Here is a 115343-nt window from a genome sequence, read left to right on the forward strand (position 1 = left end):
CACCATTCTTTGTGTCTCGATGTTCCCGCAGGTGGCGGTGTTGTCCGGCATGTTTGAGTTGGTGCGTTTTATGGGGCTGTACGACTCCTTGGGCGCTCTGGTGCTGTCCTATACCACCTTCTCGCTGCCGTTTACCGTCTGGGTGCTGACCACCTTTATGAAGGCGATCCCGGCGGAGCTGGAAGAGGCGGCGATCGTCGACGGTGCCGGCACCTGGACCATTATCACCCGCATCTTCGCGCCAATTATGGGGCCGTCGCTGGTGACCACCGGGCTGCTGGCCTTTATCGGCGCCTGGAATGAATTCATGTTCGCCCTGACGTTTGTCATTTCCAGCGGCAAGCGCACCGTGCCGGTCGCCATCGGCATGCTGCAGGGCGCCTCTCAGTTCGAACTTCCCTGGGGCACCATCATGGCGGCCTCGGTCATTGTCACACTGCCGATCATCGCACTGGTCCTGATATTCCAGCGTCGCATCGTCAGCGGATTAACCAACGGCGCAGTAAAAGGCTGATTTTCGATTAACCCTGAAGCAGGAGAAAAGTAATGGCTACAAAAATCGTTTTAGTGGGTGCGGGCAGTGCGCAATTCGGCTATGGCACGCTGGGGGATATCTTCCAGAGCAAAACGCTGTACGGCAGCGAGATTGTGCTGCACGACATCAACCCGTCTGCACTGGCAGTGACCGAGAAAACCGCCCGGGACTTTCTGGCTGCTGAAGATCTGCCGTTTACCGTCAGCGCCACTACCGATCGTAAAACTGCGCTGAAAGGGGCGGAGTTCGTGATTATCTCCATCGAAGTGGGTGACCGTTTCGCACTGTGGGATCTCGACTGGCAGATCCCGCAGCAATACGGCATCCAGCAGGTATACGGAGAAAACGGTGGGCCTGGCGGGCTGTTCCACTCGCTGCGGATTATTCCGCCGATCCTCGACATTTGTGCCGACGTTGCCGACATCTGTCCCAACGCCTGGATATTTAACTATTCCAACCCGATGAGCCGCATTTGCACCACCGTGCATCGTCGCTTCCCGCAGCTCAATTTTGTCGGCATGTGTCATGAAATCGCCTCACTTGAGCGCTATTTACCGGAAATGCTCGGCACGTCGTTCGAGAATCTAAACCTGCGCGCCGCTGGGCTTAACCACTTCAGCGTGTTGTTGGAGGCCAGTTACAAAGACAGCGGCAAGGATGCCTATGGCGACGTGCGCGCCAAGGCACCGGACTATTTCTCCCGCCTGCCGGGCTACAGCGATATCCTGGCGTATACCCGCACCCACGGTAAACTGGTGCAGACCGAAGGCAGCACTGAGCGTGATGCGTTGGGCGGCAAAGACAGCGCTTATCCCTGGGCTGACCGCACCCTGTTCAAGGAGATTCTGGAGAAATTCCACCACCTGCCAATCACCGGCGACAGCCACTTTGGCGAGTACATCCGCTGGGCCAGCGAGGTCAGCGATCATCGGGGCATTCTCGATTTTTATACCTTCTATCGCAATTACCTGGGGCACGTGCAGCCGAAAATCGAATTGAAGCTGAAAGAGCGCGTGGTGCCGATCATGGAAGGGATCCTGACCGATTCCGGCTATGAGGAGTCGGCGGTCAATATACCGAACCTGGGCTTTATCAAACAGCTGCCGGACTTTATTGCGGTGGAGGTGCCGGCGATTATCGATCGCAAAGGCGTGCACGGTATTAAAGTGGATATGCCGGCCGGTATCGGCGGGCTGCTCAGCAACCAGATCGCCATTCACGATTTAACCGCCGATGCGGTGATTGAAGGCTCGCGCGATCTGGTGATCCAGGCGCTGCTGGTGGATTCGGTCAACGACAAATGCCGTGCGATCCCTGAGCTGGTCGACGTGATGATCTCTCGCCAGAGCCCGTGGCTTGATTATCTGAAATAAGCCGGATAGCGGGGCGCACATTGGCGCCCCGCTGACTGCCAACTGGGGTGAGAACGGGGGGAATATGGCGCAACTTACGCTTGAAAAACTGCAAAAACGCTATGGCGCTAACGCAGAGGTGATTAAATCGCTGGATCTGCACATCAACAGTGGGGAATTTGTGGTGATCGTCGGGCCTTCCGGCTGCGGTAAATCAACCCTGTTGCGGATGATCGCCGGGCTGGAGGAGATCAGCAGCGGCGGCATGTATATCGATGGCAACTACGTTAACGACGATACCCCGGCTGAACGCGGTATTGGCATGGTGTTCCAGTCTTACGCGCTCTATCCGCATATGAGCGTCTATAAAAACATGGCGTTTGCACTGGAGCTGGCGGGCCATTCCGCGGCTGAAATCGACAGCCGGGTGCGCGAGAGCGCACGCATTTTGCAGCTCGAGCCGCTATTGGAACGCCGCCCGAAGGATCTTTCGGGCGGGCAGCGGCAACGGGTGGCGATTGGTCGGGCCATCGTGCGCGAGCCTAAGCTGTTTTTATTCGACGAACCGCTGTCCAACCTCGATGCGTCACTGCGGGTGCAAATGCGTATGGAAGTGACGTCGCTGCATAAGCGGCTGGGGTCGACCATCATTTATGTTACCCACGATCAGGTTGAAGCCATGACCTTGGCGGATCGCATCGTGGTGCTGAACCAAGGCCATGTCGAGCAGGTCGGCACGCCGCTGGAACTCTATGACCAACCGGCCAATGAATTTGTCGCGCAGTTTATCGGTTCACCGAAGATGAACCTGATCCCGGCGATACTCCGGCGTGCCGGTGAGCAGCAAAGCGTGGTCGAGCTGGACAACGGCAAGGCGCTGATACTGCCGATCGCCACGCCTCCCGAGGCGGAAGGCCAGAGCGTCAACGTCGGTATCCGCCCGGAGCATATTCGGGGGGGCGAACGCGCTGAGTGCGAGTTTCAGGGCGAGGTGATGTTTGTCGAACACATGGGGAATGAAACCTACCTCTATCTGGACAACGGCAACGCCGGTGAACCCTGGGTGCTGCGCAATCCCGAGCGCTCCAGCATCCAGGCCGGCGATACCGTCGGCGTGCGGCTGCCGGTAGAGTGTTGTTATCTGTTTGACCGTCAAGGTCGGGCGTTTCAGCGCATTTTGACCTCGGCGCAGGCGCATTAATTTATTAAGGAAGCACAGCCATGAGCGGTGGGCAGACAGTACAGTGGTGGAAGCAGGCGGTGGTGTATCAAATCTACCCGCGCAGCTTTATGGACTCCAACGGTGACGGTATAGGTGACCTGAATGGCATTACGGCCAAGTTGGATTACTTGCAGTGGCTGGGTATCGACGTGATTTGGATCTGTCCGATGTACCGCTCGCCGAACGACGACAATGGCTACGATATCAGTGATTATCAGGCCATAATGACCGAATTTGGCACCATGGACGACTTTGACCGCCTGCTGGCCGAAGTACACGCCCGGGGAATGCGGCTGATACTCGATCTGGTGGTTAACCACACGTCTGACGAACATCCGTGGTTTATTGAGTCCCGATCATCTCAAGCCAGCGCCAAACGCGATTGGTATATCTGGCGTGACGGTAAAAATGGCGCGGAACCCAACAACTGGGAGAGCATTTTCAACGGCTCGGCCTGGAAATATGACCCCGGCAGCGAGCAATACTTCCTTCATCTGTTCTCGGAGCGTCAACCGGACCTGAACTGGGAAAACCCGCAGGTGCGTGCGGCGCTGTACGACATGATGCGCTGGTGGCTGGATAAGGGCATTGACGGTTTCCGCATCGACGCCATCTGCCATATGAAAAAGCAGCCGGGGCTGACCGACATGCCCAATCCGCTTGGGTTGCGTTACGTGCCGTCTTTCGAGCGGCATCTGAACTATGAGGGCCTGCTGGAGTATGTCGATGACCTGTGCGAACAGGTGTTTAATCGCTATGACATCATGACGGTGGGCGAAATGAACGGGGCTTCGGCGGAGCAGGGTGAAGACTGGGTAGGCGAGCAGCACGGCCGCTTGAACATGATTTTCCAGTTCGAGCACGTCAAGCTGTGGGAAAACAACCACCAGCATTCGCCGCATGCCGGAGCAAACGTGCTGGGCCTGAAAGACATCTTTACCCGCTGGCAGACGCTGCTGGAGGGCAAGGGGTGGAATGCTCTGTATGTTGAAAACCACGATATCCCGCGCGTGGTGTCGAAATGGGGCGACGATAAGCAGTATTGGCGCGAAAGTGCCACTGCCATCGCCGCGATGTATTTCCTGATGCAGGGAACACCGTTTATCTACCAGGGGCAGGAGCTGGGGATGGCCAACACCCGCTTCGATAGCCTGGCCGATTTTAACGATATTGCCGCCAGAAACCGTTTTGCCAAGCTGCGCGAGCAGGGCATGGACGAGGCGCAGATCCTGGCGTTTCTGGGCCGCAGCGGACGCGATAACTCGCGCACGCCAATGCAGTGGGACGACAGCGTCAACGCCGGTTTCAGCTCAGCCGCGCCCTGGTTTGCGGTCAATGCCAACTATCCGCAGATCAACGTGGCGCGTCAGCGCGAAGAAGCCGATTCGGTACTGAATTTCTATCGGGCGCTAATCCGTCTGCGCAAGCAGGATCCAGTGTGGATCGAAGGTCGCTATCAGTTACAACTGGCGGAACATCCGCATATTTACGCTTATAGCCGCACCCTGGGTACGCAGCGGAGGTTGGTGCTTTGTAATTTGAGCAACGAGGCGCAACGGATAAATTCACGGGTATTAGCGCTGGGTGAATGGCAGCTGGCATTAGGGAATTATCAGGACAGCGGTGAGCTGCAAAGGCTGCGCCCATATGAAACTCGAGTCTATCAGCGGCAAAAAAATCTCAGCTGTATTTAATCCCGGCCGTGTTCGCTCTCCTCGGATGCAGCTGGCTGCATCCGAGGAGACAGGATCAGAAATCTACCGTCGCCTGCAAACTCAGGCTACGGGGTTCGCCCTCGATCACACGCAGGTTCCCTGCACTGGACTCATAATATTCACGGTTGAACAGGTTTTTGACGTTCAGCTTAATCTGGGTGTGTTTACCCACCAGTTTGCTGTCCCAGGCAATAAACGCATCCGCCACGGTATATGCTGGCATGGTAAAACTGTTTTCCGGATCGCCGGCGCGGCGTCCGACATAGCGTCCGCCGCCACCAAGGCGCACATCACCAGGCACTAACGGCACAGTGATGCGATGGCTGAGGTACAGGCTACCCATATTGGTTGGGGCGTTGACCAACCGGTTACCGACGTTATCCGGATTGAGGTTGTCTTCGACAATCTGGGTTTTGTCGTAACTGTAATTGGCCGTAAGATCCCAATCGTGGGCCACTTCACCGTTGAGTTCCAGCTCAATGCCGGTGGAGCGAGCCTTAGGAATGCTGCGGGTCACGCCGTTGATGAAGATCGACATGTTTTCTTCATCTATACGGTACAGCGCCAGCGTGGCATCCACCGCCGGAGTGATTTGCCATTTGCCGCCCATTTCATAGGTCGTGCCGGTTTCAGGCGTCGCGACGTTACCGTTGTCATCCACCGCCGTCGAGGGGGTAAAGGACTGACTGTAGTTGGCGTACAGAGAAACGCCCGGCGTCAACTTATATACCACGCCAGCCTGCGGCAGGAATTTGTTGCCTTTGTCATTCAGTGTGTTTTGCGGGTTTTGGAATCCGTTGCTGTTGTTCTGGTAGTACGACTGGTAGCGTGCGCCCAGGACGGCAATCCACTGGTCAGTTAAATGAATGCTGTCTTTGGCGTAGACCGAGCGGCTATATAAGCGGCTGCGCAGATTACTTAACGCATCATTGTAAGTGCTGCTGTTGGTTATCGGCGTTTCGCCGTAGACCGGATCGTACATATTAAAGGTATTCGACACCTTGCCGCGGTAAGAGTAGGCCTTGTACGTTTCATTTTTTTCATAGTCAACGCCAACCAGCAGGTCATGCTGCATGCTCAATACCACCGGCGACCCGTTTACGTCCCAGGAATAGTAAGAGGTTTGATGGTTGAAGCCGCGGTTGGCATCCGCCCGGCGTGAAACCACACCGGTTGTAGTGTTGATGGCGGTGGCGCGCACTTCGTTGCTGTCATAGCGTCGCTGCATCCAGGCATAGTTAAAACGGGTGGTCCAGGTACTGTCCAGCGCGTACTCATAATGAGTATTGAGGCGTTTGTTTTTGCCCCAGGCGTGGTTGGCATAGTCGTCCAGCCTGCGGTTATAGGGGACATCGACCGGCGTGCCATTGATAAAGGCAGTGCCGCGATCGTAAGGAATATCGTACTTATACTCACTGTAGGCTATGTTGAAGGTCGCTTTATCACCATACCAACTGAGTGAGGGGGCTAACAGCGTATGTTCATTGGTGCCAAAATTGCGCCAGTAATCCTGATGCTGACGCTCGGCGATAAAACGGAAAGCAAAACCGTTTCCCAAAGGGCCGGTGACGTCGAGGGTACCACTGCCGCCACCAAAGCTGCTGGTGGCACCGCTGATGCGGGTATTCCAGTCGTATTGCGGTTTTTTGCTGATTAGATTAATGATGCCGCCGGGATTGAGAATTCCGTACAGCAAAGAGGCAGAGCCTTTCAACACCTCAACGCGATCGGTGGTGGCATCCATGCTCAACCCCTGATTGCTGCGGACACCGTCGACAAATACCGAGCCGTCAGAGTTGACGCCAAAGCCGCGTTTGACAAAGCCGTCCTCCGTGCCGCCCAGGGTATTACCTTGAGTCACGCCGCTGACGAATTTCATCGCATCATTGACGCTTTTAACCTGAAAGTCGTTAATGATCTCAGGCGTGACGACGCTGACGGACTGCGGCACGTCACTGAGCGGAGTGGCTGTTTTACTCCCCGTTGAGGCCGTGTCGGCATTGTAACCCTCAGTGGGAAGTGAGCGCGTGGTCACGGTAAGCGTGTCATCTTCGGCCCAGACGGTGGTCATGGCCAGCCCCGGTAAAACGGTGACGAGGAGGGGAAGTGTACGAAGCGCCGGATGCTTTTTTGTTTTAGTCGGACGTGGGTTTTCTACCTGATGCATACCATTCCATATCAAATTAATAAATAAAAACGATTATCATTATTATTATAATTTGCATATGTAGGATTTGTGTAGTGAATGTTTATCAAGCGCGCACTGGTGGGGGAATTTGACCACATTGTTCCGTGTTGGATTTGGTCGGCGGTGTTTTTATCTGAAGATTAATCGCCAAGATAACGATATCCGCTCCCTTGCTCTTCAGGCTGCCGCAGAGGTGACAGCTTGAAACATAATAATATTTTTAAATTTTCAATTAGCTGATGCCAGTCCGGTGAAAACTGGCAATAATATCTGTCTGACAGCACATTTTGCGTGCGACGTCAGGCATGCTGGCCAGCGGGTTGGACGCCGTCATGCAGACAGGATTTTTCGTATTTTTTGCAAGCTTCTGGAAGCAAGATGCACACCACTGAGTTACCTGGTGCCACAAAATTACAGCACGCATTAATCGTATTCCTGCTGGTGTTCGGCCTGTGCCTGTTTGGCATTGTGAGCCGGCCCTCCGGGCTGTTGTCCTCGTTTTGGCCGGCCAATGCGGTGCTGCTGGCGCTGCTGGTGCGTTATCCGGCGCTAGCCAGCCCCTGGGGTTGGCTGATGGCGATTCTGGGCTATATGGCGGCGGATCTGATCACCGGCAGCACGGTCGTGAAAGCCGCATTGCTCAATGGCGCCAACATTACCGGTGTCGCGGTCGGGTTTTTCCTGTTTATGCGTTTGTCGCCGCAGGTCAGAACGCTGGAACGCACCTCGTCCAGCATTTTTCTGTTCGCCATCTGCCTGACGAGCGCGACCGCCACGGGGTTAGTCGGTGCCGGGGCTTCGGTGCTGCTTTTCGACCGCCAATTCCTGCCCGCCATGGCGCTGTGGCTGTCTTCGGAGTTTACCCATTACATTACCCTGATGCCGTTTATCCTGACTTTCCCCACCGACTGGAAAGGCTACCTGCATAGCCTTAACCAGGCGGTGTTCCGCCGCAGCCAGTGGTACAGCATCTGTAGAAAAATGGCGGTGTTAATCCTGCTGCTGGTGGCGTGCATTTGCAGCGTCCTGATCGGCGGCCCCGGTGCGGTGATTTTCCCGATGCCGATCCTGTTGTGGCTGGCAATGACCTTCTCCTTGTTCAGCACCATGATCGCGGTGCTGGCCTATGTATTGTGGTGCCATTTCGCCATCGACATGGGGCTGATTGCGACCAATCTCGACATGAAGCTGTTGCAGAATACGGTGTCGATGCGGCTTGGCGTGGCTTTGTTGGCGTTGGGCCCGATCGCCGTTGCCAGCATGAACTATGCCCGCAATGCATTGTTGCGCAGGCTGGAACATGTGGCGAATCACGATGCATTGACCCACGTATTAACCCGCAGCGCGTTTATGCAGCGCGGTACCAAGCTGGTCAGCCAGAAAGGGGAACACGTCTGCATCATGATGCTGGATATCGACTACTTTAAGTCGATCAACGATCGTTTTGGCCACGCCGGCGGTGACGCGGCGCTGCTGTCCTTCACGCGAGCCATTACCGCTGATCTGCGCGATCAGGATCTGTTTGGTCGCATGGGTGGGGAAGAGTTTGCCATTGTTGCGCCGATAGCCCAGCAGCAGGACGCACTGTCACTGGCCGAGCGGCTGCGCCGTCGTGTGGAAATCGAATCCATCACCATGCCTGCCGGAACCTCGTTGCAAATTACCGTCAGTATCGGCATGGTCACCTGCATTGGTGGGTCAGGCCAAAACCTGGACAACCTGCTGAAAATCGCCGATCTGGCGGTCTACAAAGCTAAAAACAGCGGCCGCAATCGGGTCGCCACGCCAGAATTACTCTCCCGCGCTTATACCGACCTCTGAAGCCCCCTGCGCCCTGTGAATGGTTGACCCCACTAATGGGGTCTAAAATGGTAGAGGGCACCGGCAACTCCGCCGGCGCCACCCCGACTGTCGAATCGACAAGAGGAATCTCCTATGAAATATGTTGATGGCTTTGTAGTGGCGGTGCCGGCCGCCAATAAGGAGGCGTATCTAAAACTGGCGGCTGCGGCAGCTCCTCTGTTTAAGGAATTCGGTGCCACACGCGTTGTTGAGTGTTGGGGCAATGATGTCCCCGACGGCAAACTTACCGATTTTCGCGGTGCGGTGAAGGCCGAAGCCGATGAAGTGGTGGTGTTCAGCTGGATTGAGTACCCCTCCAAGGCGGTGCGTGACGATGCCAACCAGAAGATGATGGCCGATCCGCGCATGAAAGCCTTGGGTGACCAAATGCCCTTTGACGGCAAACGCATGATTTTCGGCGGTTTCGAACCGATCCTGGATCAGTAGCGGAGGGGGATATCGTGAAAATCACCCAACACTTATGGTTTGAAAAAGATATGGATGCGGCGCTGCGGTGCTACATAGATTTGATCCCCGGCTCCTCCCTGACCTGGCATTCTACCTTGCCCGCCGATACTCCCAGCGGCCCGGCTGGCAGCGTCAAACTGGCGACTTTTGTTCTCGGCGACCAGCGCTATGCGGCGATTGAAGCCGGGCCCCTGGATCCGTTCAATCACAGCTTTTCCATCATGGTCGAGTGTGCGGATCAGGCGGAAGTGGATCGGCTGTGGGAAGCCCTGAGCGACGGTGGCAGCGTTGAACAGTGCGGTTGGCTGCGCGACCGCTGGGGATTGAGCTGGCAGATTGTGCCCAAACGGTTGACGGAGCTGATGGCTGACCCCGATAGCCTGAAGGTGAAAAGGGTCACCGAAGCGATGCTACGGATGGTCAAGCTGGATATCGCCGGGCTGGAAGCGGCGGCTCGTGAGTAATATGGCCTTGGCAAATGCCCCGCAGAAGGTACGCCTGCGGGGCGCTTTAGATGATTACTTGTCATTCAAAACCTACCAAAAGTTTATAAATTGACGTAAATCACCTTATTGCATCAATGCTGCTCATCTAAGGCTGATTTTTTATCATTTGTCAGCTCAGGCGAATCGCTGCACTCTAGGGCTAACCTTTTTGCAGCGCAGAGAAAAACAATGGAAAAGACACAGATTCAGCAATTAGTGACGCAATTCCCGCTGGTGCAGGAGCTGATCGACCTTAAGCCGGTGACCTGGTTCAACCCGCAAGCGACGACTTTGCAGGTCGGCTTGCCCCACGTCGGGCTGGGCGCTGAAGACGTAGCTGAGGCAGAACAGCGGCTGGCGCGTTTTGCGCCTTACCTGAGCGTAGCCTTCCCCGAAACTCAAGCCACTAAAGGGGTAATCGAGTCTGAGGTTGTCGCTCTGCCTGCGTTGCAAACGGCATTGAACCAACGCTATGGCCTGACATTGGGCGGGCGGTTACTGCTTAAAAAAGACAGCCATCTCCCGATCTCCGGTTCGATCAAGGCTCGCGGCGGTATTTACGAGGTGCTGGCGCATGCGGAAAAGCTGGCTCTGGAAGCCGGGCTGCTGCAGTTGACGGATGACTACGCCAAGCTGTTTTCGCCGGAGTTCCGCGAATTTTTCGGCGGCTATCGCATTGCCGTAGGGTCGACTGGCAACCTCGGGATGTCGATCGGCATTATCAGCGCTCGCCTCGGCTTTAGCGTCAGCGTGCACATGTCGGCGGATGCCCGCGAATGGAAAAAGCAAAAGCTGCGCGATAACGGCGTCAACGTGGTGGAATATGAACAAGATTATGGGGTCGCCGTTGAACAGGGTCGTTTGCAGGCGGCGAGCGATCCACGCTGCTTCTTCATCGATGACGAAAACTCGCAGACGCTGTTTCTGGGCTATGCCGTGGCCGGTGGGCGGCTGAAACGCCAGTTTGCCGAGAGCGGCATTCGGGTCGATGCTCAGCATCCTTTGTTTGTTTATCTGCCCTGTGGCGTCGGCGGCGGCCCCGGCGGGGTGGCATTTGGCTTGAAACTGGCCTTCGGGGACCACGTACGTTGCATCTTTGCCGAGCCGACGCATTCGCCTTGCATGCTGCTTGGTGTGCATACCGGGCTGCACGACGGTATCTCGGTCCAGGATCTGGGTATCGACAACCAGACCGCCGCGGATGGATTGGCGGTGGGGCGCGCCTCCGGTTTTGTCGGCCGTGCGATGGAACGTCTGCTTGCGGGGTTCTATACCCTGAGCGATGCTGAGATGTTTGCGCTGTTAGGCCTGTTGGATCGACATGAACATATTCAGCTTGAGCCTTCGGCATTAGCCGGCATGCCGGGGCCATGGCGCGTAGCGGCCGATGCGGAGTGGTTGGCGAGCCAGGGGTTGAATGAGGAGCAGATGAACCATGCTACCCACCTGGTGTGGGCAACCGGTGGCGGCATGGTGCCGGAAGCTGAGATGGCGAAATATTTGGCTCAAGCGGCACAAGCGCTTTAAACGGGCAGTAGCGAAATCAGAGTAATGCGCTGCAGGGCGTCGTCACGCGTATCCGGGTAAATGGCTCAATATGGCCAGCGACGCCATAACTTTAGGCCCCCTGGCAAAGGTCACCACGGGGCGGACAGTAAAACATCAGGCGTGGTAAACGCTTCTCAGCCAGGTTTTGGTCATCACCGCTTTCTCAGGTTGTTAGTTAAAGCGCCACATAGCGCAGCGTTGCCACGACGGCCAACCGACGGTTGCGGATCACCTGATCTTCCGGCGGTTCCTGACTTTCAAACAACGTATTAAAGGTGTACCTGTTGGCAACATAGTGGAAGCACAAACTGCTGATCAAGCGATGCACGTCCGTGGCGCAGGCGTCCGGAGTGAATTGCTGCCCTTGTTTACCGCGTTGTAAAATATCCTCCAGCAAGGTCAGGGCGCTTTGATTCAGCGCCTTGATGCGTGACGACTGACGGATGTATTGGCCGCGCATCATGTTTTCCATACAGATCACACGTATGAAGTCGGGGTGTTCCGCATGGTAGTTAAAGCTTTCTTCTACCAGTCGGGTCATGGCCTCTACCGGGGGCAAAGCATGCAAATCCAAGCCCGACTCATGAGCGCGAATATGCTGATAGACGTGTTCCAATACCTCTATGTAGAGCGATTCTTTATTCTTGAAATGATAAACCACCATGCGTTTGGTGGTGGCGGCATGCTCGGCAATGTTCTCCATGCGTCCACCCTTAAGACCGGCTTCGGCAAACTCACTTAATGCCGCAGCGAAAATACGTTGCTTCAGGCCAACGGGGTCATTTTTGCGTTTGGTTGCGGGTATCTCATCATTCATCAAAACATCAGTCACTTATAATTTGGAGGACACCGGTTAAGATTAACCGGGGTCAGCTGGTAATACAATCTGGCAGGTTAGCGCTTTGTGAACATTGTCATCCTAAACGCCGATGCAGCATGCTCAGTAATAATAATGACACAAAGGCCGATACTGGGTCGTGAGCAATAATTATTCACTAGGGTTTTTGAATGCTTAAACGGCAGTTCAAAAATAGGGTGAAGGGAATAAATGTACTGAGAAAGAATGCAATGAAATCGTGTTGATTTTTTTCGTCTCTGCAGTTAATGGTGAGCGGATTGTTTCGAAATCAGGGGCCTTTTACATAAAAATCCTAAGATAGCCTAAGAACATTAACTACCCATAACAGGATGATATTTGCTCAGATGGGTTTTTCCTTTTCCTCTGCCAATAGGTCCTGATTTCAATATTAGCTTTCCTTGGCATTGATCAAGAAAGAAAAGATCCGAAAGAAAACAGCGTTGGTTTTAACGCGACTCAATGTTAAGAGCGTGCCCATTTATGCCAAAGTGCCTACGTAAGCGGAAAACGGGGCTGAGTCGTCATGGTTAAGCACGCTATCATCGGTGAAATATCTGAATTTTCTGTAGATAGAAAAGCCTCCATTGCCAAAAGACTGTCTAAGGTTAGAACTAGAGTTGATTTGCAGGGGAAAGGTACGGGGTAAGGACAGTTATCAGGTTCAGAGCCGCTTGGCGGCGGGTTTCACTTGATAAACACGATCTCCAACCCTGGTTAAACCAAGATGAAATTTTATGATTTTTTACGATTTCACTTTTAATTTTACATTAACAACGTCGATTTTGGTTTTAATATTATTTTTTTTCACATGCCAGTCATCCGCTTTGAAGCTACTCTTGTTACGTAATGTCTAATAAGGAAGATGTCATGTTTAATAGGCAAGTTAACATAGGGACATGTTATGGATTACTCTGTTAATTCAGTGGATGTTATTGTCTTGAAAATCTCTCTCAAAGCAATGTCATTTTATAACTCTGCAGAATATGGTTTTATTTTAACTGAAGAACGACTGTCCAAAAGAGATACGTTCGGGTTTTCATGAGAATAATAATGGCGGTTGATGCGGTTGTTTTAATCTTTTGATCTTAGAACTATTCATTGTGAGATGTTAGAGCTCAATGGCAATAAGTCTGGCGTTATTACATAGATGCCACTGCTGCACGATTTATTTTAACGTCAATGCCGGGATCAAATTTCGTTACGTTATTTTACCAGACCAATATTATATTTCTGGAAAAAGATTTATTCACTCAGGAGCACACTCAATGAACCAGCGTTTGGACTTTATCGGTATTGGCATCGGTCCGTCCAACCTAAGTATTGCTGCGCTTGGTAGCGAGATCGAAGGGTTTAATTGCAAATTCCTCGAGCGCAAACCGCACTTTTCTTGGCATCCGGGCATGATCCTGGCAGATAGCAGTATGCAGACCCACTTTTTGAAGGATCTGGTGACGGCGGTTTCACCCACCAATCCTTACAGTTTTCTCAACTATCTGGTGAAGCGGAAAAAGTTCTACCGTTTTCTGACCAGCGAACAGCGTACCGCCTCTCGTGAAGAGTTTGCCGATTATCTCAACTGGGCTGCAACGGGGTTGGACTCACTGGTGTTCAACCAAGAGGTTCAGCGGGTGGAGTTTGATGACCGTCAGCGACAGTTTGTCGTTACCACTCAAAACGACGTATTTTACGCCAAACACCTTTGTGTAGGCATAGGCAAACAAATTAAGCTGCCAGACTGCGTGACTCAGCAAAATGATCAATGCTTCCACGCCAGCGAAATGATGTTACGCCAGCCTAACCTGGCCGGAAAACGTGTGGCGATCGTGGGTGGGGGGCAAAGCGGGGCCGATCTGTTCCTGAATATTTTTCAGGGGCAATGGGGCCAACCAGAACAGCTGAGTTGGATTTCCCGCCGCAATAACTACAACGCGCTTGATGAAGCGGCATTTGCCAACGAGTATTTTACGCCAGAATATGTCGAGAAATTCTGCACGCTAAACAACTCAGCCAAGCAACACATGTTGCACGAGCAAAAGATGACATCTGATGGCATCACCAGCGAGTCTCTGTTAGCTATCTATCGTGCCATGTATCACCACTTCGATGTACTTCGCGAGAAACGATGGGTGAAACTGTTGCCCAGCCGTTCAGTGACCGCCCTTACAGCCAAAGATAATTTCTATCGGTTAGAGACGCAGCATCACCTTGATCAAGGCCACGAAATCGTTGATGCAGACGTGGTGATTTTTGCTACCGGTTACCAACAGGTGCGCCCGGCGTTTCTTGAATCTCTGGCTCATGGTCTATCAACCACCGCCGATGGGCAATACCGTATTGCCTCTGATTTCACCTTTGAGCGCGAAGGTGAAGCTGAGAACTGCTTGTTTGCCGTTAACGCCAGCATGCACCACCACGGTATTGCCGATCCTCAACTCAGTCTGATGGCCTGGCGTTCAGCCCGGATCCTCAATCGCGCATTAGGCCATGACCAATTTGATTTGAGCACGCCCCCAGCGATGATCCAATGGCGCAGTGAGCAACAACAACCTATAGCTTCAGCTTCCTTTGGTGCCATTCAGTCACCGTTTTAATTTTGTCGTCAAATGATGAGACAGGGTGTATGAGAAGAAATATTAATAAATTTATCATGAATCAACTGGCGACATTTACGCCGACCTTCAAGACAAAATTTATCTACAAAAAGGCATTCGGGAAAAAATTGAATCTCAATCCACCGGTAACGTGGAACGAGAAAATAAATTATCTAAAACTTAACGATTACAGTAACAACGCGCTGGTTACGCAGTGTGCCGATAAATACGCAGTGCGAGAGTATTTGAAGGCGCAGGGATGTGAAGAAATTCTAAACGAGCTGTACTTCGCCTGCGACTCTGTACATGAGATCCCATGGGATACGTTACCCGAAAAGTTTGTGATCAAGGGTAACCATGGTTCTGGTTACAACCTGATTTGCCAGGACAAAAGTAAGTTGGACATTGGGCGAGCCTCTAAAATCATAGATAACTGGATGCGAGAGGACTACTGGAAAGTCTATGCAGAATTAAACTATAAAAAGATAAATAAAAAGATAATAGGTGAAAGATATATAGAGTCTGCGGGTGGCCATGGCCCGGAAGACTATAAAATATACTGTTTCAATGGCGTACCTTACTGCACGTTACTCTGTGTCGGTAGGGATAAAGGCATGCCGAAATATTACTTTTTTGACAAAGACTTCAAGTTCCTGTGCTACAGCCAAGACTGCCTGGCCCTTAGCCCAGAAGAGATCGACGCTTTTGTTAAACCCGAGGGTTACGACGATCTTTTTGAATACGCGAGAAAATTGTCGGCGCCCTTCGAGTTTGTTCGTGTCGATTTCTATATCTCCAATGGCAAAGTCATCTTTGGTGAGTTGACCTTCACCCCCTCTGCAGGGATTGATACGGATATTCTCGAACCCACAGACATTTTGCTTGGGAAGATGCTTAATCTGAAGTAATACCCTGCATTAATAGAATGCAGCCTAAGGAAAATAAATGGCTTGGTGATTTTTTGGGCAAGTGTTGTCGCCTTGGAAGTCGCTAATACAGTTTTGACCCGACACCCTGCGAGTAGTGCAGGGTGTCTTTTTATGTGCGTGGCAAGCAGGAATCAGAGCGGGGCGGAGGGAGAGGGCGTCTGATCGTACCCCCCCCAGACTGACTGATCGAAGTTAACGATAGAACCGGTCATCAGGCCGGATTCATCGCTGGCCAGGAAAGCGACGGTACGTGCCACTTCTTCTGGCTGAATCAAACGACCAAAAGGCTGCTCGGCGGCGGCTTTTTCCAGCCAGTTATCCTCGGCACCATGATATTGCTTCATTATGCGGTCTTCCCCTTCGGATGCCATCCACCCGATGTTCAGACCATTGACGCGGATCCGGTTGCGTAACAGGGCGTAGGCGGTGTTGCGTGTCAACGTAGCCAATGCGCCTTTCGACGAACAGTAGGCGGAGATAAAAGGCTGCCCGGCCAACGCTGACATGGAACAGATGTTAACAATGCTGCCCGCCGTATTTTCACGACGCATAATTTTTATCGACTCTTGCATCAGATAAAACGGCCCGCGAACATTGGTGGCAAACATCTTGTCGAACAGCTCGGGGGCCGTATCGATGATGGTGCCGCGATCGGTCATGCCCCCGGCGTTGACCAGAACATCGACGCGGCCAAATAATTCATCTGTTTTAGCGATAACCCGGCGACAGTCTTCCACGGAAGATAAATCGGCGCGTACAAAAATCACTGGGGTGTCAGTTTCTGCATTTAACCTCTCAGCGATTTCTGCGCCTTTTGCCTGGTTTCTTCCGCAAATAATCACCCCGGCGGCCCCTTGCTGGCTAAAATGGCGCGCGATTGCGGCCCCCAGCCCCTGCGTGCCACCGGTGATGACGGCCACTTTTCCGACTAACTGATCCATCATATATCTCCTTCTGTATAGCGATAGCCTGCCGCGCTGAGCGCTTTGCACAGGGTGTTATAGCCGAGACGGGCATACTCAAGGGGCGGCGCTTTGGCCGGATCCTGTTCGGCTTCAACCACAAACCACCCCTGATAACCTATAGCGGCAAGCTTATTAATGACGGCGGTGAAATCGATGGATCCATCACCCGGTACGGTATAAATGCCCTTCAATACGGCATCCAGAAAAGAGTCTTTATGGCGGTCGATACCGTTTAACACATCCAAACGGACATCTTTGGTATGCACATGGATGATGCGATCGCCATGTTTTTCCAGCACCCTGACAGGGTCCACGCCGGCGAACACCAAATGTCCGGTATCAAATAACAGGCCAACGTCTTTACTGGTTGCCGCCATTAAGCGGTCAATATCCTGTTCATCTTCAATTGCCGTGCCCATATGATGATGGAAGGCGAGTGGCACGCCGAAATCCTTGCAGAAGGCGGCGAATCGAGACAGTTTGTCGCCGTACTCGCTGATTTCTGCGTCGGACAACCGACGTCGTTCAGCCAGGGGGACGTTCTGCCGGTTCTGGATGGTACCGGCAGTTTCTCCGTAAACCAGGCAGGCGGCACCGCAGTCGCGGAAAAGTTGCATTTGTGGCAGCGAGCGGCTGATTTCTTCGTTCAGGCTGTTATCAAGCAGCGTGCCCGAATACCATCCCGAGACCAGTTCAAGCTGGAAGTATTTCAGGGTAGGTTTGAGCTCCTCACTGGTTTTTGGGAATTTGCCGCCCGTTTCAACGCCCTGAAACCCCGCAAGGTGGCTTTCAAACAGGCAGGTTGCCAACGAGGTTTCGCCCCCTAGCTGAGGGAGATCGTCATTCGACCAAGCGATAGGCGCGATGCCAAGCTTTGCTTTAAGAACCATGTTCTGCCCCTTCTTTAAATGCCGATACGCTGATTTTTGCGTCCTTCGAGATGTTCGCGATGCGCCTGGTTAACGCTCTCGCGCTCGCTCACTTCCGGCACGCCGACATCCCACCATGCATCTCCGGGCGTCCAGTGGTGGGCGTCGGTGGCAATGGAAATTACCGTGGTACGATCGTTGCCTTTGGCCCATTTAAGGGCGTCTTCAAGCTGTTCTAGCGAGGTCACCTTGCGGGCATAAGCCCCCATCGACTCGGCATTGGCGACGAAATCCACCGGGAAAGGCTCTTTCACGCGGCAATCCTTAAGCAGGTTATTGAAGGAAGCACCGCCTTTGGCGTTCTGCAAACGGTTGATCACCGCATAACCGCCGTTGTCGCACACCAGTAAAATAAACTTATGACCGGACAGTACGCTCGAATAGATATCTGAGTTCATCATCATGTAGGTGCCGTCCCCAATCATGACGAAGACATCCTGTTTTTTGCCCGCCATGGCGGCTCCCCAGCCTGCAGAGAGCTCATAACCCATACAGGAAAAACCGAACTCACAATCGAAGGTGCCGGGATCTTTGACACGCCAGCCTTTCACCAACTCGCCAGGCAGCCCGCCGGCGGCACTGATGATGTAATCTTCCGGCGCCGCCACTGCATTCACCACGCCGATCACCTGGGCGTAGCTGGGGACATCGGCGGTGACTCCAGGTTCTTGGGTTTTTGCAATCAGTGCGTTCCAGTCAGCAAAAGCCGCTCGTCCCTTAGCCAACCAGTCGGGTGCGGCCACCCATTCGCCCAGTGCATGGTTTAGCTCGATAATCCCTTCACGGGCATCGCACACCAGCGGAATAGCGCGGTGTTTATGCGCATCAAAGCGCGCAGCATTGAGTGAAATGAACTGTGCCTGTTGATCGAATACCGTCCATGAGCCGGTGACGAAATCCATCAACCGGGTTCCTATGGCGACCACGACATCGGCTCGGGAAGCCAACTCATTGGCTGAGGTGGAACCAAGAATACCAATCGGCCCCATATGGATAGGGTGGTCATGCGTAAAAGCGCCTTTACCGGCAATGGTTTCCACGACGGGTATGCCATGGCGAACCGCGAAAGCCTCCAGTTCAGCTTCCGCCTGTGAGTAGCGCACGCCTCCACCAGAGATAATCAATGGGCGTTTGGCGTTCATCAGGCATTGTGCTGCGTGAGCAAGCTGAAGGCGATCGGGCCGTGGACGAGGCATCAGATGCAACTGCGGGGCGAAAAAGGCTTCCGGGTAATCCCAGGCCATTTCCTGCACGTCCTGACACATGCCGATAAAGGCCGGGCCGCAGTCGCCCGGATCCAGCATGGTGGCCACGGCCTGCGGCAGCGAGGACATGATTTGTTCAGGATAGGTGATGCGGTCCCAATAGCGGCTTACCGTTTTGAAAGCATCGTTGATGGTTTGTGTCGGATCGTTGAAATGCTCGATCTGTTGCATTACCGGATCCGGATGCCGCCGCGCAAAGCTGTCGCCGCAAATCATCAGCATGGGCAAACGGCTGGTGTGCGCGACGCCGGCAGCGGTTAGCAGGTTGGCGGTACCCGGCCCGATCGAAGCGGTAACCACCATGATCTGCCTGCGAACCATCGCCTTGGCAAAACCAATAGCCGCAAAACCCATCGATTGTTCATTTTGGCCGCGCCAGGTTGGCAAAATATCCTGTACTGCTTCCAGCGCTTCACCCAGACAGGTGACGTTGCCATGGCCAAAAATCCCATACACGCCGGGAAAAAGCGGGACGCGTTCACCCTCGATTTCCGTAAACTGGTTGCTCAGATAACGAACGACTGCCTGAGCCGCTGTACAACGAATCTTGGCCATATCTTCCCCCATTCGGATTGAACGCCTGAAAGCAGCATGATTATTTTTTTTGCATTTTAAATTGCTGTTTATTTTAATTGGCAATAAAAATTGCAAATTCAAACGACAAGACTCCCATCCCGACAGGGCAGAAGTCTGTTTTAAACGTGATTCAACTGCGATGACGCTTGCGGTTCCCCTCACTGCGTTTTTCACGCTCGGTAATGGTTTCAATGCAGGGCTGGGCTTTTTCCGGCTGTAATGCCGCAGCCAATGCCATCGCAATGCTCTGCGCCAGACACACCGGCGCCGCCAGAGATCGCGAAAAACTGTATTCTTCTTCCGGTATGGTAAACAGCACTTTTGCACTTTTCGCCAGTGGTGAAAGCTGACTGTCAGTAATGGCCACAATAGGGATGCCACGCGCACCGGCATCATCCGCAATGGCGATCACTTCTTTCGCGTAATGGCGAAATGCTATGGCAATAAGCACATCATTTTCCCGCATATTGTTGGCCATTTGCGGTGCCAGTCCTCCGGCAGCATCCAGCAGTATCACGCGACGATTGAGCATGGTTAAAAGATACCGCATCAACGACGCGACAGGTTCCGAGCGCAGCTGGCCGGCAATATAGACAGTTTCAGCTTCCTTCAGCAGATGGGCGGTCTCATCGAGATCCTGTTCGGTGATGTTATTCAATAACTCCTGCAGCGTTGCGATATCACGAATGACCAGACTTTGCAGGAAACCCAAGCTGCCTTTTTCATCATTTTTTCGCAGATCATTTTCCAGGGCGGTGATCCGCTCGTTGTAACCGGGCGCTGCCGTAGCCAACCGTGTCTGGAAAACGCTCTGCATCTGTTTAAAACCGCTATAACCAAAAGCCTGGGCAAAACGCACCAACACCGATGGATGTAATCCGCATTTGGCCGCCACGGCGTTAATCGACTCCAGAGCAACCGTATTGGGGTTCTGGGTTATGTAGCGTGCCGCCTGCTGATAGCGCTCCGACAACTGCGGATAGCGTCGGGTGATTTCGTTGACGACCTGCTCGTAATTGTCATGAGGTAGCGGTTTAAGCGCGGCCAGAGTTGGGTCTGTTTTTTTCACCATCAGAATTTCCTTTCCAGGCATTAGCCAGTCATTTTCCAGCACGCTACAGCAATAAAAATTGCAAGTAAAACTCACATGCAATTATTTCTATCTCATTTGCCTTGGGCTGGGAAAAATTCTTCGTGAGATTTGTGATTCATCTCTAAAATATTTATTTCAATTACGGGTGCGTATTGAAATTTTCAAACCAAAATAATTTTTAATGTCTTGATATATTTGAGTTTAAATCGATTTTAATTATGATTTTTTGCCCAAGGTGGTGTTGTTGCAACTTTTATTGCTGTGTGTCTAGTATTGCAAATATTGATGCTTTAGCGGCACTCTGCCGAAGCAAAATGCTGAGGGACAACCCATCATGTATGACAATTTTGGACAGTTTATCAACGGTGAGTGGTGTACCGGCCGTGGCACCGAAAGGATAACGGTGATCGACCCGGGCAAGGGCTGCGAGTTGGGTCAGATTAAGGCGGCGTCTGCGGTGGATACGCTGGTTGCGTTGGACTGTGCCGATCGAGCATTTCCCGGCTGGAAAAACACACCGGCCTGGCAACGCGCGGATCTGCTTCAGGCGGTAGCGCGTGCCATGGTGGCGATAACGCAAGAAGCCGCAGTGATGGTTTCGAAAGAAAGTGGCAAACCCTTGGCGCAGGCAAAACGTGAATGGGAGCTGTCTGTCGATCAGTTTATTTGGCATGCGGAAGAGGCGCGGCGCATCTATGGGCGAATTGTCGAAAGTCGCGTTCCCGCAGGCCGCTGCGAAGTCCTGCATGAGCCGATCGGCGTGGTGGCGGCGTTCACCGCCTGGAATTTCCCGGTGGTATTGGTGGCTCGCAAACTGGCCCCCGCACTTGCCGCAGGCTGTACGGTGGTGTTGCGTCCTTCGAGTGAAGTACCGGGTTCCGCGATGCTGATCTTCGAATGTTTGCGTCAGGCTGGGCTGCCGGCCGGCGTCGCCAACCTGGTGGTGGGGCCGACCGCAACCACCTATGGGCCTTTAATGTCATCGCCAACGGTCAGGAAGGTTTCCCTGACTGGCTCTACGCAAATCGGTCGGCAGATGATCCGCGATTCTGCATCAACCATCAAGCGGCTCAGCATGGAGTTGGGCGGCAATGCGCCAGTAGTCATTTTTAACGACGCCGATATCGATAAAGCGCTAGATCTCTCAGTTGCCACGAAATTTGCCAACAGTGGTCAGGTGTGTGTAACCGGCGATCGTTTTTATGTTCATGAACACTGCTATCAGGCCTTTGTGGAAGGCTTTGCTCGGCGAGCCAGCCAGCTGAATGTGGGTTATGGGCTCGATGAAGGCACCACCATGGGGCCGCTTATCAACATGAAACGGCTTCACGCGATCGAAGACATTGTTACCGACGCGCGCGCCAAAGGCGGAAGAGTGGTGACTGGCGGGCATCGTCTTGAACTTGGCGGGGGCTATTTTTATGCGCCCACGGTGATTGCCGATTTACCCGACGATGCGCTCGCAATGGCTGAGGAGAATTTCGGCCCCATTGCGGCAATCACTTCTTTTAGCGACAGCGAAGCCTTATGGGACAGGGTTAACAATTCCAATTTTGCGCTCTCGGCCTATGCCTTTACGCGAGATCCGGCTCGGATCCGCGAAGCCGTTTCTCGCTTCGAGTCCGGCATGGTGGGGATCAACAGCTATGCGCTGGCAGCGGCTGAAGTGCCGTTCGGGGGAATCAAGGCCAGCGGTATGGGACGTGAAGGGGGTTCAGAAGGTATCCACGACTACATGAACACCAAACTTGCACAGATCGTGGTTTAAGGAGCCGCAATGAAACGCAATAACGTCAAAAAGCGTTGGGATGAGGGGCAAACGGTGTTGAACGGCTGGCTGAGCGTTGCCAGCGCCTTTACCGCCGAGATTATGGCTGAGCAGGGGTACGATGCGCTCACGATAGACCTCCAGCATGGGTTTGTCGGTTACGAACAGGCAACCCATATGCTGCAGGCGATGCGCGCCAGCGGTATAGCCCCGCTGGTCAGGGTGCCCTGGCTCGAACCGGGCATGATCATGAAGGCGCTGGATGCCGGGGCCTGGGGCATTATTTGCCCGATGGTAAACACTGCCGAACAGGCCCGTACCCTGGTTTCCTGCGTGCGTTATCCCCCCACTGGCAGCCGGAGTTTCGGCCCGACCCGTGCGGTGATTTCTGCCGGCGCTGACTATGGTCAATTCGCCGATGAGCAGGTGGTCTGTCTGGCTATGATCGAGACGGCCGAGGCCGTTGAAAATATCGAATCCATTGTGGCTACGCCAGGTCTGGACGGCGTTTACATCGGCCCGGCGGATCTGACGCTTGGCTTGACCGGACGAAAATACCGTACCGGGTTTGACCGAGACGAGCCCGAAATCATCGAAGCCATAAAGCATATCCTGGCCACTGCGCATCGTGCAGGCAAGAAGGCAGGGTTGCATAACGGCACTGCCGCCTATGCCGCGCAAGCCGCTGAATGGGGCTTTGACCTGGTGACGGTATCCAACGACGTACAACTGCTGCGGTCCGCGGCTTCAGCCAGCGTGGCGCAGTTTCGTCAGTTGAATGGCGAAGTCAAAGACGCAGAGCACGCCGTTCGGGGAGGGTACTGAAATGCCGCATGTACTGGTGGCCGGAAAAATCCACGATGCCGGTTTGGCCATCTTATGCAACGCACCTGGCTTTACGGTACAGCTGGTGGCGGAAGTGAGCGTGGAAAGTTACGCGCCTTATCTTGCCGAGGCCGATGCATTGTTGATTCGCACCCAACCCTTGAGCGCGAAAGAAATCCAGACGGCTCGGAGACTCAGGATCGTCTCGCGCCATGGCGTGGGATATGACTCGGTGGACGTGGCGGCTTTGACCGAACGACAGATCCCACTGACCATTATCGGCGATGTCAATTCACTGTCGGTGGCTGAACATACCTTCTCCTTGCTGTTGGCTTTGGCTAAGCGTCTCTGTTACTTCGACCGCAGTATTCGTGAAGGTGAATGGAACAGACGCAACGGGTTTTCCGCGATGGAAATGGCCGGAAGGACGCTTTTCATCCTGGGTTTCGGCCGTATTGGCAGGGAGGTGGCCCGGTTGGCTAAAAGTTTCCGCATGCGGGTTACGGCCTACGATCCTTATCTTCCAGACGAGGTGTTTACCCAGCTCGGCGTTGAACGAATGGGTGACATCAGCACAGGGCTGAAGACCGCCGATGCGGTCACTGTTCACCTTCCACTCAGTGACGAGAAACCGCTGATTGGCCGACAGCAGTTGGCGATGATGAAACCGGGCGCACTGTTGATCAACACCGCACGAGGGGGAATTGTCGATGAAGAGGCGCTCGCGGAAGCCTTGCAAAGCGGACATCTCGGCGGCGCCGGTTTAGACGTGCTGAAACAGGAGCCAGCAAACCTCGGTTCGACACTGATAGCGCAAACTGAACGGCTGATCCTCACGCCACACTCTGCCGGGCTCACTGCAGAGGCGGCGATGCGAATGTCAGTGTCGGCCGCCTCCAATATCCTCGATTTTTTCAATGGTCAGCTCGAGAGCGGACTGGTGGTTAATCAGCAGGCCCTGAAGCTTCATGGCCATAAATAACTGACTTCTTATGGAGACTGTCATGATCAGAATTGCGATTCTCGGCGCCGGGCGTATCGGTCAGGTACATGCGGCGAATGTGGCTCGTCATAACGATGCATTTCTTGCCGCTGTTGCAGACCCTGTTATCGAAAATGCCCAAGCGTTGACCGCGGCCTGGGGGGGCGTTGCGTTAGCGGACCCGCTTGAAGCCATTCAAAACCCTGATATTGATGCCGTCATCATAGGCACACCCACGCATACCCATATTGATCTGATGCTGGCCGCGGCTAAAGCCGGCAAGGCGGTGCTGTGCGAAAAGCCGGTGGATTTGGATATCACCAAGGCGTATGCGGCGCAAAGGGCACTGGGCGAGCATGCCAGTCAGGTCATGCTGGGCTTCAATCGCCGGTTTGATCTGGGGTTTAGTGAGATTAACCAACGTATCCGCAGTGGCGATATTGGCGACCTTCATCAGGTGATCATTACCAGTCGAGATCCTGGATTGGCGCCCATGGGCTATTTGAAAAACTCGGGAGGAATTTTCCGTGACATGGTGATCCACGATTTTGACCTTGCCCGCTGGATCCTGGGCGAAGAGCCGGTGGAGGTGTTTGCAACCGGCAGCCGTCTGTTCGCCCCCGAACTGGAGGCGTTGGGCGATTATGACACTGTAATGGTGCAATTGCGCACCGCCTCAGGCAAACAGTGTCAGATCAACTGCAGTCGCCAGGCAATCTATGGCTATGACCAACGTATGGAGGTGTTCGGTTCCGGGGGGATGTTGTTGAATGACAACCTGCGGGCGACTCCGGTTAGACGTTATAGCAAGCAAGAAACCGAAGCGCGTGGGCCATTGCTTAACTTCTTCATGGAGCGCTATAGCGATGCCTACCGGCTGGAAATAGACGCTTTTATCTTGGCAATTAAGCAGGGCACACCTATGCCGATCACGGTGCATGACGGTTGCATGGCCTTGAGGTTGGCGGATGCCGCTCAGCTTTCCGCAGACACTCATGCGGCTGTGGCGCTGGATTGAGGAGAATGGCGATGCAAAAAATCGGTATTGGACTTATTGGCACCGGCTTTATGGGGAAATCGCACGCCAGAGCCTGGCGTGCCGCTGCCACGCTTTCCGGTGATATTCAGCCGGTATTAATCAGCGTGGCGGATATTGACGCCGCTGCGGCTGAAAGCGCCGCGCAGCAGTTTGGTTTTATGCGCTGGACCCAACGCTGGCAAGATCTGATCGATGATCCGGATATTGATGTTATTTCGATAACCTCACCAAACAGGTTTCACGCCGAACAGGCCCTTGCCGCCATCGCGGCGGGGAAACATGTGCACTGTGAAAAGCCCTTGGCACCGGACAGCGAGACCGCTGAGCGAATGCGCCTTGCGGCAGAGAAAGCCGGTGTCTTCACCCAGGTGGGGTTCAATTACATTAAAAACCCGTTGCTGAAGTTGGCTCGCCAGATGATAGCCAACGGCGATTTAGGCGAGATTACCGGCTTTAGGGGGATCCACGCGGAGGATTTCATGGCGGATCCTGCAATCCCCTGGTCGTGGCGGTTAGATCCGGCCGGAGGGGCCGGCGCGGTGGCGGATTTGGGCAGCCATATTCTGGGTATGGCCAGATTTTTGCTCGGCCCGGTAAGCGAAGTGTTCGCCTCTCTCGATACGGTGATTAAAGCTCGGCCGGAAAGCGCGGGTTCGAGGGTGCTGAAACCGGTAGAGGTTGACGACATTGCGCGTCTGACCTTGAGGTTTGCCCGCGGTTGCGGTGGCCATATCGAGGCCAACTGGGTCGCCACGGGCCATAAAATGCAGCTGGGGTTTGAAGTCACCGGTACCCAGGGGGCCCTGAGCTTCAATCAGGAACGTTTTAACGAAATCCAGTATTTCCGTTATGACGACACTAGCGGCCTGAACGGCTTTAAAACGCTGGTTGCCGGGCCGGAGCACGCGCCTTACGGGCTTTTTTGTCCGGCTCCGGGGCACCAACTGGGGTTCAACGATCTAAAAACCATTGAAATGCTTGAGTTCATTCAGTCAATTCAGCGGGGAGATACACAAGGGCCAGATTTTAAAGAGGCGGTTGAAATACAGCGTCTGGTGGACGCTGCGGTACGCTCATCCGCGGAACGAAGCTGGATCGCACTTTGACGAGTCCGTTCGTATGGCAGCCCCTTTTGGGTTGTTCTGACGTACGGGCGGCGTCACCTGCGTTAGCTATGCCGTACAGGCCAACGCAATGTCATAGCAGTAAATAATTAACCCTTCGTACTGAAATTACACGCTATTCACCATTAATGGGAAAACGATTATGAAGAAAATTATCTTACTCTGTCTTTCATTGCTATCGCTCAGCCCTTCGGTATTTGCTGTGCAGGTTGGCGTCAGCATTGCCCAAATGGATGATGTTTTTCTCTCGAGGTTACGCGGCTACATTATCGAAAGAGCAAAAACACACCCGGATCTAAAATTGCAGTTTGAAGATGCCCAGGGGGCGGTAGATAAGCAACTGAGTCAGGTGCAGAGTTTCATCAATGGGAAAGTGGACGTGATTATTGTTAATCCGGTCGATACCCAGGGCACCAAAAATATTACCGAGGCCGCCAGAAAGGCCAAAATACCGCTGATTTATCTTAATCGTATGCCCTCGGATTCCACCATGGGCAATGGCATCAGCTATATCGGCAGCGACGAGATTGAAGCCGGCAGGTTGCAGATGCAATACCTGGCTGAGCTGGTCAAGGATCGTAAAAGCGTCAATGTCGCCATTATGAAAGGGTTATTGAGTAACGATGCCACTCGTTTTAGAACCCAAGGGGCGAAAGAGATTATTGCCAAGAATCCCAACATGCACGTCATTCTGGAGGACACGGCCAAATGGATGCGTGAAGATGGCATGAATCTGATGAACAACTGGATATTGTCAGGCGACAAAATCGATATTCTTTCCTCTAATGCTGATGAAATGGCGATTGGCGCAGCTATGGCGATTAAAAGTAATGGCAAGAGCGTCGGTAAAGATATTCTTATTGGTGGAACCGATGGCGGACCAAATGGCCTGCAGGCGATAAAAAAGGGCATGCTGACGGTCACGGTGTTCCAGGATGCTAAATCACAGGCCTACGGTGCGGTCGATATGGCGGAGCAAGCGGCAAAGGGGGAAGCTATCAAAGATGTGAACTTTATTCCTTTCCAACTGGTTACCCCGCAGAACTATGAGAAGTTTATGACCCCCTAGCCGTACAGGCTACGCCGCTGTTATGCGGTGACGGTAATGTTTTACCGATACCGCATGAGGTTATAGCGTGGGCATGAAAAAGGGCGGTAAAACCGCCCTGATGAAAATACCGGAATTAAAGCTGTTCGCCGTTGCTGGCGATCACGGTGCGGTACCAGTCGAAACTCTTTTTGCGCGAGCGCTCGAGGGTGCCGGTGCCATCATCGTGTTTGTCGACGTAGATAAAGCCGTAACGCTTGCCGTATTCACCGGTGGTGAAGGACACGCAGTCAATGCAGCCCCACGGGGTGTAACCAATCAGGTCCACGCCGTCTTCGATGACCGCTTTTTTCATCTGTTCGATGTGCGCGCGCAGATAGTCGATACGGTAATCATCGTTGATCTGGCCGTCAGCCTCTACCTTGTCGAATGCACCGAAGCCGTTCTCAACGATAAACAGCGGTTTCTGGTAACGCTCGTACAGCACGTTCAGCGAATAACGCAGCCCGACCGGGTCAATTTGCCAGCCCCAGTCGGAGGCTTTGACATGCGGGTTCGGGACGTTACCGGGGAAACTGAACATTTCGTTGTCGCTGCTCACCGCATCGGCCTGCAGGGCGTTGCTCATGTAGTAGCTGAAACCGATGTAGTCCGCGCAACCTTCGCGCAGGGTTTGTTCGTCCTGCGGTTGCATCTCAATCTGGAAGCCTTTGCGCTCCCAGTCACGCAGCAGGTACGACGGATAGTAGCCGCGCACTTGTACGTCGGTGTACAGGTAGCGCGAGTGCATGGCTTCGACGCTGTACATGACGTCGTCCGGTTTGCAGGAGTACGGGTAGAAGGGGACGCAGGCCAGCATGCAGCCAATTTGGAATTCCGGGTTAATCTGGTGACCGAGTTTCACTACCAGGGCGCTGGCAACAAACTGATGGTGCAAGACCTGATACAGCGTCTGCTCCGGTTTCTCTTCCTGGGTATACACCACGCCGGAGCAGCAGTAGCCAAACAGCGGATACTGGTAGTTGCTCTGGTTGTTGATCTCATTAAAGGTCATCCAGTATTTCACTTTGTGCTGATAACGGCGCAGCACCACTTCGCTGAAGCGTACGAAGAAATCGACCACCTTTCGGTTCTTCCAGCCGCCATATTCCTTCACCAGGTGATAAGGCATTTCAAAGTGGGACAGGGTGATCACCGGCTGGATATTGTATTTCAGCAGTTCATCAAACAAATCGTCGTAAAACTGCAGACCGGCTTCGTTTGGCTCCAGCTCATCGCCATTCGGGAAGATACGCGTCCAGGCGATAGAGGTGCGGAAGCATTTAAAGCCCATTTCGGCGAATAGCGCCACGTCCTGCTTGTAACGGCCGTAAAAGTCCACCGCTTGGTGATTAGGGTAACGATAGCCTTCCTGCACGCCGTCGGTCATAACGCGATCCACACCGTGAGAGCCGCCCGAAAGAACGTCGGCAATGCTTGGGCCTTTGCCGCCCTGATCCCAACCGCCCTCAACCTGGTGCGCCGCCACGGCGCCGCCCCACAGAAAATCTTTCGGTAACTGTTGTTGTTTCATCGTAGGTTTCTCATCGGATTATTATCAGAAAGCACTGAACTGCCGGAATGAGAATATAGTAGCAAGCTGGAATTGAATGTCACGATATAACAAATCACCACTCAGGTGACGTGTCACATTAAAAAAACAGGCTGTTTTATTTTGCGTAATTAATATGCCCCAGCCGCTTGCCGATGGTTTCGATAATGTAAATAACCGGGATCTGGGTGGTGATATTGTGTTGCCCGGCGATCAACTGCGGGGGAACGTGGTAAGAGAGGTTAAAGTCCGCCATGCGTGCCAGCGAGGAGGTTTCGTTGTTGGTGATGCTGATGATTTTGCAGTGGTGCAGGCTGAACTGGCTGGCGAGGCGCAAAATTTCTTCGGTCTCTCCAGACACCGAAAGTATTATTGCGACCGCGCTTTTATACATGTCGCTATTGATGGGATAATAAGGGTCGTCGATATGGGTGCTGAATTTTCCAACGTTGGAAAAGAAACGCGCGCCGTATTTCCCCAATGCTCCGGAAGTGCTGACGCCGACGAAAATAATGCGCTCAGCAGCGGCAATATGCTGCACCGCCTGATCTAACAGTTGATTAAATTCGTCGTTGTTAATGCTTTTAAAGAAGCTGATGATTTCACTGGTGCCAAAATCCATCGGCGGTGCTTCGGTCTGCTCAAGATACAGCTTGAAACGGATGCGAAATTCGGAGTAACCGTCGCAGCCCATTTTCTTGCAAAAGCGCAGTACGGTAGTGGTGGATACCCCGGCGGCCTCGGCCAGTTCGCGGATGGTCATATACATCACCGGGTTCTTGTTTTTGGTGATGTAGTTATAAACCAACAATTCCAGCGCATTGAGTTCGGCGATTGCTTTATGGGTAAACATAGACCTAATCCAGCGAGTAACAACAGACCTTAATCAGCGGGCTAACATAGCAAATTTTGCCGTAGCCCGCTCGTGGTTTTCGTTGTTATTCAGGCCCGTTTGGCGTTGTCCAGCAGTTTGTCGTGCGTCGGTTCACTGCCGGTCAGGTCACATTCCTTCGGCAAACGCCAGGCGATGATGCCAGCGATGATCAGTGAGACTGCCAGACCGCATACCGCTACGTTCTGGCCATAGAGGTAGATCATCACGCCCACCAGGTAAGGCCCGCAGAAACCGCCCAAATTGCCCAAACCGTTAATCACACCGCGTGCGCCGCCGGCGACCTCTGCCGAGGCGATACGCCCAGGCATGGACCAGAACGGGCTGGTAGCGGCTTTGAGGAAGAAGCCGCACACCACCAACGCAATGTAGGCCGCCACCACGTTATGACGCAGCACCACCGAAGCCAGTAGCGCCGCAGCAAAGCAGAACAATGAAACCATCACCCACAGGCGGCGTTTGCCGGTTTTATCGGTGAGCACTGAAATCAGGTAGATCCCCAACAGCGTGGCGACGAACGGCAAGATTGCCAGGAAGCCGACCGAGGCCATGTTACCGCCGGTCAGATTTTTTAAAATGGTGGGCAGCCACAGGGTGTAGCCATAGTCGCCGGTTTGATAGAAAAAGTTCAGCAGCACCAGCTTCATCAAGCCCTTGTTACGGAAGACATCTCTCAGTGGTGCTTTGCTGACCGGTTGCAGTTTGCTGCGTTCTTGCCGTTCGCGCGTTAGTTCGGTTATCAGATAGTCACGCTCACGGGCCGGCAGCCAGCGCGCTTCCTGTGGGCGGTCGCTGATCAGCAGCCACCACACGGCCAATACCACCAGCGACAACAGGCCTTCGATGATAAACAACCAACGCCAGTCGAATGCGTTAATGATGGCGCCAGAGATCGGGGCGGTGAGCATGCCACCCAATGGGGCGAACATCATGACAAAGGCGTTGGCGCGGCCCAGTTCTTTTTCCGGGAACCAGTTGCTGATCATGGTTAACACTACCGGTAACATACCGCCTTCAGAGATGCCCAATACGAAGCGTAATACCAGCAGTTGATAGTGGTTAGTGACAAAGCCGGTCGCAACTGACACCACCGCCCAGGCACACAGGGACCAGGCAATAAAGCGCTTGCCGCTGCCGTTGACCGCGATGCGTCCGCCGGGAACCTGCAAAAACAGATAACCGATAAAAAAGATGCCACTGGCCAGCCCGGCCATCTGGCTGGTAATGCCCAGGTCGCTCTCCATACCGCCGGGCAGCGCAAAACTGATATTAACCCGGTCCATAAAGGAAATGATGCAGGCGATCAGGATCGGGGCAATAACCCGCAGCCAGCGGGTGTTGGGTATTTTATTATCCATGGCGATCTCTCTTTACAGGGCGCAGGGAGAACCTCTCAATGAAGAGGTTCTGTGATTCGGCGGTAATAAAATCGAAAAGAAAACGCGTCAGTTACTCGATGGCGTGGGGCAGCGGCGCCCGGTTGAAGAAAGCTTCAACGTTGGTAAACACGATATCGCTCATCTTTTGCCGGGTTTCCTGGGTGGCGCTGGCGATATGCGGTTGCAGCACCACGTTTTCCATGGCGATCAGTTCTGCAGGAACCTCGGGTTCGTGGGCATAAACGTCGAACCCGGCACCGGCGATGGCGCCACTTTGCAGGGCGGTAATCAGGTCGGGTTCATTAACGATGCTGCCGCGAGCAATGTTAATCACCAGGGCATGGGAAGGCAGGGCGTCGAATACCGCCTTGTCCACCAGGCCAGCGCTGTCTTTACCGCCGGAAATAGCAATGATAAAGAAGTCGCTTTCCCGCGCTAAAGCCAGCAGATCTGGGAAATAGCGATAGGGCAGCGAACTGTCCTGCGTGCGGCTGGCGTATTGGATACGCATATTGAAACCGGCGGCGCGTTGGGCGATGGCGCGGCCGATATTGCCCATGCCGAAAATGCCCAGCCGTTTGCCGCTGACCTGCACCGACAGGCCCGGCGCCTCTTTCAGCCAGCGACCTTCACGCACAAAACGATCGTTGTGGCACAGCTGACGAGCGGTAGCCAGCAACAATCCCAGAGCCATATCCGCCACGTCTTCCGTCAAGGCGCCGGAGGTGATGGTGACGGCAATGCCGTGTTTACGGGTGTAATTCAGATCAATCGCGTCAGTGCCTACGCCGAACACCGCAATCAGCCCGAGGTTGGGTAATTGTTCAAGCACTGGCGTCTCGACCCCAATATCCCCCCGAGTGACGACCGCACGGAAGGCCGCACCTTTTTCGGCCAGAAAAGCGGCCGCATCCTCTTGTTCATATAACCGATGTACCACAAAGGCTGCCTCAAGGCGGGCCAGCAGGTTATCCATTACTGGGGCAATCAACAGCACTTCATTGGATGTAGAGGTCGTCATGGTTTCACCTGTCAATAAATAGCGTTACTTCGTATTGCTATAAAAGCGGTTTTCGGCAGGCGGTTTTGCGACAGATATCACGCTGAAGAGTGTTAAAAAACTGTGTTACCCGTAATGTGATCGACGGAAGGAAAAGGGTTGCTGTCACCGGGGAAGAGCAGCAAAAACTGCCGTATTGCGAGCGAAAATCAGGCTGAGTGCGCAGATCCTGGTCATTTAACGGATGGGTAACATGGGTGCGTAACAAGCGGGGGGAGGCAACAAAAAGAAAAGCCGCACCTGGGTGCGGCCGAGCGTTCACGACGAACAAAACAAGGACAAAAATTCCGGTAGACAGGCCCTGAAGCAAACCTCAGAGACAGATCATGATGATAAGCAAAATATTTTCGGGTGTGAAATGCCGAATATGGCTTAGTTAGTCGAATTAATAGATAAATAATCAGCCACTTACTTCCTCTCAGTTTCATGCGCTGCACGGGTTTCCACGTTGGTCGCCAGCAGACCGTACGCGGTAGATCCCTCCGTCAACGACGGGTGCGCAATCACTACGTCCTGCTCTAATGCCACTCGAAATTGATGATAAATACCCACTTTTCGTTAAAGCAATTGGCACTACATACCCTTAACATTAGAAAGTCTTTTAATGATTATAATTAGCATGCTGCGAATTATTCACCGCAGTGATATTACGGAGAAATCCGTTTGGTTAAGGATATGTATTCACCATGGAAATAAAAATAAACGGCCGGATGGTCGCGCTGGGCGCCATTTCACCCGAAACGCCGCTACTCTACGTGTTACGCAACGATCTGGGCCTGAATGGCCCCAAATATGGCTGTGGCCTCGGGGAGTGCGGTGCTTGCACGGTACTGATCGACGGCGTTGCCGCCCGTTCCTGCTCGCTGCCGCTGAGCGGTGCCCTCAACAAATCCGTTACCACGCTGGAAGGCCTGAGCGAGGCGGGGCTGCACCCGGTTCAACAAGGCTTTATCGATGAGCAGGCCGCGCAGTGCGGTTATTGCACCAACGGTATGATCATGACGCTGGTTGCTCTGTTTGAGCGAAACCCGCAGGCAGATGAACAAGAAATAAAAAATGAGCTGGCTTATAACCTGTGCCGCTGCGGCACCCATATTGAGATCCTGCGTGCTGCCGCCAAAGCCCGTCAGCTGTTGGCGGAAAGGGGGCAAGCATGAGCCGCCTGGAAATAACGCGCCGCCGCCTGTTGCAGGCCGGTGGCCTGGTAATGGTCAGCAGCCTGTTGCCTGTGTCGCTTAATGCCCTGGCAACGACGCCAGTGGTAGGCGGCGATCTGCCGCTCGATCGCGTGGACAGCTTTATCGGCCTGACCGCCGATGGCCGTGTCACCGCCTTTAACGGCCATGTGGATCTCGGCACCGGTATTCGCACCGCATTGGCACAGATTGTTGCCGATGAAATCAGCGTACCTTTCGAGCACGTTACGGTGATTTTGGGTGACACCCAGCGCACGCCGGATCAGGGGCCGACCATCGCCAGCGCCACGATTCAGGTGACCGCTATACCGCTGCGCCAGGCAGCCGCACAGGTGCGGCAATTGCTGCTGGCGCTGGCCGCAAAGGCCTTTGCGTTACCGCTGGAACGCCTGCAGGCTGAAAATGGCCGGGTATTTGCGAGGGATAAACCCAACGTCAGTCTGAGCTATGGTGAACTGGCCCGCGGGCAAAATTTACAGGTGGCCCTGGATAAAACCATCAGGCTGAAGAGCGTGGCGGAGAGCCGTTACGTGGGTAAGGCGGTGCCGCGGGTGGATATCCCGGCCAAGGTGACCGGCCAACTGACCTATGTGCATGACCTCCGCCTGCCGGGCATGCTGCATGGCAGAGTGGTGCGCCCGCCTTATATCGGCGCCGACAGCAGCGCCCCGTTGGGCAGCGGCCTGCTGTCGGTTGACCATGACTCCATTGCCCATTTGCCTGGCATCGTAAAACTGGTGGTGATTAACGATTTCATCGGTATCGTCGCCGAACGCGAAGAGCAGGCGATTGCCGCCATGCGGCAACTGAAAACCGTCTGGCGTCCCTGGTCCGGTTTACCCGATCTTTCGCTTACAGGATTGCATAAGGCCCTGGTGGAAAACCCCAAAACCGATCGCGTGCTGCGTGATGATGCCGGGGTCGATGCCGCTTTGGCCTCGTTGCATACCGAGGTCAGTGCTGATTACGTCTGGCCTTACCATCAACACGCGTCGATCGGCCCGTCCTGTGCGGTGGCCGACGTCGGTCGCGATCGCGCAGAAATCTGGTCTGGCACGCAAAATCCTCACGATTTGCGTAAGGACATCGCTCATTTGCTCGATTGGCGGCCAGAGCAGGTCCATATCAATCGCATGGAAGCCTCCGGCTGCTACGGTCGCAACTGTGCCGATGACGTCTCCGCTGACGCTGCGCTGTTATCGCAGGCCACCGGCAAGCCGGTCAGGGTGCAGTTGATGCGTGAACAAGAGGCGGGTTGGGAGCCCAAGGGCACCGGGCAACTGATGCGAGTCCGCGGCGGGTTGGATGAGCACAATCAGGTGGCGGCTTACGAACTGAAAACCAGCTACCCTTCAAACAATGCTGTGACGTTGTCACTGGTACTGGCCGGTAAAGTGCCCAATCGGGCAGACGTGCAGCAGATGGGGGACAGAACCGCCATTCCCCAATATGAATATCCCAATATGCGGGTAGTGTGCCAGGACGCGGCGCCGATTGTGCGGGCTTCGTGGATGCGTGGGGTCTCGGCGTTACCCAATGTGTTCGCCCACGAATCCTGGATTGATGAACTGGCGTGGCGAGCCGGGCAGGATCCGATCGCGTTCCGCCTGCAATATCTGAAAGATCCGCGTGCCGTGGCGCTGATTCAAGCGTTGAAAAAGCAGGCCAATTGGCAGGATGGCCCGGCCTACCGCAGCCCGGTGTCCGGCGATCCTGAATGGGTGACGGGACGCGGCTTTGCCTATGCGCGTTATTTCCACAGTAAATTCCCTGGGTTTGGTGCCGCCTGGGCGGCCTGGGTGTGCGATCTCAGCGTTAATCGCCACAGCGGTCAGATCAAGCTGGATAAAATCTTCGTTGCCCATGACTGCGGCCGCATCATCAACCCGGCAGGGGTTCGTCACCAGGTGCACGGCAATATCATTCAGTCCGCCAGCCGGGTGCTGAAAGAGTTCGTCACCTTTGACTCTGCGTCCGTGACGTCGCTGGATTGGGGCGGTTACCCGATCCTGCGGTTTGACGAGTTACCGCAGGTTGATATCCAACTGCTGGACTATCCGGATGAACCCTCTATGGGGGCAGGAGAATCCGCCTCGGTGCCGAGCGCAGCGGCGATCGCCAATGCGTTGTTCGACGCGCTGGGCGTGCGTCTGCGAGAGGTGCCTTTTACCCCTGAGCGAGTGGTAAAGGCGTTAAAACAGCAGGCTTCCGGCAGCGCAGAAAGGGATAAGTCACTATGAGCAGCATAAAGAAAATCGCCGGCTGGGGCAGTCTGACGGTCGTTGCCACCGTGGTCATTGGGGCGATAGCCAGCTGGCAATCAGAAATAGCGCCGCTGGAGGAAAAGGATCATCACGTTTTTAGTCAGCAACAGATCGCCCAAGGGAAAGTGCTGGCCGATCTCGGCGACTGCGCGGTGTGCCATACCCGGCCCGGCGGCGAGCGCAATACCGGCGGATTGGCGATGGAGATTCCGTTCGGTACCATTTACAGCACCAATATCACTCCGGATAACGACACCGGCATTGGGAAATGGTCGTATGCCGCCTTTGAACGAGCGATGCGTCATGGGGTTGATCGCGAAGGGCACTATCTCTACCCGGCCTTTCCCTACACGGCGTTTACCCGCACCAGCGATGAAGATCTGCAGGCCTTGTACGCCTACCTGATGTCGCAACCGGCCGTGAAATATCAGCCGCCGGCCACCGAATTGGGTTTCCCGTTTAACATTCGCCAGGGCATCGTCACCTGGAACTGGCTGTTCCTCAAGCCTGGCGCCATGAAGGCCGATCCGACACAAAGCGCCGAATGGAATCGCGGGGCCTATCTGACTGAAGGCCTTGGCCACTGCAGCGCCTGCCACTCGCCGCGCAACCTGATGTTTGGCGAGAAAGGCGGCGCTGAACACCTGAGCGGCGGCGTGGCGGAAGACTGGACTGCTCCGTCGCTAACCGGCAGCTCTTTGGCACCGCTGGAGTGGACACAAGATGATTTGCTCAGCTTTATGCGCACTGGGTATTCGGCAAATCACGGCGTGGCAGCCGGGCCGATGGCACCGGTGATCGAAGAGGGGCTTTCGCGGTTGCCGGAGCAAGACTTGCAGGCCATAGCCACTTATCTGCGCACTTATCATCCGAGCGAGTCTAAGGTGACGGAAGCCAAACGTTTGAATGAATGGGCCGAGTCGCGGACCGAGCCGTTAACCACGGAAGGCGCACGTATTTTCTCCGGTGCCTGTATGGCATGCCATGCTCAGGAAAAGGGGGCTCAGCTGATCGGCGTTCGACCTTCACTGGCGCTGAACACCAACCTGTATGCCGATAAGCCGGACAATGCCATTCGGGTGGTGCTGGACGGCATTCAACGCCCGGCCAATAGCAACCTGGGCTATATGCCGGCATTTCGCCATAACCTGAACGACAGACAGATCGCCGAATTGCTTAACTATCTGCGGCAAAATTATGCGGGGAAAGCGCCGTGGCCCGAGCTGCAAGCGCAGGTCAGTCACTTGCGCGATCAAACGGCGGAAAAATAGATCCATTAGCTTGAGAACCGGGGCCACCAAGGCCCCGTTATCGTCAATAACGCACAGCTCATTCCAGTAACTGAAACGAATGCTCTGCTTCAGTCGGTCATTCCACACGTAGCGTGCCATCGTTAACTCCTCCCGTGTCTGGTTAAATAAATAACAGCTCTTGCCGGCCAGGGCGAATACGTTAATTCGCTGAGCTTTTGATATTTTTGGGATAGGCGTTTCGCTTATTATTCGGCAACGAACGGTTTTAAAAATCGCGCTCAGGGTTGTTGATCACCGGCCACGCGCACGGGTTTGCTCGCCCGTACCAGCCGCCAGCCAAAGTTCATGCCCGCTGCTGCAAGCAAGATGGCGGCGGCGCCCGACAGCTGCATCAGGCTAAGGCGGTGTCCGAATACCGCCCAGTCGACGATAATCGCCACCAGGGGATAGACGAAAGACAACGCGCCTACCAGGGCAGTGGGGATTTTCTGGATGGCACTGTACAGCAGGGAAGACATCAGCCCGGTGTGCACCAGACCCAGGGTCGCCAGCAGCAACCAGCCGTTAGCCGTCGACGGCAGTTGGGCCCAGCCGGCGAACGGTGCCAGCAGTACGACGCCCAGAGTGAGCTGAATCAGCACGATCAGGTGCGGCGGCACCCCTTTCAAACGCTTGACGATCGCCGCCGCTACCGCATACATAAAGGCAGCGCCCAGCGCCAGCAACACGCCAGTGAAGTAATCGGCACTGGAATCGCCACCATCTTGTTTACCGCTAATGATCAGCAACATGCCGACGAAGGCCAGTAGCAGCCAGCCAAACTTTGTCGCCGTCATTTTTTCGCCGAAAAACAGCACCCCGAGCCCAACCAGCATAAAGGGCTGGACGTGGTAGGTGACGGTCGCCACCGCAATAGAGGCATGGCTGTAAGCGCCGAACAACATTACCCAGTTCAGCACCAGGGCGACGCCGCCCAGCACCGCAATGGCAGCCTGACGTCGGGTTAACATGTCTTTTTTAAGCAGGCCAAGCAGGGCGCAGGCGATCAGCATCGCTAGCGCGCCAAACGCGCAGCGCCAGAAAACCACCGTAGCGGGCGGCTGCCCCAGTAGCATTACCGGCCAGCCCACGGTTCCGGAAATGACCATGGCGAGGGTCATCTGTAATACGCCGCCGGTTCTTATCTTCATTTGCCTTCTCCCTGCTAGTGCGCTTGCCGCCGTTGGCGGTTATCATTAAAATGAACAATTGAACATTATGATGAACGCTTGACGGTTGTTCGTCAAGCCGAACAAACGAACGATATGGTGAACAATGAGCGACTTTGTCAGCAATAACGCTACGCCCATCGGCCTGCTTTCGGCCGCCATTCGCCGTGAACGCGAACGATTGGGCCTCTCGGTTACCGAATTGGCTCGCCGAGCCGGCATTGCAAAATCGACGCTTTCGCAGCTGGAAACCGGCAGCGGCAACCCCAGCCTGGAAACCTTGTGGGCGTTGGCGATGGCGTTGGATGTGCCGGTCAGCCGGTTGATTTCTCAGCCACGCCAACACGTACAGGTGATCCGTGCCCATGAAGGGGTGACCACGGTTTCCGAACAGGCCAACTACGCCGTCACCCTGTTGGCGACCTGCCCGCCAGGGGCACAGCGCGATATTTACCGTCTACAGGTTCAACCGGGCGAAGCCCGCATTTCGCGGCCGCATATGCCGGGTACCATTGAGCATGTGATTATCAGCAGTGGCAGGGCGTTAGTCGGGCCGACGGACCAGCCGGTAGAATTGAACGCAGGGGATTACATCAGTTATTCCGCCGACCGCGAGCATATTTTTGACGCTTTGGAGAACGATACTACGGCTGTCATGTTGATAGAGCAGGGTTAGGTCGGGCACACCCGGCCGAATCGGTATTTTATTGAAAACGATTCTCAGTTGTATTAGTGTGCCGCTCTTGCGCCAGTGGTCCGCACTTTATCAATGTCACTGTTATCGTTTAAAAAACTTCAAGGAACGAAGATGAAAATTGTCATCCCTTCTCTCGTGTTGGCCGCTGGACTGGCGGCGACGCACCCGGCAACGCTGTTGGCCGTGGAAGCGCCGTCGGTCGCCACCAAGGATGCCGCCGTTAGCAATGATTTCAGCTTTGTGCGTTACCGCGCGGATTATCAAGTCCATGCCAATGCCAGCAACACCAAGACCGAGAGCTATGAGGTGCTGCTCAAAACCAAGGCGGCAGTCGAGAAGTTCAGCCAAATCCGCCTGAGCTACAGCGAAAAAATGGAAACGCTGAAGGTGGTTTCGGCCTATACGCTGACGGCCGATGGACAGCGCCATGATGTCGCGCCCGATCGCATTTATACCCAGGAAAGCTACTCCAGCGCCTCTGCGCCACTGTATGCCGATCGCAAGGTAAAGGTGATCGTCTTCTCCAACCTGGCACCCGGTTCTCGCGTGATGTATCAGGTGTTGCGCACGCAAAATACCCCGTACTTCCCAGACTACTTCGGCCTGTGGGAAACCTTCAGCGTCTTCGACCAGTTTGATGACGCCGAGGTCAATTTGCAGGCGCCGGCCAATGTGCCGATGCATGTCTTTACCCGAGGAGTAGAGGGCGCAGATAAGCCGCAGATCCGTGACGGTCAGGCCCACTGGCGCTGGCATTACCGGCGCAGTGAACCGCTGAAAGCGCAAAACTGGTCGGCGAACAGCTGGACATTCAGCCCAACCATCATGGCCAGTACCTACCGCGAATGGCCACAGCTGGCCAAAGCCTATCAACAGAAAGCCAATCAGGCGGCCAAGGTGACCCCGGCGATCCAGGCGTTGGCGGATAAAATTACCGACGGCATCAGCGACCGTCGTGAGCAGACGGCGGCGATTTATCGCTGGGTGGCGCAGAATATTCGTTATGTGGCGGTCTATTTGGGCAACGGCGGGCTGGAGCCGAATTCGGCGCAGAGCATCCTGGATAATCACTATGGCGATTGCAAGGATCATGTGGTGATGCTCGAGGCGTTGCTGGCCGCCAAGGGCATCGTCAGTTCACCGGTGCTGATCGGCATGGACCAAGGGCCGATATTGCCGAAGGTGCCGCTGCTGGGGCGCTTTAACCACGCGATTACCTACGTGCCGGAGTTCAATCTGTATCTGGATTCTACCAGCCCCTGGGCGCGATTTGGCCAACTGCCGGGGGCTGACCTTGGGGCTCCGGTCCTGCTGACGCGCGAAGCCAAACTGGCGCGTACCCCTGACAATGACGAACAGCGCAACAATACGTCGCTCAGCGTGGACTTCTACTTCGATAAAGCGGGCAATATGCGAGGCCAAACTGAACGCAAGCTGGGTGAGGTGGATGAGATCGACCTGAGAGGTTATTTCTCGCAAATCAATCAGCAGAACCGGACGCGAGTCGAAGAGAACATCATGGCGTCCTCAGGCATTGATGGCCGTGGGGTTATCGCGATGCACGGCGATGCGTTCGATCTCAAAAAGCCGTTTGCCTACAGTTATAAATTCAAAGCCGAGGATTATGTCGATTTCAGCGTGGTGGGCGGTATGGCCGTACCGACGCCGCCCGGCGGCAAGTCTTTCCGTACGCTTTACTCGACGACGTCCGCCCCGACTAACGAAACGCCGTTCTTCTGCACCGCGCAGCAGTACGACGAGACCTATCGCCTGCACCTGCCCGCCAACGTGCCGATTATCGCCATCCCCAAGAACCAGCAGTTCAGCAATGCGGCCGGAAAATACCAGGTTGAATGGCAGCTCGAAGGGCAACAGGTGGTGGTCAATCATCGGCTACAGCTGAATGCCGTTCGCGGTAAGGACGCGCTCTGTCAGGCACAGGATTATCCTGCCTTCCGCGCATTGTTCCAGCAGGTTCGGCGCGGCTTCCGTGGCCAGGTAGTGTATGGCGAGCTGGCGAACGCCGGGGTTAATTCTGCTGCAGTCGCCAAATAGAAACAAAAACACCGGGCGTACCTCTAACGGATCCGCCCGGTGTTTTATCGTTATTTTTTCACTACCAGCCCCACACCGCGGCCACGCGGATCGGAGGCGGTTTCCGGCGTGTCACCCTTGACGCGGATCGCCTGTATGTCCCCCATGTACCAGCCCTGATCTTCCAGTGTGTAACCCATCGCTTTCAACTGTTCAGCCACTTTGCCGGTCAGTGGAGCAAAAGCGTCGTAGAAGATAGTGTCTTTCGGCAACAGTTGGTGATGGACGCGCTGCGCGGCCACCGCTTGTTGCAGCGGTAACTGGTAGTCATAGAGATTGTTTATCACCTGGAAAATCGAGGTGAAAATGCGAGAACCGCCAGGGGTACCAATCACCAGACTAACGTTGCCGTCGCGGGTGATAATGGTCGGGCTCATGGACGAAAGCATGCGTTTACCCGGTTCAATGGCGTTGGCGTCGCTACCGACCACGCCAAAGGCATTGGCCACGCCCGGTTTGGCGCTGAAGTCGTCCATTTCGTCATTCAACAGGAAGCCTGCCCCTTTCACTACCACGCCGCTGCCGAAGTCCCAGTTTAGCGTATAGGTATTGCTGACCGCGTTACCCTGCGCGTCAACAATCGAGAAATGCGTGGTTTGATGGGGTTCCAACCCAGGCCGCACCTTCTCGGTCGGTGAAATGGCGGTCGGGTTGATCTCCGCAGCCCGCTTTTGCAAATAATCCGGGGCGACCAATTGAGCAACCGGCACCTTGGCAAAGTCAGGATCGCCGAGGTAATCGGCGCGATCGGCAAAGACGCGCTTTTCGATTTCCGACAGTAAGTGAATATAGCGGGCGGAGTTCAGCTCAACGCCTTTGAAATCGGCAGCACGATCTTCCTTTATGCCCAGCAACTGCGCCAGCGCGATGCCGCCGGAGCTCGGCAGCGGGGCGGTATAAAGGGTATTGCCGCGCCAGGCGATTTTCATCGGTTCGCGCCATTTCACCCGGTAGTCTGTCAGATCCTCCTGGGTGATCAGGCCGCCATCGCGCTGCATCTGGGCGATCAGCAGCTTGGCCGTTTCCCCCTGATAGAAGTCGTCAGCGCCTTTGTTGGCGATGCGTTCCAGCGTTTTGGCCAGCTCCGGCTGTTTAAACACCGCGCCGGGTTTCATGCTGCCAAAGTAATCGCCGAAGTTGGTTTTGTCGGCGAACAGCTTATTGGCATCCTCACGGTATTGGTATTGCTGGCCGGCCACCTTAAAGCCTTGTTGCGCATAGCCGATAGCCGGGGTCAGCAGTTCTGCCCAGGGCAACTTGCCGAAGCGTTTATGCGCTTCCCACAGCCCGAGTACCGTGCCGGGTACGCCGGCGGCCTTGGTGCCCACCAGGCTGAGGTTCTCGATCACTTCGCCTTTTTCGTTGAGGTACATGGTTTTGGTGGCCGCTTTGGGGGCGACTTCCCGGTAGTCGAGGAAGTAGGGCTTGCCGTCGACGTACAGGGTCATAAAACCGCCGCCGCCGATGTTGCCGGCCTCCGGGTAGGTCACTGCCAGCGTAAAGGCGGTGGCGACCGCAGCATCGACGGCATTACCGCCGGCCTTCAAAATTTGTTCGGCCACTTTGGCACCATATTGATCCGGCGCCGCCACGGCACCGGCGTTCAGATTAGCGGCGAATACCGAAGGACTGAGGGTGGCCAGCGCCACGCTGAGTGCCAATGTTTTCAATAAACCAGTATGCATAGCCTTTCCTTTTCGAATTGAACGATGACAGGTGAATTCAATCTCAACAACCACTTAGCACCATTGTTTAAGCTTGTTCTGGCGCTTGATTGAAAGTAGCACCGCTCAATCTGCCGCGCTTTATCCGGCGTTTGGAAGCGTGAGGTAGAACGTTAAATCACCGCCGGCAATTGGGTTAGTAACCACTCACAAAAATGCCGGGTGAGCGGGTTGTTCTCGCTATCGCGATGAATAAGCCAGGCCCACTGAGGGCCACGTACGCTTTGCTCCGTCATCGGCTGCAACACCCCACGCGCCCGAGCCTGTTGCGCCAGCAGTTCGCTGACCAGAGCGATGCCCAGGCCGTCGCAGGCCGCATCCAACAGCAGGCCGGGATCGGAGAAGTTCAGGCCGTGGCTGCTTTGCCCAACGTTGGTGCCGCCCTGAACGGCCCAATGGCTCCAGTCCATCTCGCGTTCGCCGTGCAGGGTGGTGCGTTGTGCCTTGTCCTGTTTCAGCAGCTCAGGATGGCAAGCCGGATAGAGCCGATCCTGATGCAGCATTTTGAGGCTACATTCAATTTGCGCACTGAGATCGTCACGGATCGCCAGATCGACGGTTTCGGTCGCCATATCCGGCGGGTCGAAGGTGGTGAACAGCCAAAGGTCGATATCCGGGTGCTGCCGGTGGAAGCTTTTAAGGCGCGGAACCAGCCAGTGACGGGCGAACGCCGGCGTGGTGTTGACGATCAACTGGTTGGGCTTGCGGTACTGCTCCAGACGGCGGATGCCAACGGCCAACTGTTGCAGCATCACCTGGGCGGTGCTGTAGAGATCCTGACCGGCATCGGTCAGGCTGACGCTGCGGCCGCTACGGAAAAACAGCGGTTGCTCCAGGAAGGCTTCCAGGCTGCGAATTTGTTGGCTGATCGCCGACTGAGTGAGGTGCAGCTCATCGGCGGCCTGGTGGAAACTGCCCAGCCGGGCGGCGGCTTCAAAACCGCGCAGGGCGTTCATCGGGGGCCAGTGCTTTAACATTATTGATAAGCCTATCTAATCAGGTGTCCGCTAAATGTATCCTTTGTTTTACCCGGAATAAAAGGAATAACATAGATGTTATCGACATCACGCCGTCTTTTGCTGAATAGTTTAGCTTATTATTTTGGCGGCAATACAGGAGCAAACCATGTCAACACGTCGTGAATTTATCAAACAGGCTTCCCTGATTGCCGGCATTAGCCTGACGGCCTCGATGGGGCTGGCATCATTGTCCAGCCACGCGGCTCAGAAAACGGCTGGCGGGAACTGGCGCATGCCCGATGAGGGGGAGCCTCAGCAATGCGCCTTTATCGCTTTTGGCGCACAGCGGGCGATTTGGGGGTCGTTCACGGCGGACGTGCAAGATGCTCTGGGGCGCATTGCCCGTGCTATCGCGGTTTACCAGCCGCTGACGGTATTTTGTCGCGAACGTGAACGAGAGTTAGCGGAGAGAAAATGCGGTAGCCACAATGTGACCTTTGTCATTACCGAGCTCGATGATATTTGGATGCGCGATATCGCTGCCAATTTCGTTACCAACAACGCGGGTGAATTGGCGGCGGTGGACTTCAACTTTAACGGCTGGGGCAATAAGCAACGGCACGGTAAAGATGCTCAGTTGGCCGCTTTCCAGGCCAGACATTTCGGCGTTAACCCACTGCGCCGCAGCGCTTTGACAGGAGAAGGCGGGGGCATCGAGGTGGATGGTCATGGCACCGGCATCATGACCGAGAGCAGTTGGGTCAATCGCAACCGCAACCCTGGCTGGAGCCGTGAGCGGGTAGAGCAAGAGCTCAAAGCGATGCTGGGCCTGCGAAAAATCATCTGGCTGCCGGGGATTAAAGGCAAAGACATTACCGACGCTCACGTCGATTTTTACGCCCGTTTCGTCAGCCCAGGTGTGGTGATCGCCAATCTGGACAGCGATCCTGAGTCCTACGACCATCAGGTCACACTGGATCATTTGGCGATCCTCAAACAGGCCACGGATGCCGATGGCCGCAAGATACAGGTGCATACGGTGTCGCCACCGCTGGATCCACGCCGTAGCCGCTTCAGCAAGGGCAATGCGGATTTTGCCGCCGGTTACATCAATTACTTTGTCATCAACGGCGCGATTATCGCCCCGGAGTTTGGCGATGCTGAGGCGGATGCCGCAGCTTTGGAATTATTGACGGCGCTTTACCCGCAGCGTGAAGTGGTTCAGTTGAATATCGACGCTATCGCCGCTGGCGGTGGGGGCATCCACTGCGTGACCAGTCAGCTGCCGGCCATTTAAGTCTTGTTACAACAGGGCCAGCCTTGGCCCTGTCGAGAGAACGCGGATCAATACGTGTGGAAGTAATCCTGAATGACGCGAGGATTATGGGTTTTGGTCAGCGACAGCATCAGCAGAATACGCGCCTTGGCCGGGTTGAGCGAATCGGACACCAGGCCAGGTTGCCCGCTGTCCTCGGGGACAATACCGCTGCCGGTGCGGCTGGCGCGAACCACCAGCACACCGGCCTTCTCCGCTTTTTTGATCCCGGCAGAGCTGCGCACTGAGACCGAGCCGGCACCGGTGCCAGCGTAAACAATGCCATCCACTTTATGCTGAATGGCCGCATCGTACATGTATTCAGGGTCGTCCTGATAACCATAAATAATGTCGACTTTTGGCAGCACCTTGACATCACGTACGTCAAATACCGAGCGAGTGGTGTGGATCTTGTCGACTCGGGTTTCAAAGTAGGGCTTGCCACCGACAATTACGCCCAGATAGCCTTCCTCCGGGGCCTTGAAGGTGTCCAGCGTGGTGGCGTTGGTTTTGGTGCTGAAACGGGCCGAGCCAATGCGATCGTTCAGAACGACCATAACGCCACGCCCCACGGACTGCTTGTCGGCGGCAACGGTGACCGCATCCAGCAGGTTCATTGGGCCGTCGGCGCTGATGGCCGTGGCAGGGCGCATCGCGGCGGTAAACACCACCGGTTTGTTGCTCTTGACCGTCAGATTAAGAAAGTACGGCGATTCGTCCAGCGTATCGGTTCCGTGCGTGATCACCACGCCATCCACATCACTGCGTGAAAGCAGCTCATTGACCCGCTTGGACAGCTTGAGCAGGATATCGCTGGTCATGTTTTCGCTGCCGATATTGGCAATCTGTTCGCCGTCTACGCGGGCGACTTTCTGCATTTCCGGCACCGCTGCAATCAGCGTTTCCACTCCCAGTGCCCCAGCCTTATAACCAGTGGTTTGTGTATTACTAGCCGCAGAGCCGGCGATGGTGCCGCCGGTGGCTAAAATCACGATGTGCGGTAAGTCCCCGGCGGCGTTTGCCACGCCGGTAAAGCTGAAGGTGAAGCAGAGCAAAGCCAGTCTAATTGTTTGAAACATAAGCTACCCCTGATTAACAAGCCAAATTAGCAGGAGTAGCCAAAGCAAAAAGGGTGCCAGCTAGACAGTTAGCGGTAGCAGAGGACAAGGAGCCATACCGATGCGACATGACGCTCGTTGGAGGAGCGAGTCGCACCAAAATGGATCTCGTTCTAGCGCTGCGGTCCCAGCCCGTAGCTTAATAATGCAATGGCATGCCGCGCGATGACTTCAGCGCGCTGCGGGCCGTTGCTGCTGTTGTTGTCGCGGTGCCATTTCGGCGCGGTGGCCAGCGGCAGCAGCGTCATGCCAAACAGGGTGATAAACAGCAAAGAGGGTTCCAGATCGGCACTCAGCTTGCCTTCTGCCTGCCAGCGCATAATCGACTTCAGGGCCGCTTTGCGCTGCGCATCACCAAAACGCTCATCCATCCGTTGCTTCAGTACGCCGTTATCACTCATCACTTCTCGCAACCACAGTGGGGCGAACCAGGGATGCGCGATGGAGATATCGATAAACCTTTGGGCCAGTTGGGTGAAGGCGGCAATAGGATCGTCCGCATTGGCGTCGAAAACGCTGCCGGCGGCCAGCCGTACCGGCAGGAAACGCTCTTCGATCAGCACGTCCAGCAGCTGTTCGCGGTTGTGAAAATAGTAGTGGAGCATGGCGGGGGTGACGCCGGCTTCACGGGCAATGGCATTGAGCGAAGTATCGGCAATGCCCTGACGAGCAAATAAATTAAGCGCCGTGTCCAGCAGGTGCTCGCGTTTTTCTGTGCCCTTGGTGCCGCCGCTCGGCCGACCAGGGCGGCGCGGGGCTTGAACGTTTTGTGCTGTCATCGCGGTGAGATCCATTGACCGGAGAAAAGAATCACTCATATATTAATTACTCGATTAATTAATTACAAGTGAGCTCATCTAAATGGGGATCAGTCATCTGGCAGGCAGTGAAGACAGCGGCAGGGCGTCTGGGCAGGCGCCCTCGATCCGGCTGTTGTTCTCCGCATTGCTGCTGGTCATGTTGCTGGCGGCGCTCGATCAAACCATTGTCTCTACTGCATTACCGACCATTGTTGGCGAGTTCGGTGGCCTGGAAAATCTGTCGTGGGTAGTCACCGCCTATTTGCTGGCATCGACGATAGTGGTGCCGCTGTATGGCAAGTTCGGCGATCTGTTCGGGCGTAAAATCGTGCTGCAGATTGCCATTGTGGTCTTCCTGCTCGGCTCGGTGCTGTGCGGATTGGCGCAAAACATGACCCAGCTTATCCTGATGCGTGCCCTGCAGGGGTTGGGCGGTGGCGGTTTGCTGGTCGTCACCATGGCGGTGGTGGGCGATGTGATCCCGCCGGCCGAACGCGGACGCTATCAGGGCCTGTTTGGCGGCGTATTCGGCCTGGCGACGGTGGTGGGCCCGTTGATTGGTGGGGTGCTGGTGCAGCATTTCTCATGGCGCTGGATTTTCTATATCAACCTGCCGCTGGGGATTTTCGCGCTGTTGGTGATTGGCGCGGTGTTCCAATCCAGGGTCAATCGGGTCAAGCATGAAATCGATTTCCTGGGGGCCAGCTATCTGGCTGCCGCGCTGACCTGCATTATTTTGTTTACCAGTCAGGGCGGTACGGTCATGGCCTGGTCTGACGGGCAGCTGTGGTGCATTTTGGCCTTTGGTTTGGTGTCATTGGGCGGGTTTATCTACGAAGAACGCCTGGCGAGCGAGCCTATCATTCCGCTCGACTTATTCCGCAACAGGACCTTTTTGCTGTGCGCCTTGGTCGGCTTTATCGTCGGTATGTCGCTGTTTGGTTCGGTGACTTTCCTGCCGCTGTATTTGCAGGTGGTGAAGAATTCCACGCCGACCCAGGCCGGGATGCAGCTGCTGCCGCTGATGGGCGGGATCATGATCAGCTCCATCGTTAGCGGTCGGTTAATCAGTAAGCGCGGCAAATACCGTATTTTCCCGATTATAGGCACCTGCTGTGCCCTGGTAGGCATGATTCTGCTGGGGACGCTGAAAAACTCGACGCCGGTACATCTGCTGTATCTCTACATCAGCCTGCTGGGGTTGGGATTGGGTATGGTGATGCAGGTGATGATCCTGGCGGCGCAAAACAGCGTCGAGCCAAAACACATGGGCGTTGCCACTTCGAGCGCTACGCTGTTTCGCTCTATCGGCGGATCCATCGGGGTAGCCGTGTTTGGCGCGATTTTTACCAATGTGCTGCACAGTCGGTTGGCCAGCTTGCTGCCTGAAGGAACGGCGTTACCGCGTTCTTTGGGCGCGGCGGCGGTGCATCATCTGCCGTTGACGTTGCAGAACGACTATTTGCAAGCCTTTGGCGGGGCCATTCACTCGGTGTATCAGATTGCCGCCGGGGTCATGGCGCTGGCCTTTGCATTGACCTGGTTGCTGAAAGACGTGCCGCTTCGCCATAAGTAAAACCGCCAAAACCGGTGCGTAAAGCAGGCGCGCACCGGTTCTCCTCATGCTCTGCGATGCAATTTTACGCAATCCTTACGCAACCCTGTCAGACTAAAAACGGCGCTTTCTATATATTGAGAATAAACGTTCTCAATAGGATAGATAGTCGATGCAAAGGAAAAAGGTTTTACTTGTCAGCCTGTCGCTATTGCTGGCCGCTTGTGATGGCCAGAGCGGTGGAGCACCCGCCGGCGCCGGTAGCGTGCAAGAAGTGGGTGTCGCGACGCTGCAGGCTCAACCGGTAACGCTGAGCAGCGATTTGACCGGCCGCGTGAACGCCACCATGACCTCGGACGTTCGTCCTCAGGTGGACGGCATTATCAAAAAACGCCTGTTTACCGAAGGTGCCGAGGTCAAGGCCGGACAGGTGCTGTATCAGATCGACCCCGCAACCTATCAGGCCAGCTACGATCAGGCTGCCGCTCAGTTGAAAAGCGCTGAGGCCACCGTGAAGTCCAGCCGCCTGAAGGCGCAGCGTTACGCCGCACTGGTAAAAGAGAATGGCGTTTCCAAACAGGATGCGGATGATGCCATGGCAACCTATCTGGAGGCGGTTGCCGCCGTCGCACAGTATCAGGCCTCTTTGGAGTCGGCCAAAATCAATCTCGCGTACACTCAGGTGCGCGCGCCTATCTCCGGCCGTATCGGCATTTCCTCCGTTACGCCGGGTGCTTTGGTGACCGCCAGTCAGACCGACGCCCTGGCAACCATTCGCGCGCTCGATCCGATTTATGTCGATCTCACTCAGTCCAGCAGTCAATTGCTCAAACTGCGTAAACAGCAGGCATCGCTGAAACGTGACGATGTCACGCCGGTAGCCATCAAACTCGAGGACGGCACGCCATATACCCACCCCGGTAAACTGGAGCTGACGGAAGTGGCGGTAGACGAGTCGACCGGCTCCGTCACCCTGCGTGCGGTGTTCCCTAATCCCGAGCACGAATTGCTGCCCGGCATGTATGTTCACGCCACGGTAGACAACGGCGTCGATCCCAAGGGGATTTTGGCGCCTCAGCAGGGGATCACCCGTAACGCCAAGGGCGAAGCCACGGCGCTGGTTGTTAACGCGCAAAACAAAGTGGAGCAACGCACGGTCATTACCGAGCAGGTTATCGGCAGCAACTGGCTGGTCAGCAAGGGCCTGAATGCCGGTGACCGTCTGATCGTTGAAGGCACCAATAAGGTGGCTGCGGGCGTTGAGGTCAAAGCGGTTGATGTGAAACCACCGACGGCTAACGGCGGGGAGCAGTAACCATGGCGCAGTTCTTTATTCGGCGACCGGTTTTCGCCTGGGTGATTGCGATCATCATCATGCTGTGTGGGCTGATGTCGATCAACTCGCTGCCCATTTCGCAATATCCGGACGTCTCCCCACCGCAGATTTCCATCTCCGCCACCTATCCGGGTGCCGATGCCGAGACGCTGGAAAACAGCGTTACTCAGGTCATCGAACAGCAGCTTACCGGGCTGGACGGGCTGCTTTACTTTTCAGCCACCAGCAGCTCCGACGGTTCTGTGAGTATTAATGTGACTTTCGACCAGGGCACCGATCCGGATATCGCGCAGGTGCAGGTGCAAAACAAGGTGCAGCAGGCGGAAAGTCGCTTGCCTACCGAGGTCACCGCGCAAGGGGTTACGGTCAAAAAATCTCAGAGCAGCTTCTTGCTGATCGTCGGTCTGTATGACGAAACCGACAAGGCCAGCATGGCGGACATTTCCGACTATCTGGTGAGCAACATTCAGGATCCGCTGTCGCGCATCGAAGGGGTTGGCGATGTGCAGGTATTCGGATCGGAATACGCCATGCGCATCTGGCTTGACCCGACCAAGCTAGCGTCCTTTTCACTGATGCCTTCCGACGTATCAACGGCGATAGAAGCGCAAAATACCCAGGTTTCCGCCGGTAAGGTCGGCGATTTACCGTCCGGTGCCGATCAGCAGTTGACCGCCACGGTAAAAGCGCAGTCGCGCCTGCAAACGCCGGAGCAGTTTCGCAACATCATTCTCAAGAGTGACAGCAGCGGCGCACTGGTGCGCCTGGGCGACGTTGCGCGGGTAGAGTTGGGCAACGAGGATTACTCTTCCAGCGCCCGGTTGAATGGCCATCCAGCCTCCGGGATTGCGGTCAAGCTGGCCGCCGGTGCCAATGCGCTCAACACCGCCAAGCTGGTCAAAGCCAAAGTGGCGGAATATCAGACTTCAATGCCGAACGGTTACAAGGTGGCCTACCCGAAAGACAGCACCGATTTTATTAATATCTCGATCGAAGAGGTGGTGAAAACGCTGATAGAGGCGGTGGTGTTGGTAGTGATCGTGATGTTTGTGTTCCTGCAAAACCTGCGTACTACGCTGATCCCGACCATTACCGTGCCGGTGGTACTATTGGGCACCTTTGGCGTGCTTGCCGCCTTCGGCTATTCGATCAATACCCTGACGCTGTTTGGCATGGTGCTGGCGATCGGTCTATTGGTGGATGATGCCATTGTGGTGGTGGAAAACGTCGAGCGCGTGATGCGGGAAGAGAAGCTGCCGCCGCGTGAGGCTACGGAAAAATCGATGAAGGAGATCACCGGGGCTCTGGTCGGTATCGCCATGGTGCTGTCGGCGGTGTTCCTGCCGATGGCGTTCTTTGGCGGCTCCACCGGGGTTATCTACCGTCAGTTCTCCGTTACCATCGTGGCGTCGATGGTGCTGTCGGTGATCCTGGCGCTGACGCTGGCACCGGCATTGTGTGCCACTTTACTCAAACCAGCTCATGACGATCTGACCGATAAGGGCCTGCTGGGTAAATTTAACCGTGGCTATAACCGCCTGCAGGAGAAATACGCCGATAAGATCGCCCGGGTGATACACAGCCCAATGCGCTATCTGCTGCTGTATGGTCTGTTATTGATCGCCGCCGCCGTGATGTATATGCGGCTGCCGACCGGCTTCTTGCCCAATGAAGATCAGGGCGTGGTAATGGTGCAATACACCTTGCCTGCCGGCGCGACCGATGCCAGGACATCGGCGGTCAGCGACGCGGTAAAAGATTACTTCCTCACCGACGAGAAGGCCAACGTCAGCACCATTTTCACCATCAACGGTTTTGGTTTCAGCGGCAGCGGGCAAAACGCCGGTATGGCCTTCGTCAGTCTCAAGGATTGGAGCCAGCGGCCTGGCAGTGCCAACACCGCCGATGCCATTGCCAAACGCGCAATGGCGCACTTTGCCACTATTCGCGATGCCCAAGTGTTCTCGATGAGCCCACCGGCGATCGACGGTTTCGGCCAGTCCGACGGTTTCACCTTCGAACTGCAGGCTAAAGGGGCTACCACCCGTGCGGAGTTGCAAGTGATGCGTGACCAGATCATCGCCGCTGCCGGGAAAAATCCGAGTCTGAGCGCGGTGCGCGCCAACACCCTGCCGGATACGCCACAGCTGCAGGTAGACATCGACAACGACAAACTGCAGGCGCTGGGCCTGAGCGCCGGCGACGTCAGCAGCACGCTCACCAGCGCGTTCGGCAGCACCTACATCAACGACTTTATCGACCGTAACCGGGTGAAAAAGGTCTATATGCAGGGTGACGTCGAGTATCGGTCAAAGCCGGAGGATCTCGATAAGTGGTTTGTTCGCGGCACCTCCAGCAGCACGACCAGCATGACGCCGTTCTCTGCCTTTGCCTCTTCACATTGGATTTACGGGCCGGAAAACCTGTCGCGTTATAACGGGCTGTCCTCGTTTGAAATCACCGGCGAGGGCGCACCCGGTACCAGTTCAGGCACGGCAATGGACGAGATGGAAAAACTGGCATCACAGTTCTCTTCCGCCAGCAGCTTCTCCTGGAGCGGGTTGTCATATCAGGAACGCCTGACCAGCGGACAGGCGGCATCGTTGTATGCCATTTCGTTGGTGGTGGTGTTCCTGTGCCTGGCGGCGCTGTATGAGAGCTGGTCAATTCCGTTTGCCGTGATGATGGTGGTGCCGATGGGCGTGGTGGGATCCCTGTTAGCCATCACGCTGCGCGGGCTGGAAAACGACATTTATTTCCAGGTGGCGCTATTAACCATCATCGGCCTGTCAGCCAAGAACGCCATTCTGATCGTTGAATTCGCCGAAGAAAATTACCAGCGCGGCGAAGCCTTGATCGCCGCCGCCGTTGAGGCTTCCCGTATGCGCCTGCGTCCTATTCTGATGACCTCTCTGGCATTCAGCGCCGGCGTATTGCCCTTGGCGGTTTCCAGCGGCGCGGGGGCCAACAGCCGGATCGCCATAGGTACCGGGATCATCGGCGGCACCATTACGGCGACATTACTGGCAATCTTCTTCGTTCCTTTGTTCTACGTATTGGTACGCCGGATGTTTTCACGCAAAACAACCTCCGCCAAACCAACAGAAAACACTGCGCCGCAGGCAGGAGAATAACGTGCTGCAACGTTTAATCACTTTGACCTTTCCGCTGGTGCTGGCGGGGTGTATCTCGCTGGATCCGGATTATCAACGCCCGCAGGCACCGGTGCCCTCAACGCTGCCGCAAGGGGCCGCTTATACTGCGCCCTCGGGTAAATTGTCATTAAGCTATCCGGACATCCCATGGCGTGACTATGTGGTCGATAGCCGGTTACGGCAGGTGGTGGAGATGGGGCTGAGCAGCAGTCGCGATTTGCGCGAGGCCATTGCCAACATCGAATCTGCCCGGGCGCTCTACGGTGAGCAACGTGCCGATCTGTTTCCTACCATCAATGCCGGAGTGGACGGCAGTCGTGGCCGGGCATTGACCGGTAATGGCAATGCCACGGCGATCAGCCAAAGTTACGAAGCGACGGCAAGCACCAGTTCTTTCGAGCTGGATCTGTTTGGCAAAAATCGCAGCCTGACTCGCGCTAAATTCGAGAGCTATTTGGCGGAGTCCGAAGCGGCGAAAAGTACCCGTTTGGCGCTGATTGCCGACACCGTGACCGACTGGGTAAATGTGGCGGCCGCACGCAGCAATCTGGCCGCCGCCAAAGGCACCATGGAAAGTGCCAAACAGTCGTTGGCGGTAACGCGCAAGAATCAGCAAAACGGTATTTTGTCGATGGTTGACGTGGCGTCGGCGGAGACGGTCTATCAGCAGGCGCGTTCGGACGTGGCCAGCTACTCCACCAGCGCGGCGCAGGCGAAAAATGCGCTGGATCTGGTGGTCGGGCAAAGCGTGCCGGAGAGCCTGTTGCCTGATGGGATCGAAGCGTTGTCTGGCATCATGAAAGATATACCGGCCAATGTGTCGTCGCAGGTGCTGCTGAACCGTCCGGACGTGCTGGAGGCCGAGCATAACCTGAAGGCTGCCAATGCCAATATCGGTTCCGCCAGAGCGGCGTTCTTCCCGTCTATCAGCCTGACCGCCAGCGGCGGGGTGGGCAGTGGAGAACTGTCATCCCTGTTTAGTCAGGGGGCGGGCGTTTGGTCGTTCGCACCGAGCATCAGCCTGCCGATCTTTACCGGTGGCTATAATACGGCGCAGTTGAATTACACCAAGGCGCAGAAAGACCTCTACGTCGCCACCTATGAAAAAGCGGTGCAGACGGCATTCCAGGAAACGGCCGATGCGTTGGCACGCAAGGGCACAATTCAGGAACAGTTAGCAGCGCAAACCGGCTATGTGGCGGCCTCGCAGGAATATTATCGCCTGGCGGAGCTGCGTTACCGCCATGGCGTGGATACCTATCTGGTGATGTTGGACGCGCAGCGAACGCTATATACCGCCCAGCAGTCGCTGATTGCTGCTCGCCAAACCGAATATCAGAACCTGATTACTCTGTATAAAGTGCTGGGTGGGGGCATCGCGGCAGAAAAGCAGGGCGATGGCGTGGTTGCCAACAATAGATCTTTAACCCAATAAGATTTAGCCCAGGCAATAATTAAATAACGCAGTGTGATGATAGCGCGCTGCGTTTTTTTATATTCATTCTGTGGTGGAAGTGTAAAGAAAGAGAAAATGACCAGACGATGGAGAACTCGCCACAATCAGCAGGGTCTGAATAATATCGCATCATCCCCGCGGCCAAATATATTGAGGTTGAAATGGAAAGTGATATTCAGCAACAGGTCATTTCAGTGATTGATCGCTATAATTCGCCCAGTCTGCTTAAAAAGGGGGTTGCCGTTACTCTCAATACGGAAATAAATAAAGAGCTGCACCTCTCCTTGCCAATGTCGGAAACGCTGATGCGTGGCTATTTCGACGCCTTTCTCATCGACAGCAGCAATTACAATCATGAGCTGTATTTTCGTCGGGAGTCAAAGTCGGCGTTATTGTTCACCTCATCAAATCGTCGCGCGAATCACTGGGATCTTGAAATGGAAAGGATCCGGCCATTGTATGTTTATATGCTGGTGCGATCCGCACGGGCCAAACGCTGGCTTTACGACATCCACTTTCTGATTGAACAATTAAAATGATATCGCGATATTCTCAATATTGGATGAGTTAACTCATCGCGCCGAATACAGTTTCAGGCCCGCAAAGAAATTGCGGGCCTTTTAACGGAGTTACTGTGCCAGTAGCTCGGCAAATTTCGCCAGCCATTGTGGATGCGCCGGCCAGGCAGGGGCGGTCACCAGATTGCCGTCAACATGGGCCTGATCGATACCGATATCCGCAAAGTGGCCACCGGCCAGCTGCACTTCCGGGGCGCAGGCCGGATAAGCGCTGCAGGTTCTGCCTTTCAACACCCCGGCGGCGGCCAACAGCTGCGGGCCGTGACACACCGCGGCGATGGGTTTGCGTGCGGCGTCAAAAGCCTGCACCAGCTTGATCACCTGCGGGTTCAGGCGCAGATACTCGGGCGCTCTGCCGCCGGGGATCAACAGCGCGTCGTAGTCTTCTTCTTTTGCCGCGGCAAAGTCGGCATTCAGAGTGAAACGGTGGCCAGGTTTTTCACTGTAGGTCTGCGCGCCGTCGAAATCATGGATTGCCGTCATGATGTAATCACCCTTGGCCTTGTCCGGGCAGACGGCGTCCACCTGATGGCCAATCATCTGCAATGCCTGAAAGGGCACCATGGTTTCATAATCTTCAGCGTAATCACCAACCAGCATCAGGATCTTTTTCTTGCTCATACGGGGATCTCCGGGAGGAATAATCCCTAACATATAGCCTACCGGTGTGTGGAACGCGAACCTGCTTCTGGCGTAGGTGCATCTATACTGATTTTACCGCCGGAGGCGGTTCAGGGAGATCAACCTCAATGAGGTGGCGCAGTATCTCAATTATCGACTCACCGGGCTTCCCGGTTTCTGCTCATGAGACCCCCATATGCTTAATTTGGCCACATTGCTTGAAGAGAGTGCGCGTACTTTCCCCGATCGTCTGGCGCTGGTTCAGGACGAATTCCAGCTTAGCTATGGCGAACTCGATCAGCTCGCCAATCAGGTTGCCCATCTGCTGAGGGTTCGGGGCGTGAAACCGGGGGAGCGGGTGGCGTTGGCCTGCCCAAACCGTTGGGAGTTTCCGGCGATTTACTTCGGCATTCTCAAAGCGGGTGCGGTGGTGGTGCCGTTAAATACCTTGCTGAAGGCGGGGGAGTTTGAATACTACCTGCAGGATTCGCAGGCGGTGGCCTTCTTTTGTTTTGAAGGGGGCCATGGATTAACCTTGGGGGAAGAGGCAAAAATCGCGTTCGATGCCACGCAATCGTGCCGAGACTTTATTATTATCGGTGACAGCCTGCCGCTGAGCGGTGACCGCTTCAGCCAGGCCATTCGCCAGCAACCTACCGATTTTGACAGCGCCAGTACCCTGGAGTCCGACACCGCAGTGATCCTCTACACCAGCGGAACCACCGGCCGTGCCAAAGGGGCGGAGTTGACCCATTCCAACCTGGTGTTGAATGCGCTGGGTTCGGTGCAGTTATTCAATAGCTCGGTTGAACGCCCCGATCGCCATTTGGTAACGCTGCCGCTGTTCCATACTTTCGGCTCAACCGTCCAGATGAATGCCGGCTTCGCCTTGGGAGCAACGCTGGTGCTGGTGCCCCGTTTTGATGCAAAGCTGGCTATCTCGCTGATGCAAAAGCACGCCATCACTTTTTTCGCCGGCGTACCTACCATGTATTGGGCACTGCTGAACGCGCTGGACGACAGCGTAGATCTGGCGATGTTGCGCAAAAATTTACGCATGGCGGTCTCCGGCGGGGCCAGTTTGCCGGTGCAAATCATTGAAGATTTTGCCCGTCGTTTCGGCGTTAACATTCTGGAGGGGTACGGGCTGTCGGAAACCAGTCCGGTCGCTACCTTCAATCACCCAGGACGCGTCAACAAAGTGGGGTCTATCGGCCAACCGATCTGGGGCGTTGAAGTCCGGCTGGTTGATGTCACCGGCAAAACGATAACGGAGATCGATCAGGTCGGTGAGTTAGCGGTGCGCGGTCACAACGTGATGAAAGGTTATCTTAATCGCCCGGAAGCCACGGCAGAGGTTCTGGAAAACGGCTGGTTTAGAACCGGCGATCTGGCACGGCGCGACGCCGATGGGTTTTATTTTATCGTCGACAGGTCGAAAGACGTGATTATCCGGGGCGGCTTTAACGTTTATCCGCGTGAAGTGGAGGAACTGATGATTCGCCACCCTGCGGTTTCGTTTGTGGCGGTGATCGGGGTGCCGCATCCATCGCTGGGAGAGGAAATTAAAGCGGTGGTGGTGTTGAAAGATCTGGACGAGGCGGTAACGGAAGAAGCCTTGATTACCTGGACCAAAGAGCAACTGGCGGCGTTTAAATACCCGCGTATCGTGGAGTTTGTCGAGCGGTTACCGATGACCAGCACCGGAAAGGTGTTGAAAAGGTTGCTCCGTTAGAAGGGGATATTTTGAAATGATCCCGGCCTGCAGTGCAAGCCGGGATGGATAACGCATTAACCTGGGTAAATGCCACGCTCTTTACGTGCGGTCAGGATACGCTCACAGGCGACGATGTAGGCCGCGGTGCGCAGGCTGCATTTCTTCTCTTCGGACTTATTCCAAACGTGAACCATAGCGTCGGTCATGATCTTGTCCATACGCTCGTTGATTTCGCTTTCGCTCCAGAAGTAGCTGGCCATGTCCTGCACCCACTCGAAGTAACTGACGGTCACGCCGCCGGCGTTACAGATAACGTCAGGCACTACGGTGATGTTGCGTGAACGCAGAACGTCGTCCGCATCTGGGTAGGTTGGGCCGTTTGCCCCTTCCAGTACCAGCTTGGCGCTGAGGATTTCTGCACGTTGACGGGTGATCTGACCTTCCAGGGCGGCTGGGATCAGGATGTCCATGTCGACGGACCAGAAAGCTTCGCTTTCGATTTCTTTAGCGCCAGGGAAGCCAGCGATCTGCTTGTTCTTGGCTTGCCATTCGGTCAATGCGTTCAGGTCGATGCCGTCTGGGTTGGACAGGGTCGCTGAGTGGTCCTGGATCACGACTACACGTGCGCCGATGCCGACGAACAGACGAGCCGCTTCGCTGCCCACGTTACCAAAGCCCTGTACTGCCACTTTGGCACCTTCAAGCTGTACGCCCAAACGTTTGGCCACTTCACAACCGGTCACGAACACGCCACGGCCGGTCGCTTTTTCACGGCCCAGAGAGCCGCCCAGGTGGATAGGCTTGCCGGTGACGACGCCGGTGATGGTAGTGCCGTGGTTCATGGAATAGGTATCCATCATCCAGGCCATCACTTTGGAGTTGGTGCCGACGTCCGGTGCGGGAATATCTTTCTGTGGCCCGATGATAAAGCCGATTTCGCTGGTGTAGCGGCGGGTCAATCTTTCCAGCTCGCCTTCAGACAGTTTGAAAGGATCGACGCGGATCCCCCCCTTGGCGCCACCGTAAGGCAGGTTGACTGCCGCACATTTGATGGTCATCCAGGCTGACAGCGCCATAACCTCATCGAGATCAACATCTGGGTGGTAACGGATGCCGCCTTTACCCGGGCCGCGCGACAGGTTGTGCTGAACGCGGAAACCTTCGAAGTGGCGGATTGAACCGTCGTCCATCTGCAGAGGAATATCAACGATCAGCGCACGCTTAGGGTGACGCAGGGTATCAACCCAACGCGACAGCTCACCGAGATAAGGTGCAACGCGGTCGATTTGTTGCAGATAGGTGGCCCAGGCCGTTGTGCTGCTTTCTGAAGCGTAGGATAGCTTTTCCATAACCAACCTTTTTATATATAGGTATTTATTTTGTTTAACCGTGGATTACTAAGTGCATAACACTTTTGCGACGCTAAATTTACCATTAAAAACGCGGCTTGTTAGCCCCCACTCATCGGGCCACAGGCCGCTTTCAAGCCGGTTTGGCGGCGTAAAAATGAATAGTTAATTACTTTTGTACGGTGGTTGCGGGAGCTACTCATGGTTTATGCATAAAAAATGCATAAAACCCGTTTTTATCTATTTTTCAGAAGCTTGAATGTGATCAAAAAGTTTCATTTTATTTAAGTGTCGTGTTGACAATGCCGTTTCCTGACGCCAGAGTTAAATTCATGTTAAATCGACGTTGTCAGCGTTTTATTCTTGAACAAAAATAATCATAACCGACTGATAATAAATGAATCACCCTCCACGCTCATGCTTCGCATGCTAAATGTGGGCTAGCGCGCAGCTCGAACAGCCGTTTTCTGATGCGTACATTTTTTAACTTCCCTTTAACAAAGGGACGGTATCGTTTTGCCTGAATTTTTTTGCCGGTACAACGCGCAATGCGTTTCACTCCTGCAGCAGCGGCTGTCCGCTGCTTAATCGCCTTAATGACGGACAGGTAACACCATGACAAAAAGTAAGCAACATCGGTTGAAGGCTTCTTCAACCGAGGGGCCTGACTGCGCCCAAACATTGCAACGCGGACTCAGCGAGCGCCATATTCAACTGATTTCCATCGGCGGCGCCATTGGGACTGGCTTATTTATGGGATCGGGCAAAACCATCGCGCTTTCCGGCACCTCTATTGTGTTGACCTATGTGATTGTCGGCTTCTTTATGTTTATGGTGATGCGAGCGATGGGGGAGCTGTTGCTGACCAAGCTCGACTACCGCTCGTTTGCCGATTTCGTTTCCGAATACCTGGGGCCGAAAGCCAGCTTCTTTCTGGGGTGGTCCTATTGGCTGAGCTGGGTGGTGACGTGCATTGCCGACGTGGTGGTCTGCGGCGGCTACATACAGTACTGGTACCCCGAGGTTTCGCCCTGGCTACCGGCTTTACTGACCTTAGGGCTGTTGTGCCTGTTCAATATGCTGTCGGTGAAGATGTTTGGCGAAGCGGAGTTTTGGTTTGCCATCATCAAGGTGATCGCCATTATCGCGTTGATCGTCACCGGGGCCTGGATGGTGTTTATTGGCTGGACTTCGCCGGACGGGGTTACAGCCTCGGTGAACAACATCACCGATCCTGCTATTTTCATGCCGCACGGCATTCTTGGTTTCTTTGCCGGCTTCCAGATCGCCATCTTTTCCTGCACCGGTATTGAGCTGTTGGGCACCATGTCGGCTGAAACCAAGGATCCACACAAGGTACTGCCGAAGGCGATTAACGTTATCCCGGTACGGATCATCATCTTTTATGTGTTTTCCATGCTGGCGATCATCGCCGTAACCTCATGGAGCCATATTTCACCGGACAGCAGCCCGTTTGTGATGCTGTTCGATCAGGCGGGGTTACCTGCTGCCGCTGCGGTCATCAACTTTGTGGCGCTGACTTCGGCGATGTCCTCAGCCAACAGTGGCGTCTATTCCAGTACCCGCATGCTGTATGGCTTGTCGATGGAGAAGCATGCCCATGGGCAGTTCAAGATACTTTCGCGCACTACCGCCATTCCGATCCGCAGCCTGATGTTCTCGTGCTTTTGCATGGTAGTGGGGACGATGTTGCTGATCCTGATGCCGAACGTCATGACGCTATTTACTATCGTGTCAACCGTGGCGGCGATACTGGTGGTTTACAGCTGGGGCATGATCCTGGCGGCCTATCTGGTTTACCGCAAACAGCGGCCCGACCTGCATGCACGTTCGCTGTTCAAAATGCCGGGCGGGGTGATAATGACCTGGCTGACATTGGCGTTCTTTGCCTTCACGCTGGTGCTGATGATCTTTGATCGCGATACCCTGATAGCGTTGTGCAGCATGCCGCTGTGGTTTATCACCCTGGCGATCGTTTGGCGCTTTAGAATCAAAGACAGCGTGGCTCAGGAAGGCTATGTGTTTTACCAAAGCCGTCGCGAGGCGGAATAAGCCAGTCTCGGGAGGGCGGTTAGCCGTTCTCCCGCTCGGCATTGCGGGGCAACTGAGGTATGCTAAGCGGCTGACCCAATGATGAAAACTGGCCAATATCATCATGCCTTATCGCTATGGAGTAACAGCAGAGTGCTGAAAACCACGTCCCAATTAGAATTATTGCAGTCGGTTGCCGACGGCATTGCTGCGCTGTTTTTTCCCAATGTGGAAGTGGTGATACACGATCTCTCTACCAATAAGGTGGCGTACCTCGCCAATAATCTGTCGAAACGCAAACCGGGTGACGATGCCGGTTTGGAGGATTTTGACATCGACAGCGAAGGTCAGGTGACCGGGCCGTACGAAAAGCTCAACTGGGACGGCAAGAAAATGCGATCGGTGAGCATTGCCGCGAAAGACGAGCAGGGCGTTCCCCGCTACCTGCTGTGCATTAATTTGAGCACCGCGACATTTGAAGATGCCAGAAATGCGCTGGATATGTTCCTGTCGGTCACCCGTTTGCAGCCTCAGCCACAGCAGTTATTCAAAGACGACTGGCAGGAGAAGATCAATACCTTCCTGCACGAGTGGATCCGCCAGCAAAACGCTTCATTGGGTTCATTGAGCCGTGAACAGAAAAAGCAGTTGGTGATTGACCTGTATAACGAAGGGGCGTTTAAAGCCAAAAGCGCCGCCGACTATATCGCCAACGTGTTATCCCTCGGCCGCGCCACGGTTTACAAATACCTGAAAGAGTTAAAAAAGGGCGAGAGCGCCTAAAAAACCTGAGCGTGCCTGATGACGGGCCGCTGTCCTGTAAGACTCATGCCCCTTTGCACTGCTGAATAACTCTGATATGGTTGCACGATACAACCACATCAGAGTGCCGATCATGTCAATCACCCAACCAAGTCCGTATTTACACCCGATCAGGGATGCGTCGCGCCATTTGGTGCGTGAGCTAGGCTTTATGGGCAATACCCTGGCAGGAACCGAACTGCCGCCATCGGCGGTGCATGCGTTGATTGAAATAGGCGATCGCCAGGTTGATACCGCCGCTGAGCTTTGCAACGTACTTAACCTGGAGAAATCCAGCGTCAGCCGCATGTTGAACAAGCTGATCAAAGCCGGGGAGCTGGAAACGCAGGCCAGCGCGCGAGATGCCAGAGAGAAGATCCTGCGGCTGACGGCGCAAGGACGAGAAACCCTGGCGGGCATCAATCGTTTTGCCGATCGTCAAGTGCTTACCGCGCTGGAGCAGTTACCGGCAGACGCCAGCGTCAGCATTGCCAATGGACTGCAGAGCTATGCCACAGCGTTGCGAGCACATCGCCTGGGAGAAACGCCGGTTGCTGCAACGTCCATCGAGATTGTCAGCGGCTATCTGCCGGGGTTTACCGCCAGAACGCTGGAAATGCACATGCAATACTATTCCCGCACCGTGGGTTTCGGCGCCTTCTTCGAAGCTAAGGTGGGCGCGGCATTGGCCGATCTGGCCGGGCGTTTGTCGAATCCATTAAACCAGACCTGGTCCGCGCTGAAGGGCGATCGCATTGTCGGCTCTGTTTCGATTGATGGTGAAAGCTTGGGGGACAACCGTGCTCACTTGCGCGCATTTATTATCGATGACAGCCTGCGTGGCAGCGGTATTGGCCGCCAGTTGCTGAACCGGGCGGTCAGTTTTTGCGATGAGCATGCCTTTGACGAAACCCATCTGTGGACCTTCAAAGGGCTGGATGCGGCCCGGCATCTTTATGAAAGCGTCGGTTTCGTGCTTGCAGAAGAGCAGCCGGGCACACAGTGGGGGCAATTGATGACCGAACAGCTATTTATTCGCCGCTCAGTTGCCCCAAATTGACATACTGGGTCTCGAGATACTCCTCGAGCCCCACATCCGCGCCCTCACGGCCCAGGCCAGACTCTTTGACGCCGCCAAAGGGCGCCACTTCAGTCGAGATAATGCCCTCATTGATGCCCACCATACCGCTTTCCAACTGGCGCGTGACACGGAATGCACGCGCCAGATCGCGAGTGTAGAGGTAGGCGGCCAATCCGAAAGGCGTGTCGTTAGCCCGGCGAATCACTTCCTCTTCGGTATGGAAACGGAAGCAGGCTGCCAGCGGCCCGAAAGTTTCTTCATGCGCCAACCGCATCTGTTCATTAGCGTCGGCCAATACCGTAGGTTGGAAGAAGGTTCCTCCGAGCGGATGGCGCTCACCCCCGCACATCAGCCGCGCCCCCTGGCTTAACGCATCCTGCAGGTGAGCCTCCACTTTTTCTACCGCATTCAGATGGATTAACGGCCCTTGCTGGGCTCCGGGCGTCATGCCGGGGGCCACTTTCAACGCCCGGGTGGCCTCGGTCAATAACTGGATAAAACGATCGTAAACGCCGTCCTGAATATAGAAGCGGTTCACACACACGCAGGTTTGGCCACTGTTGCGGAATTTAGCCGCCATCGCACCCGCCACTGCCGCAGTCAGGTCGGCATCGTCAAACACGATAAAAGGGGCGTTCCCCCCCAGTTCCAGCGACAGTTTTTTCACCGTATCCGCCGCCTGACGCATCAGCAGTTTCCCCACTGTGGTCGAGCCGGTAAAGGAGACCTTGCGCACCTGGGAACTGGCCATCAGTGAGGTGCCAATCGCCGGGGTGTCGCCGGAGACGGCGTTAATCACTCCGGGAGGAACGCCGGCCTGTTCCGCCAGCACGATCAGCGCAAAGGCGGAAAGCGGGGTCTCATTGGCCGGTTTGATCACGGCGGTACACCCGGCCGCCAGCGCAGGGCCGAGCTTGCGCGTCAGCATTGCCAATGGGAAATTCCACGGCGTGATGGCGGCAATGACGCCAACCGGCTGTTTGAAGGTCAGGATTTGGTTGCCGGCTTGGGTGGCAGGAATGGTGTGACCGTAGGCGCGCTTGGCCTGCTCGGCAAACCATTCAATAAAGCTGGCGGCATAGACCACTTCCCCCAGGGCTTCGCTCAATACCTTGCCTTGTTCTGCCACCATCAGTTCCGCCAACGGGGCCTGATGCGCCACGATCAGTTGAAACCAGCGCTGCAGGATCTGCGATCGCGCTTTTGCCGGCAAGGCGCGCCAGGCGGGTAGCGCGGCTGAGGCTGCCGCAATTGCCGCTTCGGTTTCTGCGGCACCTGCAAAGGCGACCTCGGCCAGCGTTTCGCCGTTGGCGGGGTTGTTTACGGGATAGTGCCGTGGTGCGCTGCGCCATTGGCCGTCGCAATACCAGCCGTTGCGTAACAGGGAGGAATAGGAGGTCATGCAATGTTCCTTGTGTCGGTATTGTCCAGGGTAAACAGGCCGCGGGTTGGGCGGCTCTCACGTGCAATGCGTTTGCCTGCGGTGTAATCGTTAATCACATCGCAGGGGGTGTAGTGGCGTTCCAGCTCATAACGTTCATCTTCGCTAAGCGGGGTTAATAAGGCACTGACAGCGCTGTTTATTTGTTGCACCGTGTCGGCGCCGACCAGCATGCAGTCCACTCCCGGGTGACCCAGCACCCAGGCCTGAGCAATTTGCGCCGGCGGAAGACCGCGCAGCGTCGCCACCTGGCTGACGGAGTGTGCGACATTGCGCGAAGCCGCATCGGCATACATCTCCTGAGTGAAGAAATCCGTTTGGTTTCGCACCGAGTTGAAATCGCAACTGAGCAAACCGCGCGCCAGCGGGCTGAACACCGAAATGCCCAAACCTTGATCGCGGCACAAGGGGATCATCTCGCGCTCTTCTTCGCGGTAGGCGCAGTTGAGCTGCAATTGCATGTTGATGGGTTTGACGAACCCCTGCCGCTCGCACATCCACAGGATTTTCGCCAATTGCCAGGCATACATGGTTGAGACGCCGACATACCGCGCTTTGCCTGAACGGACGATATCGTTCATCGCCGACCAGGTTTCTTCGATGGGGGTGTTCACGTCAAAGTAGTGCAGCATGTAAATATCGACATAATCGGTGCCCAGGCGACGCAGGCTGGCGTCAATACTGGTCATGATGTGCTTGCGGGAATGCCCCTGATTATTGGTGCCGCCGCCAAGTGGGTAACCAACCTTGGTGGTCAACACCAGCTCGTCGCGCTGAGCCACGCGCGCAATGATGCGGCCAACCACTTCCTCGCCTGCGCCGCTGGAGTAAAAATCCGCCAGATCAATGAAGTTGATCCCGCATTCGAGCGCGTGGCGTATCAGCGGCTCACTTTGCTGTTCGTCAAAAATCCAGGGTTTCCACTGTTTGCTGCCCATGTTCATGGTGCCGAGACACAAGCGGGAAACTTTCAGTCCGCACTGACCAAGATTGATGTAATCCATGGCGTTCTCCTCAGGCACGCGGGGTATAAAAGGGATTCGCCAGCTGCGGCAGAGTCTGGGCGAGCTGACTGCGGTTGGGCAACTGATTCATCGCCGCATGGATCGCCTGGCTACAGGCGCGATAGTTATTCCTATACACCTCGTCGAGATCATCACAGGCCGGATTCACCCAGTTGGCGGTCACGATGCACCACTGGTCTTCGGCCTCTGGCGGCAAGATCCCCTCCAGCAGGGCTTCAGTTACCGCTTTGGCGATGGCCGCCTGGGAGGCGCCCCAGGTGGCATTGCCATGCAGTTCGCCGCTGATTTCGGCCTTGTTGACGTACAGCGTCATAGGCTTGGTCGGCACATTGGGCTTCACCACCACCATAAAGGGGCAGTGTCCCTGGCTGGGGGAGGCCAGACTGGATGCGAACGCCTGACCTACCGCGCCATGACGCGGGCCGATCAAAATATTGATGTGCGAGGCGTTTACGCCGTTACCCTCAAACCCTTCACCGATATACATTTCCACGTCATTGCTCCTGTTTTCAGTCAGATAGTGTTATTTAATCGACGCGGCCAACGCATTGTCTGCGCGCTGCGCCGGATCCTGGCTGGCGTCCACCAGGGTTAATCCTTTGGTTTCTGGCGCCCAGGCGATGGAGACCAGCGCGCCGATAATCAAGATCACGGCCAGAATGCCGGTGGTGGCGGGCATGCCGTAGTGGACAATCGCCAGTGGCAACAAACCGGTGCCGATGGCAGAACCCAGGCGGCTCATTGACGTGGCGAACCCGACGCCCATTGAGCGGACTTCCGTAGGGAAACTTTCCGCGGGAAAAACGCCGACCAGGTTGCTGACCGCCGACATCACCAGCGTGAAAGCCGCAAACAGTGCGATCAGCCACGCCGACTGGCTCACGGGGATCAGGCTAAGCAACACTAAGCACGCCGCGAGGAACACAAAGGAACCGATCAGGAAGCCACGTCGGGAACAGAACATTGTCAGCAAAATGCCGAGTAGTGCACCGACGATCAGCAGACCGTTGAGCAACAAGTCAGTGGCAAAATTTTGATCCAGGCCCATGACCTGCAGAATGGACGGCAAGAAGGTATAAATCGCGAAGTAGGGGATCACCAGACAGACGAAAAACAGGCTGTTGAACGCGGTGCGCCGACGATATACCGGGCCAAACAGCGACAAAAAACGCTGTTTACTGAGGGTGGGTGCCTCATCGACCAGCATGACGTTAGGGCCAAAATAGCGGTGTACGATGGCCATGGCCTGTTCGCGACGCCCTTTTCCCATCAGCCAGCGGGGAGATTCCGGCGTGCCTATCCGCATGAGCAGGATGATGACGGCCGGCACGGCGGAAGAAGAGAGCAGCCAACGCCAGGCATCCGGTCCCATCGCCGTCAGGAAGTGACCGGCAAACCCGGCGGCTACGTAGCCAAAAGTCCAAATCACGCTGAAAGATCCCAGCAGTACGCCACGGTGTTTACGGGGAGAAAATTCGGCCAGCATGGTGTGGCCCACGGAGAAGTCGCCGCCTAATCCGACGCCGACCAGCACCCGCAGCAAGAAGAGTTGTTCCGGCGTGGTGGCGAAAAATTGCAGCGCCGAGGCCAGGGTGATCACCACAAAGCTAAAGCAGAATATTTTTTGCCGGCCGATGTAGTCGGCCACCCAGCCGAGCAGCAAACTGCCGATAAACAGGCCGATCAGCGCTGAACTGCCCAACATGCCTTCCCAAAAGGCGGAGATCCCCATTTGCGGTTTGATTTGCGCCAGGGCGAAACCTATGACGCCCAGTACATAGCCGTCGGTGAAGTGGGCGCCGAAAGTCAGCCCGGCGATTTTGAGATGGAATCGGTTTAACGGTACGTCATCCATACGTATTTGTTGTGATGTCAGATGTTGCATTGCCCTGTCCTCCAGTTGGAGTGGTGTGGGGTTATTGTTGGTTTTATGTTTTGAATGCGTAAACAATGTGGCAGCAGACCCGCGCTTCGGCGAGTGCGTTTTAGTCATACCCTCAGGTGGAAAACGCATGTGATCGGCTTCTGGTTTTACGGAAATAAACGGGATGCACACTGGTGAATCACTGCAAATTAGCAACATATAGTTAACATGTTGTTTTATGCACAGAGGCCTCGCGTATCGTGAGAAAACTTCCTTCACTCAGTATGTTGCGCGTATTCGAGGAAACCTGCCGAACGCTGAGTTTCAGCAAAGCGGCAGAGGCGTTATTTATTACTCAAAGCGCTGCCAGCCGACAGATCAAGCAGCTTGAAGCCTTCCTGGGCAAGTTGCTGTTTATCCGTAGCCACAGTGGCCTGGCGTTGACGCAGGACGCGATATCGTTGCTGCCAAGAGTGCGGCAGTCGCTGGATATCCTTGAAGAGGGGATCCAGCATGTACAACTGCACAATCCGTTACAGCACCTGCGCCTGCAGGTAGCACCGACTTTCGCCACCCGTTGGCTGGCTCCCAGATTGGTGGCGTTGCGCAGCCGTAACAGCCAGTTGCAGATCGCCCTGATCAGTGAAACCCGGCAAAAATATTGCGATTTCGACTGCGCCATCCGCTTTGGCGATCCGGATGACTGCGCCGCCCGGGGCGAATGGTTATGCCATGAACGACTGGTGTTGGTAGGCAGCCCTTTACTGATGGTCGATGGCGGCTTCCCGCCGTTGCATACCCAGCCTCAGTTGCACATCCTGAATGGCGATATTCGCCTGGATAACTGGCCCTGTTGGCTGGCGACGGCGGGACAGCCCATTGCCGGCCAGCAAAGCGGGCTGGAGTTCAGTACGCAAGACCAGGTGATTAATGCCTGTATTACCGGAGCAGGTTACGCCGTGTTGGATCGGATGATGATCCGCAATGAATTGCAAAGCGGCCTGCTGGTGCTGCTGTCGCCGGTTGAGTTGAAAAGCCGCAACGGATACTGGCTGGAAATTCCCGCAGGCAAGCGCGATATGCCCCGGGTGGGGTATTTTCACGATTGGCTACAGCAGGAAATCCGGCAGCGGTCAGGGTATCCTGAACCGTTGCCGGGCATGATCGCAGCGGTGTGAGCGGACGTGGAGATACCGGTGTAGGGGTGTGTTACCTTGTTGTTAATGAGCATTGCCCGCCGTTCTTGCTGCGGGCCTACCAGGGGAATAACGTGTCTTCAATTGTTGAGTTGTTAAAACTGCATCCGGTGATTGCCGCCGTAAAAGATAATGAAAGCCTGCAGGCGGCGGTGAAGTCAGACTGCCGGATTATTTCGGTGCTCTACGGCAATATCTGCAACATCGGACGCATCGTGCAGCAGATTAAAGAGGCCGGAAAATACGCCTTTGTACACGTCGATTTGTTGGAGGGAAGTTCCAACAAAGAAATCGTGATTAACTTTCTGAAGATCGTGACCGCTGCCGACGGCATCATCAGTACCAAAACCTCAATGGTCAAAGCCGCGCGTCAGCAGGGGTTCTATGCCATCCACCGGCTGTTTATCCTCGATTCCATCTCTTTTAATAACGTCGACAAGCAGGTGGCGCAGTCCACGCCGGACTGCATCGAAATCCTGCCGGGCTGCATGCCGAAAGTGTTGGGTTGGGTGGCGGATAAAATCGATTTGCCGATCATCGCCGGGGGCCTGGTGTGTGATGAAGACGATGCCCAGACGGCGTTAAAAGCCGGAGCGATTGCCGTCTCCACCACCAACCATGACGTGTGGAAGTTGGCGTTATAGCTAATCCACCAGAGGGCTGAGCGCACGCAATAACGGATCGAGGTGTGCGTTCACCTGTTGGTAAACCCGCTCATTGAGTTGCTGATAAAAAAGGTGATTACGGTTGTCCGGCGTAAAGCCGTCGCCGATTTTCACCAATCTTTCGGTGGCCTGCTGATAGCTGTCGAACGCACCAATCGCCATACCGGCATTGATGGCGCATCCCACCGCGGCAGAGCCGCTCATCAGGTTCCGACGCGTCGGGATACCGAACACGTCGGCGAAAATTTGCATAAACAAATCGCTGTTGGCACCGCCGCCGGAGATGATCAGGCTGCGGAAGGGCGTATTCAGTTCCTGCGCCATTTTATCCATATGGTTTTTCATGGTGAAGGCGATACCCTCCAGAATAGAGCGGTAGATGTGCGCCCGAGTATGACGGCCATCGAAGCCAATCATCGCGCCTTTGCGGTATTCGGCTTCTGATGGCGGTGCCCAGTCATGCACGGTGATCAAACCTTCACAGCCCGCGGGCACCCGTTCGGCCTCGTGGTTCAACAGTTCCTCGATGCTAACCCCTGCGTCATGGGCCGCAGACAACGCAGCCGCGCCAAACTGGTCGCGAAACCAGCTTATGGTCCACATACCGCGACGCACGCCCATGCATTCATACAAATAACGGCCGGGGATCGATGCCTGGAACGGCCAGAAATGACGTGCGTTTTTCACGTTGGCATGGCCGTGCACCATGGCGCCGATATAGGTGCCAAGGGAGATAAGCGCGACACCTTCGTCCAGCGAACCGGCCCCCAGAGCCTCTACCGCTTTATCGTGCGCGGTCGCGACCACCGGGAGACCTGCCGGCAAACCGATTTGCTGCGCCGCGCGTTCGCTGAGATAACCGAGAATTTCCCCCGGCTTCACCACGTCCAGTACCCGATCGCGCGTCAGATTGCAGCTTTGCCAGACCGCCGGATCCGTGCTCCAGTCCAAGCAATCATTGTCCATCGGCCACCAACCGATGTAATTGGCGCAGGTGTCTTTGAACTCGCCGGTCAGCCTATGGGTAATATATCCCGAGGTGGTGGTGATATAGCGCACCTCCCGGTAGGCATCTATATACTCATAGGGCTTGTTGAGGCGCTTATCCATCCAGTTGATCACCGGGTAGGCCAGCTCACCGTTTTCTTTTAGCAGCGCACGGCAGCAGCGAACGATGCAAATCCCCATCGACAGGATGTCCTGCTGCTGACCACCGTATTCAGCAAAACGCTGCATGACGCGACGAAACGCCACCTTTAGGGCGTCCCAGAGGTCATCATCCGGATGCTCCGCCAGCAGCGGTGCGGGGATCTCCAGCTTGCGCAGTTGCTGTTTCCCTTCGCAAATGACGTTGCCGTCCAAATCAAAAATCACCACTTTTGCGCTTTGGGTGCCAACGTCCACCCCCATCAAATACTGCTTCTTCATGCGTTCGCTCCTCAAGGAAAATCCATTAACCGACCAGGGGTTTTATGGTTGTTGTTTTTGCATCGGCCGTTTTAATCTTGTTGAACAACAGGTATGTAAACACCACTACCAATCCGGTGGCGGTCAGCCCCATCAGCCACATATTGCGATAAGCCTCGGCTGCTGGCAGGGTGTCTTGCCAATGCCCAACCAACGGGTAGACAAACACATCCGGCAGAAAACCGATCACCGAGCAGATCCCCACCGTAGTGCCCATAATGAATTTGGGCGTACGGACTTCACCAATACAGGCGAAATACAGCCCGCGCGAGGCATAGCAGGCAAAAGCCAATAACAAGATCAAACCGATACCCACGGCGACCGAGCCCGGTTGTTGATTGGTGACTAACAAGGCGCCCAGCGTGATCAGGCTGACCAGCGCCAGCAGTTGAATCACCCGGGTCGGCGATTTCAACCGACTGTGGCTGGTGATCAATCCCCCGAGCGGACCACAGATGGCGCGGAATATCTTGTTAATCACAATCCCCATGTAGCTGGCGGCAACCAGCGTCATGCCATACATTTCGGTCAGGTAATTGGTCGAGTAACTCAGGATGGCGTAAATGGTGTAGACGCCGAAGATGATCATGCTGCAATACCAGGTGCTGCTGACCTTGAGCACTCTCAGGATGTCACCGAGGCTAAAGGGAGGTGAGGGCTCGGTACTGCTGCTTGCGGTCTGGGAAGAACCCTCGCTGACGAAGAACCAGCAAAGCACGCCGAGCAGAATATATACGCCGCTGTAAATCAGGATAACCGCTTTGAGGCTGTTGGGATCCTCGGTAGCGAATAAAGAGAAGATCCACATGGTGAACACCGCCAGCGCCATTACGCCGACGCCTCTTAACCCCTCCATCCAGCCCATGATTTTGCCCTGTTCCTCATGGTTGCCGAGCAGTGACGCCGCCTTGATGGAAACGGACCAGAGTAGCAGAATGGTGGTAATGGCGAATGCTACCTGTATCAGGATCATCACCCAGAAAGGCGGGTAAAACGCCATCAGTCCACCTAGCAAGCCGGTCGCGATCATGGCGAAAGTCATGACCTTACGGTGGGAAAACTTATCGGCGACAATGCCACTGGGGGCATAAAGAATAATGGCGGCAATACCGAAGGTGCTCATAATCAAACCTATTTCGGTATTGGAAAAACCCATAAACTTCGCCATGGGTATTTGATAGATATAGCGTAAATAGGCCAGATCAAAACTAACGCCGCCACTAATACTTATTATTGCCAGGGTTAACCAACGGCGGAAATTTGATTTCTTCATGCGGCATTCCCATTAAATTGTCAAACAAAAAAAGAGAAAAGCAAGCTCCCCGCATTACGGGAAGTTACTTTTCTCTTGGGCTCATTCAGTAACTGCCCTAACAAATAGCACGTCGTCGGGAATAATATCCGTGATTGTTATCACAAAAGCCTAAAATGAGAATTGGCGGGCTGTTATCAAGGGGTAATTACTCAGTGAGACAAGTCATTTTTATTATCACGCTATTTTTAGCATGGAATGATTTTGTGAAGTCAATCACGGAAGCGAACGGAGTGGGCATGTTAGCTTGCTTCTCAGTTACTAGAGCCGATGAGAAAAGTAACTTCTTTGCCCAGTGCAGAGGAGCTTACTTTTCTCATTTTTTTTGCTTTTTTTCCAGGCTAAGGAGTCAGGACATGTCACTAGATGCGTTGAATGCGTTCTCACTGGATTTCTTTTCGCTGAAGGGGAAGACGGCGATTGTCACCGGCGGCAACAGTGGGCTGGGGCAGGCGTTTGCCGTGGCGCTGGCCAAGGCCGGGGCGAATCTGTTTATTCCCAGCTTTGTGATGGATCAGGGGCAAACCCGTGAAATTATTGAACAACAGGGCGTGCGCGTGGCCTTTATGCAGGTGGATATCACCGAGAAAGGCGCGCCGTCCAGGGTCATCGCCGAATGCCTGGCGCACTTCGGGTCCGTGGATATTCTGGTCAACAATGCGGGCATCTGCAAACTGAACAAGGTGCAGGATTTTGGCCGCGCTGACTGGGATCCGATGATCGACATCAATCTGACGGCCGCCTTTGAAATGAGCTACGAAGCCGCCAAAGTGATGATCCCCAACCAGCAGGGTAAGATCATCAATATTTGCTCTCTCTTTTCTTACCTTGGCGGTCAATGGTCCCCGGCTTATTCTGCCACTAAACATGCCCTGGCTGGTTTTACCAAAGCTTATTGTGATGAACTGGGGCAATATAATATTCAGGTCAACGGTATTGCACCGGGTTATTACGCTACCGACATTACCGCAGAAACCCGAAGTAATCCGGAAACCAACAGGCGCGTATTGGAACATATTCCTGCCAACCGCTGGGGTGACACACAAGATTTAATGGGGGCAATGGTATTTTTAGCCAGCAGGGCATCAAATTATGTTAATGGCCATTTGCTGGTGGTCGATGGTGGTTATCTGGTTCGTTAAATAAGCGGAGCACTCTCCGTTTTATCTAAATTACATTTTATATTCTTATTAACAGGAAGGAGTAACCATGTCTCTGACTCGTGAAGCTATTGTCACTCATTTAAAAGAAATTGTGGGCCCAGAGCGGGTCATTACCGACGAGGAAACGTTGAAGAAAAACAGCGTGGACCGTTTCCGCAAATATGCCGATATTCATGGCGTCTTCACTCTACCGTTGCCGGCAGCCGTGGTTAAGCTGGAAAATACCCAGCAGGTCGCGGATGTGCTGAAATTTATGAACGAAAATCGCATCAACTGCGTGCCGCGTACCGGCGCATCCGCCACCGAGGGCGGGCTGGAGACGGTGGTCAAAAACTCGGTGGTGCTGGATGGCTCGGGATTGGACCAGATCGTCAGCATCGATATTCGCAACATGCAGGCAACGGCCCAGTGTGGCGTATCGCTGGAAGTACTGGAAAACCAACTGCGCGCCCAGGGTTACACTACCGGACATTCGCCGCAGTCCAAGCCGCTGGCGCAAATGGGCGGTCTGGTCGCGACGCGCAGCATCGGTCAACTCTCTACGCTATATGGCGCGATTGAAGATATGGTGGTCGGGTTGGAAGCGGTCTTCCCGAACGGCACGATTACGCGCATCAAAAATGTGCCACGCCGTGCCGCCGGGCCTGATATTCGCCACGTGATCATCGGCAATGAAGGGGCACTGTGCTTCATTACCGAAGTGACGGTGAAAATTTTCAAGTACACGCCGGAAAACAACCTGTTCTACGGTTATACCCTCGACAATATGCAGACCGGCTTTGATATCCTGCGGGAAGTTATGGTCGATGGCTATCGCCCGTCAATCGCCCGTCTGTATGACGTCGAGGACGGTACCCAGCACTTTACCCATTTTGCCCAGGGCAAATGCGTGCTGATCTTTATGGCAGAAGGTGCAAAAGGCATTGCGCAGGCGACAGGGGCAGGCATTGAGGCAATTGTGCAAAGTCACGCAGAATGCCACAAAGTGGACAGCAAGCTGATTGAGCAGTGGTTCAATAACCTGAACTGGGGGCCGGAGAAGGTGGCGGCGGAACGCCTGCAGATCATGAAAACCAACAACATGGGGTTCACCACCGAAGTTTCCAGCGACTGGGCCAGCATCCATACCATCTACGAGAATGTGATCCGCAGAATACGCGCGGAATTCCCACATGCCGATGACATCACCATGCTGGGCGGCCACTCTTCACACAGTTACATCAATGGCACCAACATGTACTTCGTTTACGATTACAACGTGGTGGATTGCAAACCGGAAGAGGAGATCGACAAGTACCATAATCCGTTGAACAAGATTATCGTCGAAGAAACCCTAAAACAGGGCGGTTCTATGGTACACCACCACGGCATCGGCAAACATCGTACGCATTGGACCAAAGACGAACACGGCAGCGCCTATTACATCCTGAAGGCGTTGAAGGAAGTCTACGATCCCAACGGCATCATGAACGCCGGCACCATTTATCCGCTGGAAAAATAATCTTGCCTCTGGCCCGGTCCACCGGGCCTTCTTAGCCTTACTCTCCTCGCTGCGTTTACCCCGTTGTTTCTCTCCATCGGTGGCGAGCACGCATTAATTATTCAATATGCGCGCTAAAGCCCTTACGCCCGGGAGCAATATCGGGTTTCAGCGTCAATGCCGGGATCTCGTACTCGCCCGCATTCTGCCTACGGAAGGGAATAGGCGAGGTTTGCTCCAATTCATCGAGGCGTTGCCCCAGTGCGTTACAAGCCTCGGCAAAGCGCGCTTGATCAACCCGGCCGGTACGATAAAGAACAAAGGGCGGCAGCACTTCGAAACCGGGATAATGCAGGATGCCATGTTGGATAGGGAACAGAATGTCATCGATCGGGCCATTGATGCCGCGTTGCGCATAGTGCGACTCCCATCCGCCGGTAGTGACAATCAACATCGCGCGTTTACCGGCGAGGGTGCCTTCACCATAACGATCCCCCCAACGGACATCAGAGTGCTCGCCGACGCCATAGGCAAATCCGTAGGCATAGACGCGTTCAACCCAGCCTTTAAGGATCGCCGGCATCGAAAACCACCACAGCGGAAACTGCAAGATCACCGTATCGGCCCACAGCAGCTTTTCCTGTTCCAGTTCAATGTCTTTGCTCTGTAAACCCTGAGCAAAAGCCTGCTGGGAATCGAGCGACGGATTGAAACGATCACCGGGTTGGGCCGTACTGTCATTGGCGTCGAGCGTCGCTTTCCATTGCATGGCATACAGATCGGAAACTTGCACCGCATGGCCGGCAGCTTCGAGCCGCTGTACTGAAAAATCCCTGAGTGAACCATTTAATGACTGCGGTTCAGGGTGGGCGTAGACGATTAAAACATTCATTGTGGAACCTCCATTGATTGATGGAGGCAGGTTAGGCTGCTGCAAGGTATATTAGAAATGAATTTCTAATATTACAGGTATTAGCATGAATAATATCAGACGTCTGGATCTTAACCTGCTGGTCACGCTGGACGCCTTGCTTTCAGAGCACAACGTTACCCGGGCGGCACAACGTTTAAACTTCTCACAACCGGCGGTCAGTGTGCATCTCGCCAAACTCAGAGACATCTTTAACGATCCGCTGCTGTTGCCGGGGCCACGAGGAATGCGGCCCACCGCACGCGGCGACGAGTTACGCGAACCGCTGCGGCAGGCACTTGAAGCACTGGAACAGGCGGTGTCACCTTCAGCGCCCTTTGATCCCAAAGTGGCTGAAAATACCTGGCGCGTAGCGGCTTTTGACTATGGCGAGTCGACCATTGTTCAGCCGGCGTTGATGGGCCTGCGGGCTGCGGCACCGAACAGCAGACTGGCAGTGATCGAGACAGTGCCTTCACGCATCGCCAGGCAGGCGGAGCAGGGTGAGATAGATTTGGCCTTTCATACCCGTGAAGGGGCTCCAGCCCATTTGCGACAACGAATTTTGTTTAGCGAACGCTACGTGCTGGTGGGACGAGCCGGACACCCAGGCTTGCAAAAACCACCTTCACTGGCTGAGTTTTGTGAGCTGGAACATGTGATAGTTTCGCCGGACGGCGGGGGCTTTTTCGGTATCACCGACAAAGTGTTGGCGGAAGCCGGTTTGACCCGGCGAGTGGTGCTTTCCGTACCGCATTTTCTGTTTGTGATGTCGGTGCTGGCAACCTCAGAGCTGGTGGCCATGCTGCCGTCACGTCTGGTACGCAATAATAGCGCGTTGCAGGTGGTGGAGCCGCCCGTCGAGCTGCCGGGCTTCGAGATGACCATGCTATGGCATGATCGTGCCCATCGCGATCCGGCGCATCAATGGCTGCGAGAGCATATTGTCTCGTCGCTTGCATAAAGATATCTGCACGGTTTCAGGCATGTGGGCGGCTGTATTTCAGCAAATTGCCCGTGAATAACAAAATCAGCGCGCGGAGCAATAACAAACATGGGGCGGTGGCATGCATACACCGCCCCATAGCACCTGGTTAGAAGGTGATATTCACCTTGGCCCACAGGGTACGGCCCGGTTCATTGACCGACGTATTCGATGAATAGCCGAAGGTACTGTTACCTGCAAGATTCAGGTGTTCGCTGTAGGTTTTATTGAGAATGTTATCCAGGCCGGTGCTGAGCTTGACGTGCGAGTTCACCTTGTAAGCAACATTGGCGGACAGCACGCCAAAACCCGGACTGTCGGCAAAGTCTTTACCGACCACGTTGCCCTGATTGATGGCTACGCGGTGCTGACTGCTGACCACCCGCCACAGGCCGGTACTGCTCCAGTCGCCTCGTTCGTAGGTTAAACCAAAGCGAGCCTCCAACGGTGGAATTTGCGGCAACGGCTGGTTGTCGCTGGTGTTTTTCCCCCAGGCATAAGCCAGGCTGGCATCGGTCTTCCAGTGTTCGGTCAACTGGTAACCCATACCCATTTCACCGCCCATGATGGTGGCATTAACGTTATCGGCCTGGCTGATACGGGCGTGATGCGGATCGTATTTGAACAAGATAAAGTCATTCACATGGCCAACATAAGCCGATATCCAGCTGTTAAACCGCTTATCGGTATATTGAGCACCGATATCGATCTGCGTGGTTTTTTCACTCTTCACGCTGTCAAACGCACTCTTGTTGCCGCCAGGCCCAAATGTCGGGGAGAACAGCTCCCAATAGTCGGGGAAACGCTCGGTATAGCCGATCCCTGCGTACAGCATCAACGGCATGCCGGCCAATGTGTGCTCAATACGGCTAAAACCGCTCGGCAGCGTATCGGAACGCTCAGTGTCGTTGCCGGTTTTGTAGTTATCCACCAGGGTGCGATCGAGGCGAGCACCGCTGATGATCTTGCTCTGTTCGGTCGCGCTCCAGGTCAGTTCACCAAAGGCACCGTAGTTATGGAACTGCGCATCCTCTTGCCAGGCGTTACCCCGTTTGTTGCGATGCGTGTTGGTTTGCGTATCCATACCGCTTTCCAACTTAAAATCTTGCCACAGCCAGGTTCCCATCACTCGACCGCCGACGGTGCGACGATCCAACTGCATGGTCATGCCTGCGTGCATAGGCATCCCCATGCCCATGTGTCCCATCGCCATGCCGCCTTGGCCGGGTGAACGCAGGGTGGTGTTATCCATAATATGGTTGGCGTAGTTGTAATACACCTGGGCTTCCAGCTTGTCGAACACCTCGCCAATATTGGATTTTTCTACCCGCATGCCCAGGCTTTCGCGCTTGAACTGCGAACCATCCATACTACGCCCGGCATAGCGCGCTTCACCATTACCCCGACCCATGGTCACTTCCAGCAGGGTATCGGTGTCCGGAGTCCAGCCCAGTGCCAGATCGCCATTCCATTTGTCCCAGCGAGAGGGCACGCGATCGCCATTGCCGTCCTGGTAATCATGAGAGCGTGATTTATTGCCCATCAGGCGCAGATAACCTTGTTCACCGCCCAGGCTGGCATCAATGTTTTCATCCCAACGGCCGTTGGAACCGGCCAGCATGCTGGCGTTGCCTTTGATGCCTGGTTTATCAAACTGCGGACGTTCTCGTTCAAAGCGCACCGTACCGGCAGAGGATCCTGCGCCCCAAAGCACCGTTTGCGGCCCCTTGGTAATCGTCAACAGGTCATAACTTTCTGGTGAAATATAGGAAGTCGGCGCGTCCATTCGTGAAGGACAGGCACCCAACATTTCGCCACCGTCGGTCAAAATTTTCAGCCTGGATCCAAACATGCCGCGAAACACCGGGTCGCCATTGGTGCCGCCATTACGGATCTGTGAGAAACCCGGGATAGTTTTCAGATAATCCGAACCGTCGCTGGCAGGCACTGGCTGGCGAGGGGTTTTCGGTGAGGTCACTATCGTCATCGGCGAATAGAGCGGTGCGGTGACGGTGATCACGTCACCATCATTGGCCTTTACCGCCACTTCATGCTGGGGCTGTTGTGCAGCATGAGCATTGAAGCCCGCCAGGACAAACAGCGGCATAGCCGCAGTAATATGCAGGGAGAGAGGGCGCTTCTTATAATTGTTGGTTTTTCCGAACATCATCGTTCCTTAATGTCAATTTTGACGCTAAAAATACTTTTACATCGCAACAGTCGGTTATTTAGGCGCAGTGAAACCCGGAGTATCATGCCGCCGTTAATAAGCTTTGGCCCGGTTTTGGCGTGAGAATAATGCCAACAGGGTTGCGATGTTTATTGAGTGCAGTGGGGAATTCCGACAGGCGTAAATAACCCGCCAGGTTGAATAGTCTCAACAGGAATAATTTGGCTGCAGCCTATTTATTTTTAAATCAACGGAAGCGATGCTGGTGGAGCGCGAGGTTGGGACTCGGAGTGGATCACATGGGCGAATAGCGGGAAGATATAATGCAGCGGAGGGGCGCGCGACAACAGCGAACCAGACCAGAATAGCGGTGAACTGGCCAAGTCTAACAAGGGAGCATGGATCAGCAATACACAGTAACCGCAGGCGCTGTCATCCATCATCATCGCCATATTATGGCTGCCAGTCTGCATGGTCATCGTCATGCTTTGTGCGCCAGGCTCCGGCGGCGGATGATGGCCATGTGCAGACATATCCATGCCGCAGTCTGTCATTGCGACCGTTTCAGATTGCCCCACGCGCGCATGCTCCAGCGATCGAGAGATCACCGGGGCGATGAACAACATCAGGATCGCAAAAATCCCCAGACAGGCCGGGAGATGGCTTCGCGATGTGGCAGTCCGAATTAACGACACATATATCCTAAAACAGTGCAAAATTAACGGACGGAATTGTACTGTTTTATGCTGCAAATGTTAAAACATTTTCTGCATGGTTGGGTTATTGATAAAAGAAATTGCCGTTTGGTTCACGTTATCAACCATTTTAACTGTTTGGATATATTGTGAGCGCGTGGAATTAATAATACTAACAGCAAGAGTGGTGATATATCCCGCTTGGCTGATTTTTTTGCCACAATCGCTGTTGCTCTTTTCAGCGGGATAATAAGGAATCTCAGGCGCTGGGTGAATTGATATTGGTCATTCCAACGGCAATTCACCTAGCGATTTTAACCAAACGATGAAGGCATCAATTTTTGGCCACTGACGGTCGGAAAGCGTTGATACATAATAGTGCTGATCGCATTTCAGCTCCATTTTGGGCAATGGCGCAACCAGCTCGCCGGTACTGAGTTGCTTGCGGATAAGTCGCTTACGCCCCATGGCGACGCCAACGTGGTTCACTGCCGCAGTGACGGCCAGATCGGAGCGATCGAATCCTATTCCCGGCGAGGTATCCAGATTGACACCGAAATGTTGAGCCCAGCTGTGCCATTCATCCGTACCAGAATCATAGCTCCAGGCCTGACGATCGTGGAGGAGGGTGCAGTGTGAGAGGTTGCCGGGAAAATTGACCAGCTCAAATTGGGCTGCATATTCCGGGCTGCATACGGGAATAATTGCCTCATCCATCAGGTATTGGTAATGAAGCTGTGATGAGGGAGTCGCATCAAAATAAACGGCCAGATCAATGCCTGCCCGCTGGAAATTGACGTTTTCATTGCCAGTCAGAATAGTCAGGTTGATGGCGGGATAACGCCGAGAAAAATCGGCCAGGGCTGGCACGATCCAACACTGGGCGATCGACGGCCGGGAGTAAACCGTCAGGGAGCCTGACAGCGCCTGGTTCTTGATATCCAATATTTCCTGGTTCAGGGTACCCAATGATGTTTTTAACGCCCAAAAAACCCGTTCACCTTCAGCGGTGAGTTCAACTTTCCGATGAGAACGAATAAACAACTTTAAGCCGAGATTTGCTTCTAGCTGATTAATGGTATGGCTTACCGCACTGGGGCTCACCGACAGTTCATCCGCCGCCATGGCGAAAGACTCGTGTCGAGCCGCCACTTCAAATGTAAACAGCCGTGAGAGCTGCCAGCCATTAAGCGATCGGTGCTGACCCGTTAGCAGATGGTTCCCCGACATATTTCCCCCTGAAAGTATAAAAACCTGCATTCTACGCATCAGTTTGGTGAGTAAAGTTGATGCATGTCGCTAAATTGCGCCATTTCTTGGCGCAAGTCACTCGTTTGATTCTGTTTTACTCATGTGAGGTGAGATTTTTATCGTTTGTCACCGATCGTCGTTTTCCTGTCCAATAAAGACAATTCAATGACAGGGGATATGGGCCATGGATTCACACATTTGGGTTGCCGGCACGCTGATCGCCAGTATTGCACTCATCATTTTGACCATCGTAAAGTTCAAGTTTCATCCTTTTTTAGCGTTGTTGTTAGCGAGCTTTTTTGTCGGTGGCATGATGGGGATGGGCCCGATTGATATGGTCAATGCCATAGAAAATGGCATTGGCAGCACGCTAGGATTCCTGGCTGCGGTGATTGGGCTGGGCACCATTCTTGGCAAGATGATGGAGGTTTCCGGTGCTGCAGAACGCATTGGTATCGCGCTGCAGCGCTGCCGCTGGCTTTCCGTCGATGTCATTATGGTATTGGTAGGCTTGGTTTGCGGCATCACACTGTTTGTCGAAGTGGGCGTGGTGTTATTGATTCCATTGGCTTTTTCCATCGCCAGAAAAACCGGCACCTCACTGCTTAAACTGGCCATACCGCTTTGTACTGCATTGATGGCAGTGCATTGCGTCGTTCCTCCACATCCTGCGGCGCTGTTTGTGACCAATAAGCTGGGTGCAGACGTAGGAACGGTGATTGTTTACGGTCTTCTCGTCGGTTTAACGGCGTCTCTGGTCGGTGGGCCGTTGTTCTTGAAAATGCTGGGGAAACGCTTGCCGTTTAAGCCGGTACCGCCCGAATTTTCCAATCTGACCGTGCGAGAAGAACATGAGCTGCCTTCGCTGCGGGCAACGTTGTTTACGGTGCTATTGCCGATTGTGCTGATGTTGGTGAAGACGGTAGCAGAGTTGAACCTGGCTAAAGAAGGGCGTCTGTTTGGCCTGATGGAGTTTATCGGCAACCCGATTATCGCCATGTTCATTGCCGTGTTTGCGGCCTATTACGTTCTGGGCATCCGCCGTCATATGGGGATGAGTACGCTGTTGCGCCACACGGAAACGGGTTTTGCTTCTATAGCCAATATCTTGTTGATCATCGGCGCGGGCGGGGCCTTCAACAGCATATTGAAGAGCAGCGGCTTAGCGGACACCCTGGCGTTAATGCTTTCCAACCTGCATATGCATCCGATCTTGTTGGCATGGTTAGTCGCGCTTATTCTTCATGCGGCAGTGGGCTCCGCCACCGTTGCCATGATGGGAGCAACGGCCATTGTCGCACCAATGTTAGCACTCTATCCTGACGTCAGCCCGGAGATCGTGACCATTGCCATAGGCTCTGGCGCTATCGGTTGCACCATAGTGACCGATTCATTGTTCTGGCTGGTGAAACAGTATTGCGGCGCAACGCTCAATGAAACGTTCAAGTACTACACCACGGCAACCTTTATCGCTTCGGTGCTGGCTTTAGGGATGACCTTTTTACTTTCATACATTATCTAAGGCAGTCCTTTTGCGGCAGTCGTGAGCGAGTACTTTCCATGGCTTACGATTGCCATTGCCGCCTCACAGAGAGGGTAACTCAACGCTTCACCCGATAAGCAGGGCGAAGCGATCGAATTTTATTCAGTTAATTTTTTGCTGGCAGGGCGCACGTAACGAGATGGCTTAGGCCCGCTGCTGGCGCCATTCACGATAACGCCGGGTGATGCGCTTGGTCCGTAACTGGTTGATGATTAATGTAAACAGGGGGGAATAATGGCTGGCACGAGTATGCCCTTCGCCCAGTGCGCGTAAGCGGCGAGTGACCAAAGCCATTCGAGCCAAGCCTGCCATGGTTTTATTTTTCCATGTTACCGGTTTTGGCAGTGCATAAGGTTCATTACCGGCTTTCCACTGGAGCGGCAGGTCAGGAACCTGTGCCATGGCTGTTGCTATACCCGCCACGGCGACGCCGCTATCCAGTACTTGTTGCGCCACGGACTTACGGGCGATACCTCCCGTCGTCATCACCGGCATGTGGGCGATGGCGGCCAGATCGCGGGCAAACTCCAAAAAATAGGCTTCGCGCGCCAATGTGCGTCCATCCGCGGCGTTACCCTGCATCGCTGGGCTTTCGTAGCTGCCTCCTGACAGTTCAATCAGGTCGATAGGCAATTCATTCAGCAACAAAATCACTTGTTGCGCATCTTCTTCAGAGAAGCCACCGCGCTGAAAATCGGCCGAGTTCAGCTTGATCGAAACGCAAAAGCTTGGCGAGACACGTTCACGCACGGCTCCCACGACCTCTAACAGTAAGCGAGCACGATTAGCCAGGCTGCCACCCCATTGATCGTGACGTCTATTGGTCAAGGGAGACAAAAATTGCGAGAGCAGATAGCCGTGTGCTGCGTGGATTTGTACGCCAGTAAATCCAGCCTGTTCGGCAGCATAAGCAGTGGTAGCAAAACGTTCGATCACCTCATCGATCTGCGCCTGGCTCATGGCCGTCGGTTGTGCGAATAACTTGCTGTGCTTACCCATTTCCACGGGAACGGCCGACGGTGCCCAGGCTTCGCCCCCCATACTTGCCATGACCTGGCGGCCAGGATGGTTAATCTGCATCCAAACCTGCGCACCGGTCTGGCGTGCGGATTTGGCCCAAGCCGTAAACGGGGCAAGCGGGGTATTGGCCTCAAGAGCCACGCCACCGGGCCCCGTCATTGCACGACCGTCGATCATGACATTACCGGTAATGATCAGGCCAACACCACCTTGCGCCCAGCTCTGGTATAAACGATACAATGCCGGGCCAGGCACTTGGCCGACGTCGGCCATATTTTCTTCCATCGCGGCTTTTGCCAGGCGGTTGGGAAGGACGCTGCCGTTAGGCAGGGTAAGCGGGGTGAACATCATGGCGGATCCTTAATCAACAAGAGAACCCGTGTATACTAAGATTAAAGTCAACTTTAAGGTCAAGCGAAATGAAAATAGGGGAATTGGCAGAGCGTTCGGGTCTGGCCGCATCGGCCATACGTTACTATGAGCAACAGGGATTACTGCCTAAGGCATCGCGCAGCGCCAACGGATATCGTGTTTATAGCGAGACCTCGCTGGAGCGTTTGCATCTTATCCAGATCGGACAAAATCTGGGTTTTGCACTGGATACGATCCGCGGCGTGCTGTCGCTGGAAGGAATGGCGTACCAGGACAGCCTTATGCAGAAGCTTGATGCGCGGCTTGAGGAGATTGATCGCATGATGGCGACGCTGAGTAATCAGCGGGAAACGCTGCAGGACACCAAGCGCAAGCTGAATGAATCGGGGTTACAGGGCATATGTCCAGATAAAAGCAGTTTGGTTAAGGTGACAATGTCACGATGAGTGAGGTGCGAGTTGATGTTTCTATCCCAGAATTGCTGTATACGCAGTATGAGTTCAAACGCTGATCCTGTTTCATATTAGTGCACCGGCCATGGATGTCATTTCATCCCAAAACACCAGGCCACAATTTGCGATGTACGATCACCAAGATGAGAACTGCCGCGTGAAGAAGGTTATCTATTCTGGAAAACATCGGCTCAAGGGGAATGCTTTAGTGCACAGTGCAAAACCGGTGAGAAGAAGCTCAGTGTGAATTTGGTTTTCATGGCGGAGAGATTCCGGATGAAACATTGAGTGTTTGAATCAGCATGGCATTAAGCGTAAAGCATCGGCATAACGGGATATGAATAAGCCATGGTAAAGCCCAAAAGCTCAGATTCTACGTAGAGCTACCCAGGTGCGCATAATGTATATTATGTTAAATTGCATATTGAGATAGCTGAGCCTTAACCTGACTACCCGCCCCCAAGGGTTTTCTTTCTGTAGAACCTGTTCTTTCATCATCATTCCCAGTTTTCCTTTTCGTAAGGTTTTAGCCAGTTCTTTTCAGTTACAGGTACTCGTTCACCATTAAAGGTATACGTACAACAACGGCATCGAACCGGGACGTCTTCTGCAGTGAATTCAGGATTAACCTTCTGCAGCAATCCTTGCTCATCGATGCAAAGCCCGCTGTAGTAACTCGATTCGCCATAACGTACGTAGCTGCTCCAATTTTTACGCTGTAATGCAACCAAATAAAAAATCGGCTCTTCCTTATCCAGTCGACTTATTGCTTCACGATGCACATCAATCCACGGTTGCCCAACGTTACGCAGCAAAAATTTGAACAACGGCGTGTAATCAATACCTTGTTGCATTCTGCCGTGCATGCCTTCCCGCATCGGCAAGTTCTCATCAATCGCGTGTTTCTTATGGCGCTGCCAGCGGTACTCACCACCATGGCGGATTGCTCCCCTTGCAGTAGTGTTCTCCCTGCGAAAAAGCATTTTCGGCCTGCCTTTCTTAAACATCATCCTTTTCCCTGTTTTATTTTGATCGCGCTACGTGAAATCTGAGAAAGCCTGGCAGCAATTTCCCTTGCAGATTTCACCAAAATGCACTGTTTAACTGGCATTAAATCGACCAATATATCTGCATATTCACCCTGAGTTGGGCAGCATTAAAGCACAAATCAGTAGCCCTGACGTAAAACAGATCCTCTTCCTCGTTGATGATGAGCGATTATGCCATGAGTAAAACCCGCGGATATCCGCTCACCGGTGATCTGTTTACCAGGATAATTTGTCGCTGCGCTGTCCATGTTTCTAAGGCGTCGCTAAAAATTCAGGAGCAATTTTTGACTCAGTTCAGTATCCGGTAAATCATCATTCTAACAAAAATCAAATAACATCATGTTTTACATTAAGTTATCACTGTCATTTGAACTCAGGCACCTAAAATTCTATTTAACATAATGCGATAATTGTGACGTTGTCACTGAAACTGCTTCTGCTCAACCAACCTTTTTGTCCTGCCACTCACGCCTGATCTCCTCCAGCCCCTCGCGATACGTCGTTACGTTAAAGTTTGGGAAGCGGCGTTTGAATTTTGTCGAGTCGAACAAATTGTCCTGCTGATATCGCGGTAACAGCTCCCGAATCTCACGGGCTCCTTTTGAAAACAGGCCCGTAACACTTAGGACCCATTTGTTGATGACGGAGTAAGAGATATTTTTCCCGAATACCTCACAGGCCAAAGAAACGAATTGAGCGTAAGTCAGTCGATCATCGCAGCACGGCAAGTGCCACGTCTGACCGGAAGTATCGGGTGCATTGCCAAGAACAGCCAGCGCACGGCTGGCGTCAGGTGTCCAGATAAGGGTACGTAGTGTATCGTCACATACAGGGACACACGGTTTTTCATCCGCCTTGAGTTTGTCGATGATTAACGCATTGGTGAAGCTCTGCGTTTTCCCCGGCCCATAGAACTCGGGGGCACGTCCAAGAGTGACGGGAATATTCTTTTGCTCCATTTCCTTTAGCACCATATTCGCCATCAATGCTCGCACTTGCCCTTTTCGCCCCTTAGGCGCGAATGGAGTTTCTTCCGTTTGCACATCGCTGTTCTGCGGATACATATAGGTGTTATCAAAGTAAACAAAATGAGCTCCTACCGAGCGGCTCGCGTCCAACGCATTTTTTAACATCGTTGGAAACTGTTTCTCCCACAGTGCTGAATCCGGTGGTAATCCTGCAACGAAGTAAAGCGTGTCGCTGCCTTTTGCAGCTTCAAGAGTCTGTTGTGCATCCAGCAAGTCTGCCGCGATAAGCACATCGCTTTGATTGACCTTCCGCGGATTACGACTGACCAACCGCAGATCATCGGTGTATGAACGCTTCAGCTCTCGCGCAAGCTCTTGGGCGATCTGGCCATTGGCCCCCAGAATCGTTTGCATTTCAATTTCTCATCTTTGCAGTATGGCGCTATTTACGCACTCAGAAGGCGCTGCCAAAGGGGGCGGGCGACAGGCCCCTCCAGAAGGAGCCTGTTTTTTTCACGAGAACCGTGTTTCCCGCATCAGCTATTTACAAAGGCCAGTAGATCGCTGTTGACCCGATCAGCATGGGTCGTAGGTATGCCGTGCGGCGCACCTTTGTAGGTAATAAGCTTGCCGTTTTTGACCAACTTGGCCGAGAGCACGCCTGAATCTTGGTATGGAACCACTTGATCGTCATCGCCGTGGATCACCAAAACCGGGATGGAAATACGCTTGAGATCGTCGGTGAAATCAGTCTGTGAGAACGCGACGACGCCGTCATAATGAGCCTTGGCGCCGCCCATCATGCCTTGCCGCCACCAGTTCCAGATGACCGCATCCAACGGCTTGGCGCCGGGCCGGTTGTAGCCGTAGAAAGGTCCCGCGGGAACATCGTAATAGAACTGCGCCCGATTGGCGGCCAGTTGCGCCTGGAAATCATCAAATACCGATTTAGGTGTCCCTTGCGGATTACTGTCGGTTTTCACCATCAACGGCGGCACAGCACTGATCAGTACGGCTTTCGATACCTTATCCTCACCATGACGCGTGATGTAACGCACCACCTCGCCCCCGCCCGTTGAGTGACCCACATGCATGGCACCTTGCACGCTCAAATGTTTCACTACCGCAGCAACGTCGTCCGCATAGTGATCCATATCATGCCCTTCCGATACTTGACTGGAACGACCATGGCCACGTCGATCGTGCGCAACAACGCGGAATCCTTGGTTTACGAAGAACAGCATCTGGGCATCCCAATCATCGCTAGACAGCGGCCAGCCATGATGGAAAAAGATGACTTTTCCATCTTTTGGTCCCCAGTCCTTGTAGAAAATGTCAACGCCATCGCTAGTGGTTACGTAACCCATATCAATTCTCCCATTCAGCAATTAGTCAAAGGGTAATGCTTTTCTCGGCCACGCGCAGGAAAGGCCGGTTCCGGACCTTGCACCCGAAAGCGGATTTGCCTTCGGTCCTGCGTTGACCGTTTAGAGAGTATAGGTTTAAAGTTAGCTTTAAGGTCAATAGGGGTTTTTCGAACGGTATGAAGATTGGGGATTTGGCAAAGGCAACGGGGCTCTCTCCCTCCCGGATTCGTTTCTACGAGGCAGAAGGCTTAATCAGCCCTCCTCCACGTCAAGGCAATGGCTACCGAAACTACGCACCCGAAGTTGCAGGTGTACTGAAGATCATCGATAACGCCCAGCAGGCAGGCTTTTCGCTTGAACAAATACGTCAGTTCCTGCCGCGCAATCAAGCGGGCTGGGATCACGAAGGGCTGATCCATTCCCTCAATACCCGCGTAGCCGAGATTGAACAACTACAACAACAACTTAAGGAGAGCAAAAAAGCAATATTGGCTATGATCGCCAACCTCAAAAATCGGCCGGAGGGTATTTCCTGTGGGGACAATATGCAACGGTTGATAGGCCTGATGGAGGATCCGTAACTACATGGATTCACTCTGCCGTTGGCGTTCCCTGATGGAACCGCATCTGCCAATGGTCATCGTTCTCGCTCGACGATCGCAGCCAGATTGAAGAGCGGAAAGTACTACGGGTCACGTTGCCGTCGGCGCCGCGCTGAAAACTTCTGTAGGTTAGTAACACCACTCCTTCGGCAATAGTGGACAGCTTGAAATTTTCGGCATAAATAGGCACCTGGCCAGTTTCTTCCTGCAATGCCGCAATGGTATGCCCCTTGTTGTAGCGCTGTCCCGAACGGCCGATCTCTTCAAAATCATCATGCAGCAGTTTTTCCACCGTAACCGAGTCGTTTCGCAGCAGTGGCTGATGCAACATCGTTTCCAGAGACTGGATTTTGGTTAACAACGCTGTGGAATGGCTCAAAGCGCCCTCCTTATTGGCACTGCCTGACAGGCCAACAAGGTTGGCCCGTGATAGACAGGTCTGAAAAATAGAGTGGGATTATCGCCTGCGCTCAGTGTTCGGCAGGCTGACAGAACAAGAATTAGCGCGCCAACTCCACGCCATCCAGTTCGGAAATCGCGAGACAGTAAACCTCTGTGAGAGCATCCACGGTATAGGCGGTATTGGCCGGGATCATAAACATTTCATGGGACTGCAGGGTTTGGTCGCCGATCTTAAGCTCACCGGACAGGACCATCAGTTTGACCCAGCCCGGATGCAGGCGGGCTGACTGGTGACTGCCTGCATCAAGTTTCAACAGCGCCGTGTGCCCATGTGCCTCGCGTTTCAGAATATGGTAATACACCCCATCGTAAGGCATTTTATCGTAGTGCAATGACGCCAGTGTTCTTTTATGCATGATAGTTCCTCGTAACCTGTGAGTCGTTGTCTGCTCGGTTGCAACATCAAGAGGCAATAGGTTCCTCACTGACCTTTACTCTGCTCCCGAAAGCACATGTTCCGTCAACATCTTTGCAAACTGATTATACTGGCCACTGATGCACAATGCGGGCTGATATTCGCATCTTTATTCAGAGCCTGTTAATAAATATATAGAACCTATGGCTCAGACGCAAAAAACGAAGGGGAGTAAAAAAGGCTTTTTTGTCACAAAATACAATGTGCAGCGGTGCGGGGAAAGCATTCGCCCGCAGGATGCGGGCGAGTCAGGCTGGGGTTTATTTGCGGTAATCAGTCAATCCACAGCCTCAGCGGCGGCGTAGCAGCAGGCCTGCCAACAGGCTCACGCCGGCAAAAATCGCTACCGTAGTGAGAGGTTTCTTCTTGACCAGATCGCTGACGCAGCTAACAGCATCGCCATATTTTTCTTGTAGTGCGCCGGCAACGTAGCGGGTAGATCCCTCAGCCTGCAAACGCTCATCGCCGGTAACATCACCGGCCACTTCCTGCGCCTTGCCTACCACTTTATCCATCACGCCATTGATTTTATCGCTGTTCATTCTGCACTCCTGAGTGAGGTTTGTTTCGACGTTTGCATAGTGCAAATGCCTGCCTTGTCTCACGATAGTAAGCCGTTGATGAACCGCTCATAAGGTCAATTTGCAGGGGATTGGCCAGTGCATTTGCACCCTACTTTCCATTTTTAGACGACCGTTCACCGGCAAACAGCCCCCGCTCTCTGGCCCAGACGATGGCTTCGGCGCGGCTATGGACGTCGAGTTTGGAATAGACCGTCGCCACATGATTACGCACCGTATTCGGGGCAAGATTAAGGCGCGCGGCGATCTTTTTGTCCGGCAGCCCCTCGCAAATCAACCCCAATACGTCGCGCTCGCGGGCGGTAAGATCGGTGAAGGAAAACCCCGCCAGGTTAGGCTTATTGATACTTTTCACATTGGCCAGTTTTTCGAGCAATGTCTGGCTAAACCAGGAAGCGTCTTGCATGACTTCCTCGATGGCAGCCACCAGATCAAGTTCAGAGCGTTTGCGTTCGGTAATATCCATCAGTACCAGGAGATAACAGCGGGCATCCTGAATGCTCACGGCATCCGCTGAAGCCACGCAGTCGATGGTTTCATTGCTCTTTTTGCGTATTTTAAGGTCTTGATTCTCGACGTTACCGCTTTTTTCCAACGTGGTAAATAACCGCCGGCATTCCCCTTGCCCATCGATCACATTGATCTCTTCGACCGTCTTGCCGATTAACTCCTCGGCGGCGTATCCGGTGGTTTTTATAAAGGCCTCATTGATGTCCAGCACCCGCTGCTTGTCCGCCGTGCACACCAGCGTGGGCACCGGACTTAAACGAAAGGACTTCGCAAACCGCTCTTCACTCTCGCGCAGCGCCGACTCCGCCTTGCGACGGGGTTCGAGGTCGGTAAAGGTAAACAGCATGCAATCTTCTTCATTGATGTCCAGCGGCTGGCCGGCGACGATCACCAGCTTGGTTCCGCCGGTCGGCAGCTTCAGCTCGGCCTGCATCTGTGGAATGGTCGCCCCTTCGCTCAGCAATTGCACCGCTTGTTCCTTGCGTTCCGCCTGTTCCAGCACGTCCAGCGCATACACCGAAGTGCCCATCACCTGATCGCGTGTATAGCCCGTCATATCGAGGAACCCCTGGTTGACCTTTATGTAGCGCAGGTCGCTCAGGCTGCAGATCACGGCCGGTGCCGGGTTGGCGTTGAACGTCTTTTCAAAACGCTGCTCGGCACTGGCCCACTCGGTGGCATCACTCAGGATCAAAACCAGCAATTCGGCTTGCCCTTTGCTGTCGGTGATCACCAGGCTGCGTAAACGGTGAACCCACAGGTACTCCGATTCGCTGGCGGGCCGAACTTCGACCAGTACGTCGCTGAAGGTCTCGCCGTTGGCAGCCCGGTTAATCGGATACTGTTCCGGCGTCAAAGGGTGATTGTTGCGATAACGCAAGGCAAAGCGCTCCGCATATTCACCGCCATTGGCACCCAGCTCACTCAACTTGCTCAACCCATGCATGCTCAGCGCTGCCTCGTTAGCCCACAGAATGGTCTGGTCGACCTCGGCCAGGATCACCCCTTCCGACAACCCTGAGATGATCTGCTGTAGCTGGCTACGGTTAGTTTCGTTGGCAAGGATGGATTGACTCATGTTTTCTCCAAAAGACGAAGTGGCTTGGCCGCCTGACGGCGATCGAAGTGCCTGATAGTGGCGCTGTTCCCAACAGCATAGTGCGTAACAGGTGCATTCGCGGGGTGTGAATGCACTAGCTTTGTCGGTGCAAATGAACCGGGACGGTCAGTGGTGCCAAGCGGCAGACTGATTCTGTCGGCGCGGCCCTGTGCTGTGCGTACAACCACTTGTTTAGTCAATATAAGGAATAACAATGACCACTGTCTATGAATCCAATCGCTTTGCGTTTCACGTTTCATGGGGTTCGGTATTGGCCGGGAGTGCCATGGCGTTGGTGACCTATCTGATACTGAGCGTGCTGGGCACGGCCATCGGCGCTTCGGCCGTGGATCCGTTGCATGAGGGCAACCCTCTGAGTGGCTTTGGCACGGGCACCGGGATCTGGTTGTTTGTCACTACCCTGGTCTCGCTGGCGGCTGGTGCATTTGTCGCCGGCAGAACTTCGCCAAACCGTGGCGGTTTGCACGGTCTGCTGAGCTGGGCAGTGACCACATTACTGACGACGTGGCTGGTGATTTCTGTGGCGAGCGGCGTGGTCGGTCTGGCCGGTAGCGCCGTCGGCAAGGGGCTCTCTTTGGCCGGCAACGGTATTGCCGCCGCAGCGCCGGGCATTGGCGAAAACGTCAAACAGCAGTTAGACAAAAATGGCATCAGCCTGGACTGGGGTAATTTGGAAAACCAGTTAACCACCACCCTCAAGCAAAGCGGCAAGGCTGAGCTGGACCCGTCCAAGTTGGAACAAAAGAGCGATAGCGTCGCTGCGGATGGTAAGCAAACCGCTACTGATGCAGCCACTGACCCAACACAGGCGGCTGCAGAGCTCAAGCAATGGTTTGAACGCGTCAAGCAATCCGGTGAACCTACCCTGAATGCGGCTGATAAGGATGCGCTGGTGAATATCGTCGCAGCCCGTACAGGCAAGAGCCGTGCAGAAGCGACCCAGATCGTAGACAACTATGCCCAGGCTTATCAGCAGGCGGTACAAAAGGTCGACCAGCTGAAGGCGCAGGCCGAGCAAAAAGCCCGCGAAGCGGCGGAAGTGGCGGCCAAACAGGTATCACGCGCGGCATGGGGTTCATTGCTGATCCTGCTGTTGGGCGCGGCGCTCAGTTTTGGCATCGGCCGCATCGCCATGTCAACCCGTCGTCCCCTGGCTGTAGGGTAATGAATAATGGATGTTTCAATGAATAGAAGGTTGTCAGGTATCTCATTGAACTATCGAAAAGTGGTGGGTGCTTCGGTCCCCGTACTGGTCATCGATTTCTTCAATGAAAAAAACGAGCGTTACACTCTGCGCTATAACTTGCCACCGGACACGCCGGAACGGACAGAGCGCCGCGTATCATTGCTGCTGCACCTGCTTCGTAAACAAAAGCCGATGGATATCGGTGACGCAACGTCATAAATCTTGTTGAATCCGCTCAACCCGCGCCTGCTGGCGTGGGTTGAGCCTTAATCACTCCCCCTCTGAATAATATCGTTTTTTCGTCGTCAGATTTATTTCACCCTTGCAGATGCCAGGGCAAAACAGAACGCCGTTCTTAAACCTATGTCGCGTCACTGACGCCGTTCATCGAGCCGCAACGTCGGCAAGCAATGTCTCTGCGGCCAACTTACCCAGATTGTTGGAGGCCAACGGGCTGTCGCCGGTCAACAAACGACGGTCTTTGTGGACTTTCCCGGTGATGTCGCTGTTGAGGATCTTGACGCCCAGTTCGCGAAGGCGTTCACCGACCAGCCAGGGCATTGGGCCCGGAATATAACCGATATCGATATTGGCGCCGGTATCTAGCGAGTCCGGGAACACACAGATCTCGTAACCGCGATACAAGAAGTTTTCCTTGTCCTCACCCAAACCCGCCGCCAACAATCCGGCAGGCCCGTGGCACAGTGAAATCACGTAACGGTCGTTGTCATGGGCCCAGAACAGCGCTTTTTTCACGTCTTCGCTGAAGGGGATGTCGTTAAGTACCCCATGACCGCCCGGGATAAAGACACCGATATAATTACCCGCATCCAAATCCTTCACTACCTCAGTCAGCTTTTTCGGTTGCTTGAGCTGACGGCGATATTTCTCATAGGTGGCCTTGACCGCCGCATCCTCACCAGGGAATGCCCACATCTCAAGCTTTACCGGGTCGCCGGATGGCGTTGCAACGTCGATTTCGAACCCGGCAAGATCCATGTGGTGCATGGGCAATAACATCTCCACAGGGTGGTTCCCGGTAGAGAAAAACTTTCCGTTTTGCATCATCAGATAGCGTTCCTGAGACGCAATCATCAACACCTTCCACTTGCCGCCTTTATAAGGCGCAGGATAGTGGGCGCCGTCAAAATCCGTCTTTGCCGACGTGTATTTACTCAAAGAGTAAGGTGACGGAAAGAACGCATTTTCTTCAGCGGCATCAGGGGCAGGATTACGATCTTCGGATGGTAAGTTAGTCATGATGATCTCCTTATGTGCGATTTGCATTGCAGCTTTAGCTTAGGTAACTCAGCCTAAAGCCGCAATGAGGGATATCCCTCATTAGCTGCCCCCTAGCCCACACGGCACTTCACTTAACCAAAATCCCCCATTTCTTCATGCGTGAAAGCAGCGTGGTGCGTTTCAGTCCCAGGCGCTGAGCGGCCCCGCGTGGGCCGGCAACCACGCCGTTGGTTTCCTTCAGCACCCTGATAATCTGCTGGCGCTCATCTTCCCCTGGCTGACTGGGCTCCGCTTTGGGAACCGGGAGCGCCATCGAAGGGACCGGGTATTGCAACTCAGGCAGTTGCAGGTTCAGCACCGTACCACGCGTCAGCAGTACCGCACGTTCGATGACGTTCTCAAGCTCGCGCACGTTTCCCGGCCAGGGCATTTGGCTCAGCAGGCGCAAGGTTTCCGCCGGGATACTGTCGATGGTACGTTTCATGCGGCGCGCAATTTTGTAGGTCAGAAACTTCACTAACTGCGGGATGTCTTCCGGCCTCTCACGCAATGGCGGAATAACGATCGGGAAGACGTTAAGCCGATAGAAGAGATCGCTGCGAAACTCGCGGTCGGCCACCATCTGTTGCAGATCCCGGTTGGTCGCGGCAATCAGGCGCACGTCCACCGAAATCACCTTGTTACCGCCAACGCGCTCGAACTCCCTCTCCTGCAGCACCCGCAGCAGTTTCGGTTGCAGCTCTACGGGAATTTCACCTACCTCATCCAGAAACAGCGTTCCCTTGTCCGCCAGTTCAAAACGCCCCATTCGTTGATTGGTCGCCCCGGTAAATGCCCCTTTTTCATGACCAAACAGATCGCTTTCCAGCAACCCGGCCGGCATGACTGCGCAGTTCATTTTCACCATGCGCTGATCGCGTCGTTCGCTGAGGTTGTGGATGGCTCGGGCTATCAGCTCTTTACCGGTGCCGGTTTCGCCGAGGATCAGCACCGAACAGTCGCTTTTCGCTACCATTTCCACCTGTTTGAGCACGGCGGACATCACCACGCTGCGGCCGACAATCTCGCCGAAGTCCGGGTTATTGCCGTTAATCTGCTCGGTCAGATACAGGTTCTCATGCACCAGGCTCTCTTTGAGCCGGTTAATTTCCTGATAGGCCAGCGCGTTATCCACCGCAATCGCGATACGCTCGGCGATCTGCTGCAACACCCGCAGGTTGGCAGCGTTGAAGTTGTCCGGCTGACATTGCGCCAGCTTGAGTACGCCCAGGGTTTTGTTGCCGAAAACTAACGGCAGCACGCACAGCGTTTGAATTTGCTCATGCCAGAGATCGAACAGCTGGCGCTCATAGGCCGCCAGCCGGTCGGAATGCTTCAGATTCAACAGCAGCATTTCACCGCTTTGCATCACCTGTTCCGACAAGGTGCCCGCCAGCGCTACGCTGTACTGCTGACGCTCAACCACGTCATCTTGCAAATAGTGGGTGGAATAAATGGTGACCTGTTCGGTTTTATCGACGCAAAGCACAATGCTGATCGCGTCGATTTTGAAGAAACGGTGAATTTCCTTTGAGATCTCACCGATCAAATCATCCAAATCGAGTTTCGACAGCACCGCGTTGGTCACGTCGACCAAAATGCGGTAATCATCTCGTTCATGGCGCAATTGCCGTTGACGGAGTTCCGCCTCCTCCCGCAGCTGGAGCTGCTCTGCCGCCAATGCCACCAACTCCATCAGTGTCTGCAACTGCACCAGGCTGGCGTCGGCGAACGGCGCCGGGTGACAACGTAACACTTCACAACCGCCAATCAGGGTACCGCCTGCATGCAGCGGCATCAGGCAATACTGATTAAAGGGTAAATACAGCGCCAGAGCTCCAATTTGCGGATAGCGCGCGTGCAGATCATCGCTCTGCCAGCGCTGTGGCAGCGGGCTTTGTCGCAGCCGACTTACCGGGCCATTTGCCAGCAGGGTCTCATCCTGATAGCTCACCGGCTGTCGATGCGCATCCAGGCCATAAAAGCTGACCCGTTCGCTGTCAGGGTCAAACAGCACCAGCGTGACCTGATCCGCCAATTGCAGGCGTTGCAGTATCTGACGCAGTTGCAGCAACAGATCGGTGAAACTGCGCTGGCTCAGCAGCGTGCGGGTAATTTCCAGTAGTTCTTGTTTTTCTAATTGTGCATTCGACATTGTTTATCACTTGCCTGAGTCGCGATGAAGATTTGTGAGTCACATCGCAAAGTGTAACGCTGGGCCGCGACGTTCTCCCCCGACGGGATCAACAAATCCGCGGCAAAGGCTCGGCATGCGGCAAATCCAACAGGCGGCTGATGCCATAAGCACCCTGCAGCCTTACCTGTCGCCCCTCCGTCACTGTACCAATCAGCGCCGCATCCGCGCCCAATGGGTGAGCACGCAAGGCACAGAGCACGTCCTGTGCGGCTTGCGGTGCGGCCACGACCACCAGTTTTCCCTCGTTGGCAAAATTAATGGCGTCCAACCCCAGCAATTCACAAATGCCACGCACTGCCGGGGCGATCGGCAACAGGCTTTCTTGCACCTCGATGCCCACGCCGGCCGCACGGGAGAACTCATGCAAAATGGCATTCACCCCGCCACGGGTCGCATCACGCATCGCCCGCACACCGTGAATGGCACGCAATGGCTCAATTAACGGCGTTAACACCGCGCAGTCGCTGATCACGCCCAGAGACATACCCAACTTTTCGCGCAGGTTGAGAATAGTTGCCCCGTGATCCCCGAGGGTACCGCTGACAATCACGGCATCGCCGACGCGGATATTTTGCGCCGCCCAGTTCAGACCGGACGGGATCACCCCGATACCGGCGGTATTGATAAATACTTTGTCGGCTGCGCCACGCTGCACTACCTTGGTATCCCCGGTGGCAATGCGAATACCGGCCTGCTGCGCGGTGGCGGCCATCGAGGCGACCACGCGTTGTAACTCGGGAAGCGGCAAGCCTTCTTCGAGAATAAAGCCGCAGGAAAGATAGCGCGGCAGCGCGCCGCTCACCGCCAGATCGTTGGCCGTACCGCAGATGGCCAGCTTGCCTATGTCACCGCCCGGAAAGAAAATCGGGTCAATCACGTAACTGTCGGTGGTAAACGCCAGCCGATCGCCCTGCTGCGTTAACTCGGCCAAATCCAACCGGGCCTGATCTTCACGCTGATCCAACTGCGGGTTGGCAAAGGCCGGCAGGAAAAGATCGTCCAGCAATTGCTGCATGGCAGCACCACCGCTGCCATGAGCCATAGTAATCACGTTATTCATGCCGGCGTCTCCTCTGTTTCACGGCGATATTGGTACCAGGCGGCGCAGGCTCCTTCGGATGAGACCATCAGCGCGCCAAACGCGTTTTGCGGCGTACAACCGCGACCAAACAGCGGACAGTCGCGCGGTTTGCATCGCCCGGTGAGCACGTCTCCGCAGCGGGATCGCGGATCGTCAGCCACTTGCCGCCGCTGCGGACGGAAACGACGTTCGGCATCAAAAGCCTGGTAGCCTGGCGTTAGGGCAATGCCTGAGTTGGCAATGGTGCCCAGCCCGCGCCATTCGCTGCCGCCTCCCAGGACAAAAACTTCGCTCATCGCCTGCTGTGCCAGCCGGTTGCCCTGTTCCGGTACCACCCGCCGGTATTGGTTTTCGGTTTGGCTTTGTCGGCCAAGAAACTGCTCGACCAGCATCAGCACCCCTTGCAAGATATCCAGTGGCTCAAAGCCGGTCACCACCAGGGGTTTGTGGTATTGCCTGCTGATAAAATGATAGGGCTCGGTGCCTATCACCATGCTGACGTGGCCGGGTGCCAGAAAACCGTCAATGCGTACATCCGGCTGTTGCAGCAGGCTGCGCAAGGTGGGGATCAGGCTGATGTGCTGACAAAATACGCTGAAGTTGTCCAGGCCTTCCTGCCGCGCCTGTTGCAGGGTGATCGCCGTGACCGGCATGGTGGTTTCAAAACCCAGCGCGAAGAACACCACCTGCCGTTGCGGATTTTGCCGCGCCAGCATCAGGGCATCCAGCGGTGAGTAGACCACGCGCACGTCGGCCCCGCGCTCGCGCGCCTGCAGTAAAGACCCCTGCTGTCCTGGCACCCGCAGCGCATCGCCGAAGGTGCAAAAAATCACTTCGGGGTGCCCGGCGATTTCGCAGCAGGCGTCGATGCGCCCCATAGGTAAAACGCAAACCGGGCAGCCGGGGCCATGAATGAATTCGATTTGCGCCGGCAGCAGCTTATCCAGGCCAAAGCGGAATATCGCATGGGTATGGCCACCACACACCTCCATGATTTGCAGCGGTCGTTCGGCGGTAAACGGCAACTGTGCGGCGCGGTGCCAGATATGTTGCAGCAGTTTCTTTACCCGCTGCGGATCGCGAAATTCATCTACGTAATCCATGGTTATCCTCCCCCGCCAAAAACAGCGCCACGTCCTGTTCCACTTCCCCCATCGCCTGCAGTGCTGCCAGCATATCCTCGGCCTCTTGTTGATCGAGGCGGCTCATCGCAAAGCCCACGTGAATCAATACCCAACACCCCAGCATCGCTTCTTTGGGTTCACCCTCCCGGCAAACCAATGCGATATTCACTTCTCGCTGCACGCCGCAGACGTCGGCCCAGGCGTGCTGAGGCTGGTGTTGATCCAACGCCACGATCTGCCCGGGGATCCCTATGCACATAGCTGCAGCTCCAGCCAGGCCAACCACTGATCCATCCCTTCCCCCTGAGTCGCAGAAAGGGTAATTATCTCGATGTCGGGATTAACCTGACGGGCATTGGCGATACAGGCGGCCAGATCAAACTTCAAGTACGGCAGCAGATCGACCTTGTTCAGCAGCATCAGACGTGCGGCGGCGAACATATGCGGGTACTTGAGGGGCTTGTCTTCCCCTTCGGTGACCGACAGCACCGCCACCTTGTGCCGCTCCCCCAGATCGAAGCTGGCTGGGCAAACCAGGTTGCCGACATTTTCGATAAACAGCAGGCTGCAGGGTTTGAGCTCCAGGCGCTGGGCGGCTTCGTGAACCATTTGCGCATCCAGATGACAGCCTTTGCCGGTATTGACCTGGATCGCCGGCACGCCGGTGGCGCGGATACGTTCGGCATCGTTGGTGGTTTGCTGGTCTCCTTCCACCACCGCGCACTCACGCATCCCGCGCAGCCGCAGCAGGGTTTCGGTCAGCAAGGTGGTTTTGCCAGAACCGGGGCTGGAAACCAGATTCAACGCCAGGATGTGTTGCTCGGCAAAATACTGGCGATTGCGTTCGGCCAGACGATCGTTTTTATCCAACACCCGGGTTTCTATTTCCAGCATTCGCCGCTGGCTGATGCCAGGCGCATGAGTGCCCGCCAATCCCAGTCCATAATGCAGGTCCCCCTGCAGAGGCCGCTGCGGGCGAAACGGTACCTTTGCTTGCCCTTCAATCGTCATTTCCCCATGGGCACAACCGCAAGTGCTGCACATGTTCTTTCTCCTTTCAGTTATTCAATTTCCAGACGTTTTATTTGCAATCCATCATCGGCCTGCACCCGCAGGTTTCTTCCGGCGCAGTGCGGGCAGACCAAAACCTGCGGGATCAACAGCTCGACGTCCGCCTGGCAGTCATAACACCAGGACAAGGCGCGTTGTTCAGTCAGATGCAGCTCACAGCCTTCGGCCAGGGTGTCGCGACATACCATGTCAAAACAGAACCGCAGCGATTCCGCCTCCACGCAGGAAAATGCGCCAATTTCGAACCACACCGCGGTAATACGTTTCGCACGATGTTGACGAGCCTGTTGCTGCATTATTTCCATCGCATGTTGGCACAAGGTTATTTCGTGCATCCGGCCTCCACTCAGGGGGATAAAACGTTTCGTCACCTTGCGTTGCAAATATGGTGCCAAAACCCATTTGGCATATTTGTCGAGTGTCATGACGTCGACAGTAATTAGCTGGCGGTCCCCAATCCAATTTAAAGATTAATTCTAACCCTGATGATTGAATTAAAAGGAAATAATGAAAATCACCAGAGACTGGCACGCTTTATGCTTTAAGTCGTTCACCCGAAGCGATTCGACAATGACCATCAATTTTGAGTGACGACAATGAGTACTATCAGTGAAGTAACCAGCCAGGCCGATTATATCGCCAACAAAAGCAACCGCCTGATGGCGCAGTGGCAAACCTACCACAGCACCTTAATCAAAGCGGTTACCACCACTAAAAAGAAGATTAATCATCAGTTTACTTACGGTCAGGACGACGATCTGCGTTTTGTACTGTTCAACCACTTCACGGTGAGCATTCAATTAAGTGAGGGATTTTACAGCCGTGATATCTGCTATCGCATTAATTTGGCATCGCCGCATGAAGCGGAGAATTTCGCCCCCTTCGCCCATGCCTCGCTGGATGAAGACGGTAATATTGACGGTGTAATAAACAATCGCGATATGCCGGCGGTATTTGAACATTATCTGGATAAGATCGCCGTTATTTACCAATGCCTGTTTGATTCGCTGCATGACGGCCACGCCATTCATGACGCACTGAAAAAAATAACCCTGTCCGTCTGACTGTCGGCGTTACTCACTGACAGAAAACTGTCGAAACGTCATTTTTTACTGACGATTTCGTCATAAATGACGAAGCAAGGAGTGTGCATGAACCGCTTTATTATTGCGGACCCCAAATTGTGTATTGGCTGCAATACCTGCATGGCCAGTTGTTCTGCAGAACATCGGCAACGGGGTTTGCAGGCATTACCCCGCTTGCAGGTGATTCGTAACGCCCGCGATTCGGCACCGGTGATGTGCCATCAATGTGAGGATGCGCCCTGCGCGCAGGTCTGTCCGGTAAACGCCATTCGCCATCAGGATGATGCCATCGTCCTGAACGAGAGCCTGTGCGTCAGTTGCAAACTCTGCGGTATTGCTTGCCCGTTCGGCGCCATAGGCTTCGGCGGCAGCACCCCGTTAGCGATCCCCTCAGACTGCAACACACCGCTGGCCCTGCCTGCCGCTAAAGCGCCGCGGCCGATTGGCGCCTTCCTGGATTGCGTGCCCGGTGTCCGCGCCGTGGCGGTCAAGTGCGACCTTTGCGCTTTCACCCCCTTAGGCCCGGCCTGTATCCGCACCTGTCCTACCCAGGCCATTCGCTTGGTCAGCGACCACGACGTGCGTAACGCCAGCGAACAGAAAAGGCGCAACGCCATGCAGGCGCTCAGCGCCGAGCTGCCGTTAGCTACCGCCCCAGAATCCCGCAAGGAGCCGAATTGATGTTTTACCCCATTGCGCCCGACCCATTGTCGTTGCTGACTCTGGCATTCGTCGGGTATCTCCTGTTCGCGTTGCTGAGCTGGCTGCTGGCCCCCTGGCCGCGTGTCAATGCCTTGCTGGGTGGCGGCACCTTGCTGTGTGCCATCGCCACCTTGTTGGCCGCCGGACAACTGCTGTTCGCACCGCTGCACAGCACCCGTTTGCCCTGGTTGAGTTATGCGGTGGAAATCAGCGGTATTAATGCGTTGTTATTGCTGGTGATGGCTTTGTGTGGGATCTGTGCCGCGCTGTATCACATCGGAAGCGTCGCGAAGCTGAACGCCAGTGCAGGTGGTCGGTTGGGCGGGCTGATCAATCTGATGCTGGCAGCACTCAGCGCCGCCGCGATCGCCGATAATGCACTGGCCTTGCTGTTGCTGTTAGAACTGGCGGCGCTGTGCGGCTATTTCTTGATTGTCCTCGCCCCGAACGCGAAAAGTCTGCGGGCCGGGCACAGCCAGTTTTTGCTGATGCGCCTGGGCACCCTGCTGTTGGTTATCGCTTTCGCACTGATTTATACCCACAGCCACAGCCTGCAATTCAGCGTGATCCGCGCTACGCCATTACCGGATGCACTGCGTAACGGCGTCTTCCTGCTGGCGTTGGCCGGGTTTGGCATTTTTGCCGGGGTGATGCCGCTGCATGCCTGGGTGCCTCAGTCCCACAGCAGCGCGCCGGCCTCTGCCGCCACGTTGTTTTCCGGCGCACTGATGAAGGTCGGCCTGCTGGGGATCCTGAAGATAGGACTGGATCTGCTGGGTACGCCCCCGCTGTGGTGGGGATTGCTGGTCCTGCTGCTGGCCGCCGGCACCGCATTTTTTGGCGGGTTGTATGCGCTGATGGAGCACGATCTGCGGCGCTTGCTGGCTTACCACACGCTGGAGAATATCGGCATCATCCTGCTGGGCATTGGCGGTGCCATGGTTGGTATGGCGCTGCAACAGCCATTACTGACGGCGTTCGCCCTGATCGGCGGCCTGTTCCATTTGTTGAACCACAGCCTGTTCAAAAGCGCATTGCTGTTGGCGGCGGGCACCATTGAACAACAAACCGGGCTGAAGGACATGGAGAAAATGGGCGGGCTGGCACGGCTGATGCCCTGGACCGCCATTTCTCTGCTGATCGGCCTGGTGGCCATGGCCGCACTGCCGCCATTGAACGGTTTCGCTAGTGAATGGCTGATCTATCAGGGACTGTTCCATTTCAGTGCGGCCCCTGGCTTTATTGGCCATCTGTTCGGGCCGTTGCTGGCGGCTGCGCTGGCCCTGACTGGTGCGCTGGCAGTGATGTGCGTCAGCAAGGTGTTTGGCGTCGCCTGTCTGGGAGCCCCGCGCTGCGCTGCTGCGGCCCAGGCCGTGCAGGCTAACTTGTGCCTGACGCTGAGCCATGCGCTGCCCGCGTTGCTGTGTCTGGTTTGCGGCCTGGGTGCGCCCTGGGTCATCCCGCTGTTTGCCCGGCTGATCGGCATGACGGCCGAACAATCCCTCTCCGTGTCCGACACTTTGGTTTCTACCCCGTTGATCGCCATTTTGTTGCTGGCAATGCCGCTGCTGCCGCTATTGATTGCTGCACGTTATCAGACCCGTCGTCAACCTCGCCGGGTACAGGGTAGCGCCTGGACCTGCGGATATGGTCATGAGGAGGCGATGGTGATCACCGCCACCGGTTTTGCCCAACCGCTTCGGGTGATGTTCGCCCCGCTCTATCAACTGCGCCGTTGGCTGCCGGAATCCTTGTTCAACCCGTTACATTGTAACGCCTTCGTTGCCTTCTGCCGCGGCCTGGCCGCAGTGGAGCTTGCGGTGCTGTTGGTGGTGGCTTTTGCCTGAGGAGATGACAATGACCTATCCCAATGTGTTACTCGGTCTGGCGCAGGCCTTGCTGTTACTGGCCGTCGCCCCACTGTTTGCCGGTGTCAGCCGCGTGCTGCGCGCGCGGATGCATAACCGTCGCGGCCCCGGAGTGCTGCAGGAATACCGCGATATCGCCAAATTGTTGAAGCGTCAGAACGTGGCACCGGCGGCTTCCGGTCTGGCCTTTCATGCCATGCCGTACTTGCTGACCGGCACCCTGCTGGCCATCGCCTGTGCGTTACCCATGTTGACTGTCGCCTCGCCGCTGCCTGCCATCGGTGATGTGATCACCCTGATCTATCTGTTCGCCGTGGTGCGCTTTGTTTTCGCCATTGCCGGTCTGGACACCGGCAGTCCCTTTACCGCCATCGGCGCCAGCCGCGAAGCAGTGTTGGGCATTCTGGTCGAACCCATCCTGCTATTGGGGCTGTGGGTGACCGCCCTGGTGGCCGGTTCAACTCAGTTGAGCGCCATGGTGCAGAGCCTGCTGACGTTGCCACACCCCGCTTGGTTGCCGCTGCTGTTGGCCGCCCTTGCCTGTGCGTTCGCCACCTATATCGAGATGGGCAAACTGCCTTTTGACCTGGCGGAGGCCGAGCAAGAGCTGCAGGAAGGGCCACTGACGGAATATTCCGGTGCCGAGCTCGGCATTTTGAAATGGGGCATCAGCCTCAAACAATTGGTGGTGCTGCAGTTGTTCCTCGGCGTGTTTCTGCCCTGGGGGCAAGCGGCACAATTTACCGTCCTTCACCTGTCGGCGGCGCTGGTCCTGGCACTGCTCAAGCTGCTGTGCGCGCTGACGCTGATCGCGATTATCGAAAATAGCGTGGCGCGTTTGCGCTTCCTGAAAACGGCCCGTACCACCTGGGCCGGTTTTGGACTGGCTTTTCTGGCGCTGGTTTCCTGGCTGGTCGTCGGCTGAATAATGACAAAGGCAATCAATAATGACTAACGAACATCAAGGCCAGCACTATCTGGCGGCGTTGCAGCAACAATTCCCTGCGGCCATGCTGGCAGCCGAATGGCAAACTGCCGATCAGCTGACGGTCACCGTTAAGCTCAACGCGCTGCCGGACGTGGTGGAATGGCTGTATTACCAGCAAGGCGGTTGGTTGTCGGTGCTGTTTGGCAACGACGAGCGCACGCTGTGCGGCCATTACACGCTGTATTACGTTCTGTCGATGGAGCAAGGCACCAAATGCTGGATCACGGTGCGCGCAGAAGTGGATGCCCAAACGCTGGAGTTCCCTTCCGTCACGCCGCGCGTGCCCGCCGCCGTTTGGGGCGAACGCGAAGTGCGTGACATGTACGGTCTGCGCCCGGTGGGATTGCCGGATGAGCGGCGGCTGGTGCTGCCTGACGACTGGCCGGACGATCTTTACCCGCTACGCAAAGACGCGATGGACTATCGTCAACGCCCCGCGCCCACCACCGATGTGGAAACCTATCCGTTCGAGAGCCTGGCCGGAGCCAAAGCCAATGTGGTGCCGATTGGCCCGTTGCACATCACCTCGGACGAACCCGGGCACTTTCGCCTGTTTGTCGATGGAGAAGACATCATCGACGCCGACTACCGCTTGTTCTACGTGCACCGCGGGATGGAAAAACTGGCCGAAACCCGTATGGGCTATAACGAAGTCACCTTTCTGTCGGATCGGGTGTGCGGCATTTGCGGCTTTACCCACAGCGTGGCCTACACCAGCTCGGTCGAAAATGCGATGGGCATTCAGGTGCCGGAACGCGCCCAGATGATCCGCTCGATCCTGCTGGAGGTGGAACGCCTGCACAGCCACCTGTTGAATCTTGGTCTGGCCTGCCATTTCGTCGGCTTCGATTCCGGTTTTATGCAGTTCTTCCGCGTACGCGAGCAGTCGATGAAGATGGCAGAAATACTGACCGGCGCGCGCAAAACCTATGGTTTGAACCTGATTGGCGGTATCCGTCGAGATATTTTGAAAGAGGACATGCTGCAAACCCTGAAGCTGGCCGCGCAAATGCGCAGCGAACTGGTGGATTTGGTCGATATCTTGCTCAGTACGCCCAACACAGAACAACGCAGCGTCGGGGTTGGGCGTCTCGATCCCCAGGTGGCCCGCGATTACAGCAACGTGGGGCCGATGATCCGCGGCAGCGGCCACCGTCGCGATACCCGCATCGACCATCCGTTTGCCGGCTACGCCAAACTGCCGGTGGAGTTATGCGTGGAAAGCGGCTGCGACGTCTATTCCCGCCTCAAGGTGCGCATTCACGAAGTGTTCAACTCGCTCGGCATCATCGAGTTCGGTTTGCAAAGCTTGCCGGGCGGACCGCTGGCGGTGGACGGCTTCACCTATATACCGCACCGCTTCGCCCTGGGCTTTGCCGAAGCGCCGCGCGGCGATGATATCCACTGGAGCATGACCGGCGACAACCAGAAACTGTTCCGTTGGCGCTGCCGTGCCGCCACCTATGCCAATTGGCCCACCCTGCGTTACATGTTGCGCGGCAATACGGTATCCGACGCCCCGCTGATTATCGGCAGTCTCGATCCCTGCTACTCCTGCACCGATCGCATGACCATCGTCGACGTACGCAAGCGCCAGTCCATCATCGTGCCGTACAAAGAGATCGAACGTTACGGCATCGAGCGGAAAAACAAGCCGTTCTAACCGGAGCCCATCATGCTGAAACTGATTAAAAAAGTGCTGAAGACCGGCCCGGCCACTGTCGCCTATCCGGCCCAGCCGTTGGCCATTGATCCGAACTTTCGCGGCAAGCCCGAATACAGCCCACAGCAGTGCATAGCCTGTGGTGCCTGTGCCAACGCCTGTCCGTCCAACGCGTTGAGCATGACCCCCGATCTCAACAGCGGCACCTTGCGCTGGCAGCTGTTTCTTGGGCGCTGCATCTTTTGCGCCCGCTGCGAGGAAGTGTGCCCAACCGCCGCCATTCGGCTTTCGCAGCAGTTCGAACTGGCAGTGTGGCGTAAAGAGGATCTGTACGAACAAGCCGACTTCGCCATTTGTCATTGCCGACAGTGCGGCAAACCCTATGCGGCGCAAAAGGAAATTGATTATGCGATGGCGTTGCTCGGGTTGAGCAGCTCGGAGGCGGCAACCCGCCGTGCGCAGTTTGAAACCTGCCCGGCCTGCAAACAGCAGCAGAATCTGACCCAGGCCGATCGCATTGATATCGGCCGCCATTTGACCCGGGAGGTCATCTCATGAATTCGCCATTGATTGGACCACGTGATGAAAATGGCCTGCCGGTGCCAATCACCCTCGATGACAGCATCGCCAAGCTGAAAACCACCCTGCTGCAGGATATCCGCCGCTCGGCCTATGTCTATCGGGTGGACTGCGGCGGCTGTAATGGCTGCGAAATTGAGATTTTCGCTGCCATTTCACCGCTGTTCGACGCGGAACGTTTCGGCATCAAAGTGGTTCCTTCCCCCAGACATGCCGATATTTTGTTGTTCACCGGTGCAGTGACCCGTGCCATGCGCATTCCGGCGATCCGCGCCTGGCAGGCCTCACCCGATCCTAAAATCAGCATCTCTTACGGTGCCTGTGGCAACAGCGGCGGTATCTTCCACGATCTTTACTGCGTGTGGGGCGGTACCGATCGCATCGTTCCGGTCGATGTCTATATTCCCGGCTGCCCGCCGACGCCGGCGGCGACCATTTACGGTTTCGCCATGGCACTGGGCCTGCTGGATCAGAAAATCAAAGGCCACCAGCATGATGAAACCGACGGTGAAGCTACGCGCCTGTTGCACCCGCAACTGCCCCAGCCGCTGCGAGTGCTGCTGGATCGCGAAGCCCGGCGTATGGCCGGTTACCGCTACGGTCGCCAAATCGCCGACCAGTTCATGCAACTGCTGGCAGCAGAGACACCAGAACCGGTCGAACAGCGCATCGCCGCTTATCTGCACCAGCAAGATGACCTGCGCCTGAATGAAATTGTCGGCAACCTGCAGGGCATTTATCAACGGGTGCTGCGTGGGGAGCTGCGGCTATGACCGATTCCCAAGGGCAGGTGGTGTTTTACTCCCTTAGCCGCAAGTTTGTGCAGGAGAAAAAGGCCCCGCCGAAGGCCCAGGAGGTGATCTATTACAGCCTGGCGATCGGCCATCATCTGGGGGTGATCGACTGCCTGGAAGCCAAACTCAGCTGCCCGCTGGCGGGGTTTCGTGCCTGGATAGCGCAGTTGCCTGCGGGCAGCACCGCACGGCGCAAACTGGAAGGGGTCGATCGGTTTGGCGAAATCTGTATCGACAACAGCCATACCCACCTGTTGGCCACGGCGTTGAGCCACGCGGCGCCGCGTATGAACACTGAACAGCAAAGCTGGAGCCAACAGCTGATCGCCCTGCTTCAATCGATTGAAAACGAACCCGCCATTTACCTGATGGTCCGGAGGCATGATGACTGACGTTTTATTGTGTGTGGGCAACTGCATGATGGGAGATGACGGTGCCGGGCCGCTGCTGGCTGAACTCTGTGCCGGTCATCCCCCCGCGGGTTGGCAGGTGATTGACGGCGGCGCGGCACCGGAAAATGACATCGGACATCTCCGCGAGCTACGCCCAGATCGCCTGGTGATCGTCGACGCCACCGACATGGGGCTCGCGCCGGGTGAAACACGGGTGATCGACGAAAAAGACATTGCCGCCATGTTCATCATGACGACGCATAACCTGCCGCTTAACTTTCTGATCGACCAACTGCGCGAAGACATAGCGGAAATTACCTTTATCGGCATTCAGCCCGAAGTGGTGGCGTTTTATTGCCCGATCAGCGCGGCGGTGAAACAGGCGGTGACGGTGATCCATCAACGCTTGTTTCACTGGGCAGATAATGGTGGTTATCCGCAGCTGGAGGTGACGAATGTCTGACGCGGCATCGTCATTTCTGTCGACCTGCTGTCGACCCCGGGGCCATAAAAAGATAACCCTCTGCTTTTTAAGCATTTTCAATATTGGCATGTTTTATGCCTAACCAGAGCCACGACCTCTCTTTTGCCATACCCGGATGAAGGGTAACCCAGGAGTTATTGATGAACCGGTTTATCATCGCCGATCCCAAAAAATGCATCGGCTGCCGTACCTGTGAAATTGCCTGCGTGATGGCGCACAGCGAAAGCCAGGATATTTCGGCGTTGAACGCCACCAGCTTTGCCCCGCGCCTGCATGTGATTAAAGGCGTCAACGTCAGCACCGCCGTGCTTTGCCGCCAGTGCGAGGACGCCCCCTGCTCCAACGTCTGTCCTAACGGTGCCATCAGCCGCACCAACGGCATGGTCCTGGTGATGCAGGAACGCTGCATCGGCTGCAAAACCTGCGTCGTGGCCTGTCCCTACGGCGCCATGGAAGTGATCACCCGTCCGGTGGTCCGCCAGAATGGCGCCATGATGAGCGCCACCACCGAGAAAGCCGAAGCCCATAAATGTGACCTGTGTATCGGTCGCGACAGCGGCCCGGCCTGCATGGAAACCTGCCCAACCAATGCGTTGCACTGCGTCGATCGCAACATGCTGCAGGAAATGAACGCCGAGAAGCGCCGCCGCGCCGCGCTCGACACAATGTCGTCACTGTTTTAGGAACTGAACCGATGAAAAAAATCACAACCGTCTGCCCTTACTGCGGTGCAGGCTGCAAAATGAAACTGGTGGTCGATAACGGCAAAATCATTCGCGCCGAGGCGGCTGACGGCGTGACCAATCAGGGTGAACTGTGTCTGAAAGGCTATTACGGCTGGGACTTCCTGAACGACACCAAACTGTTGACCCCGCGTCTGAGCCAGCCGCTGATTCGGCGGCAGAAAGGCGGCAAGTTTGAGGCCGTCAGTTGGGATGAAGCGATCAGCTATACCGCACAGCGGCTGCAGCAGATTAAAGACCAGCACGGTGCCAGCGCCATCATGCACACCGGTTCCTCTCGCGGGACCGGCAATGAAACCAACTATGTGATGCAGAAGTTCGCCCGCGCGGTGATCGGCACCAATAACGTCGACTGCTGTGCCCGCGTCTGCCACGGGCCTTCGGTCGCGGGTTTGCAGGCCACGCTCGGTAACGGTGCCATGAGTAACTCGATTGGCGATATCGAAAACTCCAAGTGTCTGCTGATCATCGGTTACAACTGTGCCGACTCGCACCCCATCGTGGCGCGCCGGGTGCTTAAGGCTAAAGAGAAAGGCGCGCAGATCGTCGTGTGCGACCCGCGCCGGATAGAAACTGCACGTATTGCCGACCAGCATCTGCAGATCAAGAACGGCTGCAACATGGCGCTGGTGAATGCGTTCGCCTACGTGCTGATTGAAGAGAATCTTTATGACCGCGATTACGTGGCCAAATACACCGAGGGATTCGAGGCCTACCGGCAGCAACTGGCGGATTATGCGCCAGAAGCGGTGGAACACCTGACCGGCGTTACCGCACAGCAGATCCGCCAGGCCATGCGCACCTATGCCAGCGCCCCTTCGGCCACCATCATGTGGGGCATGGGCGTGACCCAATTCGGCCAGGCGGTTGACGTGGTCAAAGGCCTCGCCAGTTTGGCGCTGCTCACCGGCAATTTGGGTCGCGCCAACGTGGGTGTCGGCCCGGTACGCGGGCAGAACAACGTACAGGGTGCCTGCGATATGGGTGTGCTGCCCAATGAATTCCCTGGCTATCAAGCGGTTACCGATGCGGCCGTGCGCGCCAAATTCGCCGCAGCCTGGGGAATCGACGCCACAAAAATGGATCCCAACGTCGGCTATCGCATCACCGAAATCCCGCACCTGGTGCATGAAGGCAAAGTGAAAGCCTACTACATCATGGGGGAAGATCCCTTGCAGACCGAGGCCGATCTGAGCCTGGTGCGCAGCGCGTTCGAAGCGCTGGAATTTGTGGTGGTGCAAGACATCTTTATGACCAAAACCGCCGAACAGGCGGATGTGATCTTGCCTGCCACCTCCTGGGGCGAACATGGCGGCGTCTTCTCCTGCGCCGATCGCGGGTTCCAGCGTTTCGAAAAAGCCATTGAGCCGCAGTACAACGTCAAGCGCGACTGGGAAATCATCAGCCTGTTGGCCAGCGAAATGGGCTATCCGATGCACTATGAGGATAACCAGCAGATCTGGGACGAAATGCGCGAACTCTGCCCGCTGTTTTACGGCGCCACTTACGAAAAAATGGGCGAGCTCGGTCATGTGCAATGGCCTTGCACTTCGCTGGAAAGCCAGGGGACGCCGTACCTGTATCAGGGTAACCAGTTCACAACGCCGTCCGGTAAAGGGCAACTGTTCGCCACCACCTGGCGTGCGCCGGCCGAGATCCCGGATGCAGATTACCCACTGGTGCTCTGTACCGTGCGTGAGGTTGGGCATTACTCCTGCCGTTCGATGACCGGCAACTGTGCCGCCTTGCAAACGCTGGCGGATGAGCCCGGCTTCGTGCAGATCAACCCTCAGGATGCCGCCGCGTTGGGCATTGCCGACCAGCAACTGGTGTGGGTTGCCTCTCGTCGCGGCAAAGTGATCAGTCGAGCCAACTATAACGAGCGTATTAACCTGGGTGCGGTGTATATGACCTACCAGTGGTGGATTGGCGCCTGTAACGAACTGACGCAGGAAAACCTGGATCCGATCTCCAAAACGCCGGAAACCAAATACTGTGCGGTAAAACTGGCGGCGATTACCGACCAGCACTGGGCGGAGAACTATGCGCAGCAAAGCTACAGTGATATGAAAGCTCGCCTGCGCCGCGCCGCAGAAGACGTGATGTAATCCCGTCATACTTGAAGCTGCCTCTGTGTTGGCGGCAAGCGCTCACCCCAGTCACTTACTTAAGTAAGCTCCTGGGGATCCCCGCTCTTGCCGCCTTGATGCAACTCCAATTATTTAGGGAATACCAGGGAATAAATTGACAGGAGGCTACGCAGGGTTGTGCCTCCTGATAATTTATAAAAACCCAAAGAGGATAATAAACCATGTCCTATCCCGGGCTGCTGCTGCGTATCAGCGGCAAAGTACAGGGCGTCGGCTTTCGGCCTTTTGTCTGGCAACTGGCCAACCAGCTCAATCTACGTGGCGAAGTCTGGAACGACAGCGCCGGGGTGGAGATTCGGCTGGTGAATCCCGTCGACCTTGAGCTGTTGCTGCATCTGTTGTGCCAGCAGGCGCCACCGTTGGCGCAGATCGACAACATTCAGCAACGGCCCTTTACCTGGCTGAAAAAGCCCGATGATTTTCGCATCCGCGCCAGCCAACGCGGTGCTATGACGACCCAGATTGTTCCCGATGCCGCGACCTGCCCAAAATGTCTGCAGGAAATGAACGATCCGCAGGATCGGCGCTATCGCTACCCTTTTATCAACTGCACGCACTGCGGCCCACGCTTCACCATTATTCGTGCTATGCCTTACGATCGCCCGGCAACCAGCATGGCACCGTTCCCGCTCTGTTCGCCCTGCGCCCAAGAGTACCGTTCGGCGCACGACCGGCGCTTTCATGCCCAACCGGTCGCCTGTAGCGACTGCGGCCCTCAGTTGTTCAGTTTCACCGTTGAGGGACAACCTCAGCATCAGGGGGAAGAAGCCCTGCAGCAGGCGGTAGCCGCATTAGCTGCCGGGCAGATTGTGGCCATCAAAGGGCTGGGCGGTTTTCACCTGGCTTGCGATGCTACCCAGACGGAGGCCGTAGAACGTCTGCGGCTTCGCAAACGGCGCCCCGGCAAACCTCTGGCAGTGATGCTGCCGAATATCGACTGGCTGACTCGCTGCACCCGTGGCATTGATCTGGCGCACACACAGGCTTTGCTGGCGTCCGCTGCAGCGCCTATCGTGCTGGTGCCCCACTCGTCCCACTCGCCGCTGTCTGAGGCTATCGCCCCGCAGTTGAACGAAGTGGGCCTGATGTTACCCGCCAATCCCCTTCACCATTTACTGATGCAGGAGATACAACGGCCCCTGGTGATGACCTCCGGCAATGCCACCGGCCGAGCTCCGGCATTAACCAATAGCCAGGCTTTGGCTGATTTGGCCGGCATTGCCGACCTGTGGTTGCTGCACGATCGCGAAATCTTGCAGCGCGCCGATGATTCGCTGGTGCGTCTGCTGCCTGAAGGCCATGAAATGCTACGTCGGGCGCGCGGATTTGTTCCTGATGCCCTGCCATTGCCTCCGGGCTTCCCTTCACAGCCTCCGCTATTGGCCGTGGGCGGGGATCGCAAAAATACCTTTTGCCTGCTGCAGGGAAATAAAGCCGTACTCAGTTCACATTTTGGCGACCTGCAACAGGAGGATATTCAGCAACAGTGGCAGCAGGCCATGGCGCATTTTATGGCGTTGTACCATTGCCAGCCACACCGCTTAGCCAGCGACGCTCATCCGGGTTACGTCAGCCACCAATGGGCCGCCCGACAGAGGCTGCCGGTGACCCCGGTGCTGCACCATCATGCGCATTTGGCCGCGTGCCTGGCCGAACACCATTGGCCACTGGAAGGCGGAGCGGTTATCGGCCTGGCGCTGGATGGGCTGGGGTACGGACAGGACGGCGCGCTGTGGGGCGGCGAATGCCTGTGGGTCGATTACCGCCGCTGTCGTCATCTGGGGGGATTGCCTGCGGTGGCACTGCCCGGCGGCGATCTGGCCGCGCAACAACCCTGGCGCAATCAGTTGGCGCATTTTGCACGCTTCGTGCCTGACTGGCAAAACAGCCCACAGGCCGAACGGCTATTGACGCGCGCCTGGCGCCCCCTGCTCCAAGCCATTAACGCCGGCATCAATGCGCCGCTCGCCTCCTCCTGTGGCCGTCTGTTTGACGCGGCCGCCGCCGCGCTGGGATGTGCGCCCGAACGACAAAGTTGGGAAGGCGAAGCCGCCAGTATTTTTGAGGCGCTGGCCCACCAAAGTGGCTCTTGCTCTCACCCGGTGACGTTGCCACGTTGCGCAGCACAGCTCGATTTAGGCGTGTTCTGGCGGCAGTGGCTGGCCTGGCAAGCGCCGGCCGCTCAACGGGCCTGGGCGTTTCATGATGCCCTGGCGCAGGGATTTGCCGGCCTGGCCAAACATTTTGCCGCAGAGCATAACCTCCGGCACGTGGCGTTAAGCGGTGGCGTACTGCACAACCGCCTGTTACGCCAACGGCTGCAGCATCATCTGGCCCCGCTGCACGTGCTGCTGCCACAACGGCTGCCGGCGGGCGATGGAGGGTTGGCATTCGGTCAGGCATTGGTCGCCTGCGCGCAGCGTATCCCCTTGACTCGTCTCCCGTTCAAAACCCAACAGGATGTAACATGTTAAACCGCGAGTTTTTCCATACCCATACCCGCGCCTTTTGGCTGTTGTTGACGTTAGTGGCGCTAAACCTGCTGGCATGGGGGGCGGCCTTTGCTGCCTTTCATCATCACCCGGCACTGATTGCCGCCGCGCTGCTGGCTTACGGTTACGGACTGCGCCATGCGGTGGATGCCGACCACATCGCCGCCATCGATAACGTCACCCGCAAATTGATGCAACAAGGCCAACGCCCGGTTTCCGTCGGGGCCTTCTTCTCTCTGGGGCATTCCAGCATTGTGGTACTGGCCTGCATCGCGATTGCCGCCACCTCATTGGCATTTGGCGATCGCATCGGCTGGTTGCATCAGTATGGCGCCACTTTGGGCACGCTGATCTCCTCGCTGTTCTTACTGGTGATGGCATTGTTGAACTGGCTGATCTTCCGCGACGTTTACCGCATTTTCCGTCGGGTGAAGCGCGGTGAAACCCTGGTCGAACAGGACGTAGTCCTGCTGGTGAGCGGCAGCGGCGGCGTAATGACGCGGCTGTACCGCTTTGCTTTTAATCTGGTGAATAAAAGCTGGCATATGTATTTAGTCGGCTTTTTATTTGGCTTGGGCTTTGATACGGCTACCGAAGTGGGCCTGCTCGGGATCTCCGCGACCGGTGCTACATCCGGCATGTCGGTCTGGTCAATCATGGTGTTCCCGCTGCTGTTTGCCAGCGGCATGGCGTTGATTGACTCACTGGATAATTTTGTGATGGTTGGCGCTTACGGTTGGGCGTTCAATAAACCGATTCGCAAGCTGTATTACAACATGACCATCACCGCCACCAGCGTGGTTATCGCTGTGGTGATCGGCGGGCTGGAAGGCCTGGGGCTGCTGGCCGATAAGCTGGGGCTACAGGGCGGGCTGTGGCGGGGTGTTGAGGTGCTCAATGACAACCTGGGCAGCGTCGGATACGCCGCTATCGTGCTGTTTGTGGTGCTGTGGATCCTGTCCGCGCTCAATTACCGCCGCAAAAATTATGACTCGTTAAGCGTCTAGTCCGCTTACGGCAGCCCGGTCATCCCTGGCTGCCGCCGCATTAAGAGCAGGTTGCTCCCCCCTGGGGCATCGAGGCAGCGTGGAGCGTGCGTCGACCGAGAAGCACGATAATCGTCATCACAACGCCTGCAGCAATGGCGATGCCGAAGCCTGCGCGTGCGCCATAAGCGTCGATGACCAGCCCCGCCAGCGCGGCACCCAGCGCCACGCCAATGCTGATGCCGGTGGTCATCCATGTCAGCCCTTCGGTGAGCCTGGACGGCGGTACCAGGATAGTGCCAAGGTTCATCACGACAACCATGGTGGGTGCAAAGGACATACCGGCGACGAAAATGGTCGCCATCAGAATGTAAACGTCCGCAGACAGGAGCGGCAACACCGACGTTGCCGCCGTTAGCAGCACCCCAATAAAGAACTGACGCTCTATCGGCAAGCTAACTCTGATCGCGCCAAAAGCCAGACCGGCAACCATGGAACCGAGCGCGTAGGCAGCAAGAATCAAACTGGCGGCCGTCGGCCACCCTTGTGCGTTGGCGAAAGCGACTACCGCCACATCGATAGATCCGCCAATCACCCCCATGGCTAAAAGTGCCAGCACGATGGTGCCGAGGCCCGGGATACGCAGGGTCGAGCCGCGGTGTTCAGTCGTGTTTTTGATGATTTTGGGCGCCGTCTGTCGTTGCAGAAGAAAAGCCGTGACGCCAATCACCAGCAACACTATCGCGGCGAGGGGCCCGGCTTCGGCGGCGATACCGGTGCTCAAGCCAATAGATAAAGGGGGGCCAATAACGAAGGTCAGCTCTGTCAGCACCGTATCCAGCGAGAAGGCGGTGTGGAGTTGCGGCTTGCCCCGGAAAAGCTGTGTCCATCTCGCTCTTATCATTGCCGGCATGCTTGGCATAGTGCCGGCCAGCATGGCGAGAATACACAGCAACGGGACTGGGGCACGCATATGCGCAGCGGTTATCAACGCCAGCAGCATGGTAATGCTAAACGCGGTGACCCATGGAAGCACCCTGTTCTGGCCTCGCCGATCAACCAGCTTCGATACCTGCGGACCCATGAGCGCGTTCGCCAGCGTAAATATACCGGCTACCGCACCAGCCAACCAATAGTGACCGCTCTGCTGTACCAACATGGTGATAATACCGATGCCGATCATCGCCTGCGGTAAACGGGCAACCGAGCTCGCAATCACTAACCCCCCGACGCCGGGCGTGGTCAGAAGTTCGCGATAGGGATTAGCCATAACCTCTCCAGTTCGTCATTCGGCATCGTGGCGGGATATCCGTATCGATGCTTTGTGCCACAACCACGACGTTGTGGATAAACGGAGTCATGGCGGCTCCGACTGTCATTTCAGCCGGACCATATTGGTTGAAAAAAAACGGAAGTAAAGGCCGATGTTATTGCCCGGAGAGTTTCCGGGCACAAGGTTATCCAAGGGTTGCCCTGGCATGGTTCAGGCATCAAGCCCTATTGGCGGGATAAGTACTCTTCCAGCACCAGCGGATAGCCCTCGGTGGTCGGTTCTACCGGCGTGTTGGCAAAGGCACTGGCTTCGGTGACCCATTTGCGCTGCGGCGGCAGCCCCCAGGGCAGTAACTGCTGGCGTTGATCGGGTGCAAGAATATTGGTTTCCAGCTCAATATCGATTATCTGATAAGGGGTGTTGTGCAGCTCGATACGATGCCCGTCCGGATCCCGCAGATAAACATAGAGGACATGGCCCATGCCGTGCCTGCCCGGCCCGCGTTCAATGCTGCTGCCGA

General features: G+C 55.2%; 98 protein-coding genes (2 of these 98 running past the window's edge). 54 read left to right on the forward strand and 44 right to left on the reverse strand.

The window, feature by feature from the left end:
• The 4 genes from AC1RKC_RS01040 to AC1RKC_RS01055 form a co-directional block, all read left to right on the forward strand.
• On the forward strand, positions 1 to 514 hold the 3' portion of the coding sequence (locus tag AC1RKC_RS01040) for a carbohydrate ABC transporter permease (RefSeq protein ID WP_115058768.1). It extends 332 nt beyond the left edge of the window; 514 of the gene's 846 nt are visible here — the last part of the coding sequence; its start codon lies beyond the left edge, outside the window; its stop codon occupies positions 512 to 514.
• Positions 515 to 546: 32 nt separating this feature from the next.
• Positions 547 to 1908, forward strand: a complete 1362-nt coding sequence (locus AC1RKC_RS01045) for a family 4 glycosyl hydrolase (protein ID WP_046373481.1) — start codon at positions 547 to 549, stop codon at positions 1906 to 1908.
• Positions 1909 to 1972: 64 nt separating this feature from the next.
• Positions 1973 to 3088 carry an ABC transporter ATP-binding protein gene (locus tag AC1RKC_RS01050; protein ID WP_493092232.1) on the forward strand — a complete coding sequence of 372 codons (1116 nt, stop codon included), beginning with the start codon at positions 1973 to 1975 and terminating at the stop codon, positions 3086 to 3088.
• Positions 3089 to 3108: 20 nt separating this feature from the next.
• On the forward strand, positions 3109 to 4803 hold the full coding sequence (locus tag AC1RKC_RS01055) for a glycoside hydrolase family 13 protein (protein ID WP_493092231.1): 1695 nt from the start codon (positions 3109 to 3111) through the stop codon (positions 4801 to 4803).
• Between the two features lie 55 nt (positions 4804 to 4858).
• Here the strand turns inward: AC1RKC_RS01055 and AC1RKC_RS01060 are convergent, their stop codons facing one another.
• Positions 4859 to 6895 (reverse strand): TonB-dependent siderophore receptor, encoded by a 2037-nt coding sequence (locus AC1RKC_RS01060; protein WP_261137991.1) that lies wholly within the window; start codon positions 6893 to 6895, stop codon positions 4859 to 4861.
• A gap of 495 nt (positions 6896 to 7390) precedes the next feature.
• Here AC1RKC_RS01060 and AC1RKC_RS01065 point away from each other — a divergent pair, with 495 nt between their 5' ends.
• The 4 genes from AC1RKC_RS01065 (at position 7391) to dsdA (ending at position 11334) form a co-directional block, all read left to right on the forward strand.
• Positions 7391 to 8833: a sensor domain-containing diguanylate cyclase gene (locus AC1RKC_RS01065; protein WP_046373485.1), complete on the forward strand. Its 1443-nt coding sequence runs from the start codon at positions 7391 to 7393 to the stop codon at positions 8831 to 8833.
• 114 nt (positions 8834 to 8947) lie between these two features.
• A complete protein-coding gene (locus tag AC1RKC_RS01070) occupies positions 8948 to 9301 on the forward strand; it encodes a DUF1428 domain-containing protein (protein ID WP_046373486.1) in 354 nt (117 codons plus the stop codon).
• A gap of 14 nt (positions 9302 to 9315) precedes the next feature.
• A complete protein-coding gene (locus tag AC1RKC_RS01075) occupies positions 9316 to 9786 on the forward strand; it encodes a VOC family protein (protein ID WP_048758826.1) in 471 nt (156 codons plus the stop codon).
• A 210-nt stretch (positions 9787 to 9996) separates the two neighbouring features.
• Complete coding sequence (dsdA, locus tag AC1RKC_RS01080; RefSeq protein ID WP_174574272.1) at positions 9997 to 11334, forward strand: D-serine ammonia-lyase; 1338 nt, start codon at positions 9997 to 9999, stop codon at positions 11332 to 11334.
• Between the two features lie 196 nt (positions 11335 to 11530).
• Here the strand turns inward: dsdA and AC1RKC_RS01085 are convergent, their stop codons facing one another.
• Positions 11531 to 12172 carry a TetR/AcrR family transcriptional regulator gene (locus AC1RKC_RS01085; RefSeq protein WP_020826978.1) on the reverse strand — a complete coding sequence of 214 codons (642 nt, stop codon included), beginning with the start codon at positions 12170 to 12172 and terminating at the stop codon, positions 11531 to 11533.
• A gap of 1307 nt (positions 12173 to 13479) precedes the next feature.
• On the opposite strand from AC1RKC_RS01085, the gene AC1RKC_RS01090 reads away from it, so the two are divergent.
• Complete coding sequence (locus tag AC1RKC_RS01090) at positions 13480 to 14805, forward strand: lysine N(6)-hydroxylase/L-ornithine N(5)-oxygenase family protein (RefSeq protein ID WP_349525631.1); 1326 nt, start codon at positions 13480 to 13482, stop codon at positions 14803 to 14805.
• A gap of 29 nt (positions 14806 to 14834) precedes the next feature.
• The gene (locus AC1RKC_RS01095) at positions 14835 to 15713 is read left to right on the forward strand and encodes an ATP-grasp fold amidoligase family protein (protein ID WP_020826976.1); all 879 of its coding nucleotides are present in this window, start codon (positions 14835 to 14837) and stop codon (positions 15711 to 15713) included.
• 152 nt (positions 15714 to 15865) lie between these two features.
• Here the strand turns inward: AC1RKC_RS01095 and AC1RKC_RS01100 are convergent, their stop codons facing one another.
• From AC1RKC_RS01100 to AC1RKC_RS01115, 4 genes are all read right to left on the reverse strand, one after another.
• Positions 15866 to 16675 (reverse strand): SDR family oxidoreductase, encoded by an 810-nt coding sequence (locus AC1RKC_RS01100; protein ID WP_020826975.1) that lies wholly within the window; start codon positions 16673 to 16675, stop codon positions 15866 to 15868.
• Positions 16675 to 17589, reverse strand: a complete 915-nt coding sequence (gene iolE, locus AC1RKC_RS01105; protein ID WP_129982816.1) for a myo-inosose-2 dehydratase — start codon at positions 17587 to 17589, stop codon at positions 16675 to 16677. The genes AC1RKC_RS01100 and iolE overlap by 1 nt, the downstream gene beginning before the upstream one ends.
• Before the next feature lie 14 nt (positions 17590 to 17603).
• Positions 17604 to 19448: a 3D-(3,5/4)-trihydroxycyclohexane-1,2-dione acylhydrolase (decyclizing) gene (gene iolD, locus AC1RKC_RS01110; protein WP_046375030.1), complete on the reverse strand. Its 1845-nt coding sequence runs from the start codon at positions 19446 to 19448 to the stop codon at positions 17604 to 17606.
• 151 nt (positions 19449 to 19599) lie between these two features.
• Complete coding sequence (locus AC1RKC_RS01115; protein WP_142815170.1) at positions 19600 to 20541, reverse strand: MurR/RpiR family transcriptional regulator; 942 nt, start codon at positions 20539 to 20541, stop codon at positions 19600 to 19602.
• A 355-nt stretch (positions 20542 to 20896) separates the two neighbouring features.
• Here AC1RKC_RS01115 and AC1RKC_RS01120 point away from each other — a divergent pair, with 355 nt between their 5' ends.
• The 6 genes from AC1RKC_RS01120 (at position 20897) to AC1RKC_RS01145 (ending at position 27369) form a co-directional block, all read left to right on the forward strand.
• Positions 20897 to 22330, forward strand: a complete 1434-nt coding sequence (locus AC1RKC_RS01120; RefSeq protein WP_020826971.1) for an NAD-dependent succinate-semialdehyde dehydrogenase — start codon at positions 20897 to 20899, stop codon at positions 22328 to 22330.
• 9 nt (positions 22331 to 22339) lie between these two features.
• The gene (locus AC1RKC_RS01125) at positions 22340 to 23155 is read left to right on the forward strand and encodes an HpcH/HpaI aldolase family protein (RefSeq protein WP_046373492.1); all 816 of its coding nucleotides are present in this window, start codon (positions 22340 to 22342) and stop codon (positions 23153 to 23155) included.
• 1 nt (position 23156) lies between these two features.
• On the forward strand, positions 23157 to 24137 hold the full coding sequence (locus tag AC1RKC_RS01130; RefSeq protein ID WP_493092230.1) for a hydroxyacid dehydrogenase: 981 nt from the start codon (positions 23157 to 23159) through the stop codon (positions 24135 to 24137).
• 22 nt (positions 24138 to 24159) lie between these two features.
• Positions 24160 to 25155 (forward strand): inositol 2-dehydrogenase, encoded by a 996-nt coding sequence (gene iolG, locus AC1RKC_RS01135; RefSeq protein WP_493092229.1) that lies wholly within the window; start codon positions 24160 to 24162, stop codon positions 25153 to 25155.
• A 5-nt stretch (positions 25156 to 25160) separates the two neighbouring features.
• Entirely contained in the window at positions 25161 to 26282 is a 1122-nt protein-coding gene (locus AC1RKC_RS01140) for a Gfo/Idh/MocA family protein (protein ID WP_493092228.1), read from the forward strand.
• Positions 26283 to 26442: 160 nt separating this feature from the next.
• A complete protein-coding gene (locus AC1RKC_RS01145) occupies positions 26443 to 27369 on the forward strand; it encodes a substrate-binding domain-containing protein (RefSeq protein WP_020826966.1) in 927 nt (308 codons plus the stop codon).
• Positions 27370 to 27484: 115 nt separating this feature from the next.
• On the opposite strand, the gene AC1RKC_RS01150 is transcribed toward AC1RKC_RS01145, so the two are convergent.
• The 4 genes from AC1RKC_RS01150 to AC1RKC_RS01165 all read right to left on the reverse strand — a co-directional run bounded on the left by AC1RKC_RS01150 (position 27485) and on the right by AC1RKC_RS01165 (position 32231).
• Positions 27485 to 28921 (reverse strand): 6-phospho-beta-glucosidase, encoded by a 1437-nt coding sequence (locus AC1RKC_RS01150; protein ID WP_493092227.1) that lies wholly within the window; start codon positions 28919 to 28921, stop codon positions 27485 to 27487.
• Positions 28922 to 29057: 136 nt separating this feature from the next.
• On the reverse strand, positions 29058 to 29792 hold the full coding sequence (locus AC1RKC_RS01155; protein WP_020826964.1) for a MurR/RpiR family transcriptional regulator: 735 nt from the start codon (positions 29790 to 29792) through the stop codon (positions 29058 to 29060).
• A gap of 89 nt (positions 29793 to 29881) precedes the next feature.
• Positions 29882 to 31189, reverse strand: coding sequence for an MFS transporter (locus tag AC1RKC_RS01160; RefSeq protein ID WP_046373497.1), 1308 nt, complete (start codon positions 31187 to 31189; stop codon positions 29882 to 29884).
• 91 nt (positions 31190 to 31280) lie between these two features.
• Positions 31281 to 32231 (reverse strand): 2-hydroxyacid dehydrogenase, encoded by a 951-nt coding sequence (locus tag AC1RKC_RS01165; protein WP_493092226.1) that lies wholly within the window; start codon positions 32229 to 32231, stop codon positions 31281 to 31283.
• A 725-nt stretch (positions 32232 to 32956) separates the two neighbouring features.
• Here AC1RKC_RS01165 and AC1RKC_RS01170 point away from each other — a divergent pair.
• Genes AC1RKC_RS01170 through AC1RKC_RS01180 form a run of 3 tightly spaced genes read left to right on the forward strand, consistent with a single transcriptional unit; the run spans position 32957 to position 37001 of the window.
• Positions 32957 to 33427, forward strand: coding sequence for a (2Fe-2S)-binding protein (locus AC1RKC_RS01170; RefSeq protein WP_128865252.1), 471 nt, complete (start codon positions 32957 to 32959; stop codon positions 33425 to 33427).
• Entirely contained in the window at positions 33424 to 35706 is a 2283-nt protein-coding gene (locus AC1RKC_RS01175; RefSeq protein WP_493092225.1) for a xanthine dehydrogenase family protein molybdopterin-binding subunit, read from the forward strand. The genes AC1RKC_RS01170 and AC1RKC_RS01175 overlap by 4 nt, the downstream gene beginning before the upstream one ends.
• Complete coding sequence (locus AC1RKC_RS01180; RefSeq protein WP_128865254.1) at positions 35703 to 37001, forward strand: cytochrome c; 1299 nt, start codon at positions 35703 to 35705, stop codon at positions 36999 to 37001. The genes AC1RKC_RS01175 and AC1RKC_RS01180 overlap by 4 nt, the downstream gene beginning before the upstream one ends.
• A gap of 260 nt (positions 37002 to 37261) precedes the next feature.
• Here AC1RKC_RS01180 and AC1RKC_RS01185 read toward each other — a convergent pair whose 3' ends face one another.
• On the reverse strand, positions 37262 to 38173 hold the full coding sequence (locus AC1RKC_RS01185; protein ID WP_128865255.1) for a DMT family transporter: 912 nt from the start codon (positions 38171 to 38173) through the stop codon (positions 37262 to 37264).
• Between the two features lie 124 nt (positions 38174 to 38297).
• Between AC1RKC_RS01185 and AC1RKC_RS01190 the strand changes: the two genes are divergently transcribed.
• Together AC1RKC_RS01190 and AC1RKC_RS01195 are read left to right on the forward strand one after the other, a co-directional pair.
• The gene (locus AC1RKC_RS01190; RefSeq protein WP_128865256.1) at positions 38298 to 38867 is read left to right on the forward strand and encodes a helix-turn-helix domain-containing protein; all 570 of its coding nucleotides are present in this window, start codon (positions 38298 to 38300) and stop codon (positions 38865 to 38867) included.
• Between the two features lie 132 nt (positions 38868 to 38999).
• Positions 39000 to 40943, forward strand: coding sequence for a DUF3857 domain-containing protein (locus tag AC1RKC_RS01195; protein ID WP_493092224.1), 1944 nt, complete (start codon positions 39000 to 39002; stop codon positions 40941 to 40943).
• Between the two features lie 50 nt (positions 40944 to 40993).
• Here the strand turns inward: AC1RKC_RS01195 and ggt are convergent, their stop codons facing one another.
• The gene (ggt, locus tag AC1RKC_RS01200; protein ID WP_234529647.1) at positions 40994 to 42667 is read right to left on the reverse strand and encodes a gamma-glutamyltransferase; all 1674 of its coding nucleotides are present in this window, start codon (positions 42665 to 42667) and stop codon (positions 40994 to 40996) included.
• Between the two features lie 152 nt (positions 42668 to 42819).
• Positions 42820 to 43683: a LysR family transcriptional regulator gene (locus AC1RKC_RS01205; protein WP_234529648.1), complete on the reverse strand. Its 864-nt coding sequence runs from the start codon at positions 43681 to 43683 to the stop codon at positions 42820 to 42822.
• 148 nt (positions 43684 to 43831) lie between these two features.
• Between AC1RKC_RS01205 and AC1RKC_RS01210 the strand changes: the two genes are divergently transcribed.
• On the forward strand, positions 43832 to 44962 hold the full coding sequence (locus tag AC1RKC_RS01210) for an agmatine deiminase family protein (protein ID WP_234529649.1): 1131 nt from the start codon (positions 43832 to 43834) through the stop codon (positions 44960 to 44962).
• 47 nt (positions 44963 to 45009) lie between these two features.
• Here AC1RKC_RS01210 and fraE read toward each other — a convergent pair whose 3' ends face one another.
• Both fraE and AC1RKC_RS01220 read right to left on the reverse strand, forming a co-directional pair.
• A complete protein-coding gene (fraE, locus tag AC1RKC_RS01215) occupies positions 45010 to 46059 on the reverse strand; it encodes a fructose-asparagine asparaginase (RefSeq protein ID WP_234529650.1) in 1050 nt (349 codons plus the stop codon).
• Positions 46060 to 46211: 152 nt separating this feature from the next.
• Positions 46212 to 46877 (reverse strand): TetR/AcrR family transcriptional regulator, encoded by a 666-nt coding sequence (locus AC1RKC_RS01220; protein ID WP_234529651.1) that lies wholly within the window; start codon positions 46875 to 46877, stop codon positions 46212 to 46214.
• A gap of 82 nt (positions 46878 to 46959) precedes the next feature.
• Here AC1RKC_RS01220 and AC1RKC_RS01225 point away from each other — a divergent pair, with 82 nt between their 5' ends.
• The 5 genes from AC1RKC_RS01225 (at position 46960) to AC1RKC_RS01245 (ending at position 54939) form a co-directional block, all read left to right on the forward strand.
• Positions 46960 to 48474 (forward strand): MDR family MFS transporter, encoded by a 1515-nt coding sequence (locus AC1RKC_RS01225; RefSeq protein ID WP_048758860.1) that lies wholly within the window; start codon positions 46960 to 46962, stop codon positions 48472 to 48474.
• A 151-nt stretch (positions 48475 to 48625) separates the two neighbouring features.
• Positions 48626 to 49768 carry an efflux RND transporter periplasmic adaptor subunit gene (locus AC1RKC_RS01230; RefSeq protein ID WP_234529652.1) on the forward strand — a complete coding sequence of 381 codons (1143 nt, stop codon included), beginning with the start codon at positions 48626 to 48628 and terminating at the stop codon, positions 49766 to 49768.
• 2 nt (positions 49769 to 49770) lie between these two features.
• Complete coding sequence (locus AC1RKC_RS01235; RefSeq protein WP_493092223.1) at positions 49771 to 52923, forward strand: efflux RND transporter permease subunit; 3153 nt, start codon at positions 49771 to 49773, stop codon at positions 52921 to 52923.
• A gap of 1 nt (position 52924) precedes the next feature.
• Entirely contained in the window at positions 52925 to 54379 is a 1455-nt protein-coding gene (locus AC1RKC_RS01240; protein ID WP_116690446.1) for an efflux transporter outer membrane subunit, read from the forward strand.
• A 182-nt stretch (positions 54380 to 54561) separates the two neighbouring features.
• Entirely contained in the window at positions 54562 to 54939 is a 378-nt protein-coding gene (locus AC1RKC_RS01245; protein ID WP_493092222.1) for a DUF1493 family protein, read from the forward strand.
• 90 nt (positions 54940 to 55029) lie between these two features.
• Here the strand turns inward: AC1RKC_RS01245 and AC1RKC_RS01250 are convergent, their stop codons facing one another.
• The gene (locus AC1RKC_RS01250) at positions 55030 to 55599 is read right to left on the reverse strand and encodes a DJ-1/PfpI family protein (protein ID WP_020826945.1); all 570 of its coding nucleotides are present in this window, start codon (positions 55597 to 55599) and stop codon (positions 55030 to 55032) included.
• A gap of 196 nt (positions 55600 to 55795) precedes the next feature.
• On the opposite strand from AC1RKC_RS01250, the gene AC1RKC_RS01255 reads away from it, so the two are divergent.
• Entirely contained in the window at positions 55796 to 57334 is a 1539-nt protein-coding gene (locus AC1RKC_RS01255) for a long-chain-fatty-acid--CoA ligase (RefSeq protein WP_493092221.1), read from the forward strand.
• A 56-nt stretch (positions 57335 to 57390) separates the two neighbouring features.
• Here AC1RKC_RS01255 and AC1RKC_RS01260 read toward each other — a convergent pair whose 3' ends face one another.
• Complete coding sequence (locus tag AC1RKC_RS01260; RefSeq protein ID WP_020826943.1) at positions 57391 to 58665, reverse strand: Glu/Leu/Phe/Val family dehydrogenase; 1275 nt, start codon at positions 58663 to 58665, stop codon at positions 57391 to 57393.
• A gap of 615 nt (positions 58666 to 59280) precedes the next feature.
• Between AC1RKC_RS01260 and AC1RKC_RS01265 the strand changes: the two genes are divergently transcribed.
• From AC1RKC_RS01265 to AC1RKC_RS01275, 3 genes are all read left to right on the forward strand, one after another.
• Positions 59281 to 60738 (forward strand): amino acid permease, encoded by a 1458-nt coding sequence (locus tag AC1RKC_RS01265; RefSeq protein WP_046373515.1) that lies wholly within the window; start codon positions 59281 to 59283, stop codon positions 60736 to 60738.
• A 132-nt stretch (positions 60739 to 60870) separates the two neighbouring features.
• On the forward strand, positions 60871 to 61500 hold the full coding sequence (locus tag AC1RKC_RS01270; protein WP_020826941.1) for a helix-turn-helix transcriptional regulator: 630 nt from the start codon (positions 60871 to 60873) through the stop codon (positions 61498 to 61500).
• 112 nt (positions 61501 to 61612) lie between these two features.
• Positions 61613 to 62578, forward strand: a complete 966-nt coding sequence (locus AC1RKC_RS01275; RefSeq protein WP_046373516.1) for a bifunctional helix-turn-helix transcriptional regulator/GNAT family N-acetyltransferase — start codon at positions 61613 to 61615, stop codon at positions 62576 to 62578.
• On the opposite strand, the gene AC1RKC_RS01280 is transcribed toward AC1RKC_RS01275, so the two are convergent.
• Genes AC1RKC_RS01280 through AC1RKC_RS01295 form a run of 4 tightly spaced genes read right to left on the reverse strand, consistent with a single transcriptional unit; the run spans position 62550 to position 66950 of the window.
• Positions 62550 to 64001, reverse strand: a complete 1452-nt coding sequence (locus AC1RKC_RS01280) for an NAD-dependent succinate-semialdehyde dehydrogenase (RefSeq protein WP_046373517.1) — start codon at positions 63999 to 64001, stop codon at positions 62550 to 62552. The genes AC1RKC_RS01275 and AC1RKC_RS01280 overlap by 29 nt on opposite strands.
• On the reverse strand, positions 63998 to 65044 hold the full coding sequence (locus AC1RKC_RS01285; protein WP_046373518.1) for an aldo/keto reductase: 1047 nt from the start codon (positions 65042 to 65044) through the stop codon (positions 63998 to 64000). The genes AC1RKC_RS01280 and AC1RKC_RS01285 overlap by 4 nt, the downstream gene beginning before the upstream one ends.
• A 10-nt stretch (positions 65045 to 65054) precedes the next feature.
• A complete protein-coding gene (fae, locus tag AC1RKC_RS01290; protein ID WP_144408516.1) occupies positions 65055 to 65558 on the reverse strand; it encodes a formaldehyde-activating enzyme in 504 nt (167 codons plus the stop codon).
• Positions 65559 to 65588: 30 nt separating this feature from the next.
• Positions 65589 to 66950 (reverse strand): MFS transporter, encoded by a 1362-nt coding sequence (locus tag AC1RKC_RS01295; RefSeq protein ID WP_046373520.1) that lies wholly within the window; start codon positions 66948 to 66950, stop codon positions 65589 to 65591.
• 239 nt (positions 66951 to 67189) lie between these two features.
• On the opposite strand from AC1RKC_RS01295, the gene AC1RKC_RS01300 reads away from it, so the two are divergent.
• Together AC1RKC_RS01300 and AC1RKC_RS01305 are read left to right on the forward strand one after the other, a co-directional pair.
• The gene (locus AC1RKC_RS01300) at positions 67190 to 68107 is read left to right on the forward strand and encodes a LysR substrate-binding domain-containing protein (RefSeq protein WP_046373521.1); all 918 of its coding nucleotides are present in this window, start codon (positions 67190 to 67192) and stop codon (positions 68105 to 68107) included.
• A gap of 92 nt (positions 68108 to 68199) precedes the next feature.
• Complete coding sequence (locus AC1RKC_RS01305; RefSeq protein ID WP_122079378.1) at positions 68200 to 68769, forward strand: glycerol-3-phosphate responsive antiterminator; 570 nt, start codon at positions 68200 to 68202, stop codon at positions 68767 to 68769.
• On the opposite strand, the gene AC1RKC_RS01310 is transcribed toward AC1RKC_RS01305, so the two are convergent.
• Positions 68770 to 70218, reverse strand: a complete 1449-nt coding sequence (locus AC1RKC_RS01310) for an FGGY-family carbohydrate kinase (protein WP_046373523.1) — start codon at positions 70216 to 70218, stop codon at positions 68770 to 68772.
• A gap of 25 nt (positions 70219 to 70243) precedes the next feature.
• A complete protein-coding gene (locus tag AC1RKC_RS01315) occupies positions 70244 to 71530 on the reverse strand; it encodes an MFS transporter (protein WP_149573249.1) in 1287 nt (428 codons plus the stop codon).
• Between the two features lie 395 nt (positions 71531 to 71925).
• On the opposite strand from AC1RKC_RS01315, the gene AC1RKC_RS01320 reads away from it, so the two are divergent.
• Positions 71926 to 72711 carry an SDR family oxidoreductase gene (locus tag AC1RKC_RS01320; RefSeq protein WP_046373525.1) on the forward strand — a complete coding sequence of 262 codons (786 nt, stop codon included), beginning with the start codon at positions 71926 to 71928 and terminating at the stop codon, positions 72709 to 72711.
• 67 nt (positions 72712 to 72778) lie between these two features.
• The gene (locus tag AC1RKC_RS01325) at positions 72779 to 74233 is read left to right on the forward strand and encodes an FAD-binding oxidoreductase (protein WP_046373526.1); all 1455 of its coding nucleotides are present in this window, start codon (positions 72779 to 72781) and stop codon (positions 74231 to 74233) included.
• A gap of 97 nt (positions 74234 to 74330) precedes the next feature.
• On the opposite strand, the gene AC1RKC_RS01330 is transcribed toward AC1RKC_RS01325, so the two are convergent.
• Complete coding sequence (locus tag AC1RKC_RS01330; protein WP_493092220.1) at positions 74331 to 75104, reverse strand: NAD(P)H-dependent oxidoreductase; 774 nt, start codon at positions 75102 to 75104, stop codon at positions 74331 to 74333.
• 85 nt (positions 75105 to 75189) lie between these two features.
• Here AC1RKC_RS01330 and AC1RKC_RS01335 point away from each other — a divergent pair, with 85 nt between their 5' ends.
• Positions 75190 to 76086 carry a LysR family transcriptional regulator gene (locus AC1RKC_RS01335; RefSeq protein ID WP_493092219.1) on the forward strand — a complete coding sequence of 299 codons (897 nt, stop codon included), beginning with the start codon at positions 75190 to 75192 and terminating at the stop codon, positions 76084 to 76086.
• A gap of 130 nt (positions 76087 to 76216) precedes the next feature.
• On the opposite strand, the gene AC1RKC_RS01340 is transcribed toward AC1RKC_RS01335, so the two are convergent.
• The 3 genes from AC1RKC_RS01340 to dsdC form a co-directional block, all read right to left on the reverse strand.
• Positions 76217 to 78277, reverse strand: coding sequence for a TonB-dependent copper receptor (locus AC1RKC_RS01340; RefSeq protein WP_181817837.1), 2061 nt, complete (start codon positions 78275 to 78277; stop codon positions 76217 to 76219).
• A gap of 242 nt (positions 78278 to 78519) precedes the next feature.
• Positions 78520 to 78972 carry a DUF2946 domain-containing protein gene (locus AC1RKC_RS01345; protein ID WP_075203542.1) on the reverse strand — a complete coding sequence of 151 codons (453 nt, stop codon included), beginning with the start codon at positions 78970 to 78972 and terminating at the stop codon, positions 78520 to 78522.
• 285 nt (positions 78973 to 79257) lie between these two features.
• The gene (gene dsdC / locus AC1RKC_RS01350; RefSeq protein ID WP_046373530.1) at positions 79258 to 80202 is read right to left on the reverse strand and encodes a DNA-binding transcriptional regulator DsdC; all 945 of its coding nucleotides are present in this window, start codon (positions 80200 to 80202) and stop codon (positions 79258 to 79260) included.
• Positions 80203 to 80407: 205 nt separating this feature from the next.
• On the opposite strand from dsdC, the gene dsdX reads away from it, so the two are divergent.
• Entirely contained in the window at positions 80408 to 81745 is a 1338-nt protein-coding gene (gene dsdX, locus AC1RKC_RS01355) for a D-serine transporter DsdX (protein WP_493092218.1), read from the forward strand.
• 165 nt (positions 81746 to 81910) lie between these two features.
• Here the strand turns inward: dsdX and AC1RKC_RS01360 are convergent, their stop codons facing one another.
• Positions 81911 to 83137 carry an NADH:flavin oxidoreductase/NADH oxidase family protein gene (locus AC1RKC_RS01360; protein WP_493092217.1) on the reverse strand — a complete coding sequence of 409 codons (1227 nt, stop codon included), beginning with the start codon at positions 83135 to 83137 and terminating at the stop codon, positions 81911 to 81913.
• Between the two features lie 68 nt (positions 83138 to 83205).
• Between AC1RKC_RS01360 and AC1RKC_RS01365 the strand changes: the two genes are divergently transcribed.
• The gene (locus AC1RKC_RS01365) at positions 83206 to 83604 is read left to right on the forward strand and encodes a MerR family transcriptional regulator (protein WP_020826929.1); all 399 of its coding nucleotides are present in this window, start codon (positions 83206 to 83208) and stop codon (positions 83602 to 83604) included.
• A gap of 503 nt (positions 83605 to 84107) precedes the next feature.
• Here the strand turns inward: AC1RKC_RS01365 and AC1RKC_RS01370 are convergent.
• The 3 genes from AC1RKC_RS01370 to AC1RKC_RS01380 form a co-directional block, all read right to left on the reverse strand.
• Positions 84108 to 84617 carry a hypothetical protein gene (locus tag AC1RKC_RS01370; RefSeq protein ID WP_128864880.1) on the reverse strand — a complete coding sequence of 170 codons (510 nt, stop codon included), beginning with the start codon at positions 84615 to 84617 and terminating at the stop codon, positions 84108 to 84110.
• 482 nt (positions 84618 to 85099) lie between these two features.
• Entirely contained in the window at positions 85100 to 86041 is a 942-nt protein-coding gene (locus AC1RKC_RS01375; protein WP_493092216.1) for an SDR family oxidoreductase, read from the reverse strand.
• A 122-nt stretch (positions 86042 to 86163) separates the two neighbouring features.
• Complete coding sequence (locus tag AC1RKC_RS01380) at positions 86164 to 86994, reverse strand: alpha/beta fold hydrolase (protein WP_020826925.1); 831 nt, start codon at positions 86992 to 86994, stop codon at positions 86164 to 86166.
• 176 nt (positions 86995 to 87170) lie between these two features.
• On the opposite strand from AC1RKC_RS01380, the gene AC1RKC_RS01385 reads away from it, so the two are divergent.
• Entirely contained in the window at positions 87171 to 87575 is a 405-nt protein-coding gene (locus AC1RKC_RS01385; protein WP_129982835.1) for a MerR family transcriptional regulator, read from the forward strand.
• Positions 87576 to 87585: 10 nt separating this feature from the next.
• Here AC1RKC_RS01385 and AC1RKC_RS01390 read toward each other — a convergent pair whose 3' ends face one another.
• From AC1RKC_RS01390 to AC1RKC_RS01405, 4 genes are all read right to left on the reverse strand, one after another.
• Positions 87586 to 87975 carry a nuclear transport factor 2 family protein gene (locus tag AC1RKC_RS01390; RefSeq protein ID WP_129982836.1) on the reverse strand — a complete coding sequence of 130 codons (390 nt, stop codon included), beginning with the start codon at positions 87973 to 87975 and terminating at the stop codon, positions 87586 to 87588.
• Between the two features lie 121 nt (positions 87976 to 88096).
• Positions 88097 to 88414 (reverse strand): cupin domain-containing protein, encoded by a 318-nt coding sequence (locus AC1RKC_RS01395; protein ID WP_020826922.1) that lies wholly within the window; start codon positions 88412 to 88414, stop codon positions 88097 to 88099.
• A gap of 349 nt (positions 88415 to 88763) precedes the next feature.
• A complete protein-coding gene (locus AC1RKC_RS01400) occupies positions 88764 to 89015 on the reverse strand; it encodes a CsbD family protein (protein WP_020826921.1) in 252 nt (83 codons plus the stop codon).
• Positions 89016 to 89145: 130 nt separating this feature from the next.
• Positions 89146 to 90642, reverse strand: a complete 1497-nt coding sequence (locus tag AC1RKC_RS01405; RefSeq protein ID WP_493092215.1) for a helix-turn-helix transcriptional regulator — start codon at positions 90640 to 90642, stop codon at positions 89146 to 89148.
• Between the two features lie 235 nt (positions 90643 to 90877).
• Here AC1RKC_RS01405 and AC1RKC_RS01410 point away from each other — a divergent pair, with 235 nt between their 5' ends.
• Positions 90878 to 91849 (forward strand): hypothetical protein, encoded by a 972-nt coding sequence (locus AC1RKC_RS01410; protein ID WP_115058806.1) that lies wholly within the window; start codon positions 90878 to 90880, stop codon positions 91847 to 91849.
• A 45-nt stretch (positions 91850 to 91894) separates the two neighbouring features.
• On the forward strand, positions 91895 to 92089 hold the full coding sequence (locus AC1RKC_RS01415) for a hypothetical protein (RefSeq protein WP_020826918.1): 195 nt from the start codon (positions 91895 to 91897) through the stop codon (positions 92087 to 92089).
• Between the two features lie 165 nt (positions 92090 to 92254).
• Here the strand turns inward: AC1RKC_RS01415 and hchA are convergent, their stop codons facing one another.
• The 7 genes from hchA to hypA all read right to left on the reverse strand — a co-directional run bounded on the left by hchA (position 92255) and on the right by hypA (position 98959).
• On the reverse strand, positions 92255 to 93130 hold the full coding sequence (gene hchA, locus AC1RKC_RS01420; RefSeq protein ID WP_046373535.1) for a glyoxalase III HchA: 876 nt from the start codon (positions 93128 to 93130) through the stop codon (positions 92255 to 92257).
• 109 nt (positions 93131 to 93239) lie between these two features.
• Positions 93240 to 95306 carry a formate hydrogenlyase transcriptional activator FlhA gene (gene flhA / locus AC1RKC_RS01425; RefSeq protein ID WP_046373536.1) on the reverse strand — a complete coding sequence of 689 codons (2067 nt, stop codon included), beginning with the start codon at positions 95304 to 95306 and terminating at the stop codon, positions 93240 to 93242.
• An 88-nt stretch (positions 95307 to 95394) separates the two neighbouring features.
• A complete protein-coding gene (gene hypE, locus AC1RKC_RS01430) occupies positions 95395 to 96408 on the reverse strand; it encodes a hydrogenase expression/formation protein HypE (RefSeq protein WP_115058809.1) in 1014 nt (337 codons plus the stop codon).
• Entirely contained in the window at positions 96405 to 97532 is a 1128-nt protein-coding gene (gene hypD / locus AC1RKC_RS01435) for a hydrogenase formation protein HypD (protein WP_493092214.1), read from the reverse strand. Before hypD ends, hypE begins: the two co-directional genes overlap by 4 nt.
• Positions 97516 to 97812 carry a HypC/HybG/HupF family hydrogenase formation chaperone gene (gene hypC / locus AC1RKC_RS01440; RefSeq protein ID WP_020826913.1) on the reverse strand — a complete coding sequence of 99 codons (297 nt, stop codon included), beginning with the start codon at positions 97810 to 97812 and terminating at the stop codon, positions 97516 to 97518. Before hypC ends, hypD begins: the two co-directional genes overlap by 17 nt.
• Positions 97803 to 98597, reverse strand: coding sequence for a hydrogenase nickel incorporation protein HypB (gene hypB / locus AC1RKC_RS01445; RefSeq protein ID WP_493092213.1), 795 nt, complete (start codon positions 98595 to 98597; stop codon positions 97803 to 97805). The genes hypC and hypB overlap by 10 nt, the downstream gene beginning before the upstream one ends.
• A 17-nt stretch (positions 98598 to 98614) precedes the next feature.
• Positions 98615 to 98959, reverse strand: coding sequence for a hydrogenase maturation nickel metallochaperone HypA (gene hypA, locus AC1RKC_RS01450; protein WP_046373540.1), 345 nt, complete (start codon positions 98957 to 98959; stop codon positions 98615 to 98617).
• A gap of 261 nt (positions 98960 to 99220) precedes the next feature.
• Here hypA and hycA point away from each other — a divergent pair, with 261 nt between their 5' ends.
• The 13 genes from hycA to AC1RKC_RS01515 all read left to right on the forward strand — a co-directional run bounded on the left by hycA (position 99221) and on the right by AC1RKC_RS01515 (position 113571).
• On the forward strand, positions 99221 to 99688 hold the full coding sequence (hycA, locus tag AC1RKC_RS01455; protein ID WP_020826910.1) for a formate hydrogenlyase regulator HycA: 468 nt from the start codon (positions 99221 to 99223) through the stop codon (positions 99686 to 99688).
• 87 nt (positions 99689 to 99775) lie between these two features.
• The gene (locus tag AC1RKC_RS01460; RefSeq protein WP_413510211.1) at positions 99776 to 100390 is read left to right on the forward strand and encodes a 4Fe-4S dicluster domain-containing protein; all 615 of its coding nucleotides are present in this window, start codon (positions 99776 to 99778) and stop codon (positions 100388 to 100390) included.
• Positions 100390 to 102258: a proton-conducting transporter transmembrane domain-containing protein gene (locus tag AC1RKC_RS01465; protein WP_493092212.1), complete on the forward strand. Its 1869-nt coding sequence runs from the start codon at positions 100390 to 100392 to the stop codon at positions 102256 to 102258. The genes AC1RKC_RS01460 and AC1RKC_RS01465 overlap by 1 nt, the downstream gene beginning before the upstream one ends.
• A gap of 10 nt (positions 102259 to 102268) precedes the next feature.
• Entirely contained in the window at positions 102269 to 103204 is a 936-nt protein-coding gene (locus AC1RKC_RS01470; protein WP_115058815.1) for a respiratory chain complex I subunit 1 family protein, read from the forward strand.
• 22 nt (positions 103205 to 103226) lie between these two features.
• Positions 103227 to 104930, forward strand: a complete 1704-nt coding sequence (locus tag AC1RKC_RS01475) for a hydrogenase large subunit (RefSeq protein WP_493092211.1) — start codon at positions 103227 to 103229, stop codon at positions 104928 to 104930.
• Between the two features lie 12 nt (positions 104931 to 104942).
• A complete protein-coding gene (locus tag AC1RKC_RS01480; RefSeq protein ID WP_020826905.1) occupies positions 104943 to 105488 on the forward strand; it encodes a formate hydrogenlyase complex iron-sulfur subunit in 546 nt (181 codons plus the stop codon).
• The gene (locus tag AC1RKC_RS01485) at positions 105485 to 106282 is read left to right on the forward strand and encodes an NADH-quinone oxidoreductase subunit B family protein (RefSeq protein WP_020826904.1); all 798 of its coding nucleotides are present in this window, start codon (positions 105485 to 105487) and stop codon (positions 106280 to 106282) included. Before AC1RKC_RS01480 ends, AC1RKC_RS01485 begins: the two co-directional genes overlap by 4 nt.
• Positions 106279 to 106695 carry a formate hydrogenlyase maturation HycH family protein gene (locus AC1RKC_RS01490; RefSeq protein ID WP_020826903.1) on the forward strand — a complete coding sequence of 139 codons (417 nt, stop codon included), beginning with the start codon at positions 106279 to 106281 and terminating at the stop codon, positions 106693 to 106695. Before AC1RKC_RS01485 ends, AC1RKC_RS01490 begins: the two co-directional genes overlap by 4 nt.
• On the forward strand, positions 106688 to 107158 hold the full coding sequence (hycI, locus tag AC1RKC_RS01495; RefSeq protein WP_493092210.1) for a hydrogenase maturation peptidase HycI: 471 nt from the start codon (positions 106688 to 106690) through the stop codon (positions 107156 to 107158). Before AC1RKC_RS01490 ends, hycI begins: the two co-directional genes overlap by 8 nt.
• 161 nt (positions 107159 to 107319) lie before the next feature.
• Positions 107320 to 107862: an electron transport protein HydN gene (gene hydN, locus AC1RKC_RS01500; RefSeq protein WP_046373547.1), complete on the forward strand. Its 543-nt coding sequence runs from the start codon at positions 107320 to 107322 to the stop codon at positions 107860 to 107862.
• A gap of 11 nt (positions 107863 to 107873) precedes the next feature.
• Positions 107874 to 110030 (forward strand): formate dehydrogenase subunit alpha, encoded by a 2157-nt coding sequence (gene fdhF, locus AC1RKC_RS01505; protein ID WP_048758919.1) that lies wholly within the window; start codon positions 107874 to 107876, stop codon positions 110028 to 110030.
• Positions 110031 to 110233: 203 nt separating this feature from the next.
• Positions 110234 to 112546: a carbamoyltransferase HypF gene (gene hypF, locus AC1RKC_RS01510; RefSeq protein WP_493092209.1), complete on the forward strand. Its 2313-nt coding sequence runs from the start codon at positions 110234 to 110236 to the stop codon at positions 112544 to 112546.
• Positions 112540 to 113571 (forward strand): HoxN/HupN/NixA family nickel/cobalt transporter, encoded by a 1032-nt coding sequence (locus AC1RKC_RS01515; protein WP_493092208.1) that lies wholly within the window; start codon positions 112540 to 112542, stop codon positions 113569 to 113571. The genes hypF and AC1RKC_RS01515 overlap by 7 nt, the downstream gene beginning before the upstream one ends.
• 40 nt (positions 113572 to 113611) lie before the next feature.
• Here AC1RKC_RS01515 and AC1RKC_RS01520 read toward each other — a convergent pair whose 3' ends face one another.
• On the reverse strand, positions 113612 to 114820 hold the full coding sequence (locus tag AC1RKC_RS01520) for an MFS transporter (protein WP_493092207.1): 1209 nt from the start codon (positions 114818 to 114820) through the stop codon (positions 113612 to 113614).
• Between the two features lie 227 nt (positions 114821 to 115047).
• Positions 115048 to 115343 carry the final stretch of a VOC family protein gene (locus tag AC1RKC_RS01525; RefSeq protein ID WP_142815206.1) on the reverse strand. It continues 703 nt past the right edge of the window, so 296 of the gene's 999 nt are visible here — the last part of the coding sequence; the start codon falls outside the window, past its right edge; its stop codon occupies positions 115048 to 115050.

Source organism: Serratia sp. GW822-FHT06E05, from assembly GCF_058799445.1.

What these genes read in the sequence shown, in the direction of transcription:
- hydN (WP_046373547.1), top strand. Translation starts at nt 107,320, where the DNA reads ATGAACCGGTTTATCATCGCCGATCCCAAAAAATGCATCGGCTGCCGT.
- AC1RKC_RS01250 (WP_020826945.1), bottom strand. Translation starts at nt 55,599, where the DNA reads ATGAGCAAGAAAAAGATCCTGATGCTGGTTGGTGATTACGCTGAAGAT.
- AC1RKC_RS01275 (WP_046373516.1), top strand. Translation starts at nt 61,613, where the DNA reads ATGTCAATCACCCAACCAAGTCCGTATTTACACCCGATCAGGGATGCG.
- AC1RKC_RS01050 (WP_493092232.1), top strand. Translation starts at nt 1,973, where the DNA reads ATGGCGCAACTTACGCTTGAAAAACTGCAAAAACGCTATGGCGCTAAC.
- AC1RKC_RS01140 (WP_493092228.1), top strand. Translation starts at nt 25,161, where the DNA reads ATGGCGATGCAAAAAATCGGTATTGGACTTATTGGCACCGGCTTTATG.
- AC1RKC_RS01485 (WP_020826904.1), top strand. Translation starts at nt 105,485, where the DNA reads ATGAATTCGCCATTGATTGGACCACGTGATGAAAATGGCCTGCCGGTG.
- AC1RKC_RS01070 (WP_046373486.1), top strand. Translation starts at nt 8,948, where the DNA reads ATGAAATATGTTGATGGCTTTGTAGTGGCGGTGCCGGCCGCCAATAAG.
- AC1RKC_RS01295 (WP_046373520.1), bottom strand. Translation starts at nt 66,950, where the DNA reads ATGCAACATCTGACATCACAACAAATACGTATGGATGACGTACCGTTA.
- AC1RKC_RS01310 (WP_046373523.1), bottom strand. Translation starts at nt 70,218, where the DNA reads ATGAAGAAGCAGTATTTGATGGGGGTGGACGTTGGCACCCAAAGCGCA.
- fdhF (WP_048758919.1), top strand. Translation starts at nt 107,874, where the DNA reads ATGAAAAAAATCACAACCGTCTGCCCTTACTGCGGTGCAGGCTGCAAA.
- AC1RKC_RS01320 (WP_046373525.1), top strand. Translation starts at nt 71,926, where the DNA reads ATGTCACTAGATGCGTTGAATGCGTTCTCACTGGATTTCTTTTCGCTG.
- AC1RKC_RS01165 (WP_493092226.1), bottom strand. Translation starts at nt 32,231, where the DNA reads ATGACGACCTCTACATCCAATGAAGTGCTGTTGATTGCCCCAGTAATG.
- AC1RKC_RS01470 (WP_115058815.1), top strand. Translation starts at nt 102,269, where the DNA reads ATGACCTATCCCAATGTGTTACTCGGTCTGGCGCAGGCCTTGCTGTTA.
- hypB (WP_493092213.1), bottom strand. Translation starts at nt 98,597, where the DNA reads ATGTGCAGCACTTGCGGTTGTGCCCATGGGGAAATGACGATTGAAGGG.
- AC1RKC_RS01115 (WP_142815170.1), bottom strand. Translation starts at nt 20,541, where the DNA reads ATGGTGAAAAAAACAGACCCAACTCTGGCCGCGCTTAAACCGCTACCT.
- AC1RKC_RS01095 (WP_020826976.1), top strand. Translation starts at nt 14,835, where the DNA reads ATGAGAAGAAATATTAATAAATTTATCATGAATCAACTGGCGACATTT.
- AC1RKC_RS01245 (WP_493092222.1), top strand. Translation starts at nt 54,562, where the DNA reads ATGGAAAGTGATATTCAGCAACAGGTCATTTCAGTGATTGATCGCTAT.
- AC1RKC_RS01125 (WP_046373492.1), top strand. Translation starts at nt 22,340, where the DNA reads ATGAAACGCAATAACGTCAAAAAGCGTTGGGATGAGGGGCAAACGGTG.
- AC1RKC_RS01405 (WP_493092215.1), bottom strand. Translation starts at nt 90,642, where the DNA reads ATGAGTCAATCCATCCTTGCCAACGAAACTAACCGTAGCCAGCTACAG.
- AC1RKC_RS01155 (WP_020826964.1), bottom strand. Translation starts at nt 29,792, where the DNA reads ATGTTTACCCATAAAGCAATCGCCGAACTCAATGCGCTGGAATTGTTG.
- dsdC (WP_046373530.1), bottom strand. Translation starts at nt 80,202, where the DNA reads ATGTCGGGGAACCATCTGCTAACGGGTCAGCACCGATCGCTTAATGGC.
- AC1RKC_RS01065 (WP_046373485.1), top strand. Translation starts at nt 7,391, where the DNA reads ATGCACACCACTGAGTTACCTGGTGCCACAAAATTACAGCACGCATTA.
- AC1RKC_RS01160 (WP_046373497.1), bottom strand. Translation starts at nt 31,189, where the DNA reads ATGGATAATAAAATACCCAACACCCGCTGGCTGCGGGTTATTGCCCCG.
- iolD (WP_046375030.1), bottom strand. Translation starts at nt 19,448, where the DNA reads ATGGCCAAGATTCGTTGTACAGCGGCTCAGGCAGTCGTTCGTTATCTG.
- AC1RKC_RS01085 (WP_020826978.1), bottom strand. Translation starts at nt 12,172, where the DNA reads ATGAATGATGAGATACCCGCAACCAAACGCAAAAATGACCCCGTTGGC.
- AC1RKC_RS01195 (WP_493092224.1), top strand. Translation starts at nt 39,000, where the DNA reads ATGAAAATTGTCATCCCTTCTCTCGTGTTGGCCGCTGGACTGGCGGCG.
- hypE (WP_115058809.1), bottom strand. Translation starts at nt 96,408, where the DNA reads ATGAATAACGTGATTACTATGGCTCATGGCAGCGGTGGTGCTGCCATG.
- AC1RKC_RS01410 (WP_115058806.1), top strand. Translation starts at nt 90,878, where the DNA reads ATGACCACTGTCTATGAATCCAATCGCTTTGCGTTTCACGTTTCATGG.
- AC1RKC_RS01220 (WP_234529651.1), bottom strand. Translation starts at nt 46,877, where the DNA reads ATGACAGCACAAAACGTTCAAGCCCCGCGCCGCCCTGGTCGGCCGAGC.
- flhA (WP_046373536.1), bottom strand. Translation starts at nt 95,306, where the DNA reads ATGTCGAATGCACAATTAGAAAAACAAGAACTACTGGAAATTACCCGC.
- AC1RKC_RS01395 (WP_020826922.1), bottom strand. Translation starts at nt 88,414, where the DNA reads ATGCATAAAAGAACACTGGCGTCATTGCACTACGATAAAATGCCTTAC.
- dsdA (WP_174574272.1), top strand. Translation starts at nt 9,997, where the DNA reads ATGGAAAAGACACAGATTCAGCAATTAGTGACGCAATTCCCGCTGGTG.
- AC1RKC_RS01180 (WP_128865254.1), top strand. Translation starts at nt 35,703, where the DNA reads ATGAGCAGCATAAAGAAAATCGCCGGCTGGGGCAGTCTGACGGTCGTT.
- AC1RKC_RS01385 (WP_129982835.1), top strand. Translation starts at nt 87,171, where the DNA reads ATGAAGATTGGGGATTTGGCAAAGGCAACGGGGCTCTCTCCCTCCCGG.
- hycA (WP_020826910.1), top strand. Translation starts at nt 99,221, where the DNA reads ATGAGTACTATCAGTGAAGTAACCAGCCAGGCCGATTATATCGCCAAC.
- hchA (WP_046373535.1), bottom strand. Translation starts at nt 93,130, where the DNA reads ATGACTAACTTACCATCCGAAGATCGTAATCCTGCCCCTGATGCCGCT.
- AC1RKC_RS01375 (WP_493092216.1), bottom strand. Translation starts at nt 86,041, where the DNA reads ATGCAAACGATTCTGGGGGCCAATGGCCAGATCGCCCAAGAGCTTGCG.
- AC1RKC_RS01170 (WP_128865252.1), top strand. Translation starts at nt 32,957, where the DNA reads ATGGAAATAAAAATAAACGGCCGGATGGTCGCGCTGGGCGCCATTTCA.
- AC1RKC_RS01230 (WP_234529652.1), top strand. Translation starts at nt 48,626, where the DNA reads ATGCAAAGGAAAAAGGTTTTACTTGTCAGCCTGTCGCTATTGCTGGCC.
- hypA (WP_046373540.1), bottom strand. Translation starts at nt 98,959, where the DNA reads ATGCACGAAATAACCTTGTGCCAACATGCGATGGAAATAATGCAGCAA.
- AC1RKC_RS01145 (WP_020826966.1), top strand. Translation starts at nt 26,443, where the DNA reads ATGAAGAAAATTATCTTACTCTGTCTTTCATTGCTATCGCTCAGCCCT.
- AC1RKC_RS01060 (WP_261137991.1), bottom strand. Translation starts at nt 6,895, where the DNA reads ATGACCACCGTCTGGGCCGAAGATGACACGCTTACCGTGACCACGCGC.
- AC1RKC_RS01150 (WP_493092227.1), bottom strand. Translation starts at nt 28,921, where the DNA reads ATGAAACAACAACAGTTACCGAAAGATTTTCTGTGGGGCGGCGCCGTG.
- AC1RKC_RS01255 (WP_493092221.1), top strand. Translation starts at nt 55,796, where the DNA reads ATGCTTAATTTGGCCACATTGCTTGAAGAGAGTGCGCGTACTTTCCCC.
- dsdX (WP_493092218.1), top strand. Translation starts at nt 80,408, where the DNA reads ATGGATTCACACATTTGGGTTGCCGGCACGCTGATCGCCAGTATTGCA.
- AC1RKC_RS01475 (WP_493092211.1), top strand. Translation starts at nt 103,227, where the DNA reads ATGACTAACGAACATCAAGGCCAGCACTATCTGGCGGCGTTGCAGCAA.
- AC1RKC_RS01210 (WP_234529649.1), top strand. Translation starts at nt 43,832, where the DNA reads ATGTCAACACGTCGTGAATTTATCAAACAGGCTTCCCTGATTGCCGGC.
- AC1RKC_RS01100 (WP_020826975.1), bottom strand. Translation starts at nt 16,675, where the DNA reads ATGGATCAGTTAGTCGGAAAAGTGGCCGTCATCACCGGTGGCACGCAG.
- ggt (WP_234529647.1), bottom strand. Translation starts at nt 42,667, where the DNA reads ATGCATACTGGTTTATTGAAAACATTGGCACTCAGCGTGGCGCTGGCC.
- AC1RKC_RS01360 (WP_493092217.1), bottom strand. Translation starts at nt 83,137, where the DNA reads ATGATGTTCACCCCGCTTACCCTGCCTAACGGCAGCGTCCTTCCCAAC.
- hypF (WP_493092209.1), top strand. Translation starts at nt 110,234, where the DNA reads ATGTCCTATCCCGGGCTGCTGCTGCGTATCAGCGGCAAAGTACAGGGC.
- AC1RKC_RS01520 (WP_493092207.1), bottom strand. Translation starts at nt 114,820, where the DNA reads ATGGCTAATCCCTATCGCGAACTTCTGACCACGCCCGGCGTCGGGGGG.
- iolE (WP_129982816.1), bottom strand. Translation starts at nt 17,589, where the DNA reads ATGGTTCTTAAAGCAAAGCTTGGCATCGCGCCTATCGCTTGGTCGAAT.
- AC1RKC_RS01190 (WP_128865256.1), top strand. Translation starts at nt 38,298, where the DNA reads ATGAGCGACTTTGTCAGCAATAACGCTACGCCCATCGGCCTGCTTTCG.
- AC1RKC_RS01465 (WP_493092212.1), top strand. Translation starts at nt 100,390, where the DNA reads ATGTTTTACCCCATTGCGCCCGACCCATTGTCGTTGCTGACTCTGGCA.
- AC1RKC_RS01280 (WP_046373517.1), bottom strand. Translation starts at nt 64,001, where the DNA reads ATGACCTCCTATTCCTCCCTGTTACGCAACGGCTGGTATTGCGACGGC.
- AC1RKC_RS01285 (WP_046373518.1), bottom strand. Translation starts at nt 65,044, where the DNA reads ATGGATTACATCAATCTTGGTCAGTGCGGACTGAAAGTTTCCCGCTTG.
- AC1RKC_RS01370 (WP_128864880.1), bottom strand. Translation starts at nt 84,617, where the DNA reads ATGTTTAAGAAAGGCAGGCCGAAAATGCTTTTTCGCAGGGAGAACACT.
- AC1RKC_RS01130 (WP_493092230.1), top strand. Translation starts at nt 23,157, where the DNA reads ATGCCGCATGTACTGGTGGCCGGAAAAATCCACGATGCCGGTTTGGCC.
- AC1RKC_RS01515 (WP_493092208.1), top strand. Translation starts at nt 112,540, where the DNA reads ATGTTAAACCGCGAGTTTTTCCATACCCATACCCGCGCCTTTTGGCTG.
- AC1RKC_RS01045 (WP_046373481.1), top strand. Translation starts at nt 547, where the DNA reads ATGGCTACAAAAATCGTTTTAGTGGGTGCGGGCAGTGCGCAATTCGGC.
- AC1RKC_RS01120 (WP_020826971.1), top strand. Translation starts at nt 20,897, where the DNA reads ATGTATGACAATTTTGGACAGTTTATCAACGGTGAGTGGTGTACCGGC.
- AC1RKC_RS01380 (WP_020826925.1), bottom strand. Translation starts at nt 86,994, where the DNA reads ATGGGTTACGTAACCACTAGCGATGGCGTTGACATTTTCTACAAGGAC.
- iolG (WP_493092229.1), top strand. Translation starts at nt 24,160, where the DNA reads ATGATCAGAATTGCGATTCTCGGCGCCGGGCGTATCGGTCAGGTACAT.
- AC1RKC_RS01460 (WP_413510211.1), top strand. Translation starts at nt 99,776, where the DNA reads ATGAACCGCTTTATTATTGCGGACCCCAAATTGTGTATTGGCTGCAAT.
- hycI (WP_493092210.1), top strand. Translation starts at nt 106,688, where the DNA reads ATGACTGACGTTTTATTGTGTGTGGGCAACTGCATGATGGGAGATGAC.
- AC1RKC_RS01480 (WP_020826905.1), top strand. Translation starts at nt 104,943, where the DNA reads ATGCTGAAACTGATTAAAAAAGTGCTGAAGACCGGCCCGGCCACTGTC.
- AC1RKC_RS01235 (WP_493092223.1), top strand. Translation starts at nt 49,771, where the DNA reads ATGGCGCAGTTCTTTATTCGGCGACCGGTTTTCGCCTGGGTGATTGCG.
- AC1RKC_RS01185 (WP_128865255.1), bottom strand. Translation starts at nt 38,173, where the DNA reads ATGAAGATAAGAACCGGCGGCGTATTACAGATGACCCTCGCCATGGTC.
- AC1RKC_RS01340 (WP_181817837.1), bottom strand. Translation starts at nt 78,277, where the DNA reads ATGATGTTCGGAAAAACCAACAATTATAAGAAGCGCCCTCTCTCCCTG.
- AC1RKC_RS01260 (WP_020826943.1), bottom strand. Translation starts at nt 58,665, where the DNA reads ATGGAAAAGCTATCCTACGCTTCAGAAAGCAGCACAACGGCCTGGGCC.
- AC1RKC_RS01205 (WP_234529648.1), bottom strand. Translation starts at nt 43,683, where the DNA reads ATGTTAAAGCACTGGCCCCCGATGAACGCCCTGCGCGGTTTTGAAGCC.
- hypC (WP_020826913.1), bottom strand. Translation starts at nt 97,812, where the DNA reads ATGTGCATAGGGATCCCCGGGCAGATCGTGGCGTTGGATCAACACCAG.
- AC1RKC_RS01490 (WP_020826903.1), top strand. Translation starts at nt 106,279, where the DNA reads ATGACCGATTCCCAAGGGCAGGTGGTGTTTTACTCCCTTAGCCGCAAG.
- AC1RKC_RS01400 (WP_020826921.1), bottom strand. Translation starts at nt 89,015, where the DNA reads ATGAACAGCGATAAAATCAATGGCGTGATGGATAAAGTGGTAGGCAAG.
- AC1RKC_RS01335 (WP_493092219.1), top strand. Translation starts at nt 75,190, where the DNA reads ATGAATAATATCAGACGTCTGGATCTTAACCTGCTGGTCACGCTGGAC.
- AC1RKC_RS01315 (WP_149573249.1), bottom strand. Translation starts at nt 71,530, where the DNA reads ATGAAGAAATCAAATTTCCGCCGTTGGTTAACCCTGGCAATAATAAGT.
- fraE (WP_234529650.1), bottom strand. Translation starts at nt 46,059, where the DNA reads ATGTTTCAAACAATTAGACTGGCTTTGCTCTGCTTCACCTTCAGCTTT.
- AC1RKC_RS01090 (WP_349525631.1), top strand. Translation starts at nt 13,480, where the DNA reads ATGAACCAGCGTTTGGACTTTATCGGTATTGGCATCGGTCCGTCCAAC.
- AC1RKC_RS01265 (WP_046373515.1), top strand. Translation starts at nt 59,281, where the DNA reads ATGACAAAAAGTAAGCAACATCGGTTGAAGGCTTCTTCAACCGAGGGG.
- AC1RKC_RS01365 (WP_020826929.1), top strand. Translation starts at nt 83,206, where the DNA reads ATGAAAATAGGGGAATTGGCAGAGCGTTCGGGTCTGGCCGCATCGGCC.
- AC1RKC_RS01175 (WP_493092225.1), top strand. Translation starts at nt 33,424, where the DNA reads ATGAGCCGCCTGGAAATAACGCGCCGCCGCCTGTTGCAGGCCGGTGGC.
- AC1RKC_RS01330 (WP_493092220.1), bottom strand. Translation starts at nt 75,104, where the DNA reads ATGAATGTTTTAATCGTCTACGCCCACCCTGAACCGCAGTCATTAAAT.
- hypD (WP_493092214.1), bottom strand. Translation starts at nt 97,532, where the DNA reads ATGGATTACGTAGATGAATTTCGCGATCCGCAGCGGGTAAAGAAACTG.
- AC1RKC_RS01055 (WP_493092231.1), top strand. Translation starts at nt 3,109, where the DNA reads ATGAGCGGTGGGCAGACAGTACAGTGGTGGAAGCAGGCGGTGGTGTAT.
- AC1RKC_RS01225 (WP_048758860.1), top strand. Translation starts at nt 46,960, where the DNA reads ATGGGGATCAGTCATCTGGCAGGCAGTGAAGACAGCGGCAGGGCGTCT.
- AC1RKC_RS01325 (WP_046373526.1), top strand. Translation starts at nt 72,779, where the DNA reads ATGTCTCTGACTCGTGAAGCTATTGTCACTCATTTAAAAGAAATTGTG.